Raw genomic sequence first — 93,155 nt, 5'->3', positions numbered from 1 at the left:
TCAATGGGAGACCACGGAAATGTCTCAACTGGAAAACTGCATACGAGGTCTTCTCGGAAGAAGTGTTGCACTTAATTTGACAAACCGTCAGGAGGAAAAAGAATGAAACGGCTACAAATGTTAATGGAAATTGCAATCTTTGCAAGTCTAGGGGTTGTCTTTGATTTATTGATCCCGTTTAAAATGCCTCAAGGTGGTTCTATCAGTTTGGCAATGTTGCCGATTTTCGTGATGGCATTTCGTCATGGTGTCGTTGGTGGTGTCGTGACGGGAGCTCTTGTCGGGACCATTCAATTGATGTTTGCCCCACAAATCCTGACGGTCGTTCAACCGTTACTCGATTATACGATCGCCTTTGGTGTCGTCGGGTTGAGCGGACTGTTTGCCCGACAAGTCAAAAAAGCAGCAGCGGATGGGAAAAATGGACGTTTGATGACGATTGTTCTCATTGCGACGTTGCTTGGTGCAGGCTTACGGTATGTCTGTCACGTCATCAGCGGCATCGTGTTCTTTGCCGAATACGCAGAAGGTCCGGTCGTGCCGTATTCACTGATTTATAATGCGACCTACATGGTTCCGTCTTATCTACTATGTGGAATTGTTGCTGGTCTCTTGTTTACGACGGCGCCACGACTTCTTCGTTATTCGGCACGAGGTGTCTGATGCGGATCATCATCGTCGCAGCCGGTCCGTCGGAAGAGGTGCCGCTACTAAAACCGTTTTTATTCGAAAACACACGTGTCATCGGCGTCGACGGGGGCATTGCGACCTTGGTGGATCAAGGCATCGACTTTGACCTGGCGATCGGTGATTTTGATTCACTTGGTCATATACCGACGGGAGCTATTTTGCATCCTGCTGAAAAAGATGAGACGGATTTGGAATTGGCGTTACGGTATGTCTATGAACACTATGAAGTCACGGAATTGTTAATCTTTGGCGCGACGGGCGGGAGGATTGATATGACACTTCAAAATGTGTATTTGTTAAAACAATTCCCCGAAGCGCGCCTTGTGACGAAACAGGCAGATGTACGTTTTTTGCCCGAAGGACGTTATGAAATCGAAGCGGAACAGTATCATTACTTGTCCTTCATTCCACTTGTTTCGACAGTCTTGACGCTCTGTGGCGTCAAATATCCATTGATGGAGCAGACCGTTCCAGTCGGTGGTTCATTGACTGTCAGTAACGAATGGACCAGACAAAGAGTGGCGGACATCCGTGTTCAAAAAGGTGAGATCCTCATGATCAGAAGTCTTGCCGATTAACAGAGAAAACGGGGCTGACTCATAAGTCAGGTCAAGATCAATCCTTGAGACGGACGGTTCCGTCCTCCATCAATCAAATGGCCGCTGATTCCATCTTTTCACGGAATCATCGGCCATTTCTATGCAAATTCTTATTGTTCACGAAGGAAAAGGGAGGTGGATTTCCGAATCAAACACCGGAAATCCACCTCCCTTCATTCCTTTTAATCGAGAGACGGTCCTCACTTTTGAGTCAGCCCCGTTTTTTTGAGATGAATCATCATTGGTCCAACGTAGAACTGGCAGCTTGCCGTTCCGTCTGTGCTGCAATATGTTTTCCTTTGACGAACAGATGGTAAGAAGCCCATGTCAGAAGGAAAAAGGGAACGCCGATATACAGCGCGATCCGTTGATCTGCCTGAAACGCCAGACTGATCAAGACAAGCATGTTCAATGAAAAGGATAGAATCGGTAAAATCGGGAAGAACGGTGTTTTAAACTTCAGCTCGCTGACCGAATGACCGTCTTTAATGAATTGACGGCGGAAAGCGATTTGTGAGGCGGAAATCGAAATCCAACCGACCTGTGCCCCGAGTCCTGCGAGTGACAATAACCAGATGAAGACGGTATCTTCGGCGAAAAAAGCGGTCAGGAGCGATAACATGGCAAATAGCATCGTAAAACATAACGCCCGCATCGGAACGCCACGTGAATTGACGATCGCAAGTCTTTTCGAAATCATCCCTTCTTGTGACATCGACCATAACATCCGGGTCGCGGCATACAGACCAGAGTTTCCGACCGATAGTAAGGCAGTCAAGACGACGATATTCATCAAATCTGCTGCATACGGGATTCCGATGGCATCAAAGACCATGATGAACGGACTGCTGATCCCACTTGCGGTTTCATACGGAATCAAGGCACCGATGATCGTGATCGAGAGGACAAAAAAGATGAACGTTCGCCAGACCGTATTGCGAATGGCTTTTGGAATCGATTTTTCGGGATCACTCGATTCACCGGCAGCGACACCAATCAATTCAGTCCCTTGAAAAGCAAAATTGACGGCAATCATCGTCGTCAACACGCCGAGCACGCCGTTCGGGAACCAACCGTTTGCCGTAAAGTTCGCAAATAAGGTTTCTGGACGTGCGGCGGTCATATCGATCCAACCAAACCAAGCGGCTCCCCCGAGCGCGATGAAAAAGAGAATGGCGAGGACCTTCAAACTCGAAAACCAAAATTCTGCTTCCCCAAACGCTTTTGCCGAGACGGCATTGAGACCAAATAAGATAACGGTGAAAAGGGCACACCAGATGACGATTGGTGTGTCCGGGAACCAACGTCCCATCAAACTGCCGGCGGCTGTAATTTCAAGCGCCACCGTCACGGCCCAGCCTAGCCAGTAGATCCAACCGACGGCAAAACCGATCCCCGGCCCGATGAACCGGGTCGTATACGTCTGGAACGAGCCCGATACCGGCATGTGCACGGCCATTTCCCCTAAACATAACATCGTCAGATACATGATGGTCCCACCCACGATGTAACTGAGGACCGCCCCCAGCGGTCCAGCTTGCGAAATTGTCAATCCAGAACCGAGGAACAATCCTGTTCCGATGATGCCGCCAAGCGAAATCATGAAGAGATGCCGGCTTGTCATTTCTCTTTTTAACTGCATGTTGACCCTTCCCCCTTGAAAAAAATAACTGCCCACTTATTGTAAGCGTTTTCAAATGTTCCGACAATTAGTTTATGAGAAAAATAAAAAAAGACCAAAAAAAGAACCGGAAGGGAAGATTCCCATCCGGTTACTGCGTCTTATACGCGTTCGACTTTACCTGATTTGAGCGCTCGAGCTGAAACCCAAACCTTTTTAGGTTTACCGTCAACGAGGATACGTACTTTTTGTACGTTGATTCCCCAAGTGCGTTTCGTTTTGTTCAATGCGTGTGATCGGTTGTTTCCCGACTTCGGCGATTTCCCAGTAACGTAGCATTTACGTGCCATGCGTTCCGCCTCCTTTTATGTTGTTTTGCGTTCGTCCTAATAGACACTTTGCTATCTTAGCATGCTGTTAAGACGGTTGCAACATAAAAAAAGTAGCTGACAAGAAAAAAACTTGACAGACAACCTCAAAATTTAAAATAATGAATGAGGATGATGGTAAAAGTTCATTTGACCGCTACTATTTTTCACTTATTCATTGTATAGTCAGTACGGCGACTTTTCAATAGTAGGTCCTTATAGTAGAATTATGAGAAGAACAGATTAATAAAGGGGGCTACACAGGTGGCGATCGAGATGAAAACGACCTATGGAAAAATTGATGTAGACAATGATGTCGTCGCGCAACTTGCGGGCGGAGCAGCTATGGAATGTTTTGGTGTCGTTGGTATGGCATCCCAATCCCAAATTAAAGACGGACTTGCTGAATTGCTCAAACGAGAAAATTTTGCACGTGGCGTCATCGTACGACAAGCTTCTGAGCAGGTTCATATCGATATGCATATCATCGTGAGTTATGGAACAAAAATTTCAGAAGTCGCAAACAATGTCCAAAGCCGTGTGAAGTATTCACTCAGCCAGGCACTTGGTTTAGAAGTAACATCTGTCAATATTTTTGTCCAAGGAGTCCGCTTGACGAATGTCTAAGGCGGGAATAGAGGAGGAAATTTTAGTGAGCGTAGATCGTTTAACAGGAGCGCAACTGGTCAAGATGATCCAGAATGGCGCAGCGAATCTCTATCAAAATGCGGATTTCGTCGATTCGCTGAACGTTTTTCCGGTCCCAGATGGTGACACGGGAACAAACATGAACTTGACGATGACATCCGGTTCAAAAGAAGCATCAAAAACAACAACAGACTCTGTCTCTGAAGTCGCCACGGTTTTTGCACGTGGTCTTTTAATGGGAGCACGTGGAAATTCTGGTGTCATCTTAAGTCAATTGTTCCGTGGTTTCTCGAAGTCGATCGAAGGAAAAGATGCGATCAACACAAAGGAATTTGCAGACGCGTTACAAAAAGGGGTCGATACAGCGTATAAGGCTGTCATGAAACCAGTCGAAGGAACAATCTTGACCGTTGCCCGTGAGACAGCTGTTGCGGCAATCGCTCAGTCCGAGACGACAACGGATCTTCTTGAATTAATGCGTGGCATCGTCGAATCATCAAAAGTATCACTCGAAGGCACACCAGATTTATTACCTGTACTTAAAGAAGTCGGCGTCGTCGATTCAGGTGGTCAAGGACTGGTCTGCATCTATGAAGGGTTCCTCGCGACACTCGAAGGCAAAGAGTTAGAGAAACCACATGCTCCAGTCATGGAAGCCCTCGTCGAAGCAGAGCATCATAAATCGGCTCAAAGCTTCATGTCGACGGAAGAAATCCATTACGGGTACTGCACAGAAATCATGGTGCGATTCCAAGACGATAAATTGGCAAACACACCGTTCAGTGAGGAAGCGTTCCGAAATGAGTTAGCGGAATTCGGCGATTCCTTGTTGGTCGTTGCAGACGAAGAATTGTTGAAAGTCCACGTCCACGTCGAAACGCCAGGCGAAGTCATCACAAAAGGACAACGTTTTGGTGAACTGGTTGCCGTTAAAATTGAAAACATGCGTCAACAACACTCGACGATCCTCGAAGAAGAGGGTGTCAATCAAGTGGCAGCACCGGTCGCGACGAAAGCAAAAGCCCAGTCGGCGCTCGTCACGGTAGCGATGGGCGAAGGTATCAGCGAACTCTTTAAGTCGCTTGGTGTCAGTGTCGTCATCGAAGGTGGACAGACGATGAATCCGTCAACGGAAGATATCGTCAAAGCGATTGAAGATGCACATGCGGAGCATGTCTATGTCTATCCGAACAACTCAAACATCATCATGGCGGCAGAACAAGCGGCATCGGTTGCGTCTTGTGGTGTGACGGTCGTCAAATCGAAGACCGTTCCCCAAGGATTAGCAGCGACAATCGTCTACAATCCGGAAGCGACGGTCGAAGAAAACGAACGTCATATGATGGATGCGATCGCCGCGGTCAAGTCAGGTCAAGTAACGTATGCGGTTCGCGACACGAGCATCGACGGCATTGAGATTAAAAAAGATGATCATATGGCGATTGCGGAAAAACAAATCATCGCAACGGATCACTCGAGCCTTGGAGCCGTCAAAAAATTGGTTGATATCCTCGTCACGGAAGACGATGAGATCATTACCGTGTTGTTTGGCGAAGGGGTAACGCAAACGGAAGTGGACGAACTCGTTGCGTATATCGAATCGGTTAATCCAGAAGCGGAAGTAGAAGTCCACGACGGGAAACAACCACTTTATTCTTATATTTTAAGCGTCGAATAATATAAAACGTGAACGTACCTTTTCACACATCCCACCATCTGCGATAATAGAGGTGGGATTTTTGTTTTTAAACGAGAGGGGGAAATAAGATGAAGTACCGGAGTGTATTTGATATCATCGGTCCGATCATGGTCGGACCATCCAGTTCGCATACGGCGGGGGCAGCACGAATTGGCTTGATGGCGGGGAAATTATTTGGGGAGTTACCAACAGATATTACAATTACATTTTATGGGTCATTTGCAGATACGTATCGGGGACACGGAACGGACGTCGCGATTATCGGAGGGGTATTGGGGTACGATACGTTTGATGATCGGATTCCCGAATCGATTAAGATTGCGGAACAAAAAGGGATTCGGATTCATTTTGAGACGAGTGAAGCGTTGACGGATCACCCGAATACAGCACGTGTCCATCTGACCGATGGGCAAGCAGAGTTTGAACTCGTCGGGATTTCGATTGGTGGGGGCACGATTGAGATTACCGAACTGAATGGGGTACCGTTACGCCTATCCGGTGGTGGACCTGCCTTAGTCGTGTTGCATCATGATCGCTTCGGAGCGATTGCAGCCGTGACTAGTATCTTGGCAGATTATGAAATCAATATCGGACACATGGAAGTCTCGCGACACGAAAAAGGGAAACAGGCCTTGATGGCGATTGAAATTGATGATCGGATGCCAAGCGCTGTACTCGAAGAAATCAATCGGTTACCACAAGTGGAACGTTCTGTCATGATGGGAGAGTGAAGAGATGTTTAAATCCGTAAAAGAACTCGTCGCACTTGCGATGGATAAAAATGTACCGATTTCAGAAATCATGATTGAGCAGGAAATGACGGTCCGTCATTTAGAACGGGACGAAGTGTTGGGCATGATGGAACGGAATCTCGAAGTGATGGAAGCGGCAGTTGAACGTTCGTTGACAGGTGACGGTGTTGAATCCGTTACCGGTCTGACGGGGGGCGACGCCGTGTTGCTACAACGGTATCGGGCGAGTGGCAAAGGATTGTCTGGTGATTTATTGCTGGATGCAGTCAGTAAGGCGATTGGAACAAATGAAGTCAACGCGGCGATGGGGAAAATTTGCGCGACTCCAACAGCCGGTAGTGCGGGTGTTGTCCCCGGGACGTTGTTTGCGGTGAGAGAACGTTTGAATCCAAGTCGAGAACAGATGTTACGCTTTTTATTCACATCCGGAGCGTTTGGATTCGTGGTTGCCAACAATGCCTCGATTTCCGGTGCGGCCGGAGGGTGCCAGGCAGAGGTCGGTTCGGCAACGGCGATGGCTGCTGCTGCAATCGTTGAAATGGCGGGAGGGACACCGGATCAATCAGCCCATGCCTTTGCGATCGCTCTAAAAAACATGCTCGGACTCGTCTGCGACCCAGTGGCAGGACTTGTTGAAGTACCGTGTGTGAAGCGGAATGCGATGGGGGGCGCAAATGCTCTTGTTGCTGCTGATATGGCGTTAGCCGGAATCACGTCACGGATTCCTTGCGACGAAGTAATCGGGGCGATGTATGAGATCGGACAAATGATGCCGTCAGCGTTACGTGAGACGGCAAAAGGTGGGCTCGCGAACACACCGACCGGGCGCTGGCTCGAATCGAAGATTTTTGGAGAGTTATCGAATGAATCCATTAAGTAAGGTAACAGAACTAAAGGGAGTCGGGCGTGATTTAGCCCGGAAACTAGAAGAAATGGATATCCTGACGATTGCGGACGTGCTCGAGCACGTCCCGTTTCGTTATGACGATTTTGTGACCGGCAGTTTGACGGAAGCGATTCATGAAGACAAAGTCAAATTTACCGGACAAGTACAATCAGAAGCGCTCGTTCGTTACTATGGAAAAGGGAAAAACCGCTTGACGTTCCGGTTGCTAGTCGAAGAACGGTACAGCGTCACGGTGACGATGTTTAATCGTGCCTTTTACAAGGAACAATTGAAACTGGGAGAAGAAGTGACGGTCAGCGGGAAATGGGATTTACACCGGATGACGATTTCAGCGACGGAGCTTCAGTTCGGGGCGATTGAAGGCGAATTGACGCCTGTCTATTCGTTGAAAGGTGATATGCGGATGAAGACGTTTCGCCGCGTCGTCGAATTGGCCTTTGCGGAAAGTGTGTCCTTAGAAGAACGGGTTCCGGATCCGATTCGGACTACATACCGGTTACTGGACCGGATGACGATGTTGAGACGACTACACTTTCCGGTGACCCGTCAGGATCTCACGACGGCCCGGCGGAGTTATGTCTATGAAGAATGTCTCTATTTTCAACTGAAGTTACAGACACTTCGCCTGGGAAAACGAAAAGGACAAGGCATCGCCTTACCGCTCTTTCAACAAGAGATTGACCAGTTCATCAACCGGCTACCGTTTCCGTTAACCGGTGCCCAACAACGTGTGACGGAGGAAATACTAGCGGATATGCATCGGTCAGAACGAATGAATCGTCTGCTCCAAGGGGACGTCGGGAGTGGGAAGACGGTCGTGGCCGCCATCGCCTTATTTGCGACGGTCCGTGCAAATAAACAAGGAGCCTTGATGGTACCGACGGAAATTCTAGCGGAACAACATGCCTCATCCTTAGCGCCCTTACTGGAACCGCTCGGAATCAAGGTTGGATTATTGACGAGTTCGGTCAAAGGGAAAAATCGTCTGCTGTTGCTAGAAGCTTTGCGACAAGGAGAAATCGATGTTTTGGTCGGGACACATGCCTTGATTCAAGATACCGTCGTCTTTCAAAATCTCCATCTTGTCATCACGGATGAACAACACCGTTTTGGGGTCGAACAACGGAAACGACTTCGGGCGAAAGCCGAGCAAGCGGATGTTCTTTACATGACGGCAACACCGATTCCACGGACGCTAGCGATTTCCGTGTTCGGCGATATGGATGTTTCAATCATTGACGAGATGCCAGCAGGAAGAAAAGAAATCGAGACGTATTGGGCTAAACCGGAACAAATCGATCGTGTGTTTGGGTTTGTCGAAAAAGAATTGCTGCTCGGTCATCAAGCTTACATCATCACGCCATTGATTGAGGAATCTGAGTCGCTTGATGTACAAAATGCGATTGAACTGCATCATCTGTTAACCGAACGTTTTTCGACGCATCGGGTCGGTCTGATGCATGGACGCCTCAGTTCGTCGGAAAAAGAGGACGTCATGCAGGCGTTTAAAGACAATCACGTTCAACTTCTCGTCTCGACGACGGTTGTCGAAGTGGGGGTCAACGTTCCGAATGCCTCAATCATCGTCATTTATGATGCGGAACGGTTTGGTTTGGCTCAACTACATCAGCTACGTGGCCGTGTCGGTCGCGGTGCCGCTCAATCTTTTTGTATCTTGATTGCGGATCCTTCCTCGGATACGGGGAAAGAACGGATCAAAACGATGACGGAAACGAATGACGGCTTTAAGTTAGCGGAAAAAGATTTAGAGTTACGGGGTGCCGGTAATTTTTTTGGAACAGAACAAAGTGGATTGCCACGGTTTATTTTGACCGATCCAGCACTTGATATTCAAGTCATGGAAACGGCTCGAAATGATGCTGTCCGTTTGCTCCGATCGGATGCCTTTTGGCAACACCCCGAGTATGCCGTCTTAAGACGGTATATCGAGCAACAAGGTTTGCTTGACGGAGAAAGAATTGAATAATACTTGAAAGTGAACAACAAGGGATATATACTACTATTAGTACCAGGTAATAATGGTGGTCATCCTTCTTGTGGGAGGAACGTACATGCGGGTACCTAAAAAAGAACGACAAACTGAACTACAGCATACAATTGAACAAAATCCGTTCATCACCGATGAAGCGTTAGCAACACGTTTCAACGTCAGCATCCAGACGATCCGATTGGATCGGATGGAGATGAAGATTCCAGAATTACGCGAACGGATTAAACATGTTGCGACGGAACGACTGGATGATGTGCGTACGTTAACTGAAAATGAAGTCATTGGTGATATGATTGACCTGAAACTCGATACATCGGCGATTTCGATCTTAGAAATTCTACCGGAACATGCGTTTAGCCGAAATGCCATCGCGCGAGGACATATTTTATTTGCGCAAGCCAATTCACTTGCGATCGCGTTGATTGATGATGAACTGGCATTGACGACAAAAGCCAATGTCCAGTTCACCCGGTCCGTTCACGTGGGAGAACGTGTCGTGGCGAAAGCCTTCGTCAGTTCTCATCGTCAAGATGGACGGTCCGACATCAGCGTCGAAAGTTTTGTTGGCGATGAGTGTGTGTTCATCGGTGAATTCACCGTGTATCGGAGCAGTAAGGAGGAGTCCAGATGATTTTAGCAGTAGACGCGATGGGGGGCGACCATGCTCCCCGCGCCATCGTAGAAGGAGTCGTTCAATTTTTAGCAGAACGTCCCAAACAACAACTCGAGATTCGCTTAGTCGGAGATGAGTTGAAATTGCGTTCATATGACATCAAAGATCCGCGGGTGACGATTGTTCATGCCCCCTCTGTCATTACCGGAGAAGACGAACCGGTCCGTGCCATCCGGCGAAAAAAAGACAGCTCACTCGTAGTGGCTGCAAACCTGGTGAAATCAAAAGAGGCAGATGCCTTGATTTCAGCAGGCAATACGGGAGCACTCATGACAGCCGGATTGTTTGTGATTGGTCGGATCGAAGGGATTGACCGTCCGGCACTTGCGCCGACGTTCCCGACACGAAACGGAAAAGGTGTCGTCATCTTAGATGTCGGTGCCAACCCGGATGCGAAAGCAGAACATTTGCTCGATTACGCAATCATGGGCTCTGTCTACGCAGAACAAGTAAGAGGAATCGATCGACCGAAAGTCGGATTGCTGAATATCGGCTCAGAAGCCGGCAAAGGGAATGCATTGACGAAAGAGACCTATCCATTACTTGAGACAGCGCCGATTCATTTTGTAGGAAATATCGAAGCGCGAGACGCGATGAGTGGGGATGTGGATGTCATCGTGACAGAAGGTTTTGCTGGAAACACCCTTTTGAAAAGTACAGAAGGGGCTGCTAGCATGATCATGGGGATGATGAAGGAACAGTTCATGAGTTCACTCAGTTCAAAAATTGCTGCGTTCATTTTAAAGCCAAAGTTAAAGAAGATGAAACAACTCCTCGCCTACGAAGAATATGGCGGAGCCGGATTGTTCGGAATTGCTGCGCCTGTGATTAAAGCACACGGATCGAGTAACGCCTATGCGTTCAGTCGTGCGCTGGCACAAGCAGAACAGATGGTCGAGCAACAAGTGGTCTCAAAAATCATCGAGGCAAAGGCGACAAAAGAAATCTAAAGGGGTGAGACGGATGGGTAAAACGGTTTGGATGTTCCCTGGTCAAGGCTCACAAATGCCAGGAATGGGACAAACACTCGTTCAACAGGACGAGACACGTCAAGCGTTAATGGATCTTGGTACACGTATCGGTCTTGATTTGACGGATTTACTGACGACGGGGACAAAAGACGACTTGAAATCGACGGAAATCGCACAACCTGCGATCGTCGCACACAGCACATTACTTGCGAACCGTTATGCGGCACTTGGTCATCGGCCAGACTTCGTACTCGGACATAGTGTCGGAGAGTACAGTGCCCTCGTTGCGGCGTCGGTTTTGACAGCGAGTGAAGCGGTTTACCTTGTTCGGGAACGCGGGAACTTAATGAATCGAGTCAAAGGCGGAACGATGGCAGCTGTCATCGGCTTGGATGATGTAGAGGCAGCCCATCATGCAATTGAATCAATTGCAGCGACGGGAGAAATCGTACAAATCGCCAATTATAACTGTCCGGGACAATTCGTGATTTCGGGACAAGTCGCAGCCGTTGAGACAGCGACAGCGAAATTAAAAGAACTCGGTGCGAAACGTGTCTTGCCACTTGATGTATCCGGTGCATTCCATTCTTCATTGATGACACCGTTCGCACCTCGTTTTGAAGACATCCTGGTCTCTTCGCCTTTCCAAGCAGCAAAAACGAAGTTCATCTCGAATGTCGATAACGATTTCCACGATCAGCCGGAAGAACTCATTCGTCTACTCGTCCAACAATTGTATTCGCCAGTTCGTTTTGAGGCATGTGTTGAAAAGCTGATTGCAGAAGGCGCGGATACGTTCATCGAATTTGGTCCGTCTTCACCACTTAGTGGACTCGTCAAACGTATCAAAAAAGATGTCAAGATCGTCAGCATCACGACGCTTGAGCAACTAGAAGCGGAGGCGATTCGTTGAATAAGGTAGCCCTCGTAACAGGTGCATCACGCGGTATCGGCGCTGCGATTGCAAAACGTCTGGCGGCGGATGGTTTCCGAGTCGTCATCAACTATGCCGGAAATACGCAAAAAGCAGAAGAAGTCGTATCGGCAATCGTCACTTCAGGTGGTGAAGCCATCGCGGTCCAGGCGGACGTCGCCGATGCGGAGCAAGTCAAAGGGTTGCTGAAGACGACGCTCGATACGTATGGACAGCTTGACTGTGTCGTCAATAATGCCGGCATCACACGCGACGGTTTATTGATGCGGATGAAAGAAGCCGACTTTGATGCCGTCTTGAACACGAACTTAAAAGGTGCATTCCTCGTCACACAAGCGGCGACGCGACCACTTCTAAAATCGAGTGGCCGAATCATCAACATCGCGTCGGTTGTCGGCATCACGGGGAATCCGGGTCAAGCCAATTATGTCGCGGCGAAAGCAGGATTGATCGGTTTTACGAAGTCGGTCGCACGTGAACTGGCAAGTAAAGGGGTCACGGCAAACGCGATTTGCCCGGGGTTCATCGAAACGGATATGACGGACGAATTGACCGAGGAACAACGGAATCAAACACTTGGTCAAATCCCGTTAAAACGATTTGGGCAGACGGAAGAGATCGCTTCCTTAGTCAGCTTCATTGCTTCAGACAACGCCCGTTACATCACTGGCCAAACCTTGGCGGTTGATGGCGGCATGACGATGTAATTCATAACTGTGGTAGTACTTTGCCAAATCGGCAATCATCTTATATACTCAACTCATGGAGGGATTTTCAAATGACAAAAGAACAAATTTTAGTAGACGTACAAGAAGCAATCGCAGAAAAATTAGGGAAAGAACAAAGTGAAATCACACTCGACAAATCGTTTAAAGACGATCTTGGTGCCGATTCACTTGAAGTGATGGAACTCGTCATGGATCTCGAAGACAAGTTCGAAATCACAATCGAAGATGACCAAGCAGAAAACTTGAAGACGGTTGGCGATGTCGTAAGCTACATCGAAACACAAGTCTAAATCATCAGGCTAGACCCACCGTGGTATTTGCGGTGGGATTTAGCTGTTTAGGAGGCATTATGACGAATCCAAAAGGACGTCGTGTCCGCAAAGGACCTTATGTAAAACGGCGAAAAGACTCACGGGCATTAGCTCAAATCGAACAAAAGTTTGACGACTTACAAACACGGTTGGACATTCATTTTTCAAATGTCGATCTGTTAAAACAGGCTTTCACCCACTCGTCGTTTGTCAATGAGCAACGAGAATCAGACGGTGACAATGAGCGTCTCGAATTTTTAGGGGATGCGGTGCTAGAACTGACAGTCTCGCGATATCTGTTTCAACACTATCCGGAACGTTCCGAGGGGGAATTAACAAAGCTGCGTGCGGCAATCGTCTGTGAGCCGTCACTCGTCCAGTTCGCGAATCATTACCAATTTTCTGAAATGATTCTACTTGGTAAAGGGGAGGAACTGACAGGTGGTAGAAATCGTCCGGCATTACTTGCGGATGTGTTCGAAGCCTTTATCGGTGCCTTGTATCTTGACCAAGGAATCGATGCAGCAGAACGATTCCTCGCCGAAGCGGTTTTTCCGAAAGTGGCATCTGGTTTTTTTGAAGAACAAACAGATTTCAAAAGTCAGCTCCAAGAAGCCATCCAACGGGTCGGTCTTGGACAGATTGAATATGAAATCATCGAAGAACGTGGTCCGGCCCATAGTCGCGAATTTATTTCACGGGTCCATGTGTCTGACAAGTTAGAAGGGATCGGAACGGGTCGTTCCAAAAAAGAAGCAGAACAACAAGCTGCCAAACAGGCGTTGCTTGTGTTAAAAAATAGTCTGTAAACAAAAAAAGGCATCCATTTTGACATGGAATGCCTTTTCTTGTGTCACCTTCAGACGGTTTTCAAAGATTTTAATTCGTCGACAATCGCATCGACTTCTGCAAGTGACAACGATTCCCGCATCATGACGAAGTCATAAATCTCTTTTAAGTCGTCATTTTTTGTACCGTCGAACTGTTCAGCCTTGATGACCCCTTTGTTGATAATATTCAATTTATCCAAAATTGCCTCAATCATTTGTTCAATCGTCATGTCGTTAAAATCTCCTCTTCATCTCTTTATACTTAACGTTACCATAAAAGCTACCATTTTGTAGACCTTTCGGCTATGGTAAACTAAAAGAAAATTAAAAGAAATTTAAACATATGGGTGGTCAAGATGTACTTAAAACGAATTGAAATCAACGGCTTCAAGTCATTTGCAAGTCGGACGGAGCTCGACTTCCTTCCAGGAGTCACGGCCGTCGTCGGACCAAATGGTAGCGGAAAGTCGAATATATCGGATGCAGTGCGCTGGGTGCTCGGTGAGCAATCAGCTAAATCATTACGCGGAGCGAAGATGGAAGATGTCATCTTTGCTGGAAGTGTATCGGAACATCGAAAACAATTTGCCGAAGTGACGCTCGTTCTCGACAACGAGTCAGGGACGGTCGCATTGCCTTATCAGGAAATCAATGTGACACGCCGTGTCAGTCGAAATGGGGATAGTGATTATTTCTTAAATAAAAAACCGTGTCGTCTCAAAGATGTCCTCGACTTATTTATGGATACCGGTCTGTCGCGTGATGCATTTGCGATCATCGGACAAGGGCGGGTCGAACAAGTGATTTCCGGAAAACCGGAAGAACGTCGTTCGGTCATCGAAGAGGCAGCGGGTGTGCTGAAGTATCGTCATCGAAAAAAACAAGCGGAACGGAAACTGACGGATACAGAAACCAATCTGTCGCGTGTCGACGATATCTTGTTTGAATTAGGGGGTCGAATCGAACCATTACGGGAACAAGCAGCCTTAGCAAAAGAGTTTTTGATCGCACGTGAACGTTTTGATGTTCTCGAACGTGGGATCCTCGCAACCGAGATCGAACAGTATACGACACAAATCACGGACGTGACACGAGAAATCGAATCGTGCCAGCAACAATTGACGACAGAGCAGGAACGCTATCAGGCGACCGTCGCGACACGGGAAACGCAGGAAACGAATCTTGAAGCCGTTCGTCGACTCGAGACGGAGATGCAAGAACGATTACGCCATGTGTCAACGCAACTCGTCGAAATTCAAGGGGCATTGAATCTTGCGAAAGAACGAGAAAAACACGGGACTGAGATGAAACGACGTCTCGAACAAGAAGTAGCACAGTCTGACCAACGTGTCGAACGGATTGAACAGGAAGTGCAAGTCGCGATTCGTCAGCAGCAGGAAACGGATCAATCGTATCTCGCGGCTGTCAAAAGACGGGAAGCAGCAGATGCGGCTGTATCGTATTCCGATCGTGATTTCGAAAAAGAAGCGGAATCGTTACGTTCAGAAGCGTTTGAAGTGGCAAGTCAGTTGGCTGCGACCACAAATGCGTATCAACGAGCGAAACAAGACCTTCTGCAAGCGGAAGAACAACAAACAAGTTTTTCGGCAAATGTAGGGACGAAACAAACAGCCCGCTCGACCTATGAAGCCGAAACATTACGGTTGGCAGACCAAGTCGAGCAATTGCGACACCGTCTAGATAGATTGCGTCAAGAAGAACAGGCCCTGCAGACGACACACCGTCAGCAACAAGAGACGATTGGGCAAATGGAACAATCGATCATCGACTTATATCGACGCCGAGATAAAACAGAAGATCGAATTGAATTTCTAGAGTCGGTCAAAGCCGATTACAGCGGCTATTTCGGGGCCGTTAAAATGGTATTGAAACAACGGGATCGAATACCGGGTATTCACGGGGCCGTCGCAGAGCTGATTACCGTACCAGCACGATACGAAGCGGCGATTGAGACGGCATTAGGTGGTGCGATGCAAAACGTCGTAGTCGATACAGATGCGACGGGACGAAAATTGATTCAAGAATTACGTCGTCTCAATGCCGGGCGGGCAACGTTCATGCCGCTTGGTTCGATTCAACGTCGTGAACTGAGTCCATCCGTTCAGACGAACTTATCCTCGATGTCAGGGTATTTAGGTGTCGCAAGTGACCTTGTGACGACACGGGAAGAATTCGTTCACTTGAAACAGAACTTGTTAGGGACGACGGTAGTCGTCGAAACACTAGAACAAGCGAATGGGATTGCGCGTGCGACGGGTCACCGTTACCGAATCGTGACATTAGACGGCGACGTCGTAAACGTCGGTGGATCGATGACTGGTGGGAGTCGGAAAAAAGGGACTCCGCTGTTTAGCCAATCGCGTGAATTAGAAGAACTGCAAACTGGATTAAAACAGGGACAAGCCGTCATTAAAGAACAAGAACGTCGCCGGGACGATCTGACATCCACGCTGAAAGAGTCGGTCCAGACGCTTGCTGATACCGGGCGTGAGATCCAAGCAGTCCAAACGGAATTAGAAATCGTCCGCGAGGCCTTCACAGATGCTAAACGGAGTTTGGCGGTCACAGATTCAGAATTATCGGTTCACGATGGTCAGCTCCATCGTCTCGTCGAGCAAGCGACGGAAGCGAAAAAGATCATCAAGGTATCTGAATCAGACATCGAACGTTTGACGAAACGTCAAGCAGAGCTCCGGCAAACGATCGATCAACTAAAAGAAGCCCAATCGCGTGGCGCGGTGGCGGTGGAAGAATTAAAACAACAACAGGCAGAAGCCTTATTAGAGGAACGTACGGTCAGCATGACAAAAGAACAAGCGAGCCGTGAGGTCGAACGGATGCAAGAGACGTTAAGTCATGCCAAATTAGAGCGTAGTCATAAACGACGTGATTTGAAACATGTCTCAGAAGGATTCGACGAAGCAAAAATCGAAGCCTTACATGCGGAACAGGTCCAGATGCAACACGAACAGGTGACGGTCGAGGAAAAACTGACGACCGTGACGAAACAAATTCAACAGGCGACGGAAGCGTTACGATTACTTCGGATGCAAGAAGCCAAACTCAAGGAAGATCAACAGGTGACGACACAACGTCTCGATCAGGCCCGGCTGGCTCAAGGGCGACTCAGTACGCGTCTTGAGACCCGTCACGAGCTGCTCGAGGAGATGGGCTTAGTCGTCGACTTGATGGAACCGTTGACGATTCCGTTTGAAGAAGCAAAGGAAGAACTACATTTGCTCAAACGGCAACTCGAAGAAATCGGGATCGTCAATCTAGGGGCGATTGAAGAGTTTGCAGAAGTTGACCAACGCTTTACATTCTTGTCGACGCAACGTGACGATCTTGTCAGTGCAAAAACGGATCTCTATGCCGTCATCGACGAGATGGACCGGGAAGTGATTCGTCTGTTCAAACAGACCTACACGAGCGTACGGGAACATTTTCGCGAAACGTTCCGGGAACTGTTTGGTGGTGGAGAAGCAGATTTGATCTTAGTCGACCCAACAGATTTACTGACGAGTGGGATTGACATCGTAGCGAAACCACCCGGGAAAAAGTTGCAGAACTTGTCTCTGTTATCAGGAGGCGAACGGGCATTAACGGCGATTGCCTTATTATTTGCCATCTTAAAAACAAGACCGGTCCCATTCTGTGTCCTTGATGAGGTCGAAGCGGCACTCGACGAAGCAAACGTCGCCCGGTTCGGAGAATTTGTGCATCAGTTAGCCCGAGACACACAATTCATCATCATCACGCACCGAAAAGGAACGATGGAATCAGCCGACGTCCTGTATGGCGTCACGATGCAACAAAACGGCATTTCAGAAGTGTTATCCGTTAAACTGGAGGAAGCACGACGGACGTTAAGTGAAGAAGTAGAATCAAAGGGGATAAAATAATGAGTTTCTTTAAAAAATTAAAAGACCGTCTGACGACGTCGACCCAAGAAGTGACATCGAAGTTCACCGAAGGTCTGACGAAAACACGGGACGGATTAGCAAGTGCGGTCAATGATTTAGTGTACCGCTTCCGGGAAGTGGATGAAGAATTTTTTGAAGAGTTGGAAGAAGTATTGATTCAGGCGGATGTTGGTGTCACGACGACGATGGATCTGGTGGAGAAATTAAAAATCGAAGTCAAACGAAGAAACGTCAAAGATTCAAAAGAAGTCCGCGATGTGCTCGTTGAAGTCGTCGCTAACATGTTGATCGAAGAGGAAGAGACGGAACTTGATCTCAGTCATGAGCTGAATGTCATTTTATTTGTTGGTGTCAACGGTGTCGGAAAAACGACAACGATCGGCAAACTGGCGAACCGTCTTAAACAGGAAGGGAAAACAGTCATGCTCGCAGCAGGGGATACGTTCCGTGCGGGAGCGATTGATCAACTTCAGGTCTGGGGCGAACGTTCCGGTGTTCCGGTCATCCGCCAAGGTGAGGGCTCGGATCCGGCGGCTGTCATCTATGATGCTGTCCAAGCAGCCAAGGCACGAAAAATCGATGTCTTGATTTGTGATACGGCCGGACGCCTCCAAAACAAAGTCAACTTGATGAATGAACTGGAGAAAGTCAAACGGGTCATCGAACGTGAAATCCCGGGCGCGCCACACGAAGTGTTGTTGGCATTAGACGCGACGACAGGACAAAATGCGATGGTTCAGGCGAAGGCATTTAAACAAGCAACTGATGTCAGTGGCATCGTGTTGACGAAATTGGATGGGACCGCTAAAGGCGGAATCGTACTAGCTATCAAAAATGAATTGAATCTCCCCGTGAAATTTGTAGGTCTTGGTGAAAAGATTGATGACTTGCAACCGTTCGATGCGGAACAATTTGTCTATGGATTATTCGGGGATGTCTTTGAGGAAAAAGAAACAGTCGACGAAGTCCGAGAAGAGGACTGACCTCGATTTCCTTGTAAAGAAAAAAACTTGACAACACACTGTGAGGGCTGTACTATACTATCTGTAAAGGAATTTCACTTAACAACCGTGGAGGTGCTCGGATGACACTTGATAAAACGAACCGGATGAATTATCTGATTGACTTTTATCAGGAGCTGTTGACGCCAAAACAACGAAATTATATGTCACTTTATTATTTAGATGACTTTTCGTTAGGTGAAATCGCCGATGAGTTTGAAGTCAGCCGACAAGCAGTCTACGACAACATAAAACGTACGGAAGCGATGCTCGAACAATACGAAGAGCGGCTCGCTTTGTTCAAAAAATATGAACAAAGAAAGTTACTCCTCGACCAGTTGAAGCAACTTGACCTTCCGAGCGAAGCTCTCGTGACCATTACGGCACTTGAGCAATTAGAGTAGGGGGCATTTTCATGGCATTCGAAGGATTATCGGAACGGCTTCAAGCCAGTCTTGCTAAAATGCGAGGCAAAGGTAAGATTTCTGAAGCGGACGTAAAGGAAATGATGCGTGAGGTTCGCCTTGCGTTATTAGAAGCTGACGTCAACTTCAAAGTCGTCAAACAATTCGTAAATGATGTGAAGGAACGTGCCGTCGGACAAGATGTCATGACGTCCCTCACACCCGGCCAGCAAGTTGTCAAAATCGTCCATGACGAATTGACAAAACTGATGGGATCAGAAGTTTCACCCTTAACGTTATCGAACCGTCCTCCCACTGTCATCATGATGACAGGGTTACAAGGGGCAGGTAAGACGACGACGACCGGGAAACTGGCGAATCATTTACGGAAGAAACAAAATCGCAGTCCACTGCTTGTTGCAGCGGATATTTACCGGCCGGCTGCGATCAAACAGCTTGAGACGTTAGGGAAACAACTCGAACTACCTGTTTTCTCAATGGGAGATCAGGTGAGTCCGCAAGAGATTGTGACTGGCGCACTCGACTATGCAAAAGAGCATCACCACGATATCGTGTTGATCGATACGGCGGGACGCTTACATATCGATGAGGACCTCATGCAGGAACTTGTTGATGTGAAAGAAATCGCCAAACCAAATGAAATATTCCTTGTTGTGGATTCGATGACGGGTCAGGATGCAGTCAATGTGGCAGAAAGCTTTAATGAAAAGCTGGGCGTAACAGGCGTCATCTTGACGAAACTCGACGGAGATACTCGAGGCGGAGCAGCGCTCTCCATCAAGGCAGTCACCGGAGCACCGATTAAATTCGTCGGTCTTGGAGAGAAGCTAGACGCTATCGAGCCATTTTACCCCGAGCGGATGGCGTCACGAATTCTCGGTATGGGAGATATGCTGACGCTGATTGAAAAAGCAGAGTTTCAAATGGACGCTACCCGCGCCAAGGAACTCGAAGGCAAGATGCGCGATGCATCGTTTACGTTTGACGATTTTATCGAGCAGTTGCAGCAAGTGAAACAGATGGGTCCTTTGGATGAGTTGTTAGGAATGATTCCGGGTGCCGGTAAAGGAAAGATGAAGGGTTTGAAAAATGCCCAAATCGATGAAAAGCAACTTGTGTACGTCGAAGCGATTATTCAATCGATGACGAAACGAGAGCGAACTGAACCGGAAATCCTCAATGCAAGTCGTCGGAAGCGGATTGCGCGCGGCAGTGGTCGTAGCATTCAAGAAGTGAACCGATTGATCAAGCAATTTGAAGACATGCGGAAGATGATGAAACAATTCTCCGGCCAAATGGGCAAAGGAAAAAAGAAAGGCGGCTTTGGCCTCCCATTCTTCTAAAAGTCTTTTCTCTTTTGCTGTAACGTTGTATACTAATGAAGTTGTCAATTTGACTAAACGAAAAAATTATTTATTACTTGGAGGGACTTACGAATGGCAGTTAAAATTCGTCTTAAGCGCATGGGCGCAAACAAATCACCTTTCTACCGTGTGGTAGTAGCAGACTCACGTGCACCACGTGATGGTCGTTTCATCGAGCAAATCGGATACTACAACCCGGTTGCTAAACCAGAAGCAGAAGTAAAACTTAACGAAGAGCTTGCTCTTAAATGGCTCGCTGAAGGTGCGAAACCTTCAGACACAGTTCGTAACCTCTTCTCAAAAGCTGGTATCATGGAGAAATTCCACAACGCGAAACTCGCGAAGTAAGACGATTGGAGGTGAGCGAAAGCTTACCTCCTTTTTCTATGGCGAAATAATGAGAACGGGATATTTTGAAGAAGGAAGTGATACGGATGGAATGGTTAGAAGTCGCGAAGATTGCCAATACCCACGGATTAAAAGGGGAACTGAAACTTCTGGCGAGTACGGATTTTCCGGAACAACGATTTAAAGTCGGAAATGAAGTATTTTTAGAAGTGAATGGAGCTTACGTCCCATTTACAATCACGAGTTACCGGAAACATAAACAATTCATTATGGTAACGTTTAAAGACATGCACCATATCAATGACGTCGAGAAGTACAAAGGCTTAAAATTGTATGTACAACCGGAAGCCTTGCAGGAACTCGGAGAACATGAATATTATTATCATGAAATCATTGGGTGCACGGTCTTTGACGGGGAAGATGAAATTGGGATCATCTCGGAGATTTTAGAGACGGGTGCGAATGATGTCTGGACGATCAAACGTCCCGGGAAAAAAGACGTCTTGATTCCGTATATTGAACAAGTCGTCGCTTCGATCGACGTAAAGGCCAAACGGATTCAGATCACACCATTACCGGGATTGATCGAGGGATGAAAATCACCGTCTTGACCTTGTTTCCGGAAATGTTTACGGCATTGAATCATTCGATCGTTGCCCGTGCCCAAGCAGAGAAACAAATCGAGCTCGAGACAATCAATTTCCGAGACTTCTCGGCGAATCGTCATGGTCGTGTCGATGATGCCCCATACGGTGGGGGAGCTGGCATGTTACTGACACCACAACCAATTTTTGATGCGGTCGCTTCCCTTCCTGAAGCGAAGCGACGGATCATCGCCTTGACCCCCACCGGTCGACGATTTGATCAACGGTTGGCGGAAGAATGGTCCGAAGAAACGGAACTCGTCTTTTTATGTGGTCATTATGAAGGATTTGATCAACGAATCCATGATGAATTGGTCACAGATGAGGTATCCCTAGGTGATTTCGTCTTGACCGGGGGGGAACTCGCGGCGATGACGATGATTGACGCGACCGTTCGTCTATTACCGGACGTACTTGGTAAGTCAGCGAGTCACGAGGAGGATTCCTTTTCAACGGGACTGCTTGAATATCCGCATTATACCCGTCCGGCAAACTTTAGAGGACTTATGGTGCCAGACGTCTTATTGTCCGGTAACCATGCCCGGATTGAAACGTGGCGTCGGCAACAATCGTTGAAACGGACCTTTGAACGGAGACCGGATTTATTGGAACATGTCGTACTTTCTGCGAGCGATCGTCAGTATTTGCAGTCAATTTCAGGATTGTCAAACGACTGAAACTATGATAAGTTAGAACATGTGGCAAAAGCCACCTATTAACGATGTTCCGCTGTTGGATGCCTCAGGCAAATGAAGATACGAACATTGGTGAAAAAAGGAGAAATCATTCATGAACACACAACAATTGTTCCGTGAAATTACACAAGAACAAATCAAGTCAGACGTCCCTGCATTCCGTCCTGGTGATACAGTCCGCGTCCACGTTAAAGTCGTCGAGGGAACGCGTGAGCGGATCCAGCTTTTCGAAGGCGTAGTCATCAAACGTCACGGTGGCGGCATCAGCGAAACGTTTACAGTTCGTAAGATTTCTTACGGAGTTGGCGTAGAGCGTGCATTCCCGCTTCACTCACCACGTGTAGCGCAAATCGAAGTCGTTCGTTACGGTAAAGTCCGTCGTGCGAAACTTTACTACCTCCGTAACCTTCGTGGTAAAGCGGCTCGTATTAAAGAGATTCGTCGTTAATCATGTGAAAAAGTGGCTTGTCTCCGGACAAGCTTCTTTTTTTTATCGTTTATGCGTATACTGGATTTAGGCAAGAGATTGAGTTGAAGGAGTGGAACGCGTGAAGGAGTTATTTAGCTGGGTCAAGGCGCTCGTCGTGGCGCTTGTAATTGCGTTCATCATCCGAACGTTTTTATTCGTACCGGTGATCGTTGATGGTGAATCGATGATGCCGACGTTACACAATTCGGATCGAATGATCGTCAATAAGGTTCCCTATTACTTTAATGAACCGGAACGTGGAGATATCGTCGTGTTCCATGCGACGGAAACACGGGATTATATCAAACGTGTGATCGCAGTTCCTGGTGATACGATGTATTACAAAGATGATACGTTATATGTCAACGATAAAAAAGTCGAAGAACCTTATCTGAATGAATTCAAGGCACAAATGAATGGTGTTCCGTTAACAGAGGACTTTACGCTGGAAGAAAAAACAGCAGAGGTGACCGTCCCAAAAGGGAAAGTGTTTGTGATGGGAGATAATCGTCAAAACTCGAAAGACAGCCGCGACATCGGGTTTGTGGAGGAAGAACAGATTGTTGGAACAACGAACTTTGTCTTTTATCCGTTTAACGATGTCCGGTCTGTTGATTGAATCAGCGAAGTGAAAACCAAATCGGCGGAGTTCACTTCGGTGGACTTCGTTTTTTGTTCGTTTTCAGACAGACTTCTTTTCTTTCGTCAAGTTGCGTATACTAGAGAATGGATCGTTTCTCTCGAACAGGACGTATATCAGTGATATACGATATAGAAGAAGTTCATTATTAGCAGTCCAAGCAATATGAAAACTTGAGGTGGAAGATATGACAATACAATGGTTCCCAGGACACATGGCGAAAGCACGGCGTGAAGTCATGGAAAAGTTAAAATTAATCGATGTCGTCATCGAATTGGTGGATGCCCGATTACCGATGTCGAGTCGTAACCCGATGGTCGAACAGATTACGGCAGGAAAACCGCGTCTGATCGTCTTAAATAAATCGGATATGGCAGATGCTCGTTTGACGGAACAGTGGATGAAGGCATTACGAAAAGACGGTGTTGATGTCGTTGCTGTGGATGCAAAACACAACAAAGGGCTTGGTCAGATTCATGAAGGAGCACTACGTCTGATGAAAGACAAACATGATCGGATGCGTGACAAAGGTCGAAATCCAAGTGCGATTCGGGCCTTGATCATTGGGATTCCGAACGTCGGAAAATCAACCTTGATCAACCGACTAGCAGGACGGAATATTGCGATTACAGGTGACCGTCCCGGTGTGACGAAACGACAACAATGGATCAAGATGAAAACGGGTGAGATGGAATTGCTCGATACGCCAGGGATCCTCTGGCCGAAGTTCGACGATCAGATGGTTGGATACCGTCTGGCGGCGACAGGTGCCATCAAGGATGATATCTTGAACATCGATGATATCGCCTTGTTTGCGATGCGTGAGCTCAAAACACGTTATCCGGAGCAATTAAAAGCACGCTATCGTTTAGATGAAGTGACAGGAGAAGCCGTCGATGTGTTGGAAGCCGTCGGGAAGAAACGTGGTTTCGTGACGAGTGGATATGTCGACTTTGAACGGACGAGCGAAATGTTGCTCCATGAGCTACGGACGGAGAAAATTGGTCGGGTCACGCTTGAAACCGTCGAAGAGTGGGCGACAGTAACCGAATAAGACATGCTTGGACTTCTCAAGATGAGAATTCCAAGCTTTTTTCAAAAGGAGGGTCGTATGAATATCAATGAAATCAAAACACAATTAGCAGGGATATCTCGAATGGAATTCGAAAAACTAAAAGTGAAGTTTGCTGAAGATGCACGAAAAGGCGTCGTCAGTGCTCTGAACCAGGCGGAACGACGCCTGGTAACCGAAGAACAACAACGGATCCAGTTCCAGGAACGTTCCATCTTCGAAGCACGTTATCAAGCAGAAGGATATAAACGGATCGCCGGTGTGGATGAAGTCGGTCGGGGACCGTTAGCGGGTCCCGTCGTCGCGGCGGCCGTCATACTGCCAGATGGCTTTTACCATCCCGGTTTGACCGATTCGAAACAGCTCTCGAAAAAACAACGAATGGTTGCGTACCAACATATTCAAGACGTCGCAGAAATTGCCATCGGAATCATCGAACCGGAAGAGATTGACCGGATCAATATCTATCAAGCATCGAAACAAGCGATGCAACAAGCCGTCGCTGTGCTGAAGCCGGACGCTTTGTTAGTGGACGCGATGGCACTTGACGTGGATCTTCCGCAAGAATCTTTGATCAAGGGAGATGCCCGCAGCATTTCGATAGCGGCAGCTAGCGTCATCGCAAAAGAAACACGAGATGCGATGATGGCGGAGTATGCACAACTCTATCCGGAGTACGGTTTTGAACAACATGCCGGTTATGGAACGGCACAACACCTTCAGGCGCTCGACACGATCGGAGTGACACCGATTCATCGAAAAACATTTAAACCGGTCCTAGACCGACTCTAGACGCTAGGAGATGAATTTTCATGCAGATTGAGCATCGTGCCCTATTACCGTTTAAAATCATCGATCCAACCAATCAGCCGTTACGTGAAGGAGCAAATGTCATCGGGAAGGTATTGAAGTTACTTCCGGACGGGTTGATGGAGTTACAGGTCGGTCAGCGTGTCTTGACGGCGGGAACGACGGCTGAGTTAAAAGAAGGAGCGACCTATCGGTTCACAGTCACGAGTACAGAGGGACAACCCGTCTTAAAAATCGTCTCCCAAGAGGCGGCGCCGAGTAAAGCTGTGACGTTGCCGGTCTTTGACCGCCTATCTCATTTTCCGAGCGAGTCCATCCCGCAAACGACACGAGAATTGTTGCAACAACTCGGTCAAAAAGTCATGGATGGTTCAGGTCCTGTACTCAAGCAGACCATCATCGAGTTGGTTCAACTTGCTCGAGCGGCGGATGGCACGACGGAAGGCCAACTTGATCGCAAAACAAGTGACCATGTATTGAGTCAACAAGTCATCCAGGCAACAAACGAAACGGGACGTGGTATTTTTTTGTTTCAATTACCGCAGTTTGGTCCATTCGAAGAAGTGGATGTCACGATGGAAGCACCGTTTGATCAAAAAGAATTTAACCCGGATCATGCGCGCATTGCGTTTTACTTAAAATTGCCGAAGATCGGCGAAATCGCATTGGATTTATTGATCACAGATCGGAAAATCGCGATTTCCGTTTTTCATCCGGATGAACGAATTGCGATGTTCATGTCGATCTACCAACCGGTCATTGAACAACGGTTGCACGATCAAGGGTATACATTGATCCGGTTTGAACAAGTGGAATCGGAAAAAGAACGGGTTTCTTTTCAACCAACCGATCGAAATGGGAGGGTGGATTATCAGATATGAAAAAAGCCATCGCCTTGTCTTACGAAGAACAGATGCAAGCTCCGAAGGTCGTCGCTAAAGGATCCGAACGGGTCGCGGAACGAATACTCGAAGAGGCTTTACAACATGGTATACCGATCCGTGAAGATGCGACGCTCGTCACATTACTTGATGCGGTGCAAGTATCCGAACAAATTCCAAACGAGTTGTATGGTGTCATCGCCGAGTTATTCGCCTTTTTATATCAGCTTGATCAAACAGGAATTTCGAAGAAATAAATGCTTTCGGTCGATAACGATAGACAGCGCTTCCAATTTTAACTACAATGAAAGAGCCGAAACTAAAGGGGTTAAGGGGGATTTTTTCATGAATGTACATGAATATCAGGCAAAAGAGTTACTTCGTTCATACGGTGTACCCGTTCCGAACGGAATTGCAGCGTTTACGGTCGAAGAGGCAGTCGATGCAGCAGAACAATTGTCAGGTCCGATCAAAGTCGTAAAAGCACAGATTCACGCAGGGGGTCGCGGTAAAGCCGGTGGTGTTAAATTGGCTAAATCGCAAGAAGAAGTGAAGGAATTCGCGACAGAGTTACTCGGCAAAACACTCGTCACGCATCAAACAGGTCCAGAAGGTAAAGTCATCCAACGTCTTCTTGTTGAAGAAGGTTGTGCGATTGATAAAGAGTATTATCTCGGGATCGTCCTCGACCGTGTAACAGGTCGTGTCGTCATCATGGGTTCAAGTGAAGGCGGAATGGATATTGAAGAAGTAGCAGAAGCAACGCCAGAAAAAATCATCAAAGAAGTCGTTGATCCGGCAGTAGGTCTCCAAGCATTCCAAGCGCGTAAACTCGCCTTTGCGATGGGTGTTCCCGTTAAGCTGGTCAATAAATTTGTTGGTATGGTGACGAAATTGTACACGTTCTTCGTCGATAAGGATTGTTCAATCGCTGAAATCAATCCACTCGTCACAACCAAAGATGGTGATGTCTTGGCGCTTGATGCAAAACTCAACTTTGATTCAAACGCACTTTACCGTCATCCAGATGTCGTCGCACTTCGTGATGAATCAGAAGAAGATCCACGTGAAGTCGAAGCCTCTAAAAATGACTTAAACTATATCGCACTTGATGGGAACATCGGATGTCTCGTCAACGGTGCCGGTCTTGCAATGGCGACGATGGATATCATTAAACACTTTAGTGGTGATCCAGCAAACTTCCTTGATGTCGGCGGCGGAGCGACTAAAGAAAAAGTAACAGAAGCATTCAAATTGATTCTATCTGACGAAAATGTCAAAGGAATCTTCGTCAACATCTTCGGTGGGATCATGAAGTGTGACGTCATTGCAGAAGGTATCGTTGCAGCAACAAAAGAGGTTGGCTTAGAACTACCGCTCGTCGTTCGTCTAGAAGGGACAAACGTCGACGCAGGGAAACAAATTCTCAAAGATTCAGGTCTAGCGATTACAGCAGCTACATCAATGGCAGACGGCGCAGAAAAAATTGCTGCGCTCGTGAAGTAAGGGGGAGCTAAGGATGAGTATTTGGGTAAATGAATCGACAAAAGTCATCATTCAAGGAATCACAGGAAATCAAGGGATGTTCCACGGTGAACAAATGATTGAATACGGAACAAATCTCGTAGGTGGTGTGACACCTGGTAAGGGTGGAACGGAAGTATTAGGTGTACCGGTATTCGATACAGTCGCACAAGCTGTCGAAAAAACAGATGCCAATGCATCGATCATCTATGTACCACCTGCATTCGCAGCCGATGCAATCATGGAGGCAGCCGATGCCAACATCGCATTGATCATCTGTATCACGGAAGGTATTCCAGTCCTTGATATGGTCAAAGTGAAACGTTACCTAGATGGCAAACCGGTTCGTCTGATCGGACCAAACTGTCCTGGTGTCATCACGCCAGGCGTTGCGAAGCTCGGTATCATGCCAGGATACATTCATACGCCAGGTCATGTCGGAATCGTGTCACGTTCTGGAACGTTGACGTATGAAGCTGTTCACCAATTGACGACGGCAGGAATTGGTCAATCGACAGCAGTCGGAATCGGTGGCGATCCTGTCAACGGAACGGACTTCATCGATACGCTCAAAGCGTTTAATGAAGATCCAGAAACAAAAGCAGTCATCATGCTCGGTGAAATCGGTGGAACGGCGGAAGAAGAAGCGGCTGAGTGGGTCAAAGCCAACATGACGAAACCTGTCATCGGGTTCATCGGTGGACAAACGGCACCTGAAGGAAAACGGATGGGTCATGCCGGTGCTATCATCTCAGGTGGCAAAGGAACTGCTGCTGAAAAGATTAAAACACTTCGTGCAAATGGAATTGAAGTTGCAGAAACACCAGCCATCATTGGTGAGACCTTGATTCGTGTCATCAAAGAAGTTGGTATCTATGATGCGTGTGTCACAGGTTCGACTGTAAACTAAACAAGATGTCAGCTGTCCTGATTTATTCAGGACGGCTTTCTTCTATATAAAAGGAGCGTAATGGATGAACAGAGAACTGTATGCACGTTTTGCGACTTGCCGGGTTCCGTATTCAATCGTTGTCTTGATCGAACGGTATGGTCTTTTACCGGTAGAGGATTTACCTGTTTCCCGAGCAATCAAAAACCGATATCAGCAAGCCTTACAATTGGATCAAGTCCCAACGAACCTCCTCGTCCCAGGAGATCCATATTTTCCAATGCACCTACTTCAGATTCCTCAACCTGTCTATGGATTGTTCTTTCTAGGTAATCCTTCGTTACTCGAGCAACCGATGATCAGTATCATCGGTAGTCGTGATCCCTCCACCTCCCACCCAAAACGGCTGTCCTTTTTACGACCGTTTTTTCAATCACCTTTTGTCACAGTATCTGGTGGTGCGATTGGGATCGATTCCCTCGTCCATCGTCTTTCCCTCAAACATCATCAAGCGACGATTGCTGTTTTGGCAAACGGATTTGATCGCTTTTATCCGAAGCAACACACGACGTTATTTCATCGTATTCAACAAATGGGACTTCTATTGTCTGAATATCCTGCTGTGACGCCTGTTCACAAACATCAATTTCTAGAACGGAATCGAATCATTTCTGGATTATCTTCAGGATTGATCATTGTCGAAGCGGCGCGTAAAAGCGGGACGATGAACACGGCAGGCCATGCTCTAGAACAAGGTAAGGACGTGTATTGTATACCCGGTTGTCCGACGGAAAAACACTTTCAAGGAACAAATCAATTGATTGCTGAAGGTGCGATTCCACTCTTAAATCCAGAAGAAGTTTCAAAAAGTATCTTGATGAACGTTGACAAATGGGAATCGAGACTACTATGATAAGTGAGATTAAAATACGAGTACGCCTCTAATAGGGAGCGATTGTAATGGCAAAATATCTAGTAATTGTCGAATCACCTGCAAAGGCAAAAACCATCAAACGTTATCTCGGTTCGAACTATACCGTGAAAGCTTCGATGGGGCATGTCATCGATTTGCCAAAAAGCCAAATGGGTGTTGACGTAGAACATGACTATGAACCAAAGTATATTACGATTCGTGGTAAAGGACCGGTTTTAAAAGAATTAAAAACGGCCGCTAAAAAAGCACAAAAAATTTATCTCGCGGCCGACCCCGACCGTGAAGGGGAAGCAATCGCATGGCACTTAGCGAAAGCCCTCGGCGTCGATGAGTCGACGGAATGTCGGGTCGTCTTTAATGAAATCACAAAAGATGCCATCAAAGATTCGTTCAAGAGACCCCGCAAGATCAACTATGATCTTGTCGATGCACAACAGGCACGGCGTATCTTGGACCGTCTAGTTGGTTATAGCATGAGTCCGTTACTTTGGAAAAAAATCAAAAAAGGATTGTCTGCAGGACGCGTTCAATCCGTTGCCGTGAAGATGATCATCGATCGCGAGCAGGAAATCAATGCCTTTTTACCAGAAGAATATTGGACGATCAAATTAGAGTTAGATGCGAACGGTGAAAAGTTAGAAGCAAACTTTTATGGGATTGATGGGAAAAAACGTGAATTACACTCGGAAGAAGAGGTCAACGAAGTGTTGGCTAAACTGTCGCAATCGTTTACGGTTGATTCCGTGACGAAAAAAGAACGTCGCCGTAATCCAGCATTGCCGTTCACGACGAGTTCCCTTCAGCAAGAAGCAGCACGTAAGTTAAATTTCCGGGCGAAGAAGACGATGATGATTGCTCAGCAATTATATGAAGGAATCGAGCTTGGAAAAGAAGGGACGGTCGGTCTGATTACGTATATGCGGACAGACTCGACACGGACATCTGAAACAGCGAACGTCGAAGCACATGGATTCATTGAAAATGCGTACGGAAAAGAATACATCGCGGTTGAAAAACGAAAAGAGAAAAAAGCAGCGAATTCGCAGGATGCCCACGAAGCTGTTCGTCCGACTTCGACGATGCGCGATCCGCAACTCGTCAAATCGTATCTCTCGCGTGATCAATTCCGATTATACAAATTGATTTGGGAACGGTTCGTCGCAAGCCAAATGGCACCGGCGATTTTAGATACAGTCAAAGTCGACCTTCTCTCAAATGATGTGATGTTCCGCGCGAACGGTTCGACGGTCAAGTTCGCAGGATTCATGAAAGTATACATCGAGGATACGGATGATGAAGCAGTAACAGATGTCAAAGACGGATTGTTGCCACCGCTTGACGATGGAGAAGTGTTGCAACAAGAAACCATCGAACCAAAACAACACTTTACGCAACCGCCACCCCGTTATACGGAGGCGCGTCTCGTCCGGTCGATGGAAGAACTTGGGATCGGTCGACCGTCGACGTATGCCCCGACACTCGATACGATTCAAAAACGCGGGTATGTCACGCTGGAAGAGAAAAAATTCTTGCCGACGGAACTTGGTGAACTTGTCATTGATATGATCAGTGATTATTTCCAGGAGTTCATCACCGTCCAGTTTACGGCCGACATGGAAGCTTTACTCGATGCCATTGAAAAAGGTGACATGCAGTGGACAGAAGTCGTCGATCCGATTTATAAATCGTTTGCAAAACGGTTGACTCGAGCAGAAGCTGAAATCGAGAAGATTGAAATCAAAGATGAGCCAGCAGGGGAAGATTGTGAAGTCTGTGGCCATGCGATGGTCATCAAGATGGGGCGTTACGGTAAGTTCATGGCGTGCTCAAACTTCCCGGAATGTCGCAACACAAAACCGATTCAAGTCGAGATTGGTGTGAAGTGTCCGACATGTGGGACAGGTGAAATCGTTGAACGACGGAGTAAAAAAGGACGCCTCTTCTACGGGTGTTCCAATTATCCGGAATGTGAGTTCGTCTCATGGGATAAGCCGGTCGAAGAACCTTGTCCGGTCTGTAGCAGTATGATGGTACAAAAGAAAATCAAGAACGGTGTGAAAGTAGAATGTACGTCTTGCGGACATCATGAAACACGCATCGATCAGGAGCAAGAGGAGGAATGACCGGTGAAACGAGTAACCGTGATCGGAGCCGGACTCGCAGGTTCTGAAGCAGCATGGCAACTTGCGAAGCGTGGCGTTCAAGTAGATTTATATGAAATGCGACCAGTAAAGCAGACACCTGCTCACCATACGGACCAATTTGCAGAACTCGTCTGTTCGAATTCCCTTCGGGCGAATCAACTGACGAATGCAGTCGGGGTATTAAAAGAAGAGATGCGTCAACTCGACTCGCTCATCATGAAGGCAGCGGACCTTGCGAGTGTGCCAGCAGGTGGTGCACTTGCCGTCGACCGACATGATTTTGCAGGGTATGTGACAGATACATTAAAAAATCATCCGAATGTCACCGTTCATCATGAGGAGCTTGAAGCGATTCCAGATGGACCAACGATCGTCGCGACAGGACCTTTGACGAGTGCTGCGTTATCGGAATCATTAAAACAGTTTACAGGTGAAGATTATCTCTATTTCTTCGACGCAGCAGCACCGATTCTTGACGGTGATACGATTGACCGCGATAAAGTGTATTTAAAGTCACGTTATGATAAAGGAGAAGCCGCGTACTTGAACTGTCCGATGACGGAAGAAGAGTTTACGCATTTCCACAATGAGTTGATTCAAGCGGAAGTCGTTCCGTTAAAAGAATTCGAGAAGGAAATCTACTTCGAAGGATGTATGCCGTTTGAAGTACTGGCGACACGCGGACCGAAGACACTTTTATTCGGACCGATGAAGCCGGTTGGGCTTGAAGATCCTAAGACCGGAGAGCGTCCGTATGCGGTCGTTCAACTTCGCCAAGATAACTCAGCGGGAACGTTGTTCAACTTAGTTGGCTTCCAAACCCACTTGAAGTGGGGCGAACAAAAACGAATCATTCGTTTGATTCCAGGGCTTGAAAATGCAGAAATCGTCCGTTACGGTGTCATGCATCGAAATACGTTTGTCAATTCGCCAAACTTATTGCAACCGACCTACCAGACACGGACACGCCACGATCTGTTCTTTGCCGGTCAGATGACAGGGGTCGAAGGATACGTTGAGTCGGCGGCATCCGGCTTGACGGCAGGAATCAATGCGGCTCGTCTCGTGAATGAGGCAGAACCGATTGCTTTCCCGAAAGAGACGATGATGGGAGCGATGGCTCATTACATCACGACGACGGAAGGAAAGAACTTCCAACCGATGAATGCGAACTTCGGACTCGTTCCAGCACTTGTCGGGCAGACCGGACGGATGAGAAAACCAGACAAGTATGCGCTTTTTGCAGAACGTGCATTAGAAGCAATCAAAGACTTTACCGATATGTAAGGCAAGATGGGGGAGAAGGCGCGATTTAGCGTTCTTTTCTCCCATTTCTTAATTTGTCATAAAAGCGTGATAATTTTGTTATTTTTCCGATTTTTGGTCTATTGTCAGACTACTTCCGGTGTGCTATGCTAAGGGCGATTCGAGTATGAAATGGGTAGAAGGGGGCTCACAGATGGGAGTAGACTCAGAGTTTGACGTACTGCGAAAATCTTTTTTGCGGTATGTACACATCGAACGTCAATTATCTCCAAATACGGGCCGTTCTTATGATCAAACACTTCGACAATACGCCGCTTTTTGCCTCGATCATCAGTTGAGATCGATTGAATTGGCAACTGCACGGCGTTATTTGTTTGCCCTTTATGATCAAAAAGCCTCTAAATCAACAATCGCTCAAAAAGTCTCCTGTTTAAAACAGTTCGGACGTTTTGTGACGCGTGATACGGATGAGATCAATCCATTTGAAGGATTAAAGGCGCCAAAACGTGTGCAGACGTTACCGACATTTCTAGTACCTTCTGAATACGAACGTTTTTTGGAAGCATTTCGGACGACGGATGCATTTGGTGCCCGTAATGTCGCCTTGATTGAGTTGCTGTATGCGACAGGCATGCGTGTAAGTGAATTAGCCGGATTGAATGTAAAGGATTTGGATCCAGATTTAGAGTACGTTCACGTGTACGGAAAAGGCAGGAAAGAACGGATTACACCCATCGGATCGTTTGCGAGAAAAGCGCTACGTCTTTATTTAGAGGAGCGGCAACCGTTTGAAGTCGAAGAACAAGCGATATTTCTTTCACGGTCAGGTCGCCGCCTGACGACGGATGGGATTCGAAAGATTTTAAAAAAGGGTGATCCGCTTCTATCGAAACATGTCACACCGCATGCTTTACGACATAGCTTCGCGACAGATCTTCTTGAACGTGGAGCAGACTTACGAGCAGTACAAGAATTGTTGGGTCATGCTTCATTATCCACAACAGGACAGTACACACATGTCACGACGGAACGTCTTCGTCATGTTTATCAGCAAGCGCACCCGCGTGCCTAAGGGAGGAAACAGAATGTTTCATGCAACGACGATTTTTGCCATTCAACATAACGGTCAATCTGCGATGAGCGGTGATGGACAGGTGACCTTCGGAAATCAAGTCATCATGAAGAAAAGTGCGAAAAAAGTACGACGTCTCTATGGTGGGAAAGTGATTGCCGGATTTGCCGGAAGTGTGGCCGATGCGTTTACACTGTTTGAAAAATTTGAAGCCAAACTTGAAATGTATAATGGGAATTTGCAACGAGCCGCCGTTGAACTGGCTAAAGAATGGCGTGGCGATAAAATGTTACGTCAACTCGAAGCGTTATTGCTTGTCATGGATGGAACGCATCTACTGCTCGTTTCAGGAAACGGGGAAGTGATTGAACCGGATGATGGAATCTTAGCCATTGGCTCAGGTGGAAACTATGCCCTTGCTGCGGGTCGTGCGTTAGCACGGCATGCAGGACACATGACAGCTGAGGAAATCGCTCGTGCGGCGCTTGAGACAGCTGGAGAGTTATGTGTGTTCACGAATGACCAAGTCATTTTAGAGACGATCGGAGGAAGTGCAGATGCATGAATTGACACCGAGACAAATCGTAGAGAAACTAAATGAACACGTCATTGGTCAAGCCGATGCGAAACGAGCCGTTGCGATTGCCCTTCGGAACCGTTATCGTCGACAGTTACTAGAACCAAGTTTACGTGATGAAGTGACACCCAAAAATATCTTGATGATCGGACCGACTGGCGTAGGGAAAACCGAAATCGCACGTCGGCTCGCGAAACTGGTTCGAGCTCCCTTCGTCAAGATTGAGGCGACTAAATTTACCGAAGTCGGTTATGTCGGACGTGATGTCGAATCGATGGTCCGTGACTTGGTGGAAGCATCCCTTCGTCTTGTAAAAGATGAAAAAAAGGAAGCCCTTAAAGAGCGTGCTGAAGCCGTTGCCAATGAACGAATCGTCGATGCATTAGTCGGGAAAAAATCATCAGCAGGACTTGGTGGAGGAAATCCCTTTGAAATGTTGTTTGGTGGGAATCAAAAGCCACCGGAACAAGAAACGGCAAATGATACAGCGGATCGTTCGGTGATTCGTCAACAATTATTCCAAGGTCAACTAGAAGACCGCATGATTGATGTCGACATCGAAGAACGCCAAATGGACTTATTTTCCGGGCAACAAGGAATGGAAGGTCTTGCAAACCTACAAGATATGCTCGGGCAAGTCATGCCGAAAAAAACAAAAAAACGTCAGTTGACGGTCAAAGAAGCACGGCCGATTTTGACGGCAGAAGAAGCAGAACGGTTACTTGATTTAAATGAAGTGCATGATGAAGCCGTTCGTCGCGCCGAACAGATGGGCATCATCTTTGTTGATGAAATCGATAAAATCGCAACAAAAGGACAAGACAGTGCTGGTGTGTCCCGTGAAGGGGTACAACGCGACATCTTACCCATCGTCGAAGGTTCGACGGTCGTCACGAAATATGGCCCTGTCAAGACGGATCATATGTTGTTCATTGCAGCCGGTGCGTTTCATATGGCGAAACCATCTGATTTGATTCCGGAATTGCAAGGACGTTTTCCGATTCGTGTTGAACTCGATAGCTTGACGGAAGACGACTTCGTCAAGATTTTGACGGAGCCCAATCAGGCGTTACTGAAGCAATATAAGGCATTACTTGGTGCTGAGCAAGTCCATGTCACGTTTACAGACGATGCGATTCGTCAAATCGCCCGGATTGCAGCGCAAGTAAATGATGAAACAGACAATATTGGGGCGCGCCGTCTATATACCATCATGGAACGAGTTTTAGAAGAATTATCGTTTGAAGCGGCAGAGATGCCAGAAACAGACGTGACCATTACACCACAATATGTCATGGACCGCGTCGGAAAAGTAGCAGATGATCGTGACTTAAGTCAGTTCATCTTATAAGTGGAGGAAGAAAATCATGAATTTACTGGCAAAAACACGAAAGCTCAACACGATGTTACAACAAGAAGCAAGCACACATGTCGACTTTAAGGTCATGGCGGACCGGTTAAGTGAAGTCATGGAGTCGAACACCTTTATCGTCAGCCGTCGTGGAAAGTTATTAGGGATTGCAATTAAACAACAAATCGAGAATGCACGGATTCGTGGATTCCTCGAAGAACGTCAATTCCCGGAAGACTATACAAAAAAATTATTCAATGTCACGGAAACAACGGCAAACATTGCGATTGATAGTGAACACACCGCGTTCCCGATCGATAACCGAGACATGTTCGAAACGTCAAAAACGACGATCGTTCCCATCATCGGTGGCGGAGAACGTTTAGGGACACTTGTTCTTGGGCGAATGATGGAAGATTTCAACGAAGAAGACTTAGTCCTTGCTGAATACGGGGCAACTGTCGTCGGGATGGAAATCTTACGTGAGAAAGCTCATGAAGCAGAAGACAAGGCGCGAAAAAAAGCCGTCGTTCAAATGGCGATCAATTCGTTATCGTATTCGGAACTCGAAGCGATCGAGCATATCTTCGAAGAATTAGATGGAAACGAAGGATTGCTTGTTGCTTCAAAAATTGCAGATCGTGTCGGAATCACGCGTTCCGTCATCGTCAATGCACTCCGTAAACTGGAAAGTGCCGGCGTCATCGAGTCACGTTCGCTTGGGATGAAAGGGACGTACATCAAAATCTTAAATGACAATTTCCTCTACGAGTTAGAGCGAATTAAATCAAACTAAAATAGAAATTGTTAGAATTATGAAGAAGACCTAGTAAACTACTAGGTCTTCTTATTTTTATAGGTATTATTTATCATTTTTATAAAAAAAGGGTTTAAAAAGCGTAAAATTAACATCTCATTCCCCTCTTTTACAAAAAACTTCTTTTCAAACATTGACCTATTTGTTTCAATTATTTCAGATATGTTACTAATCGCTTACGGTATAATACTACGTTTTATCATATAAATCAGAGTGGAGGTTGAAAGATGAACTGGCTTGGTTCAGATTATGCAACGATGACACAGGCTGTCGATCGGACAGTCGCAGCTCAAAAAGTAATTTCAGCAAATATTGCGAATGTTGATACACCCGGATATAAATCAAAACGTGTTGTGTTTGGAGATATGTTGGATTCGGAAATGAAGATGAGTTTAAAACGACATGCGACGATTGGTTCTTCCGGTAGCATCGTTGAACAATCATCTGCGATGCGTAACGATGGAAATGGTGTCGATATTGACCTTGAGATGTCTGAATTATCACGCAATCAAATTGAGTACGAAGCACTGGTCGAGCAATTGAACCGGAAATTTTCCGGCATTCAATCGGTCATCCGAGGAGGACGTTAAACAATGAGTATGTTTTCTGGATTTCATACATCTGCTACAGGGCTGACGGCGCAACGTCTACGATTAGACACTGTTTCAGCCAATATCGCCAATGCGCAGACGACACGTGGTGAACTCGTCGACGGTGAATGGCAACCATACGCACGAAAATTAGCGGTTTTAAAAGAAACGGGGAACGGTGTGACGGTCAGTGAGATTCGAAAAGACCAAGAACCGTTCAAATTAGAGTACAACCCAAACCATCCGGATGCCGATGACTTAGGATACGTCAAAATGCCGAATGTCGATCTATTAAAGGAAATGGTGGATATGATGGGGGCGACCCGTTCATATGAAGCCAACATCACGGCGTTAAACGCAACAAAAGCAATGTTAGTCAAAGCGATGGAAATCGGGAAGTAATGAGGAGATGTCATAATGGCGATTCAACCAATCCAAAGTATGCAGATGGTATTACCTTCACAATCGGTGGCGAAAACGACACCCAGTGACTTTAGTGAAGTACTAAGCCAAGCCATGAACGGCTTGAATGATGCACAACAAGCTTCCTCACAAGCACGAGTGGATCTTGCGACCGGCAAAACAACCGACTTACATAACATCATGATCAAAACAGAAGAAGCATCGCTTTCTATGCAACTCGCTATCGAAGTCCGGAACAAGGGCATCGAGGCATACCAAGAAATGATGCGTATGCAACTGTGATTGTTGAGGAAAGCGTGGGAGATGTTTAATGAATGAAGGACTAAAAACGCGTTTTGGCGCATTAAAAACGACATGGCAGGAATGGTCGCTTGCTAAAAAGGCAACAATCATCGGACTTGTCTTATTTTTAATCGCAGCGATTGTGGTCGCGGCGATCTGGTTCAGTAAACCAACGATGACACCGCTGTACTCGAAGTTGTCTCCTCAAGAGGCAGGTCAAGTGACAGAGAAATTAAACGAAGACGGTGTGAAGTCGGAAGTCGTCAGTGGAACAGACGGTGTAACGATTCTTGTACCGGAAGAAAGCGCAGAAAATTTAAAAGTCGAACTCGCAACAGCTGGAATTCCAAAATCAGGTCAAATCGATTATTCATTTTTCAGTGAGAACGCAGGTTTTGGAACGACCGATAAGGAAATGAATATTTTAGAACGAGACACGATGCAGACAGAATTAGAAAACCTCATTACACAAGTCAATGGGATCGATGCGGCGAAAGTCATGATCACACTACCTGAAAAAAGTGTTTTCTTATCTGATCAAGAAGAGACGTCTACCGTCTCGGTTGTCTTGACGTCAAGCGCCGGAAGCGATTTAAACCAACAGACCGTCCAAGGGCTTTACCACTTAATCGCTAAGAGTATTCCGAATCTAAAAGAAGAAAACATCACGATCATGGATCAGTACTTCACATACTATGAACCTGGTAAAGGTGCACAGACTGCTGGTGGAACGGATCCAATGCAATTAAAGAAGACAACGGAAAACGATTTACGTAAACAAATTCAACAAATGTTATCGGTGGTGCTCGGACCACAAAAAGCATTGGTATCCGTGACAGCGGATGTCGATGTCACACAACGTCAAGAAGAACAAAAATTAGTCGAACCTGTCGACCCGGATAAGATCGAAGGAATTGTCACATCAGCTGAGAAGGTCGCGGAAGCCTATACAGGAGCAGCGAACGAAGGAACAGCTGGGACGGGTGAAAACGAGACGATCAACTTCCCTGAAGGTACGGGGACGACGGGGGATACAAGCGAAAAAACGCATGACATCATCAACTATGAAGTCAATCGGATCACGAAACAAATTACCGGTGCCCCTTATGAAATCCGTGACTTAGGAATACAAGTCATCGTCGAACCGCCAAAAGGGCAAAATCAGATTGATCCACAGCTTCAAACCGATCTTCAGACGATGATGTATTCGATCATTCGAACATCGCTTACGAAAGAAGATGCAAAAACGACATTGACGGATGCAGAACTTGCGAATAAAGTCGTCGTCATGTCACGTCCATTTGCAGAAACGCCAAAACAAACGGTGACGACAGAAACGACACCGATGTGGGTCTGGTTTGCGTTAGGTGCTGCAGCATTAGTTGTAGTAGGCACCATCTTCGTGATGATGCGCAGACGTCGCACGACAGAAATCGAAGAACTCGAAGAATGGGCACCAATCGAAACAGATATTCCTGAACTGTCAACGGAAGATACAAGTGACGGGGCGGTTAAACGGAAACAGCTTGAAAAGCTTGCCGCATCCAATCCAGATGAATTTGCGAAGTTGTTACGCACATGGTTAGCGGAGGATTGATGAAATGAAAAAGTTAGAGATGAGCAGTCGGGAAAAGGCCGCGATTTTAATGATCTCACTGGGACCGGAAGTAGCAGCGACTGTCTACAAACACTTGTCGGAAGAAGAAATGGAATGGCTGACCTTACAAATTTCGAGTATGAAACGGATTGATCCGGAAGAAAAACTTGAAGTGTTAGAAGAATTCCATGAATTGGCGACAGCGCAAAACTACATTACGCAAGGCGGAATCGGATTTGCAAAATCAGTCCTTGAAAAGGCACTCGGTGAAGAGAAGGCGATGGAGCTGATTTACCGATTAACATCGACGCTCCAAGTACGACCGTTTGAATTTGCTCGTAAGGCAGACCCAAAACAGTTATTGAACTTTATTCAAAACGAACATCCACAAACGATTGCCCTTGTGTTAGCTCACTTGGATCCTGCTAAATCGGGACAAATTCTGTCGGAACTACCAGCAGAAGCACAATCCGATGTCGCACGCCGGATTGCGACGATGGATCGGATGAATCCAGAGATCATTAGTGAAGTCGAACAAATTCTTGAACGTAATCTTTCACAAGCAGGCATGCAAGATTATGCACAGTCTGGTGGAATCGAAGCTGTCGTTCAAGTCTTGAACGGAGTAGACCGGACGACGGAACGGACGATTCTCGATACACTCGAAATCCAGGATCCGGAACTGGCAGAAGAAATCAAAAAACGGATGTTTGTCTTTGAAGATATCGTTACTCTTGATGCGCGCGCCATTCAGCGGATCATCCGTGAAGTATCCAATGAAGATTTATTATTATCACTCAAAGTATCCTCGGATGACGTCAAAGAGATGGTTTACCGCAACATGTCACAACGAATGGTCGAATCGTTTAAAGAAGACATGGAGTTCATGGGACCTGTCCGGTTGCGTGACGTCGAAGAAGCACAAAGTCGGATTGTCGGTATCATTCGTCGCCTAGAAGATATGGGTGAAATCGTCGTAGCCCGTGGTGGAGGAGATGATATCGTTGTCTAACGTCATTAAACGCCAAATCGTCTTTGAACGTGATCAACGGACCATCTTTCATCAGACGGCGTCAACACACGAGGTGGATCAAGAACCGGTTGTTTCCTACGAGGAAATGATGAACGAAGGACAGAATCGATTGAAACAACAACGGGACTTGATCGAACAACAAGAACAAAAACGTCGTGTTGCCTTTGAACAGGAACGGATGGCCGCGCTTGAAGAGGCAAGGCAACGTGGATATGAAGAAGGGTTTCAATCTGGTCAGCAGGCAGGACTTGACCACTACCAACAACGGATTGATGAGACCAATCAATTTGCGAATCGTCTCGAACAGATGTTTTCAGATCGTTTAGTCATGATGGAAGATGAATTGTGTGCGCTGGCCCTTCAACTGACTCATCAGTTTTTGGAACAGCTGCACGACACGGATGAGGAAGCCCTTTACCAAACGATTCATCAGTTGATTCTTCAATTTCGTGATCGTGAAAAACTGATTGTCTATACTTCTGCCGAAGACTTTGAACGCGTGGTTTTATTAGATGAACGTCTCCATACGATTTTAGGTGGTACCGCGACGATTAGTTTGCGGATTGACCCGGAACTCGCAGCACGTGACTTCCGTGTCGATTCGGAAAACGGGGCAATCACAGGCGGACTTACCGCAGGGTATCAAACCTTGTTGGAACAACTTACCGAGGTGTTACACGATGTATAAGCTAAAACAACTGCAGGCAGCCATCCGTGACATTCGCCCGGAAGACTTGGTTCAGCATTCTGGAAAAGTCGTTCAAGTCATTGGTTTGATGATTGAATCACGTGGCCCTACGGCGGTCGCAATCGGAGAACGGTGTTTGATCCGGATTCACCGGGGACAGGAAATCGAGGCAGAAGTCGTTGGTTTTCGAGAAGGACATGTCTTATTGATGCCATACGGTGAAACGACGGCAATCGCACCAGGTTCGATCGTCATCGCAACAGGCAAGCCGCTCCATGTGCCAGTCGGAGATGATTTGATTGGCAAAGTCTTGGATGGACTCGGGCGATCGTTAGATGGGGAATCATTGACGCATTTGCGGACGACCTCGATTGTCCGCAAACCTCCTAGTCCGTTGGATCGTCCGCGAATCGATCAAGTTTTATCGACCGGGATTCGAGCCATCGATGGGTTGCTGACGGTCGGACAAGGTCAACGTGTAGGACTGTTCGCGGGTTCCGGCGTAGGGAAGTCGACGCTCCTCGGAATGATTGCGAAACGGTCGACCGCTGACATCAATGTCATCGCCCTGATTGGCGAGCGGGGACGCGAAGTGAAGGAATTTATCGAGGCAGAACTCGGGGAAGAAGGTATGAGTCGTTCGATCATTGTCGTAGCGACCAGTGACCAACCTCCACTCGTTCGATTAAAAGGAGCCTATACGGCAACAGCGATTGCCGAGTACTTCCGAGATCAAGGAAAAAATGTCGTACTGATGATGGATTCCGTGACACGTTTTGCGATGGCGCAACGAGAAATTGGTTTAGCGACTGGTGAGCCACCAGCATCAAAAGGATATACGCCTAGTGTGTTTGCCTTACTTCCTCAATTACTAGAGCGAAGTGGGAAAACGACAGAAGGTTCGATCACCGCATTTTATACCGTCTTAGTCGACGGAGATGATATGAATGAGCCGATTGCCGATGCCGTCCGTGGGATTTTAGATGGTCACTTTGTACTCGACCGTAATCTCGCCAATAAAGGTCAATATCCTGCCATCCATGTCCTGCGTTCAATCAGTCGGGTCATGAATCAGATAACCTCGACAGAACATAAGGACAGTGCGATCACGTTTCGACAGTTATTGTCCACGTATCTCGATGCGGAAGATTTAATCAATATCGGGGCTTATAAAAGTGGGACCAACCCAGACATTGACCGGGCTGTTGAAAAATACCCAGAATTAATCGGTTTTTTAAAACAACGTGTCGAAGAAAAAAGTCATTTTGAAGAAGGTATGAGTCGTTTGATCACGACAATCCGTTAAGGAGGTGCAAGTATGAAGACGATATATGAACGCATCATCCCTTTAGCGGAGGCGGAGAAGGATCGTGTTTCAAAACATACTGCTGAAAAAAAGAAACAATATGAAATCGAAGTTGAAAAACTGTACCATCTTCTCATTCGCTATGAAGCTTTTTTGAAAGCGCAAAACGAAACAGGTGCCGTTGAACTACTCGCATCCCAATACCGAGAACGGGCACGTGATGTCGTTAAACAACAAATCGAACGGCAACAACTGTATGTGACACAAGCCAAAAATCAGTACGAACGAGCTCAAGTCGACTTAAAAGAAGCGTTGATTGAAGAAAAGAAATTCACGCGACTTCAGTCCAATCAATTAGAGGAAAACCGTCGTACGCTTGCATTGACGGAACAAAATCAAATGGATGAACTGGCCTTATTACAGTTTGGAAGAAGGCAAACGACATGAGTGATCAAAAATCATCGAAACAATGGATTTTACCATTACTGATTATTCCATTATTGCTGCTCTTATTTACAGCTTATCTTGTTTTAAATTATGCGAATGGGAGACCGATCTTTTCCTTACCGTTCTCTTCAGAAGAAGTAGCAGATCAACAGGTTACCTCAACAAAAAATGCGGACGTCGAGCAACGGTTGAAGCTTGCGAACGCCGAAATTAAAAAATTACGGACTAAAACGACCGATCAAGCTGATATCATTCAGGCGAAGGAACAGGAAGTCGTCCGATTGATTGCGGAACGGGACCGTTTGAAAAAAACACCGGCTACTCCGGCTGTAGCGGCTGATGAAACCACAACAAAGAAAAAGACGGCGAATGTGACCGATGTCTATGCGGAGATGCCACCAAAAGACGCGGCAAACATTTTAAACGAATTGAGTCCGACAGAGGTCGTTCCCATCATTCAAAAGATTGAGGCAGAACAACAAGCAGCAATCATGGCAAAGATGGATCCTAAAAAAGCAGCCGCGTTAACACAACTGTTGGCAGTCGAATGAGGGGTGAGTAAATAAGATGAACTTGATGGATGTACAACAAGCACAGACGGCGAAACCCGTCACGAAGTTAAACGGGAAAGACATTCCGGTGAACGGGGTCGGGAATTTTGCTTCATTGCTCCAGTATTTAGTACAACCGATGGCTGAGGCAGCTCAAAACACATTACCGGAACAACAGGTGTTACCGGTTGATGCAACAAACAATTCCGAAGTGAAAGCTTTGATTGTCCAGTTGACGGTGCAACCGGAAAAAGTATTACAACTCCTCGATCAGCCGGAGTTAGAAGGCGTAACACAGGATCCGAAAAAAACGACGGAATTGCTCCAGTTCATCAAAACGATGCAAGAAGGTCAGGGAGAACAGGCGATGGACTTGTTTCAACAGCTCCCGACGGCTGTTCAGCAGACCATCGTAGCTGCCTTATCCTCTGTTCTTGGCGTAGTCAAAGAAAATGGGTTGCCAAAGGACGGTCAAGCGGTACCGGTTAATACAGTGACAAATGTACCATCTGATACAAAAAAATCGTTTGTTACGAAAACGATACCGTCGACAGTTGAAACCATGTTAACGAATCCGAGTAAACCAGTAGTCAGTACTCCAATCGTCAAACCTCTTACTCCAACTGAAACAGATGGAGTGACTGCTAAGTCATGGAATACGGTTAAAAAAGGACTCGAGTCGCTTCCGGTAGTCGCTGATCCGAAAGGTAACGAACAACCGGTATCATTAAATGGATTGAAATTCGACCGCTTGACGGTCGCAGCACCAGTCCTTTCACGGACTTCAGCTACTCCCCCTACCGTCGATGAACAACTGGCAACACGAATCGAGGCGGCTTTAAAACAAGCGCCCTTTTTAAAGGGAGCGGACGGTTCGACGCGGATGTCGATTCGGTTGTATCCGGAACAGTTAGGCGAGGTTGTCGTTCAGTTGGATCGAAAAGAGGGACTGCTTACGGTCAAGCTATTCGCAGCAACCGAACAAGCGAAACAATTGATGGACCAACAACTTGGAAAGTTACATACGTCGCTTCAACCACAAGCACCACTCGTCAAAGTCGAGACGGGATTGCTCGCATCGAGCGTCAAGGAATTTGAACAAGGATTGCCACAAGAACGGCGCGAACGACAGCAGGAAGAGCCTGTGCCATACGAGGAAGAACTAGAGGAGGATGAAGATGACTGAGTCAATCAAAAATGAGGCGTCGTCTTACCAATTACCGGATAAAACGAAAGTGCCATCCAGTAATACGATGGACAAAGACATGTTCATGAAAATCTTGATCGCCCAGCTATCGAACCAAGATCCGACGGCTCCGATGGAAGACAAGGAGTTCATCTCACAGATGGCGCAATTTTCTTCGCTCGAACAGATGCAAGCGATTGGGAAAGGGATGGATACGATGATGCTCAATCAGCATGCAGGAGCATTGTTGACTTACAGTAACTTGATCGGAAAAGCGGTCAGTTACGAAGGGGAGACCACGACAACAGATGCAACAGGTGCTGAAGTATCGTCAACCGTTAAAGAAACGGCAAACGTCCTGAGCGTAAAACGGGACGGGGTAGACGTCGTCGCTGAGTTATCAAATGGGAAAAGTGTGAGTGTCTACGAATTGACTGAGATTAAAACAAAGGAGGAAAAATAATGTTACGTTCAATGTATTCAGGAATCAGTGGGTTAAAGAACTTCCAGACAAAGTTAGATGTCGTCGGGAATAACATCGCCAACGTCAATACGTTTGGTTATAAAAAAGGCCGTGTCACGTTTAAGGATCTTGTCAACCAATCTGTTGGTTCCGCATCAGGTAATGGTGGAGGTGTCGGGGGGACAAACCCGAAGCAAGTAGGACTTGGTGCATCGATGTCAACAGTCGATAATGTCTATAATCAAGGAGCATTACAAAATACTGGGCGAACGCTTGATGTCGGGATTTCAGGTGAAGGATTTTATCAAGTCTTAACGGCAGACGGTGTACGTTATTCTCGTTCTGGTAACTTTTATACAGATCTTCAAGGAAACATCGTGACGGGAGATGGAAATTATCTCGTAGGATTGTCTGATCCACCGCCTGCTAATCCAGGACAACCACCTGCAGATCAAGCAAACCTACCTGCAAACCAATACGATGCTCAGGGGCAAATCACAAACAAAGTAAATAATGGCTATATGAAATTACAAATTCCGACGGGAGCCCAAAACTTAGCGATCGGTAAAGACGGACTAGTCACATTTGTTGATGGAACAGGTAATCTGCAACGAGTTGGTTACGTATCGATGGCGAATTTTGCAAACCCAGGTGGTCTTGAAAAATCAGGGGTAAACTTGTTTGCCGCTTCTCAAAACTCGGGCATCGCAGCGACTGGAACACCAAGCACAAACGGTCTTGGTCAATTAACATCCGGAACACTCGAAATGTCGAACGTCGATTTGTCGGAAGAATTCACGGAAATGATCATCGCCCAACGTGGTTTCCAGGCGAACACACGGATTATCACGACGTCCGATCAAATTTTAGAAGAACTCGTCAATCTCAAACGATGATCACGCTGACGACATTACGTGAAGCACCGATTGTCTTGAATGCAATCTTAATCGAAGCGGTCCGATCGACACCCGATACGACGATCCAGTTGGTCGGAGGACAGACCTATGTCGTAAAAGAAACGTTAGAAGAGGTAAAAGCGGCGACAATCGACTTTTACCGCCAAGTCGGTTTGACGGGCTTGAACAGTGCTAGGAGGCTCGAAGATGGCAGAAGAAAAGAAGAAGAGTAAATTAAAATTACCACTCATCATGATCGTCGTCGCACTCATGATGGTCGGCGCCGGTTACATGCTTTCGAAATATTTATTGACGAGTGATCCGACGGAAGCAAAGGTCGAACAACCGACCGGCGTTGAACTCGAGGAACGAAGTTTTCAAACCGACGACTTAACGACGAATATCGCGGATGAACGGTTTTTAAACGTTCAATTCACGATCGTCACGGACGACGCGGCGACACGGGAAGAACTAGAGTTACGTAAATTCCAAATCAACAACATTATCTTGGGTGATCTCGCTTCGATGAAAAAACAAGATTTGGATTCGAAACAAGACATGGCGAAGCTGGAAGAAAAATTACGGGGGCAATTTAAAAAACTCCTGCAAGAAGGCGATGTTCAACGTGTCTACACGACGAAAAAAATCATCCAGTGAGGTGGCCGCATGAGCGAAGTATTATCACAACATGAAATTGACGCCCTGCTATCAGCCATTTCAAGCGGAGACATGGAAGTCGAGGAAATACGTAGCCAAGAAGAAGAACGACGGGTCAAAGTCTATGACTTTAAACGGGCGTTACGATTCTCGAAAGATCAGATGCGTAACCTGACGCGAATTCATGAACAATTCGCCCGGGTCTTGACGACTCATTTCTCAGCACAACTTAGAACATACGTCCAGTTTACGGTCAACACGGTGGAACAGTTACCGTATGATGAATTCATCCATTCGATTCCGAACATGACATTGATTAATTTAGTGAATCTTCATCCGTTAGACGGACGGGTCATCTTTGAAGTCAACCCGAACATTGCCTATGCGATGCTTGACCGACTACTTGGTGGACCTGGCGAAGGGATGAATAAAATCGAAAACCTGACGGAAATCGAAACCCGCATCTTGACACAATTGTTCAAGCGAGCCTTTGTCCAGTACGGGGCAGCTTGGGAATCGATTGCGGAGATTGAGGCGGAGTATGACGACTTAGAGATCAATCCACAATTTCTTCAACTTGTGTCACCAAATGAGACGGTCATTCTCGTCTCGATTTATGTGACGGTGGGTGAAGTGAGCGGGACGCTCAACGTCTGTCTACCGTTCGTGACACTCGAACCGATTATTCCGAAACTATCGAGCCACTTTTGGATGCAACAAGAAAAACGAAAGTCAGCCGATAATCAAGAGTCTGAACATATGCAAACACAGTTGATGGGATCAATCGTCGATTTGAAAGCAGTGCTCGGCCAGACGGAACTTTCGTTTGGAGAATTGTTACACCTCGAGGTAGGCGACTGCCTGTCCCTGCAGACACGTACATCTGATCCGGTTGAATTGTTCGTCGATGATCGGAAAATGTTCAAAGCGCGACCTGGTCTGAATGGGAAGCATCTCGCTTTACAAGTCTTACAACGAATTGAGGAGGAATAACATGAGCGATATGCTTTCGCAAGATGAAATCGATGCGTTATTACGCGGGACCCCATCGGCTGAAGAACCAACCGATACAAGTTCAACCGATGAGTTAAGTCAATTGGACGACATGGAGATTGATGCGCTAGGAGAAGTCGGGAATATCTCGCTTGGAAACTCCGCGACAGCCCTGTCCGCCTTATTGAATCAAAAAGTTGAAATCACGACGCCGCACGTCCGGATGATTACGATGGAAGAGTTACGGAGTCGGTATCCGATACCACACGTTGCCCTTCGTGTTGGTTATACAGAAGGATTTAAAGGCGAAAACGTCTTGATTTTGACACAACGGGACGCCTCGGTCATTGCCAATCTGATGATGGGTGGCGACGGTGTTGTAGACGAAAGTCTAGAGATGGAGCCGATTGCGTTATCTGCGGTCCAGGAAGCAATGAACCAGATGATGGGCGCTGCTGCGACATCGATGTCAACCGTCTTCTCGATGCGCATCGATATTTCACCGCCAGCGGTTGAAATTTTTGATTTCTCACAAGAAAAAAGTATCGTCGACAGCTTCTCGTTATGGGAAAGCATGGTCATCATCGAGTTTGATTTAAAAATCGGGACACTGATTGATTCAAAAATCGTTCAGTTGGCACCCCTTGAATTTTCAAAACAGTTGATTCAGAAATTATTTAATGCCAGTACGACAACTACTCAAGCACCACCGGTTAGTCAACCGGAACCGATGCGTGAACAGCCTGTGCCTAGCCCGCAACCAGAACCACGTTATGAAGCACCGCCTGAACCGAAAAAAGAACCGGTCGGAGTCAGCCCTGTTCAATTCGGTCAGTTTTCTGAAGTACAACCAGAAGGTCCACCTGGAAATATCGGCATGCTTTATGATGTTCCATTAAACGTCACCGTTGAGCTTGGTCGGACGCGTCGTTCAGTCCGAGACATTCTTGAACTGACCCAAGGCTCGATCATTGAACTCGATAAATTAGCCGGTGAACCGGTAGACGTATTCGTCAACAATACGTTGATTGCAACAGGAGAAGTCGTCGTCATCGAAGAAAACTTCGGTGTACGAATTACAGAGATCGTTAATACAAAAGAACGTCTACGGATGTTCTAAGGAGGAAATAGGATGAGTGCAAAAGTTTTGATCGTAGATGATGCAGCTTTCATGCGAATGATGATTAAGGAAATTTTATCAAAGAATGGATATGACGTTGTAGGAGAAGCGGAAAACGGTCGTGAAGCTGTTTCGAAATATAAAGAGTTATCGCCGGACCTCGTCACACTGGATATCACGATGCCGGAAATGGATGGTATTTCGGCTTTAAAAGAAATCAAAGCATTTAATCCGGCTGCTAAAGTCATCATGTGTTCCGCGATGGGACAACAATCGATGGTTATTGATGCCATTCAAGCAGGTGCGAAGGACTTCATCGTCAAACCATTCCAAGCGGATCGTGTACTCGAAGCCGTTTCGAAAACCATTTCATCATGAAAAGACTGACCTGTTTGACCTGTTTGCTCCTGTTATTGCTGATACATCACGTCGGTGCTGAAACAGTGGAAGAGAATCTGAACCCATCCAAGAAGAATGAACCTACAACACAACAGGTCGGCGGGTCATCGACGGTCGTCACGATTGTGAAAATCGTCGTGACGCTCGTAGTCTTAATCGGCGGATTTATCGTTGCCGTCCGTTTCATCAATGAACGGACGAAAGGTGTCCGTCAGTCGAGCAGGCTTTCCCATCTAGGTGGTATATCGCTTGGCAAAGATCGATCCGTTCAGCTCGTGAAGGTTCACGGTAAGGTTTACGTCGTCGGTGTCGGTCAGAACGTGGAGTTGATCGATACGATCGAGGAAGACGCCGAATGGGCATCGACGACCGATCTACCGGAAGACGAGTTACATACATCAACGGCGTCTCCGTTTCTGGAATCGTTTAAGCAACAGCTGGATCAGTTCCAGAAGAATCGAGGACGTTCATGACGACGATTGAAAATTTGATTTCACTGGATACGCCGTCTGGGACGGCGACTTCGATTAAGTTACTTATATTACTGACACTTTTGTCACTCGCACCATCGCTTTTGATTTTAATGACGTGTTTTACCCGTGTCATCGTCGTCTTGTCCTTTGTCCGCTCGGCACTTGGTACACAGCAGACACCACCGAACCAACTGCTTGTTGGACTGGCTTTGTTCATCACGTTATTTGTCATGGCCCCTATCTTGACGGAACTCAATACGACAGCATTACAACCGTATATGGATGAGAAGATCAGTCAAGATGAGGCGTTTGATAAGGCCGGTGGTACGATGAAACGATTCATGTCGCAGTATACACGCACGAATGACTTAGAGTTGTTTTTGAAATACGGAAATTATGAAAAACCAGAAAAAGTGGAAGATATTCCACTCGTCGCATTAGTACCAGCCTACGCGATTAGCGAGTTGAAGACCGCCTTTCAAATTGGTTTCATGATCTTCATTCCTTTTCTCGTCATCGATATGGTCGTCTCGAGTGTCTTGATGTCGATGGGGATGATGATGTTACCACCGGTCATGATTGCGTTACCGTTTAAATTATTATTATTCATTTTGGTAGATGGTTGGCATTTGATTGTCGAGTCACTACTCGTCAGCATGCGATAGGGGGGACGACATGACGCAGGAAATGATTATTCAATTAGCCAGTTCGGCTGTTTGGACCTTGCTCAAGGTCTCAGCCCCGCTCTTGCTCGTCTCACTCGTCGTTGGCCTTCTTGTCAGCATTCTACAAGCGACGACACAAATCCAAGAACAGACGTTATCGTTTGTTCCGAAGATTGTTGCGGTATTTTTAGCCCTCGTCTTTTTTGGACCATGGATCATGGAAGAACTGAAGACGTTTACGATTGAAATTTTTAAACAGATTGCAGAGGTTTCACGGAAATGACGTTACTGTCCTTTGTCAGTGTCTTTTTACTTGTGTTTGGTCGAATTGTCGGATTTCTTGTTGCAGCTCCCTTGTTTTCATCCAAGCAATTACCGGCGCAACACAAACTAGCAATTGCTGCTGGGCTCGCCTATTTTGCAAGTTATGCCGTCAAGACAACCGTTCAAGTCGATGATATTGATTTCTTTTTTCGGATGGGGACAGAAGTCATCATCGGACTCGCACTTGGTCTACTCGCTAGTTTTTTACTGTATGCACCACAGATTGCCGGATCGATCATCGATTTACAGATGGGTCTTGCGATGGCATCAGCGTATGATCCGATGTTTGGTGGTCAATCGCCCATCATTGGCCGTTTTTATTATATGTTGACGTTACTTGTTTTACTGGCTTCCGACATGCATCTGATTTTGCTTGATGGTATCTACACCAGTTTTGAGATTTTTCCGCCAGGCAGTCCGATTGGCGTGACGGGCGAGGCGGGGATGAGTTTAGTCGTCCGTGTCATCGGGATGGCGATGTTGACTGCTTTACAGATGGCGATGCCCTTAGTCGTCTCACTATTCTTAGTCGATTTGGCACTTGGATTTTTAGCAAAAACAGCTCCGCAGTTCAATATTTTTGCAATCGGTTTTTCGGTCAAGCTATTGATGGGATACGCCATTTTATTTTTACTTGCCGGTGCGATGATTACAGGAATTTCTCGATTTGTCCCATTATTACAAGAAGTATTGTCGGACGCGATTCAATTACTAGGAGGTTGAGATGAAGACGTACAAGTTAATGCTCGATCTCCAGTATTTTGCAGGCGAAAAGACAGAAAAAGCATCTCCTAAAAAACGAGATGATTCCAGAAAAAAGGGACAGGTCGCAAAGTCTGCTGATTTGACGAGCAGTCTCATGTTATTCGGAATGTTTTTAGTATTATTTTTCTTTGGTCCGTTCTTAGGGAAACGATTCGTCATGGTGCTAGAAGACGGTTTAAGTGCGCAGACGGTACTGGTCGCTGTCGAAGAAGGACGCGTTCAAGAAATTATGATCGAGATGTTGGTTCAGATGGGTATTCTCGTTTCGCCCTTTTTTGTGACAGCTGTTGTAATCGGAATTTTAGGAAATTTCGTGCAAATCGGAGCGTTACTCAGTTCAGAATCAATCCAACCCAAACTTGATCGGATCAACCCGTTACAAGGTGTAAAACGTATCGTTAGTATGAAAGCACTGATCGAATTTTTAAAATCGGTGTTCAAATTACTTGTTATTGGTGTAACAAGTGGAACCGTGTTGTGGAACAACAAGGTAGAGATTTCACGCTTGACGTCGGAGCCAATCGGCGACGCTTTAGCCATCATTGGTCACTTGACCTTCTTACTAGGTATCTCAGTCAGCATCGCGTTGATTGTGTTAGCCGTCCTTGATTTTGCTTATCAAAAATTTGATTTCGAGAAATCGATTCGGATGAGTAAACAAGATTTAAAGGATGAGCATAAGAATACAGAAGGCGATCCGCAAATCAAAGGGAAAATCAAACAGCAGCAACGCGAGATGGCGATGCGACGAATGATGCAAGAAATACCGAATGCTGACGTCGTCATTACGAATCCGACGCATTATGCGGTGGCGATTCAATATGATGACGGCAAACATGCAGCACCGATTGTCGTCGCAAAGGGAGTGGATGCTGTCGCATTCCGGATTCGGGAGAAGGCGACAGCAGCCGAGATTCCGATTATCGAAAATAGACCGCTCGCACGAGCATTATTCGCAAAATCAGAAATAGGGATGGCAGTGGATGAATCATTTTATCAGGCACTCGCTGAAACACTTGCCTTTGTCTATCAAATGAAACAAGCGAAATGAAAGGATGAAGCATCATGACCATTTCAACAAGAGATTTAACCGTCCTGCTAGGCGTCATTATGATCGTCTTCATGCTCGTCATTCCACTGCCAGGATTTTTACTCGATTTTTTAATCATCATTAATATCTTAATCGCATTGATGGTCCTTCTTGTCGCGATGAATGCCAAGGAAGCCCTTGAATTTTCTGTATTTCCGACGTTGTTACTGATCGTCACCTTGTTTCGATTGGCACTGAATGTCTCGACGACCCGCGCGATTCTTTCGAACGGGAACGGTGGAGAAGTCATTGAAGCATTCGGAAGTTTTGTTGTTGGCGGGAACGCCCTCGTTGGATTCGTCGTCTTCCTGATTCTCGTCTTGATTCAGTTCCTCGTCATCACAAAAGGATCGGAGCGGGTATCGGAAGTATCGGCACGTTTTACGCTCGACGCAATGCCGGGGAAACAGATGGCGATTGACGCCGATTTGAATTCAGGCATGATTGATGAATTACAGGCACGGACACGCCGACAAAAAATTCAATCGGAAGCCGATTTTTATGGGGCGATGGATGGTGCTTCAAAATTCGTCAAAGGAGACGCGATTGCCGGAATCATCATCGTCATCATCAATTTGATTTTCGGAATGATCATCGGAGTCGTCCAACAAGGTCTACCAATGATGGAGTCAATTAGTCTGTACACGTTACTGACGGTCGGAGACGGTTTGGTCAGTCAAATTCCTGCCCTCTTGATTTCAGTCGCGACCGGAATCATCGTCACGCGTTCGACTTCGGACGGTAACCTGGGAGAAGACATCATCGGTCAGCTTTCCCGGACGCCGTTGCTCGTCATGATCGGAGCAGGTGCGATTTTCTTACTTGGTTTGTTTACAGCAATTCCAGATTACGTGACGATTCCTGTCGCTGGAGGCGCGGCGTTTTTCGCCTGGCAGTTGACCCGGACGCCCAAAACAACAAAAGAAGAAGTGGCAGTCGAAGAGGCACCGTCAGAAAATCTCCGGTCGAGCGAGTCGGTCATTTCGTTGTTAAACGTCGATACAATCGAATTTGAATTCGGTTACGGATTGATTCCACTTGCTGACGAAGCGCAGGGCGGCGACTTGCTCGACCGTGTCGTCATGATCCGCCGACAGTTGGCACTTGAACTTGGGTTCGTCTTACCCACCGTACGAATACGAGATCATCTTCAACTCCCGCCGAACCATTACCGGATTAAGATTCGTGGCAGTGAGATGGCGACCGGTGAATTGTTACTTGACCATTACTTAGCGATGAGCCCTGGTGTCGATGATCCCGAGATTCAAGGGATTGAGACCGTAGAACCCGCCTTTGGCATGCCGGCACTCTGGATTGATGAACGGACGAGAAGTCGGGCGGAAATGTCCGGGTATACGGTCGTCGATCCCCCATCCGTCGTCGCGACACACTTGACGGAACTGCTTAAGAAACATGCAGCTGATTTATTGGGACGAGAAGAAACTAAACAGTTAGTCGATCATCTGAAAGAAACCCATCCGATTTTAGTCGACGAAGTGACACCACAACTCTTATCGATCGGTGAACTACAAAAAGTATTCGTTCAGTTGTTAAAAGAAAAAATTTCAATCCGGAACTTGCCGCTGATTTTTGAAACGTTGGCCGATTATGCAACAGTTACGAAAGACAGCGATCTGTTAGCGGAATACGTACGTCAGGCATTGGCACGACAAATCACAGAACAAGTGTTACAAGGTGAAGTGCTTCATGTCGTGACCGTATCAAGCGAGATGGAACTCGATATTCAATCGGCGATCCAAAAAACCGAGTTTGGTAACTACTTGGCGCTTGATCCTGACAAAGCAACACGATTCATCGAGTCCTTAAACGAGTTGACGACAGAATTCGAGCGTTATGGTGCTCAACCAATCATTTTAGCCTCACCGAGTATTCGGATGTTCGTTCGTCAATTGACGGAACGTTATTTCCCGGATGTACCTGTTCTGTCCTATAACGAGTTAATTCCGACAATCGAAGTCAAGAGTATTGGGGTGATCTAACAAATGATGGTAAAACGAATTATTGCGAATTCTGTCAGCGAAGCGATGGAACTAGTGAAACAAGATTTAGGGGAAGAAGCAATCATCTTAAATACCCGGCAGATCAAAGTCGGTGGGGTGTTTGGTTTATTTACACAAAAAAAAGTGGAACTTGTCGCGTCAGTGGAAGAACATCCTGTCGCTCCATCAAAAAAACAACCGTTTGCGAATCCTGAACCCGTGTCGGTCCCGCCAACTGCTCGTCTCCATGGCGGAGTCAATTCGGGAATGACGGAACAGGTCATTCCGACCGTCGTTTCCTTTGCGTCACGGCGCTTACCAGAAGCACTAGGACGATATGAAGTCTTGTTAGCGGAACCTGCTTTACAACGATGTGCGGAAGAGTTACATGACTTGATGTTGTCGACGTATTATAAAACGAATGATGTGACGCAGGTCGAACAAGGACTCGTTGAAGCAGTTGAAAAGGAAATTCAAGTTACGACAGCCACATCCCGTTTTGTCATGCTGACAGGACCAACCGGCGTCGGAAAGACGACGACGATCGCAAAACTCGCTGCCTATTACCGGTTAACGAAACAACAAACGGTCGGATTGATCACGACGGATACATACCGGATTTCGGCAATCGAACAATTACGTACTTACGCGGATATCATCGATATTCCACTACGCGTTGCATATGATTTAGAAGAATTCGAACAAGCTAAAACCGAACTCGCTGACTGTGACATCATTTTGATCGATACGGCGGGACGCAACTTCCTCGATGCCGGATATGTTGAACAGCTAAAAGCACGACATGATTTTTCCGATACCGATGTCTTCCTCGTCCTCAGCTTAACGTCGAAGTATCGTGACTTGGAACAAATCCGGCAACGTTTTGATCAAGTACCACTTAGTGGTTTTATCTTTACGAAAGCCGATGAGACAACTGAATTATGGTCGATTTATGGACTGACGATGGAAACACGAATCCCTGTGTTTTGTCTGACGACAGGTCAAGAAGTACCTGAAGACATCATCTGGCCGACAAGTCCAGAAATCTCCCGAATGATTGTAGAAAGAGGGTTACGATGATGCGAGAAGATCAGGCACGGGCGTTACGTTCAAAGGTAGCAGTTCGAGAGACTAAAACGATTGCCATCGTCAGTGGAAAAGGTGGCGTTGGAAAAACGAACGTGGCTGTCAATTTAGGAGTAGCACTATCGTTACAAGCTAAAAAAGTATTGATCATTGATTTAGATATCGGAATGGCGAACGTCGGAGTGTTATTGGGGAAGTCTTCTAAAACATCTTTGATGGATTGTGTCAAACAGCGTGAATCCTTGGCGCAAGCCGTCGTCGAAGCGACGCCTGAGTTACATTTCATTCATGGTGGGAGCGGATTCACGGAATTGATGGATCTGACCGATCATGATGTGCAATTCATGATGAGCGAGTTCCGGTTTTTTTACGAGTATGATTTCGTGTTACTCGATTTAGGTGCTGGTGCGACACATCAAACATTCGATTTCATCAGCAGTGCAGATGAGGCCTGGTTAGTCGTGACGCCAGAGCCGACGTCGATCATGGATGGCTATGCGTTCGTAAAGCTCGCCCATCATCATGCAAATGAACTTCCGATTGCCGTTGTCGTCAATCGGGCGATGAATGGTCAAGAAGCACTGGAGACATTCGATCGTTTACAACAGGTCAGTCAGAATTTTTTAGAGAAGTCGTTACGCTTCGTTGGTTTCTTGCCAGACGATCCAACCGTCATGAAGGCGGTCAAGGCACAGCGTCCATTTTATCTGTTTGACCGGACGAGTGATGTCAGTTGGCGACTCGATCATATTACGACAGCACTGACGGGACTTCAGGTACACGAACAGAAATTTTTAGACCGGTTACTGAGTCGTTTGACAAAACGGCGTAATCGCGTCCGCTAATCATGAAGGAGGACATGTTCCATGGATTTAAATGAATATTTAGGATTGTTTCTGGACGAGTCAATCGAACATCTGCAAGCCATCAACTCGAGTCTTTTGATTTTTGAACAGCGTCTGGATGATGAAGCCGTCATCGATCAGATTTTCCGTTCTGCCCATACATTAAAGGGAATGTCCGGTACGATGGGATACGATGCGATTGCCGATTTAACACATGAGATGGAAAGTGCGCTTGATCTTGTGCGTTCGAAAACACAGCCGGCGACACCCGATTTGATTGACGTCTTGTTTGTGGCCGCTGAACAACTCGAAACGATGGTCGAAGATATCAGTCAAGGGGGAACCGGGAAGCTTGATGTGGCGACGACGGTCGTCCGTTTAAAACAGTTTATTCAAAAAGATGGTGAAACCGACAAAGTAGCAGCGAATCCTGTTGTGTCGGTCATCAAAAACTTTGAATGCGACGTTTACTCGGAATCCGTTGTCCGTCAATCGATGGCTTCCGGTTATCAAGCGTATGTCATTACGGTTGAACTGTCAGCCGATGTGATTTTAAAGGCCGCACGTGTCTACATGGTCTTTGATCGTTTACAAAATCTGGGTGATGTCATTTTGTCAAACCCAACTTCTGATGAACTCGAGCAAGAACAGTTCGAGACAAGTTTTGATGTCTTGTTCGTGACGATGAAGTCGGAACAAGAAATTCAGGAGGGGATCAAAGCCGTATCTGAAGTTGCACAGGTTTTGATTCAACCATTCGAAGTACCCGTCGAGCCGGTTGCTGCAGCAGCGACGTTGCTTGAACCAACCGATAATCCGCTGAATAAAAAGCCAGTCGAAACAGTTGATGCTTCAGGAGAAGCTCAAACCCCGATTGCGGCAAAAACGATCCGTGTCAATCTAGAACGGATTGATCGATTGATGAACTTATTCGAAGAATTCATCATCGATCGTGGTCGTCTAGAGCGGATCGCGGCAGAAGTTGGTTCCTCTGATTTGACAGAGACGGTGGAACGGATTAAACGGGGGACAAATGAATTACAGTCATTGGTCCTGACATTACGGATGATGCCGATTGAACAAGTCTTCAACCGCTTTCCACGGATGGTTCGTTCGGTTTCGAAGGATGTCGGAAAAAACATCAAATTGCACATCACCGGGGCTGAGACAGAACTCGACCGGACGGTCATCGACGAGATTGGTGACCCGCTCGTCCACTTGATCCGGAATGCCGTTGATCACGGGATTGAAAGTAAGACAGACCGGATCCTAGCTGGAAAAGCCGTCGAAGGAAATCTGTCACTGCGTGCCTATCATTCTGGAAACCGGGTGTTCATCGAGATTGAAGATGACGGGGCTGGAATCAATCATGAACGCGTGACGAAAATTGCGCTTGAGAAAGGTTTGCTGACGGAAGAAGAGGCAGCTTTACTGACACCGGAAGAAGCAGCCATGTTGTTATTTGCCCCAGGATTTTCAACGGCGGAGACGGTAACCGATTTATCAGGACGTGGTGTCGGACTCGATGTCGTTAAATCAAAAATCGAATCCCTTGGTGGGGAAGTATTCGTCGAGACGAAACGTGGAGAAGGAACAATCTTTAGAATCAGCTTACCGCTGACGCTGTCGATTATTTCGGCTATGCTCGTTAAACTCGGTCAAGAAACGTACGCCATCCCATTGACGGCGATCATCGAAACAACGTCACTCAAACAAGAAGCGATCTTACAAGCGCACCGCGAAAAGGTCTTTGATTTCCGGGGACAACTTGTTCCGTTGATTTCATTGAACCAGGTATATGGTTTGCCGCAAGTAGAAGCAGATGCCTATTCTGTTGTCGTCGTAAGAAGTGGCGAAAAATTAGCCGGATTGATCGTCTCTGAATTGATCGGGCAACAAGAAATCGTCATGAAACCACTAGGCAGCTATCTCGAAGGGATCCGTGCGATTTCCGGTGCGACGATTCTAGGTGACGGTCAAGTGGCGTTAATCATCGATAGCAATGCATTGTTACGAAAGTGAGGGAATGAAGAATGGAACAAAAATGGGTTGTCTTTCAATTAGAAGAAAATGCATACGGAATTGATGTTCAATCTGTTCGTTCAATCGAACGTGTCATCCCGATTACACGGATTCCAAATGCCGCCTCTTATGTCAAAGGTGTGATTAATTTACGAGGTGTCGTGACACCCGTGATTGATTTACGGACACGTTTAGGGTTTGATTCGATTGAGGAAACAGAAGAAACACGAATCATCATTGCGACACTCGAACACGGAGATGCTGGTTTTATCGTCGATCGTGCAAATGAAGTCGTGGAAGCGACAGATGTCCGGATTGAACCATTGACGGATCAAAAACAAGAGGAGACGACGTATTTGACTGCGATTGCGAAAGGCGAAGAGCAGTTGTTCTCCTTGTTAGAACCAAATCGATTGTTTGAAGAGATCATCCATGCTTAATCGGATGGAACAAGATGTCTTTCGAGAAATCGGTAATATCGGAGCGGCCCATGCGGCGACGGCATTATCGACTCTTCTTGGACAACCGGTCGAAATCGAAGTACCGTCAGCAGACTTAGAGTCATTCTCAACAATCGTTGAGCGGGTAGGTGGCGCTGAAGCCTATACGGCGGGAGCACTCCTTCGTTTTTCTGGTGACATCAAGGCGTGTCTTCTGTTTTTAATGCCACTCGAAGATGCTGAAAAGCTAGTGTCGCAGTTACTACAACAGCCATTCCGGTTTTTTTCCGATGAACATGCGATGGGAGTGTCGGCCTGGGAAGAGATCGGGAACATCTTGATCGGCGCCTACGCCCGTTCGATTTCCGATTGGCTCGATCTATCCGTCCATGTGACAGTCCCGGCATCTGCTTTTGATATGGTCGGAGCGATTTTAGAAGTTGCCTTACTAGAGTCGACAAAATTTGGTAACATGGCAGTATACATCGATACACGGTTATCCAGTTCAGGAAACGATTTGAACGGTCATTTATTGTTGTTACCTGAAGAGGGTGCCTTTACCACTGTTTTTCAACGATTGGGTGTGGATATCGATGGATGAAGTCGTTCGGATTGGAATTGCAGAATATGCAGTTAGCCAAAAACCGATCATTCTTCGGACAGCCGGTTTAGGGTCTTGTGTCGGTGTGATCATTTACGATCAAGAACGTGGACTTTCCAGCATGGCGCATGTCATGTTACCTGACTCGGCGATCAGCCGAAACATTGCGCTTGAGATCGGAAAATTTGCGGATACAGCGGTTGTGGAGCTGGCACGTTCTCTTCGGCATAAAGGCGCCATCCGTCTACGAGCGAAAATTGCCGGTGGCGCACAGATGTTCCAGTTTAAATACGAACACGAATCAATGCGGATTGGTGAACGAAATATTGCAGCTGTAAGATTAGCTTTACGAAAAGCGAACGTCCCACTCGTTGCGGAAGACGTCGGTGGAACAAACGGTCGAACGATCGAATTCCATTCGCATTCTGGCCGATTAGTCATTCGGACAGTTAACGTCGGAACGCTGGAAATCTAGAGGAGGAATGGTCATGCGTGAGGAATTACAACAACTTTGGGATCAATGGCTATCGACGCGTGATGTAGCGGTAGCTGACCGGTTACTGCTGAATTATGAACCTCTTGTTCAATACCACGTTCAACGTCTCAGTGCGACACTTCCGAAAAGTGTCGATCGCGATGAATTAAAAAGTCTGGGTATGATGGGACTTTACGATGCCTTACAAAAATTTGATCAAAATCATAACAATAAATTCGACACGTATGCCGCGTTCCGGATTCGTGGAGCCATTCTTGATGGACTCCGAAAAATTGACTGGTTGCCACGTTCTTTACGGGAAAAATCAAAACGGGTCGAAGCGGCGGTCGAGATTTTAGAACAAAGCCTTCAACGGACACCGACGATTGATGAAGTGTCATCGATTGTCGAAATGAGTCCAGAAGAAGTAAAGACGGCGCTAGCAGAAAGCTACTTTGCCAATATTCTATCAATCGACGAAGCGGTCACGCTTCAGGACGAAGGAAAAGCGATGGCGGTTTCTTATCTTGATCCGGATGCTGCAACACCCGAAGATACGTTACTGATGCGTGAGTTGATTTCGAAGCTAGCAGAAGAAGTGGAACAGTTATCAGAAAAGGAACAGTATGTCGTGTCGCTGTTTTACTTTGAGGAACTGACGTTGACGGAAATCGGCGAAGTTCTGAATCTATCGACGTCACGCATTTCGCAAATACATTCAAAAGCACTCAAAAAACTGAAACAAGCGTTAGGAAGTGCGTATCTTTCTGATCGTGTCGCGATGTGAAAGGATTTATGATGACACTCTTTTATATTTTACTTGCTGCACTCATCTGTTATGGTTTGTTACTGTTATTTAAGCAACAGGCGCTACTTAAAGACCGGATTACGAATCTCGAGCGCCAAAAGCAAGAGACAGAAGAAATCTTGTTGCAGTTCATGCAACAGGTCAATGAGCTGACAGGAGCTGACGGTACGTCAGCTTCTTCAACACCTGAGCAAACGGGACGAACGGTTTCGCCGGAGACATCCGAACGCCTGGTGTTCCCGGTGCAAGAAGAATTGCAACCAGAACCCGTCGTTCGTGTACAAGAAGAACCCGTTTTCGATGTGAAACAACAACTCGAAAACGGTGCGGACTTAGATCAGTTAGCCCGTTCTTTAAATCGGGGAGCGGGAGAGGTCGCCTTGATCGCCAAACTTTCCAAGAAAACGAAGGTTGCCCGACGTTAAACTTTATGCTATATTAGTCTACGGTGTTAATTACGCACGCATGTATCGCCAGCTGCGGTGCCTTTAATAGGTTAGCTGGGACAACGATCATCGCGGAGGACATCCAAAACCCAAAAGGAGGAATTCATCATGGCAGTAATCTCGATGAAACAATTGTTAGAAGCTGGTGTACACTTCGGTCACCAAACACGCCGTTGGAACCCAAAAATGGCAAAATACATCTTCACAGAACGTAACGGAATCTACATCATTGACCTACAAAAAACGGTTAAAAAAGTAGACGAAGCGTACAACTTCATCCGTGAAGTAGCGTCTGAAGGCGGAAACGTTCTTTTCGTTGGTACGAAAAAACAAGCTCAAGACACTGTGAAAGAAGAAGCGATCCGTGCGGGTCAATACTTCATCAACGAACGTTGGTTGGGTGGAACACTCACGAACTTCTCAACAATCAAAAAACGGATTAACCGTTTAAAACAACTCGAAAAAATGGAAGAGAACGGTACGTTCGAAGTTCTTCCTAAAAAAGAAGTCATCATTCTTAAAAAAGAAATGACACGTCTTGAGAAATTCCTCGGCGGTATCAAAGATATGCCAGGCGTTCCAGATGCACTCTTCATCGTTGACCCACGCAAAGAGCGTATCGCGATTGCAGAAGCACATAAACTCAACATCCCAATCGTTGCGATCGTTGATACAAACTGTGATCCAGACGAAATCGACTACGTCATCCCAGCAAACGACGATGCGATCCGTGCAGTCAAATTGCTTACTGGTAAAATGGCTGACGCAATCCTCGAAGTTAAACAAGGCGAAGATAACGTAGCACCTGAAACTACTGAAGAAGTAGTAGCAGACGCTGAGTAATTCGTGATGCCAGGTGATAAAGGGAATTGACCTTTTATCACCTTTTTTTTGAAAATAAGGACGTTATAAGGAGGAATATCGAATGGCTATTACAGCAGCTATGGTAAAAGAACTTCGTGAAAAAACTGGTGCAGGGATGCTTGACTGCAAAAAAGCACTTGTCGAAGCAGACGGGGACATGAACGCAGCAATCGATTTCTTGCGTGAAAAAGGAATCGCGAAAGCAGCAGCTAAAGGCGACCGAATTGCAGCAGAAGGTTTGACAGCTGTCGCAGTCAACGGCAACAAAGCAGCACTCGTTGAAATCAACTCAGAAACAGACTTCGTTGCAAAAAACGAACGTTTCCAATCGCTCGTTCAAAATATTGCGGACGCAGTACTCCGTAACGGATCTGAAACGGCTGAAGCGGCACTTGCTTCTGAATACGAAGCGGGTAAAACAATCGAAACATACATCTCTGAAGAAGCATCGACAATCGGAGAAAAAATCTCTCTTCGTCGCGTAGCCCTCTTCGCTAAAGAAGACAACGCAGCATTCGGTTCTTACCTCCACATGGGTGGTCGTATCGGTTCTGTCGTCATCGTCGAAGGCACAACGGATGAAGCTGTCGCAAAAGACATCGCTATGCACATCGCTGCAGCGCGTCCACTTTACGTTGACCGTTCTTCAGTTACAGAAGAAGAAAAAGCGCGTGAAGAAAAAGTCTTGACGGAGCAAGCACTCAACGAAGGCAAACCTGCTAACATCGTTGAAAAAATGATTGTTGGACGCATGAACAAATTCTTCGAAGAAATTTGCCTCGTCGACCAGACGTTTGTTAAAGACCCAGACTTCAAAGTCGGTAAATATGTAGAATCAAAAGGCGGAAAAGTCGTCTCATTCGTACGCTTCGAAGTTGGAGAAGGTATGGAGAAACGTGAAGAAAACTTCGCTGAAGAAGTTATGAATCAACTTAAAAAATAAGAATCAGGATTTCCTGAGGACAAGAGAAGGAACACGTATGCTTCAATCCACTTTCGTGTGGAAGTGGGTCGTGTTCCTTTTTTACGGAATTTAGCAAGGGGGACATAGTCATGCAACCGAAATATAACCGGATTGTGTTAAAATTGAGCGGAGAAGCGCTCGCAGGAGATCAAGGGTTCGGAATCCATCCTGGTATTGTCAATTCAATTTCCAATCAGATCAAGGAATTGGTTGAATTGAACGTAGAAGTCGCTGTTGTCGTCGGCGCAGGGAATATCTGGCGCGGTAAAACAGGAGCAGAGCTTGGAATGGACCGGGCAAACGCGGATTATATGGGAATGCTTGCGACCGTCATGAACTCGCTCGCTTTACAAGATAGTTTGGAGTCGGTTGGCGTTGAAACACGTGTCCAAACGTCGATTGAAATGCGACAAGTTGCTGAACCGTACATCCGTCGTCGGGCGATGCGTCATCTTGAAAAAGGACGCGTTGTCATCTTTGCAGCCGGAACAGGGAATCCCTATTTCTCAACAGATACGACGGCAGCGCTTCGGGCGGCTGAAATTGAGGCAGACGTCATCTTGATGGCGAAAAACAATGTCGACGGCGTCTACTCGGCTGATCCGAACATCGATCCGGAAGCGAAGAAGTTCGAAACGTTATCTTACTTGGATGTCTTAAAAGATGGTCTTCAAGTCATGGATTCAACGGCGACGTCGCTTTGCATGGATAATGATATCCCGCTCATCGTCTTCTCGTTAATGGAAGAAGGAAACATCAAACGCGTTGTCATCGGTGATGAAATCGGGACACTCGTAAGGGGGAAATAATATGTCACAAGCAATCATGAAACAAGCAGAAGAACGGATGGAAAAAGCCCATCTGTCACTAAAAAAAGAGCTCGCGACGTTACGAGCAGGACGAGCAAACGTAGCGATCCTGGATCCCGTCCAAGTGGAGTATTACGGCTCACCTACACCATTGAACCAAGTGGCAAACGTCAACACGCCAGAAGCACGCTTGATTTTGATTACACCATGGGATAAGTCGATGGTGACTGAAATTGAAAAAGCAATCCAGCGGGCCGACTTGGGATTAGCTCCTTCTTCGGATGGAACAGTCATTCGGTTAGCCATTCCACCACTGACAGAAGACCGTCGGAAAGAACTCGTGAAACTTGTCAAAAAGTACACGGAAGAAGGAAAAGTGGCCCTTCGAAACATTCGTCGTGACACAAATGAACAATTGAAAAAGCAAGAAAAAGACGGAGCGTTGACTGAAGATGATCTTCGGGGATACACAGAAGACGTTCAGACGTTAACAGATAAATTCGTTAAGTTGCTTGATCAAACAGCGACGGATAAAGAACAAGAAATCATGGAAGTATGACGCGATACGTCGTCATGTTGGGGACTCTTTGTCACACGAAGAGTCCCTTTCTTCTTAAACTGAACGAGGGGAGGAAGAAATAAATGTTTCAATGGTTAAATCAGACCAAAGAAGTGATTGAACAACAAGTTCCTGAACACATTGCGATTATTATGGATGGAAACGGGCGTTGGGCAAAAAAACGAGGCCTTCCCCGCATCATGGGTCATCGCGAAGGCATGAAGTCCGTGCGAGAAGTCGTTCGTACCGCAAATGAATTAGGTGTTAAAAGTTTGACGCTATATGCCTTCTCAACTGAGAATTGGACACGTCCTGAAGAAGAAGTCAGTTTCTTGATGAAGCTACCGGCACAATTTTTAGAGTCAGATTTAAAAGACCTCAAGGAACGTAACGTCAAGGTCGAAGTAGCAGGTGAAATTTCACGCCTTCCGATTTATACACGAGAAGCGGTCCAACAAGCTAAAGCAGATACGGTCGATAATACAGGACTCCGATTGATTTTTGCCCTCAACTACGGAGGGCGGGATGAGATTGTACAAGTCATGCAAAAAATCGCTGAAAAAGTACAGGCTGGTTTGTTGCTTCCTGAAATGATTACGAATGACGTCATCGAACAAGAATTGATGACAGGATCGATGACAGATGTCGATCTCGTCATTCGAACGAGCGGTGAGCAACGCCTCTCGAACTTCTTATTGTGGCAGGCTGCCTATGCAGAATTTTATTTTACAGATGTCTTGTGGCCCGAGTTTCGGCGTGACCAGTTCCTCGAGGCGATTGAAGACTATAATCAACGGACACGCCGTTTTGGCGGAGTCTGACTAAACGAGGATACAGCTTATGAAAACACGAATCATTACGGGAATATGGGCAGGTGCCATCTTTTTAGGATTACTTTATCTAGGAGGACTCCCATTCCTTACATTTATGGCAGCTTTGACAGTGATTGGCTATACCGAACTGATCAAGATGCGACAGCTTTCGTTTAAATCGTTACCTGTTTTATTATTTGGCGCAGGAGCATTACTCCCATTTGTCGGTCTGTATGAGCAAGCGGAAAACCATTCGCTTTCACTTGGATTGTCTCCGTTAGCATGGGGCATGTTGATTGTGTTGATCAGTTTGTTTTGGACAGTATTTTCAAAAAACGTATTTACGTTTGATGATGTAGCCTTTCTTTTATTGACGGCGGTCTATGTCGGAGTCGGTTTTGCATCGTTTACGTATATCCGTCTCCTCGAGAACGGGCTGATCGTATCGTTGTTGATCATCTTGCTGATTTGGTTTACCGATTCTGGTGCCTACTTCGTCGGAAAAAGTCTAGGTAAAACGAAATTATGGCCAGCCATCAGTCCGAATAAAACGGTCGAAGGCGCAGTGGGTGGTATCGTTCTGGCGCTTATGTTAGGGGTGCTTTTTGAGTGGATCCATCCGACGGTCGGATTCGGAAAAGTCTTATTGTTGGCACTGATCGTTGCGGTCGTCGGTCAACTCGGAGATTTAGTCCAGTCGGCATACAAACGTCATTATGGGGTAAAAGATTCTGGTGCATTGTTACCTGGACATGGTGGAATTCTTGATCGATTTGATAGCATGATCATCGTGTTTAGTGTATTGATCGTACTTGGTATATTCGGTTAAGGGGGAAGAACGATGAAAAACGTCAGTATTATTGGTGGGACAGGTTCAATTGGGACACAAACATTAGATGTCATTGCCGCCAATCCCGATCGTTTTCAATTGGTCAGTTTTGCATTCGGTAAAAACGTTGAAGTCGCGTCACCATGGTTGAATCGATTGCGCCCAGCGTTAGTCGCAGTGCTGGATGAATCAGTTAAAATGGAGCTCGAGACGATGTTAACGTATACACCAACAATCGTTGTCGAAGAAGATGGATTGATTGCCGTTGCGACAGCGGAAGAAGCCGATATCGTCATTACGGCCGTTGTCGGAGCAGTCGGTCTTCGTCCGACCCTTGCCGCGATTGAAGCAGGAAAATCAATTGGACTGGCCAACAAAGAAACACTTGTCACGGCAGGGCACTTAGTGATGAAAAAAGCACGGGAAAAAGGAGTCGTGATTCTACCGGTCGACAGTGAACATGCGGCCATTTTTCAGTGCTTGAACGGGGAACGACGTGAAGATGTCCGTCAAATCATCTTGACCGCATCGGGCGGAAGTTTCCGAGACCAGACACGGGAAGAGTTGGCGAACGTGACCGTGGAACAGGCGCTGAACCATCCCAATTGGTCGATGGGGGCTAAAATTACGATTGATTCCGCGACGATGATGAACAAAGGGTTTGAAGTGATCGAGGCCCATTGGTTATTTGATGTATCGTATGAGGAAATCGATGTCGTCATCCACCGGGAGTCGATCATCCATTCGATGGTTGAATTTAATGATGGTGCGGTCATGGCGCAACTCGGGATGCCGGATATGCGTGAACCGATTCAATATGCCCTTACATATCCGTCCCGCCTTGAAATTCAAGGGGGAGAACGGTTAAACTTAAAACAAATCGGACGCCTGAATTTTGCTGAGGCTTCGTTTGATCGGTATCCCTTGCTTCGTCTTGCCTTTGAAGCAGGACGTGCTGGTGGATCGATGCCTTCAGTACTCAATGCTGCGAACGAACAAGCCGTGGACCGCTTTTTAAAAGGGGAAATCAGCTTTTTAGAAATCGAAGCGAGCGTCGAGGCGGCTCTTCAAGCACACGAGAAAGTCGAAGATCCGTCTTTAGAACAAATCCTTGAGGCGGACCGTTGGGCACGTGCGTTTGTCGCGTCACTCTCACTCGCTAACTAAGGATGGGATAGCAATGACGACCTTTATATCAATCGTATTGATGTTCGGTGTACTTGTTGCCGTACATGAATGGGGTCATCTCGTAATGGCGAAACGCGCCGGCATTCTCTGTCGGGAATTCGCCATCGGATTTGGATCAAAAATCTTTTCTTTTTTCAAAAATGAGACCTTGTACACGGTCCGTTTGTTGCCGATTGGCGGATATGTCAAGATGGCGGGGGAAGAGCCGGAATTCGTCGAAGTTAAGCCAGGTCAAACGATTGGTTTAGCACTTCATGAGGGGATCGTCGAAACGATTTATCTCGATCCTGCTCGTCCAGAGACGGATCAAGTCGTGACAGTTGAAAAAATCGATTTGTTGCACAAGCTAGAAATCGTCGCCTTACAAGATGAAGTGTCGACACGTTATCCTGTCTCGAAGACGGCATTTCTCGTCGAGGGACAAACGAATACGCAAATTGCGCCTTATGATCGGACGTTTGGATCAAAATCGGTGTTTAAACGGGTCTTAGCGATTGCAGCAGGTCCGGCGATGAACTTTGTGCTCGCTTTCGTCATTTTATTTGGACTCGCTTTATACAATGGTTCACCTACAGGCGAAAGTGTGATTGGGACGGTCCAAAAAGGATCACCTGCTGATCAAGCAGGGCTTGTCGAAGGAGACCGAATTCTGTCTGTCAACGGAGACCCAACCGGAAAATGGACGGATTTACGTGCCGGTTTCCAAGATCAAGCAGGAAAAGAAACGACGGTTGTATACGAACGGGATGGACAAGAACAAACAACGACGATTACACCAAAGATCCAACAACAAGGGGATCAAAAAGTTGGAATCATCGGTGTGACGAATGAAACGGAAAAATCGTTCGGAACGGCGTTGCAAACCGGTGTATCTGAAACATGGCGGATGTCGACGTTGATCGTCGGAGCGGTCGGAGACTTAGTGACCGGTGCCGTGGGTGTTGATCAATTGTCAGGACCGGTCGGTATCGTTAAAATGACCGATCAGGTTGCTGATAGTGGGTTTTCGATGTTATTGACATGGACAGCGTTACTTTCTGTTAACTTAGCCGTGTTCAACTTGTTGCCGTTACCGGCTTTAGATGGTGGACGCTTATTGTTCCTGTTCTTAGAGGCTGTGCGCGGAAAGCCTGTTGATCCACAAAAAGAAGGATTGGTTCATTTTGTTGGATTTGCCTTGTTGATGCTGCTGATGTTAGTCGTCACATGGAACGATATCCAGAAATTCTTTTAAATTATTAGTCAAAGGGGTTCACGACTCAAATGAAACAATCGAAACTATTTATGCCAACTTTGCGTGAAGTACCATCCGATGCAGAAGCCGTCAGTCATCAACTGCTGTTACGTGCGGGATTCATGCGCCAAAATGCAGCTGGAATCTATTCTTATCTTCCGCTTGCTAAACGTGTCCTCTCTAAAATTGAGACGATTGTCCGTCAAGAGATGGAAGCAGCTGGTGCGCAAGAACTATTGATGCCGGCCATTCAACCGGCAGAACTTTGGGAAGAAACAGGACGATGGGATATTTATGGTCCAGAACTGATGCGTCTGACGGATCGTCATGACCGCCGGTTTGCGCTTGGTGCCACGCACGAGGAATTGATTACCTCAATCGTTCGAGATGAGTTGAACTCGTATAAAAAATTACCAGTCAACCTGTTCCAGATTCAAATGAAATACCGCGATGAGCGTCGACCACGCTTCGGATTACTCCGTGGGCGCGAATTCATCATGAAAGATGCGTACTCTTTCCATGCAACACAAGAGAGTTTAGAAGAAGAATATCAAAACATGTTTGAAGCCTATACAAAGATCTTCACACGTGTTGGGCTCGAATTCCGTCCGGTCGTCGCAGACTCTGGCGCAATCGGCGGTAGCGGGACACACGAATTCCATGCGTTAGCCGCAATCGGGGAAGATACAATTGTTTATTCCGATCAATCAGACTATGCTGCCAACTTAGAGATGGCAGAATCAGTGGATCAGTACGCGAAACAAGAGAAATCACCGGCGGCGTTAGAAGAAGTACACACAGGTGATGCAAAAACGATTGAAGCCGTCAGTGCGGTGCTTGGATTACCGGAACAGGAGTCGATCAAAACCGTTGTCTTCAAAACGGAACAAGGTCTCGTCATGGCGCTCGTTCGCGGCGACCATGAAGTCAACGATATCAAACTGAAAAATTATCTCGGTGCCCTTGATATCATGATGGCAACGGATGAAGAAATCGAACAGGCCCTTCACTCGACACCAGGAACACTGGGACCGATTGGCGCCGAGATGAAAATCGTTGCGGATTACGCGATCCGTGCTCTGACGAATGTGGTCTGTGGTGCCAATAAAGCAGAAACACACTATATTCATGTGGATCCGAGTCGCGATTTCGAGGCAGAGTATACGGACTTACGATTTGTCGAAGAAGGAGACGTGTCGCCAGATGGAGCCGGACACGTCAAGTTTGCTCGAGGAATTGAAGTCGGACAAGTCTTTAAGCTCGGGACACGTTACTCAGAAGGCATGAACGCAACGTTCCTGGATGAGGGTGGAAAAGCACAACCGTTAATCATGGGTTGTTACGGGATTGGCGTTTCCCGGACGATGTCTGCTGTCGTCGAACAACATTATGACGAGCGAGGAATCGTTTGGCCTAAAGCGATCGCACCGTTTGATGTTCATTTGATTGCAGTCAATGGTAAAAATGCGGATCAAATGCAGGTCGCGGAAACCGTGTATCAAGAGTTGACGGCTGCTGGGTTCTCCGTTCTCTTCGACGATCGTAAGGAACGGGCTGGCGTGAAGTTTGCCGATGCAGACTTGATTGGTTTACCGGTCCGGATCAACGTCGGTAAAAAAGCACCGGAAGGTATCGTCGAACTGAAAGCACGTCGTGGCGGTGAAGCAGAAGAAATTCAGCAAACAAATCTTCTTGAGGCTGTTCGTTCGCTTTATGAAGGTTTACAATAAACAATGGGAACGGTCACTTTTCGTAAAGTGACTGTTTTCTTGTCTCACACCCATTCGCCCCTTGGGCAATCTGCAAGAGGAGGAGGAGTGGCTGTCATGGTGTGGAGCTATAACGACAGCACAAATGCGAGTGGATACACAACAACGCATGTCGCTCTTGATGAGCGATCTAGAATTACCGACCGGCATCGTGGAAGAATTTTTTACCGATGCCTCTCTTGAAAAATTACGGGTTCAGAAGGCGACTTCGACATGGACCTTCCATATCCAAATTGCACGTGTCTTACCCCAAAACGTCTATCAGATGTTTTATAGCCGTTTGAAAAGTCGTTACCAACAGTTTGCGGAAGTGAAGTTGTTTTTAGAGTCAAAAGAGCGGCCTGACAACAAACTATTTATTGATTATTGGCCGTATATCGTTGAAGACTTGGCCGATGCCTCGTCGGCGATGCGGAGCCATCTCAGTCGGGTGTTGCCTGAGTACCGCGACAATAAACTATTCATCCCGGTTCGGAGTGAACCAGAAGCCGGGTTCTTAAAAAATGATTTATGTGGCGAGATGCAACTGTTGTACGGTGCGTACGGGTTTCCGAAGTTCCTTTGTGAGCCCGTCGTCCAAATGGATCAGACACAACAAGAACAGTTGCGCAATCAAGTGAAGCAAGAAGATATCGAAGAAGCCAAGCGGATGCTTGAATTACAATTCAAACGTGAACAGTCACGGGATGATGACGAGGGTCCGGTCGATATTCGTATCGGAAAACCGATTCAAGACGAAGTTGTTCCGATCAAGACGATTCAAGATGAGGAACGACGGATTGCGATTCGTGGTCTCGTCTTTGCGGCTGAAAGCCGTGAACTCCGAAGTGGAAAAACCATCTTTACCTTTAAGCTGACCGACTACACGGATTCATTAGTCGTCAAAATGTTTGCACGGGACGAAACGGACGTCAAGATCTTGTCGGCCATTAAAAAAGGTATGTGGATTCAAGTCGCAGGTCGTGTAGAATTTGATACGTTCTTGCGTGATTTGTGTATGATGATTGCTCAACTGTCCGAAGTGAAAATGGAGTTGCCTGCTGATCCATGGGCGGGCGAGAAGCGTGTCGAACTACATGCGCATTCTCAAATGAGTCAGATGGATGCCGTCATGAATGTCACGAAATATGTCGAACGTGCGGCAACCTGGGGACATCCTGCTGTCGCCATCACGGACCATGCCGGTGCTCAAAGTTTTCCGGATGCCTATTATGCCGGTAAAAAAAATGATATCAAGATTTTGTACGGAATTGAAGCGAACGTCGTCAATGATGGGGTGCAAGTCGCGTATCATCCGGTCGATCAGGAATTAGAGAAAGCGACGTTCGTCGTGTTTGACGTCGAGACGACCGGCCTTTCTGCGATGTACAACAAAATCATCGAGCTCGCGGCGGTCAAAATTTACGATGGGGATATCATTGATAAGTTCGAAGCGTTTGCGGACCCGAAACATCTGTTGTCAGCGACGACAATCGATTTGACCGGCATCACAGATGAGATGGTCCGGGGCAAACCGGATCCGGAACAAGTCGTCAAAGAGTTCATGGACTGGGCGGGGGAGTCAATTCTCGTTGCCCACAATGCCTCATTTGATATTGGTTTCTTAAATGCGACGTTACGTTCTGGTAGTCATGAAGAGTCCGTCTTACCTGTCATCGATACGCTCGAACTGGCACGTGTCTTGATGCCAAGCCTGAAAAATCACCGCTTAAATACGTTAGCCAAACGGTTTGACATTGAATTGACGCAACATCACCGGGCGATTTATGATGCGGAAGCGACCGGGTATTTGATGCTGAAGTTGCTTCAGATGGCGGATGAGATGTTTAACATGAAAACCCACCTCTCGCTGAACCGGGAAATGGGGAAGGATATTTCACGGGCTCGTCCGTACCATGCAACGGTCTATGCCAAAAACCGAACCGGGCTTAAAAACCTCTATCGTCTGATTTCACTGGCGCATACGAAACACGTCCACCGGGTCGTCCGCACTCCTCGTTCACAACTTGTTGCTCATCGCGACGGATTGATCATCGGTTCTGCTTGTGACAATGGAGAAGTATTTGATGCAGCACTCAACAAATCAGATGACGATTTAGCGAAGGTGATGCGTTTTTATGATTTTATCGAAATACAGCCTCCAGCAATGTATGGACATCTGATTGAACGGGAAATCGTTCAAAATGAGTTGGAATTACGTGAATTCATTAAAAAAGTCATTCGCGTGGCAGAAGAAAATGACATCTTACCGGTCGCGACAGGGAATGTCCATTACTTGGACAAACATGATGCGACGTACCGGGAAGTGTTGATTCGGACGCAAGGTGGTGCCAACATGTTGAACATGCGGAAGCAGTTACCACCTGCCCATTTCCGGACGACACAAGAAATGATGCAGGACTTTAAATTTTTAGGACCGGAACTTTCGGAACGACTGGTCATTACGAACAGTCAACAGATCGCGGACTGGTTTGAAAACATTGATATCATTCCGAAAGATTTATTTACACCGAAAATCGAGGGGGCAGACGAGGAAGTCCGGACACTCTCTTACAACATGGCACATCAGATTTATGGAGAAGTGTTGCCGGAAATCGTCGAAGCACGACTCGAAAAAGAATTGAAGTCGATCATCGGTCACGGCTTTGCCGTCATCTATCTGATTTCTCATAAACTGGTTAAGAAATCACTCGATGATGGGTATCTCGTCGGGTCCCGTGGATCGGTTGGGTCCAGTCTGGTCGCGACGATGACGGAGATTACGGAAGTCAATCCACTACCGCCGCATTATGTCTGTCCGAACTGTAAGGAATCAGAATTCTTTGATGATGGATCTGTCGGTTCAGGATTTGATTTACCAGATAAATCGTGTAAGACGTGTGACATTCCGTTAACAAAAGACGGACATGATATTCCGTTTGAGACGTTCCTTGGATTTAAAGGCGATAAAGTACCTGATATTGATTTAAACTTTAGCGGGGAATACCAACCGAAAGCTCACGCATACACAAAAGTCTTGTTCGGGGCTGACTACGTCTACCGAGCAGGAACAATCGGAACGATTGCTGAGAAAACCGCCTATGGTTACGTCAAAGGGTATCAATCAGAAAATGACTTGAATTACCGGAACGCGGAAGTCGATCGGCTCGTCAGTGGTGTGACCGGTGTCAAACGGACGACAGGACAACATCCGGGTGGGATCATTGTCGTGCCGGATTATATGGACATTTATGATATCAGTCCGATTCAATTTCCGGCTGATGATATGGGGTCTGAGTGGAAAACGACCCACTTTGATTTCCACTCGATTCATGACAACTTACTAAAACTCGATATCCTCGGTCATGACGATCCGACGATGATTCGGATGTTACAAGACTTGTCCGGACGAGATCCCAAAACGATTCCTGTCGATGATGCAGAAGTCATGAAAATCTTTAGTTCGACAGAATCGATTGGTGTGACGCCGGAACAGATCGACTCGAAGACAGGAACGCTTGGGATTCCGGAGTTTGGGACGAAATTCGTCCGACAGATGCTCGAAGAAACCAAACCGACGACATTCTCAGAACTTGTTCAGATTTCTGGTCTGTCGCACGGGACCGATGTCTGGCTCGGGAACGCCAGTGAATTGATTTATAATGGAACGTGTGAGCTGAAGGACGTCATCGGTTGTCGAGATGATATCATGGTCTACCTGATTTATGCCGGTCTGGAACCGTCGCTCGCCTTCAAAATCATGGAGTCCGTCCGAAAAGGGAAAGGTCTTTCGATTGAGATGGAAGAAGCGATGATTGAGAACAACGTCCCACTGTGGTACATCGACTCGTGTAAAAAAATCAAATACATGTTCCCGAAAGCGCACGCCGCGGCCTATGTCCTAATGGCAGTGCGGATCGCTTATTATAAAGTGCATCATCCGATGTATTACTATGCATCTTATTTCACGGTCCGTGCGGGTGATTTTGATATCGGAGCGATGAATAAAGGATCGGCTGCTATTCGAAAGGTATTACAAGACATTAAAGATAAAGGTTTTGAAGCAACGGCGAAGGATAAAGGGCTCTATACGGTGCTTGAGATTGCCCTCGAAATGATTGAACGTGGTTTTACATTCAATAAAGTCGACTTATACAAATCCAGTGCGACAGAGTTCTTAATCGATGGGGACACGTTGTTGCCACCGTTCGACGCCGTGACCGGTCTTGGGACGAATGCGGCGAAACAAATCGTCGAAGCCCGAAAAGGGGGAGAGTTCCTATCGAAAGAAGATCTGCAAAAACGAGCGAAATTATCGAAGACGATTATTGAAACGCTGGATAATCTCGGTTGTCTAGAAGGTCTTCCGGATGAGAACCAACTCTCGTTATTTGACCTCTAAAGCCTTGCGGATGCTTGCTTAAGACGGTGCATTATGCTATATTGAGTGAGGAAATGTTTTTTATACTACGACTTGGAAGGAGTAGGGGGACCTGCTCCTTTCTTGTTTGTTTTTTGAAGGAGGATGAAGATGACGAACGTAACTGAGAAGGTCGAACTGCTCGCAAAACCGATCGTAGAACGAGAGGGGATGGAGCTTGTCGACGTCGAATTCGTCAAAGAGGGGGCGGATTGGTTCCTACGTGTCTCCATCGATAAGGAAGGTGGCGTTGACCTGGAAGATTGTGTCAACATCAATGAAAAGTTGTCGGAAGCGTTGAACCAAGACGATCCGATTGATGAACCCTACTATTTAGATGTTGCCAGTCCAGGTGCTGAACGACCACTTAAAAAAACTGAGGATTTCGAAAAGGCGATTGGAAAACATGTCTATATCAAGACCCATGACCCGGTCAAGGATGCCACAGAATTCGAAGGGACTTTACTGACGTATTCGGATGAGCTACTTGAAATCGAAGTTCGTGTGAAGACACGCAAATTGAAAATTGAAATACCGGTGAACAAGATCGCGATGGCGCGGCTTGCGGTAGTGTTCTAAGGAAAGGAAGAGAACGATGGGACCACAGTTACTCGAAGCAATCGAACAAATCGCAAAAGAAAAAGAGATTGATAAAAATATCATCATCGATGCGTTAGAACAAGCATTGATTTCCGCTTACCGTCGCAACTTTGGAAAAGAGTCGGAGGCAGTTAAGGTTGAGTTTGACCAAAAAACAGGAGATATTCGTGTTTTTGCCCTCAAAGAAGTGGTCGAACGGTTAACACAACCGGAAGAACAACTGTCACTCGAGGAAGCACACGAAATCGATCCAACCTATGAACTCGGGGATTTCCATAAGGTCGAGGTCACGCCTGGTGATTTTGGTCGTGTTGCTGCTCAGACGGCAAAACAAATCGTGACACAAAAGATGCGAGAAGCAGAACGGGAACGGATTTATAATCACTTTGCTGACCGCGAAGATGAGATCATGACGGGGATGGTCGAACGTCAGGACGCCCGTAATCTCTACGTCAACCTCGAGGGAATCGAAGCGGTCTTGACGACACATGAACAGATGCCAAACGAACGATTTGGAATCCGGGAATACATCAAAGTCTATGTCACGAAAGTCGATCCGATGGTCAAAGGATCAGGCGCTTCGATCCTTGTTTCGCGGACACATCCAGGGTTGCTGAAACGTCTCTTTGAAATTGAAGTACCCGAAATCGCGAGTGGTGAAGTCGAAGTGAAGTCAGTCGCACGTGAAGCGGGTGACCGTTCGAAGATTGCCGTTGCTTCCGATGAAATTGATCCAGTTGGTGCATGTGTGGGTCAAAAAGGAGCACGTGTTCAGCGTATCGTCAACGAGTTGAACGGTGAGAAAATCGATATCGTCCGTTATTCCGATGATCCAAAAGAATATGTAGCGAACGCCTTAAGCCCAGCGCAAGTCGTGGCGGTATATGTCAATGAACCAGCGAAAGCAACGATTGTTGTCGTTCCTGACTTCCAATTGTCACTCGCCATCGGGAAACGTGGTCAAAATGCCCGTCTCGCAGCGAAATTGACAGGTTGGAAGATTGATATCAAGAGTGAATCCGAAGCAGAGTCAATGGGGCTGAAAGATGTCTTCTTGAAAGCAGAGCCTGTAACAGAAGCAGTTGACATGGAAACGGTCCAAGTCGAAGGCGAGGAATAATTCGTGCAAAAAAAGGTACCATTACGTAAATGTGTCATCACACAAGAAATGCGTCCTAAAAAAGAACTAATTCGGGTCGTTCGAACACCTGATAGTGAGGTTGTCGTCGATCTTAATGGTAAAATGAATGGGCGAGGAGCCTATTTGACAAAGGACGTCACTGTCATTGCGACAGCAAAAAAGAAACGCACACTCGATCATCATCTGAAAGTCAAAACGACGGATGCGTTATATGATCAATTGCTTGCGATCGCGGGAGGTACACATGAGTAAATGGGAATCGCTCCTTGGTCTCGCGAACCGAGCGCGGAAAGTGACGACTGGAGAAGAACTCGTACTGAAAGAAGTACGGGGAGGACAAGCCAAACTTGTCCTCTTAGCAGCAGATGCGGGGGCTGCCACGCGTAAGAAAGTAACAGATAAGTGTACAAGTTATCGTGTCCCGTATATCGAAGTTGCGGACCGAAATATCCTTGGGCATGCACTTGGAAAAGATGCGCGTGTCGTCGTGTCAGTCAACGAAGCCGGATTTGCGAAAAAGCTAACTGAACTCCTCTCGAACGATTAACTGGAGGTGGATCTTTTGGGTAAACGTGTATACGAATTCGCGAAAGAACAGAACGTAACGAGTAAGCAGGTCATCGCCCAGCTCGAAAAGCTGGAAAAACCAGTCAAGAACCATATGGCGGTCTTAGATGAACAGACAGTACAGCAACTCGACAAAGTATTTAATCCCGAGAAACATCGGGTCCAAAAAACGGAGGCTCCAAAACAAGTGAAATCAGACAATAAACCGAACAGACCAGGAACAACTAACAAACCAGCAGGGAACCAATCACGCAATACGAAAGGCGGACGTCCAGAATTCGGTAACCGCAACAACCGTGGTGGCAAACGCCGTCCGCAGAAAAAGGCAGAACCACGTAAATTAGAAGTAGCAGACCCGAATTCAAAATCAAGTCAACGAAAAGCGGCACGTCGTGCGCAAGAAGAAGCAATGGCAAACGTCGTTCAATACGCTGACAACTTAACAGTGGGTGAACTTGCTGAAAAAATGGACAAAAAACCAAACGAACTCATCATGAAATTGATGGGAATGGGTGTCATGGCGACAATCAACCAGGATCTCGATGATGAGACGGTCGAATTGTTAGCATCTGACTTCGGTTTTGAAGTCGAGAAGACAGTCCAAGTCGATGAGACGGAATTTGATGCATATGAGTTGAACTTAGAAGATTATACGTTGTCAGAGCGTCCACCGGTCGTTACGATCATGGGACACGTCGACCACGGTAAAACAACATTGCTTGACTCGATTCGGAACACAAAAGTTACTGCAGGTGAAGCCGGCGGAATCACGCAACATATCGGTGCTTACCAAGTTGAAATCGATGGAAAGAAAATCACATTCCTCGATACACCAGGTCACGCCGCCTTTACGACAATGCGTGCGCGTGGTGCAGATGTCACGGATATCGCGATCATCGTCGTCGCAGCAGATGACGGTGTCATGCCGCAAACAGAAGAAGCCATCAGTCATGCGAAGGCAGCTGGTGTTCCGATCATCGTTGCTGTCAACAAGATGGACAAAGAAGGCGCAAATCCGGACCGTGTCAAACAAGAGTTGACAGAGTTTGGTCTTGTCGCAGAGGATTGGGGCGGCGATACGATTTTCGTACCGGTTTCAGCTTTAAAAGGTGACGGAATCGACGAATTGTTAGAAATGATTCTTCTTGTTTCAGAAGTCCAAGAATATCAGTCAACACCAGAGATGCATGGTCGTGGTACAGTCATCGAGGCTAAACTCGATAAAGGTCGTGGACCTGTTGCGACGTTACTCGTGCAACACGGAACACTTCGTGTCGGAGACCCGATTGTTGTCGGTCATACGTTCGGTCGGATCCGGGCAATGGTGAGCGATATCGGTCGTCGTGTCAAAGAAGTGGGACCATCGACGCCAATCGAAATCACAGGGTTAAACGATGTGCCAAAAGCGGGTGATCAATTCATCGCCTTTGAAGATGAGAAAAAAGCGCGTCAAATCGGTGAAGCACGTTATCAACGTGAAATCGAGGCGCAACGTCGTGACTCGGCAAAAGTCAGTCTCGAAGATCTTTTTGATCGCATCAAAGAGGGTGAAGTCAAGGACCTCAACATCATCATCAAGGGGGATGTTCAAGGTTCAGTCGAGGCTCTTGCTGGTTCACTCAAGAAAATCGATGTCGAAGGCGTTAAAATCAACATCGTTCACTCCGGTGTCGGTGCGATTACCGAAGGAGACGTCATCCTTGCTTCAGCAGCAAACGCCATCATCATCGGTTTCAACGTTCGTCCGGATGGTAATGCAAAATCAATGGCCGATCAAGAGAAAGTCGAGATTCGTCTTCACCGGATCATCTACAATGCCATTGAAGAAATTGAACAAGCGATGAAAGGATTACTTGATCCAGAATTCATCGAGAAAATCATCGGTCAAGCAGAAGTGCGCGACGTCATCAAAGTTTCGAAAGTCGGAACGATTGCTGGTGGTTATGTCACGGAAGGTAAGTTGACACGTGCAGCAGGCGTTCGTGTAGTTCGTGACAGCATCGTTATTTTCGAAGGGAAGCTCGATACGTTACGTCGTTTCAAAGACGATGTGAAAGAAGTCGCAACAGGTTACGAATGTGGAATCAAGATTGAACGTTACGATGATATCAAGGTTGATGACGTCATCGAAGCATTCGTCATGGAAGAAGTAAAACGGAAGTAACAGAACGGATCAGAATCCGAACTGGAGGGATTACAAATGAGTGTACGCTCGAATCGTGTAGCAGAACAAGTACGGAAAGAAATTACGCAAATGTTGATTAAAGATGTCAACGATCCACGTGTCAAGCCGATCACCGTCACAGGTGTCGAGGTGACAGGGGACTTGCAACAAGCAACGATCTTTTATTCAGTGCTCGGAGATGAAACGGTGCGGGAAGAAGCACGGGTCGGACTTGAAAAATCAAAAGGGTTCATGCGCAAAGAAATCGGATCACGGATCCGTTTACGTAAGACACCTGAACTGTTATTTGAGATTGACACATCAGTCGAGTACGGATCACGGATTGACGAGTTGCTCCGGAACTTGAACAAGGATTAACAAGACAAGGGCAGCCACAGGTGTGGTTGCCCTTTTTGAGGAGGAATTTTAATGGAACCCATCGGAGTATTACCGTTAGATAAACCGGCAGGCATGACAAGCCACGACTGTGTCTTTCGACTGCGTCGCCTTTTTCAAACTAAAAAAGTGGGACATACGGGTACACTTGATCCAGAAGTGACGGGAGTCTTACCCATTTGTTTAGGCCGAGCGACGAAGCTTGCGCGTTTCATTACGGATGAAGGAAAAACATATGCGGCAGAAGTGACGATTGGTTACGCGACGACGACAGAAGATGCACACGGGGAGACAGTGCACGAGACACCTGTCATATCGGATTCGATTTCTGATCAAATGATTGATGAAGTGTTGGAACAATTGACGGGGCAGATTCAGCAGACACCCCCTTATTATTCTGCCGTCAAAGTGAACGGAAAAAAACTATACGAATATGCGCGAAAAGGAATTGAAGTGGAACGACCGACACGGATCGTCCAAATCGATGCGTTGGAGCGGACTTCTGAAGTGACATTTGAGGACGGTCTCTGTCGTTTTCGGATTGAGATTGCGTGTGGAAAAGGTACCTACATTCGAACGTTGGCAGTAGAGATCGGTGAACGCTTAGGATACGCTGCACATATGAGTGATCTGCGCCGAACAAGCTCGGGTGCGATGTCTGAAGTGGATGCAGTCACGCTAGCGACGTTAGAAGCGTGTGAGACGATCGAAGAGCGGATGCAGTATGTCCTACCGATTGAACAGGTGATCCAAAAATGGCCACGTCTGACTGTCGACGCTGAAACGGCAGCCCGTGTATTAAACGGTGCCAAGCTGCCAAGCATTCCGGTCGAATTTGAACGATTTACTGTCTATAATGAAGAAGGCGTCCCTTTAGCGATCTATCGGCTTGATCCTGAAATCAGTATGGGACGTGTTGAAGTCATGTTACAAATCGATTAAGATCGGAGAGATCAGGAATGGACATCATTCACTTAACATATCCAGAACGACCGGTAGAAGATCCAGCCGTCATCGCACTTGGATTTTTTGATGGCGTACATCTTGGACACCAACGTGTCTTACAAGTAGCACTGGAAAAAGGACGTCAATTGAACGTACCAGTAGCTGTCATGACGTTTGATCCTCATCCGAAACAGGTGCTTGGACAGGGAACAGAACAGGTTCGCTATATTACACCGCTTGACCGGAAACTGGAGAAGATGGCGCAACTTGGAATTGATCGGGTCTATGTCATCGAATTTACCATTACGTTTTCTGAATTATCCCCACAAGATTTTGTCGATCATTATTTGATTGCGGCAGGAGCCTGCCATATCGTAGCAGGTTTTGATTATTCGTACGGTCGATTTGGTGTAGGGAAAATGGAGACGCTCGATTTTCATAGTCGGGGACGATTTGATCATACGACGGTCTCCGAACATCAAGCGGACAAGGAAAAGGTGAGTTCGACCCGGATTCGGCATTTGTTAGCGAGCGGGGCTGTCTCGGAGGCGGCTACGTTATTAGGTGAGCCATACCAAACGAAAGGGATCGTCATCCATGGTGATGCCCGTGGTAGGCAGATTGGTTTTCCGACAGCGAACATCCGACCTGAATTTTCGTATGTCATTCCGAAATTAGGGGTATATGCGACGTTTGTCCATTTAGAAGATGGGCGGAAATATCCGGCGATGACGAATATCGGACGGCGTCCGACATTTTATGAAACAGGGGACGTCAGCATCGAAACCCACCTCTTACAGTTCGATGAAGATTTATACGGACAAGAACTGAAGCTGGAGTGGATGGCGTACTTACGAGACGAACGTGCATTTGACGGCATCGATAGTTTGAAGACACAGCTGGCACAGGATAAAATCAATGCATTACAGGCATTAACCGTTTGACAGACCGGCAGTGGTTCGTTATGATGAGTCAGTACGAATACGTACAGCCGGTTGGCTTGGCATCAGGTCTCACCATCCGATGCTCGGCAATACGGTCATTCAAAAGATGGAGGTGGAGTGACAATGGCACTCACTAAAGAACGTAAAAATGAAATTATCGAAGCTTATGCTACGAAACAAGGCGATACTGGTTCGCCGGAAGTACAAGTTGCTGTTTTAACTGAACAGATCACAACTTTAAACGATCACTTACGTACACACAAAAAGGATCACCACTCACGTCGTGGTCTCTTGAAAATGGTTGGTCGTCGCCGTAACTTGCTCACATACCTTCGTAACAAGGATGTTTCACGTTACCGTTCATTGATCGAGCGTCTTGGTCTTCGTCGCTAATCTGAACAGATCAACAAGAAGTAGGAGCATCGTCTCCTGCTTCTTTTTTTTGCCGATTCATGGACATTTGACGCAAGAACATCCATAATTAGATTTGAATGAAAAAACGGATAGAAGTGAGAGGGGATTTGTGCATGTCACAAACAAAACAGACGTTTTCGACCGAACTCGGTGGACGTCCTTTAACAATTGAAATCGGTCAACTGGCCAAACAAGCGAACGGAGCAGCTTTGATCCGTTATGGTGAGACAGCAGTTCTTGCGACGGTCGTTGCGTCAAAACAACCAAAAGACTTGGATTTCTTCCCATTAACAGTGAACTATGAAGAAAAATTATATGCAGCAGGTAAGATTCCTGGTGGTTTCTTAAAACGTGAAGGACGTCCAGGTGAAAACGCGATTTTGACGTCACGTTTGATCGACCGTCCGATTCGTCCATTGTTCCCAGACGGTTTCCGTCATGACATTCAAGTTGCGACGACGGTCTTATCGTCAGACGAAGATAACTCACCGGAAGTAGCCGCGATGATCGGGGCATCGATTGCCCTGTCGATTTCAGACATTCCATTTGATGGTCCGATTGCAGGTGTCACGATTGGTCGTGTCGATGGTGCATTCATCATCAATCCGTCATTAAGTCAAGCGGCTGCAAGTGATATCGACCTTCAAGTAGCAGGAACAAAACACGCGGTCAACATGGTTGAAGCGGGTGCAAAAGAAGTATCGGAAGAAGCGATGCTCGAAGCGATCCTCCTCGGACATGATGTCATCAAGACATTGATTGCGTTCCAAGAAGAAATCGTCGCAGCAGTCGGCAAAGAAAAATTCGCCTATACGGTGTCTTCATTTGACGAGACGCTTGTCTCTCGCCTGAAAACAGAAGCACTTGCAGAAGTGACGGCAGCGGTTCAAGTCGAAGAAAAACAAGCACGTGATCTCGCGATCAACGAAGTCATTTCGAAATACATCGATCAGTATGCAGCAGATGATTCCATCACGGAAGCACAATTAGCAGAAGTTTCAGGTGTCTTGAATAAATTCGTCAAAACAGAAGTCCGTCGATTGATCACAGAAGATAAAGTCCGTCCAGATGGACGAGGACTTGCTGAGATTCGTCCACTCGATTCAGAAATCGGATTGTTGCCACGTGCACACGGTTCAGGTCTGTTCACACGTGGTCAAACACAAGTCTTGTCTGTCGCAACACTAGGTGTCGCAGGCGATGCTCAAATCATCGATGGTCTCGGGGTGAAAGCTGAAAAACGATTCATGCATCATTACAACTTCCCACCGTTCTCAGTCGGAGAAGCACGTCCGATGCGTGCACCGGGCCGCCGGGAAATCGGACACGGAGCTCTTGGTGAGCGCGCTTTGTTACCTGTTTTACCGTCAGAAACAGATTTCCCGTATACGATCCGCCTGGTATCAGAAGTACTTGAATCAAACGGATCGTCTTCACAGGCATCGATCTGTGGATCGATTCTTGCGATGATGGATGCCGGTGTCCCTCTTAAAGCACCAGTTGCAGGTATCGCGATGGGCTTGATCAAAGAAGGCGAAAACTACTCCATCTTAACCGATATCCAAGGAATGGAAGACCATCTCGGCGATATGGACTTTAAAGTGGCTGGTACAAAAGATGGTGTTACCGCTCTTCAAATGGATATGAAGATTGGTGGTATCACGCGTCAAATCCTTGAAGAGGCACTAGAACAAGCACGTCTCGGTCGTTTACACATCTTGGAACACATGAATTCAGTGATTGCTGAACCACGTGTCGAGTTGTCTAAATATGCACCAAAAATCGTCACACTCAAAATCAATCCGGATAAAATCCGTGATGTGATTGGACCCGGCGGTAAAGTCATCAATAGCATCATCGATGAGACAGGGGTTAAGATCGATATCGATCAAGACGGAACCGTCTTCATCGCATCAACGGATCAAGACGGCATCAATCGTGCGCGTCAGTTGATTGAAGACATCGTTCGTGAAGTCGTCATCGGTGAAGAATTTGACGGAACGGTTCGCCGCGTCGAAAAATTCGGAGCGTTCGTCGAATTGTTTAAAGGAAAAGATGCCCTTGTGCATATCTCGGAACTAGCGCTTGAGCGTGTCGGCCAAACCGAAGATGTCGTCAAACTAGGCGACAAATTGAAAGTCCGCGTCACGGAAGTTGATGACAAAGGTCGTGTCAATGCTTCGCATAAAGTACTTCTTGTTGAAGGTATGAATGCTGAAGATCGTGCCGCATATGATGAAAAGAAAAAAACAGAGCGTGACAACCGCCCGCCGCGTCGGGATACTGGATCTCGCCCACCACGTGACGGACAACGTCCACCACGTCGTAACTAATGAAAACAAGGTGGCTCAACGGTGCGGAACGTGCATCGAGAGCCACCTTGTTTCATATTTGAAGGAGGAATAGACCATGGTCGAACAACTTACATTAGCAAATGGCGTTCGTATCGTCAGTGAACGGATCCCGAATACACGGAGTGTCGCAACCGGTATCTTCATTAAAGCCGGCTCACGAACGGAAACAAAAGAAGAACACGGCATCAGCCATTTAATCGAACATATGATGTTTAAAGGGACAAACCAGCTATCGGCAAAAGAAATCGCCGTTTATTTTGATCGCTTGGGTGGTAATATAAATGCATTCACGAGTAAGGATCAGACGTGTTATTACGTCAAGACGTTAGATGAACATGCGGTTGCGGCATTTGATGTCTTAGCAGACATGTTTTTAGAGTCGACATTCGACGAAGAAGAACTCGAAAAAGAAAAGCGGGTCGTGATTGAAGAAATAAAAATGTATGAAGATACCCCTGATGATTTGGTGCATGAATTGTTAGCGATTGCTGCTTATGGGGAGGACGTCATGGCACGACCGATTCTTGGAACAGAAGAAAGTGTCAAAAGCCTCAGCCGTCAAATGATTTTGGATTATGTCAAGGAGGCCTATGCGCCTGACCAAATCGTCATCTCAATCGCCGGTCATGTAACGGACGAACTGATCGCACAGGTCAAAACACGTTTTAGTCGCATCGAACCAAGTGAGACGACACGACAAATCCAAGAGCCGGCATTACAAAGTGAGTCCTTACGTAAGGAAAAAGATACGGAACAGGTCCATGTCTGTTATAATTTCCGTGCGATTCATTCCGCCGACGATCGGTTACCGACTTTAGCATTGTTGAATAATGCGTTTGGGGCAACGATGTCGAGCCGCCTGTTCCAATCGATTCGGGAAGATCGGGGATTAGCGTATTCTGTCTTTTCGTACTATACGACGTTTGATGACCATGGGACCTTTACGATTTATGTCGGAACATCAAAAGAGACGCTTGAAGAAGTGGAAACCGTCCTCGCGTCTGAAATCCATCACTTGCTCGCACATGGTTTGACGGTAAAAGAACTTGAGGATGGGATTGAACAATTAAAAGGTTCGTTGATTTTAGGAAATGAGAGTACATCGAGTCATATGAACCGTAATGCTCGGAACGAACTCCATTTAGGAACACATCCGACTTTAGAAGAAGTGTTAGAAGAAGTAGAACGGATTACACCGGAAAACGTGCAGGAAATGATTGCCCATATCTTTAGTGAACCACCGGCAAAAGCTTACATCCTACCGGAAATTGATGAGTGAGACCTTGAAACCAAGCGGGGCTTCCCCTACACTGAAATAGCATGTAACTGAAAAACAAGTTGTTGAGAAAGAAGGAATACCCTTGAACTTAGCTGAATTAATCGAAGTCATTCAGACTCAAAAAACCGAGCGGATGGTAGAGGCGGACGTGACCGCGTTAACAACCGATTCACGAGATGTGAAGCCAGGTACGTTGTTTGTCGCAATCAAAGGATATACAGTGGATGGACACGATTATGCACAACAAGCCGAAGCGCAGGGGGCCGTCGCAATCGTCTCAGAACGCCTGCTCGATGTGACAATTCCTGTTATTCTTGTCCGAAGTACGACACGAGCGATGGCAGAACTTGCCGGTAAATTTTATGATTATCCTTCAGAAAAAATGCGGATGATTGGCATCACCGGAACAAACGGAAAAACGACGACGACGACCATCGTTCGTGATGTTCTGGCGCAATTAGGACGGAAAACGGGCATCATCGGAACGGTCGAAGTGAAAATCGGGGATCGGGTCGTCCCGAGCCGCAATACGACACCACAAAGTTCAGAATTGCAGGCTTTTTTCCATCAGATGCAGCAAGAGGGTGTTGAAGACGTCATCATGGAAGTGTCCTCCCATGGGTTGGAACTGGGACGTGTGACGGGAACAGACTTCGATGTGGCCGGTTTCACGAATCTGACACACGATCATCTGGATTTCCATAAGACGTTTGAAAATTATGCGCGAGCAAAAGGATTACTGTTTGCCCAACTCGGTCAACGGTTATCGGATAAAAAAGTAGCCGTCTTGAATGCAGATGATGAAACCAGTCATTTGTTTGAAATGATGACGGGGGCTCGTGTCATGACGTATGGGATTGAGCAGCCCGCAGACTTGCAAGCGAAAAACATTACACAAACGCTACAGGAAACGACGTTCACGATGGTCTATCAGGAACAAGCCGTCGAATTGACAGTGCAATTCATCGGTCGATTCAACGTCTATAACTTATTACTCGCAACAGGAATTCTCCTTTCGATCGGCTACAGTCTCCCTGAGATTTCGAATGCGATCACTCAGATCCAGCCGGCTAAAGGACGGATGCAACGGTTACCGATTGACGGTTACAACATCTATGTCGATTATGCGCATACCCCTGATGGAATCGAACAATGCCTCAAGGCGTTAGTGGACGTTCCGAAAGAAAACATCATCTTTTTGATTGGTACGGGTGGCAATCGAGATGTGACGAAACGACCGATGATGGGACAACTGGCTTCGACTTACGCAGGAACGGTCGTCATTACGACGGATGATCCTCGTTTTGAATCGTATGAGTCGATTACATCCGGTATCGCATCCGGTATGCTCCACGATCAATTCGTTGAAATCGGAGACCGGGAAGAAGCCGTTCGCTACGCAGCGAGTCTCGCTCGACCGGACAACATCGTCATCCTGGCAGGAAAAGGGCATGAAAAATATCAAATCATTGGGGAGGAAAAAACACCCCTCGACGAAGAACAACTCGTCAAAGAGATGATACGCCAATTGGAGGAAAAGAAGTGACTTACCAACAACTAGACATCGAACAGAAGCAGTTTGAAGACTTTGTAAAAACACACCCTAAAGGAGATTTGTTGCAATTACCCGCCTGGGGATCCGTTAAAGCGGCAACCGGTTGGACACATGAGCGGATCGCTGTCGGAACGGCAGACGGACAACTTGTGGGCGTCGCACTGTTATTATTTAAAAAAGTTCCGAAGTTGCCGTTTACGTTATGTTACGCACCACGCGGCTTTGTCGTCGATTATAGCGATCAGGAAGCGCTCACGGCATTACGGGATGTTGCGATCCGGGTCGCCAAGCAACGGAAGGCGATTGCGATCAAACTGGATCCAAACGTCGATCGGACAGAGGATCCGACATTAGTACAAGAGATGCATTCACTTGGTTTTAAACACAATGGATTTGGAGGCGGGTTTGATTATGCGCAACCCCGCTTTACGATGGAAACGAGTCTCGAAGGAACAGAAAAAGAGATTTTTGATCGATTCCATTCGAAGTTCCGTTATAACGTTCGTTTAGCGGAGCGAAAAGGAATCATCTGTTATGAAGCTTCGCGCGATGAATTAAAAACCTTTGCGAAACTGATGGTCGAAACGGGGGAACGTGATGGTTTCTCCATCCGTGGTCTCGATTATTTTGAAAACTTATATGACCATCTGCATCCGACGGGCGATGCGGCACTATTTTTGACGAAACTGGACGTCGTCCGGGCCCTCGAAAATACGGAAGCGGCATTACTTCAAGCCGATAAAGAATTAACAAAGATTCATCGACAACTGGAAAAAGAGACGGTTGAGAAAAAAATCACGAGTCTAAACAACCGGTTAGAACAGACGACGGCTCAGATTGAAAAAGCAGAGAAGTCCAAGACGGAATTATTGACGATTGCTGCAAAACATCCTGATGGCGTGATTTTGTCTGGTGGATTATTGACACTTGCGGGTCGCCGGTCATATTACCTCTATGGGGCTTCGTCAAACGAATATCGGGAATTCATGCCGAATCATCTGATGCAGTGGACGATGATGCGTCATGCGAAGGCACATGGGGCTCTATCGTACGACTTTGGTGGTGTGAGTGGCTCGACAGATCCAGATGATCATTATGCAGGGTTGTACGCCTTTAAATCAGGGTGGGGGAGCGAAATGATTGAAAAGGTCGGTGAGTTTGATTACGTCTTAAACAAACCGTTATACGTGTTACTTGAAACAGGATTGCCGATCCTTCAAAAAATTCGGAAGAAGTTACGCCGTTAATGAAGCGGGGAACACTATTCGTCTGGATCTTGTTCCTGCTCGCTACGTTTGCGATTGGGTTATTTCTTGCTGCTTCGACCAATCGAATGCCAAGTATTCTGATCGATCAGCCGGAACTCGGGATTGAAAGTTGTCCACGAGATCGGGCAGGGGAAGATCGCCTCATTAACGCGAGTGCTAAAAACTTAAAGGGGCTGCATCCAGCCGTTCGGGCAGGAGCAGAGGACTTGATTCGGGTAAGTCATTCTTGTTACAACATCGACATCCGGATTACCCAAGGATATCGGACAAACAAACAGCAGGATGTGTTGTATGAACAAGGAAGATCCCGTGCGGGGGACGTTGTCACAAACGCGCGTGGTGGAGAATCGATGCACAATTATGGTCTTGCGATTGATTTTGTCCAGATGGTTGATGGAGACATCTCTTATGACCTGGAGTATGACGGGAACCAGTCCGGAAAAAGTGACTGGCGTGAAGTAGCAGCGGTCGGGAAAGCGCTTGGTTTTGAGTGGGGTGGCGATTGGAAACGATTCGTCGATTATCCGCATTTTGAGATGACATTCGGATACTCTCTTGACGAACTTCAAGACGATGAACGACCGAGTAGACAAGAAAAAGCCAATCGGACGGAAGAAATCGAGACACTTTTAAACCCATAAACAGACATCGTGTGGACCTGTTGATTGGTCACACGATGTTTTTTTTCGTTTTAATGGTGACTGTTGTTGGCAGAATGGCAAAGTTCGGCTAGAATAGTGATAGTGATAAGTGGACGGCTCACGAAAAGTGAATACAAATAGGAGGTCATATTGTGTCAAAGAAAAAGACGGAAAAAGTAAGCGTCTTTGCTCTTGGTGGAGCCGGTGAAATCGGTAAGAACATGTACGTCGTCGAACTCGACGAGGACATCTTCGTAATCGATGCCGGATTAATGTTCCCAGGAGACGAGATGCTTGGAATCGACAAAGTCATTCCAGACATCAGTTATTTAAAAGAAAACAAAGAACGCATTCAAGGGATTTTCATTACCCACGGTCATGAAGACCATATCGGTGCGCTCAGTTACGTCTTACGTGACTTAAAAGTACCGGTCTACGGGACACGTTTGACACTTGGGTTGATTGAAATCAAATTAAAAGAAGCCGGTTTATTGAAGAAGGCAGATCTTCGTCCAATTGATGCCAAGACGAAATTAACCGTAGCGGGTCATTTCATTACCTTCTTCCGTGTGAACCATTCGATTCCGGATGCAGTCGGGGTATGTATCCAGACATCACAAGGCGCAATCGTGCATACAGGTGACTTTAAGTTTGATTACACACCTGTCGATGGGAAACAAGCCGACTTCGGGAAAATCGCAGCCATCGGTCAACGTGGGGTGTTATGTCTCTTATCCGACTCAACGAATGCCGAGCGTCCGGGGATGTCCGGATCAGAATCGACAGTCGGTTCTGAGTTAAATGATGTCATTTACGAAGCACCAGGTCGTGTCATCGTTGCATCGTTTGCGTCAAACGTCCATCGCTTGCAACAAGTGTTTGCTGCGGCTGAAGTCAACAATCGTAAAGTCGCTGTTGTTGGCCGAAGTATGGTCAACATCGTAGAAGTTGCCCAACGGTTAAACTACTTACGGTTTAAGCAAAAAACATTAGTCGAATTGTCGGAAATCAATCGCCTGGATGACAACCAAGTCGTGATTCTGACGACCGGTTCGCAAGGTGAACCGATGGCAGCCCTCACACGAATGGCACGTAATGCGCACAAACAAGTCAACATTCGTCTAAATGATACGGTTGTCGTCGCGGCGTCGCCGATTCCCGGAAATGAGAAGTCGGTCTCGAAAACCATCGATTTGTTATTCCGTGCGGGAGCCAACGTCATTTACAACCAACGGAAGGTTCACGTCTCAGGTCATGGTCACGCAGAAGATTTGAAATTGATGCTGAACTTGATCAAACCGAAGTTCTTCATCCCGATTCACGGTGAATTTCGGATGCAAAAAGCACATAGCCGCTTAGCACAAACGGTTGGTGTCAATGCGAATAACATTTTCATCATCGAAAATGGGGATGTCGTTGAGTTTGAGAAGCGCAAAGCACGGATGTCGCGTAAAGTGAATGCCGGAAACGTCTTGATTGATGGAATCGGTGTCGGCGATGTTGGAAATATCGTCTTACGTGATCGTCGTCTCTTATCACAAGATGGGGTCGTACTTTGTGTCATCACGATCAGCCGTAAGAATAAAACGATTGTCTCAGGACCAGAAATCATCTCACGCGGATTTGTTTATATGCGTGAGTCAGAAGATATGATCAATGAAGCAAACCGGATTGTTGCGAAACAATTGCAAGGGAAATTGACAGGGGAGCTGGATTGGACAGAAATGAAGTCCTTGATTCGTGATAAGTTGAGTTCTTATCTATACGAGCAGACGAAACGTCGTCCAATGATCTTACCGATCATCATGGAAATTTAACAAAAAGAGCGACTCAGGAAGGCCGATCACTGGTCAGCTGAGTCGTTTTTTTATCAGGAGGGAATCGACAGATGGCAACAACCAAAAAGGGACCTGCCCGGAATACGCCGGCTCGAAAACGACCACCGGCGAAGAAGCGACCATCGACAAAAAAACAACGTCAACCGATTCAATATCGTACATATGCAGCGATCATTGCGGTCCTTTCATTGCTTGCGTACGTATTGGCGCTTGGGAGATTTGGCCGTGTCGGTGAAGTACTTGCTCAATTCGCAACGGATCAAGTGGGACAGTTCGGTTCGCTCCTATATGGATTGATTGGTGGAACATTATTATTAGTACTGTCTAATCAACCACGTTTCGCCAAGTGGGCATGGTCATTTTTGATGCTTGGGAGTTTGATTTTTATTGATCTTATGCTTGGACAACCGCGTGGGACGATCAATGCCTGGCTTTACCAAGGGTCGTCTTACTATATCTCAAGTTTCGGGGCCTTTATGATTGGGTTATTATTAATCATGAGTGGCATACATTTGCTGCACCCTTCCTTTTTTAGTGAGCTTGCATCTGGCATCAAAGAGCGGGTTCAAGAATTCCGTCAACGAGAACGGACGACCCCTACTCAACGAGAGCGTCGTACGCGAATAAAGCAGGAAGAAACAACACCCGAGCCAAAAATGACACGACCGCTTGATCAAAAGAAGCGGTTGAAAGAAATCGAACCCCCTGCGGAAGAAGTACCGGTCAATATCCAGGATGTTCCGATCATCGGGTTTGCAGATCATGTCGAACCGCAGGCAAAGGAAACACAAGGACCGTTGACGATGACGGAAACACCAGATGGGTATCAATTGCCCTCATTGGATTTATTAGCAGAGCCGGTCACAAAAGATTTGTCAGGTGAGAATAAACGCTTAAAAGACAATGCGACGAAACTGATTGCGACATTAAAATCGTTTGGAATCGGAGCAAAAGTCCTGAAAATCCATTTAGGTCCAAGTGTCACCAAATACGAGATTGAACCGGATCAAGGCATCAAACTCAGTCGGATTACGGGACTTGCAGACGACTTGGCACTTGCGCTTGCGGCAAAGGATATCCGAATCGAAGCTCCGATCCCTGGGAAGGCGGCTGTCGGAATCGAAGTACCGAACCGGGAAGTCGCCATGGTCTCACTCCGTGAAGTGTTAGGGGCCGAAAGTGTCCAGGCAGACCCTGACCGTCTGCTTGTCGCGTTAGGTCGAAGTATCTCAGGGGAAACGGTCACAGCCAAACTCAACAAGATGCCTCACGTCTTAGTAGCTGGATCAACCGGCTCCGGGAAATCCGTTTGTATCAATGGCATGATTGTCTCGATTTTAATGCGGGCCCGCCCCGATGAAGTACGCTTGATGATGATTGATCCGAAGATGGTGGAATTAAATGTCTACAACGGCATTCCCCACTTGTTGGCGCCTGTTGTGACCGATCCGAAAAAGGCAGCCCAAGCGTTGAAACAAGTCGTTTCGGAAATGGAACGTCGCTATGAAATCTTCAGTCAAAACGGGGCGCGGAATATCGAAGGATACAACGCCTTGATTGACAAGATGAATGCGGAAGAAAAAGTCCATCAACGCCTTCCTTACATCGTCGTCATCGTGGATGAGCTGGCGGACTTGATGATGGTCGCTTCGAACGAGGTGGAAGATGCCATCATGCGCCTCGCCCAAATGGCACGAGCGGCAGGGATTCATATGGTCATCGCGACACAACGCCCAAGTGTTGACATCATCACAGGTGTCATCAAAGCCAACATCCCTTCCCGGATTGCGTTTAGCGTGTCGAGCGGAACCGACTCGCGAACGATCCTTGATACGAGTGGAGCCGATAAACTACTTGGACGGGGAGATATGTTGTTACTTGGAAATGGGATGAATAAACCCGTCCGTGTCCAAGGCGCTTTCTTGTCGGACGAAGAGGTGGAGACAATCGTCAATCATGTCATTTCGCAACAAAAAGCCCAGTACGTCGAAGCGATGATTCCAAAAGACGTGCCGGAAGGAGAGAACGAAGTCGATGATCCGTTATATGATGAAGTGGTTCAGTTCGTCTTGACGCAAGAGACGGCCTCGACATCGATGATTCAACGGAAATATCGAATCGGCTACAACCGTGCGGCACGATTGATTGATGCGCTGGAAGGAAATGGTTTGATTGGTCCGTCAGAAGGTTCAAAACCACGACGGGTCATTGGACATTAAGTTGAGCAATGACAAAGCGATTCTCGCTTTGTCATTTCAGATCGTAGACAAACCCTCATTTCAACGTTGAAATGAGGGTTTGTCTTATGTAGTCGTAAAAAGTGATGTTGAAAACAAGGATTC

General features: G+C 46.7%; 95 protein-coding genes. 92 read left to right on the top strand and 3 right to left on the bottom strand.

Annotated elements, in window-relative coordinates; all coding sequences use genetic code 11:
* Window positions 1-102 precede the first annotated feature (102 nt).
* Together thiT and KNQ13_RS05495 are read left to right on the top strand one after the other, a co-directional pair.
* Window positions 103-663 (top strand): energy-coupled thiamine transporter ThiT, encoded by a 561-nt coding sequence (gene thiT / locus KNQ13_RS05500; RefSeq protein ID WP_014970723.1) that lies wholly within the window; start codon window positions 103-105, stop codon window positions 661-663.
* A complete protein-coding gene (locus KNQ13_RS05495; RefSeq protein ID WP_014970722.1) occupies window positions 663-1,268 on the top strand; it encodes a thiamine diphosphokinase in 606 nt (201 codons plus the stop codon). The genes thiT and KNQ13_RS05495 overlap by 1 nt, the downstream gene beginning before the upstream one ends.
* Before the next feature lie 259 nt (window positions 1,269-1,527).
* Here the strand turns inward: KNQ13_RS05495 and KNQ13_RS05490 are convergent, their stop codons facing one another.
* Entirely contained in the window at window positions 1,528-2,931 is a 1,404-nt protein-coding gene (locus tag KNQ13_RS05490; protein WP_014970721.1) for an amino acid permease, read from the bottom strand.
* A gap of 140 nt (window positions 2,932-3,071) precedes the next feature.
* Window positions 3,072-3,260, bottom strand: a complete 189-nt coding sequence (rpmB, locus tag KNQ13_RS05485; RefSeq protein WP_012370787.1) for a 50S ribosomal protein L28 — start codon at window positions 3,258-3,260, stop codon at window positions 3,072-3,074.
* A 282-nt stretch (window positions 3,261-3,542) separates the two neighbouring features.
* On the opposite strand from rpmB, the gene KNQ13_RS05480 reads away from it, so the two are divergent.
* From KNQ13_RS05480 to rnc, 11 genes are all read left to right on the top strand, one after another.
* Window positions 3,543-3,905, top strand: coding sequence for an Asp23/Gls24 family envelope stress response protein (locus KNQ13_RS05480; protein WP_014970720.1), 363 nt, complete (start codon window positions 3,543-3,545; stop codon window positions 3,903-3,905).
* A gap of 25 nt (window positions 3,906-3,930) precedes the next feature.
* Window positions 3,931-5,604: a DAK2 domain-containing protein gene (locus tag KNQ13_RS05475; RefSeq protein ID WP_026829882.1), complete on the top strand. Its 1,674-nt coding sequence runs from the start codon at window positions 3,931-3,933 to the stop codon at window positions 5,602-5,604.
* An 89-nt stretch (window positions 5,605-5,693) separates the two neighbouring features.
* Window positions 5,694-6,356, top strand: a complete 663-nt coding sequence (gene sdaAB / locus KNQ13_RS05470) for an L-serine ammonia-lyase, iron-sulfur-dependent subunit beta (protein WP_014970718.1) — start codon at window positions 5,694-5,696, stop codon at window positions 6,354-6,356.
* Window positions 6,357-6,360: 4 nt separating this feature from the next.
* Window positions 6,361-7,257 (top strand): L-serine ammonia-lyase, iron-sulfur-dependent, subunit alpha, encoded by an 897-nt coding sequence (gene sdaAA, locus KNQ13_RS05465; protein WP_014970717.1) that lies wholly within the window; start codon window positions 6,361-6,363, stop codon window positions 7,255-7,257.
* Window positions 7,241-9,271, top strand: coding sequence for an ATP-dependent DNA helicase RecG (gene recG, locus KNQ13_RS05460; protein ID WP_026829881.1), 2,031 nt, complete (start codon window positions 7,241-7,243; stop codon window positions 9,269-9,271). The genes sdaAA and recG overlap by 17 nt, the downstream gene beginning before the upstream one ends.
* 85 nt (window positions 9,272-9,356) lie before the next feature.
* The gene (gene fapR, locus KNQ13_RS05455) at window positions 9,357-9,926 is read left to right on the top strand and encodes a transcription factor FapR (protein WP_014970715.1); all 570 of its coding nucleotides are present in this window, start codon (window positions 9,357-9,359) and stop codon (window positions 9,924-9,926) included.
* Window positions 9,923-10,918 (top strand): phosphate acyltransferase PlsX, encoded by a 996-nt coding sequence (gene plsX / locus KNQ13_RS05450; RefSeq protein WP_014970714.1) that lies wholly within the window; start codon window positions 9,923-9,925, stop codon window positions 10,916-10,918. Before fapR ends, plsX begins: the two co-directional genes overlap by 4 nt.
* Before the next feature lie 13 nt (window positions 10,919-10,931).
* Window positions 10,932-11,852, top strand: a complete 921-nt coding sequence (fabD, locus tag KNQ13_RS05445; protein ID WP_014970713.1) for an ACP S-malonyltransferase — start codon at window positions 10,932-10,934, stop codon at window positions 11,850-11,852.
* Complete coding sequence (gene fabG, locus KNQ13_RS05440; protein ID WP_014970712.1) at window positions 11,849-12,580, top strand: 3-oxoacyl-[acyl-carrier-protein] reductase; 732 nt, start codon at window positions 11,849-11,851, stop codon at window positions 12,578-12,580. The genes fabD and fabG overlap by 4 nt, the downstream gene beginning before the upstream one ends.
* 71 nt (window positions 12,581-12,651) lie before the next feature.
* Window positions 12,652-12,891, top strand: a complete 240-nt coding sequence (gene acpP, locus KNQ13_RS05435; RefSeq protein ID WP_012370777.1) for an acyl carrier protein — start codon at window positions 12,652-12,654, stop codon at window positions 12,889-12,891.
* A gap of 59 nt (window positions 12,892-12,950) precedes the next feature.
* Window positions 12,951-13,721 (top strand): ribonuclease III, encoded by a 771-nt coding sequence (gene rnc / locus KNQ13_RS05430; protein ID WP_034773956.1) that lies wholly within the window; start codon window positions 12,951-12,953, stop codon window positions 13,719-13,721.
* Between the two features lie 50 nt (window positions 13,722-13,771).
* Here the strand turns inward: rnc and KNQ13_RS05425 are convergent, their stop codons facing one another.
* Window positions 13,772-13,972 (bottom strand): DUF1128 family protein, encoded by a 201-nt coding sequence (locus KNQ13_RS05425; RefSeq protein ID WP_014970710.1) that lies wholly within the window; start codon window positions 13,970-13,972, stop codon window positions 13,772-13,774.
* 126 nt (window positions 13,973-14,098) lie between these two features.
* On the opposite strand from KNQ13_RS05425, the gene smc reads away from it, so the two are divergent.
* The 79 genes from smc to KNQ13_RS16310 all read left to right on the top strand — a co-directional run bounded on the left by smc (window position 14,099) and on the right by KNQ13_RS16310 (window position 93,032).
* The gene (gene smc / locus KNQ13_RS05420; protein ID WP_026829879.1) at window positions 14,099-17,665 is read left to right on the top strand and encodes a chromosome segregation protein SMC; all 3,567 of its coding nucleotides are present in this window, start codon (window positions 14,099-14,101) and stop codon (window positions 17,663-17,665) included.
* Window positions 17,665-18,669, top strand: coding sequence for a signal recognition particle-docking protein FtsY (gene ftsY, locus KNQ13_RS05415; RefSeq protein ID WP_026829878.1), 1,005 nt, complete (start codon window positions 17,665-17,667; stop codon window positions 18,667-18,669). The genes smc and ftsY overlap by 1 nt, the downstream gene beginning before the upstream one ends.
* 101 nt (window positions 18,670-18,770) lie before the next feature.
* Window positions 18,771-19,091 carry a putative DNA-binding protein gene (locus tag KNQ13_RS05410; protein WP_014970707.1) on the top strand — a complete coding sequence of 107 codons (321 nt, stop codon included), beginning with the start codon at window positions 18,771-18,773 and terminating at the stop codon, window positions 19,089-19,091.
* Between the two features lie 11 nt (window positions 19,092-19,102).
* Entirely contained in the window at window positions 19,103-20,455 is a 1,353-nt protein-coding gene (gene ffh, locus KNQ13_RS05405; RefSeq protein ID WP_014970706.1) for a signal recognition particle protein, read from the top strand.
* A 93-nt stretch (window positions 20,456-20,548) separates the two neighbouring features.
* Window positions 20,549-20,824: a 30S ribosomal protein S16 gene (gene rpsP, locus KNQ13_RS05400; protein WP_012370770.1), complete on the top strand. Its 276-nt coding sequence runs from the start codon at window positions 20,549-20,551 to the stop codon at window positions 20,822-20,824.
* An 86-nt stretch (window positions 20,825-20,910) separates the two neighbouring features.
* Complete coding sequence (rimM, locus tag KNQ13_RS05395; RefSeq protein WP_026829877.1) at window positions 20,911-21,420, top strand: ribosome maturation factor RimM; 510 nt, start codon at window positions 20,911-20,913, stop codon at window positions 21,418-21,420.
* On the top strand, window positions 21,417-22,145 hold the full coding sequence (gene trmD, locus KNQ13_RS05390; RefSeq protein ID WP_014970704.1) for a tRNA (guanosine(37)-N1)-methyltransferase TrmD: 729 nt from the start codon (window positions 21,417-21,419) through the stop codon (window positions 22,143-22,145). Before rimM ends, trmD begins: the two co-directional genes overlap by 4 nt.
* A gap of 112 nt (window positions 22,146-22,257) precedes the next feature.
* On the top strand, window positions 22,258-22,611 hold the full coding sequence (rplS, locus tag KNQ13_RS05385) for a 50S ribosomal protein L19 (protein ID WP_012370767.1): 354 nt from the start codon (window positions 22,258-22,260) through the stop codon (window positions 22,609-22,611).
* Between the two features lie 100 nt (window positions 22,612-22,711).
* On the top strand, window positions 22,712-23,251 hold the full coding sequence (lepB, locus tag KNQ13_RS05380; protein ID WP_014970703.1) for a signal peptidase I: 540 nt from the start codon (window positions 22,712-22,714) through the stop codon (window positions 23,249-23,251).
* A gap of 208 nt (window positions 23,252-23,459) precedes the next feature.
* A complete protein-coding gene (ylqF, locus tag KNQ13_RS05375; RefSeq protein ID WP_014970702.1) occupies window positions 23,460-24,326 on the top strand; it encodes a ribosome biogenesis GTPase YlqF in 867 nt (288 codons plus the stop codon).
* Window positions 24,327-24,383: 57 nt separating this feature from the next.
* Complete coding sequence (locus tag KNQ13_RS05370) at window positions 24,384-25,136, top strand: ribonuclease HII (RefSeq protein WP_026829875.1); 753 nt, start codon at window positions 24,384-24,386, stop codon at window positions 25,134-25,136.
* Between the two features lie 20 nt (window positions 25,137-25,156).
* Window positions 25,157-26,035, top strand: coding sequence for a hypothetical protein (locus KNQ13_RS05365; RefSeq protein WP_026829874.1), 879 nt, complete (start codon window positions 25,157-25,159; stop codon window positions 26,033-26,035).
* Window positions 26,032-26,292, top strand: coding sequence for an EscU/YscU/HrcU family type III secretion system export apparatus switch protein (locus KNQ13_RS05360; protein WP_014970699.1), 261 nt, complete (start codon window positions 26,032-26,034; stop codon window positions 26,290-26,292). The genes KNQ13_RS05365 and KNQ13_RS05360 overlap by 4 nt, the downstream gene beginning before the upstream one ends.
* A gap of 88 nt (window positions 26,293-26,380) precedes the next feature.
* Window positions 26,381-27,541: an ADP-forming succinate--CoA ligase subunit beta gene (sucC, locus tag KNQ13_RS05355; protein ID WP_014970698.1), complete on the top strand. Its 1,161-nt coding sequence runs from the start codon at window positions 26,381-26,383 to the stop codon at window positions 27,539-27,541.
* Window positions 27,542-27,554: 13 nt separating this feature from the next.
* Window positions 27,555-28,469, top strand: a complete 915-nt coding sequence (gene sucD / locus KNQ13_RS05350) for a succinate--CoA ligase subunit alpha (RefSeq protein WP_026829873.1) — start codon at window positions 27,555-27,557, stop codon at window positions 28,467-28,469.
* 64 nt (window positions 28,470-28,533) lie between these two features.
* Window positions 28,534-29,361, top strand: coding sequence for a DNA-processing protein DprA (dprA, locus tag KNQ13_RS05345; protein WP_014970696.1), 828 nt, complete (start codon window positions 28,534-28,536; stop codon window positions 29,359-29,361).
* A gap of 47 nt (window positions 29,362-29,408) precedes the next feature.
* Window positions 29,409-31,505: a type I DNA topoisomerase gene (gene topA, locus KNQ13_RS05340; RefSeq protein ID WP_014970695.1), complete on the top strand. Its 2,097-nt coding sequence runs from the start codon at window positions 29,409-29,411 to the stop codon at window positions 31,503-31,505.
* 3 nt (window positions 31,506-31,508) lie between these two features.
* Window positions 31,509-32,813, top strand: coding sequence for an FADH(2)-oxidizing methylenetetrahydrofolate--tRNA-(uracil(54)-C(5))-methyltransferase TrmFO (gene trmFO / locus KNQ13_RS05335; protein ID WP_014970694.1), 1,305 nt, complete (start codon window positions 31,509-31,511; stop codon window positions 32,811-32,813).
* A 172-nt stretch (window positions 32,814-32,985) separates the two neighbouring features.
* Window positions 32,986-33,864 carry a tyrosine-type recombinase/integrase gene (locus KNQ13_RS05330; protein WP_026829872.1) on the top strand — a complete coding sequence of 293 codons (879 nt, stop codon included), beginning with the start codon at window positions 32,986-32,988 and terminating at the stop codon, window positions 33,862-33,864.
* Window positions 33,865-33,877: 13 nt separating this feature from the next.
* Window positions 33,878-34,429, top strand: a complete 552-nt coding sequence (hslV, locus tag KNQ13_RS05325) for an ATP-dependent protease subunit HslV (protein WP_026829871.1) — start codon at window positions 33,878-33,880, stop codon at window positions 34,427-34,429.
* The gene (gene hslU, locus KNQ13_RS05320) at window positions 34,416-35,792 is read left to right on the top strand and encodes an ATP-dependent protease ATPase subunit HslU (protein WP_026829870.1); all 1,377 of its coding nucleotides are present in this window, start codon (window positions 34,416-34,418) and stop codon (window positions 35,790-35,792) included. Before hslV ends, hslU begins: the two co-directional genes overlap by 14 nt.
* Before the next feature lie 16 nt (window positions 35,793-35,808).
* Window positions 35,809-36,588, top strand: a complete 780-nt coding sequence (codY, locus tag KNQ13_RS05315; RefSeq protein WP_014970690.1) for a GTP-sensing pleiotropic transcriptional regulator CodY — start codon at window positions 35,809-35,811, stop codon at window positions 36,586-36,588.
* Window positions 36,589-36,836: 248 nt separating this feature from the next.
* Entirely contained in the window at window positions 36,837-37,199 is a 363-nt protein-coding gene (flgB, locus tag KNQ13_RS05310) for a flagellar basal body rod protein FlgB (protein ID WP_014970689.1), read from the top strand.
* Window positions 37,200-37,202: 3 nt separating this feature from the next.
* Window positions 37,203-37,601, top strand: coding sequence for a flagellar basal body rod protein FlgC (gene flgC, locus KNQ13_RS05305; protein WP_014970688.1), 399 nt, complete (start codon window positions 37,203-37,205; stop codon window positions 37,599-37,601).
* Window positions 37,602-37,616: 15 nt separating this feature from the next.
* Window positions 37,617-37,904 carry a flagellar hook-basal body complex protein FliE gene (gene fliE / locus KNQ13_RS05300; protein ID WP_012370750.1) on the top strand — a complete coding sequence of 96 codons (288 nt, stop codon included), beginning with the start codon at window positions 37,617-37,619 and terminating at the stop codon, window positions 37,902-37,904.
* 28 nt (window positions 37,905-37,932) lie between these two features.
* Window positions 37,933-39,501, top strand: a complete 1,569-nt coding sequence (gene fliF / locus KNQ13_RS05295; protein ID WP_026829869.1) for a flagellar basal-body MS-ring/collar protein FliF — start codon at window positions 37,933-37,935, stop codon at window positions 39,499-39,501.
* A 4-nt stretch (window positions 39,502-39,505) separates the two neighbouring features.
* Window positions 39,506-40,513: a flagellar motor switch protein FliG gene (gene fliG, locus KNQ13_RS05290; RefSeq protein WP_014970686.1), complete on the top strand. Its 1,008-nt coding sequence runs from the start codon at window positions 39,506-39,508 to the stop codon at window positions 40,511-40,513.
* Window positions 40,497-41,222, top strand: coding sequence for a FliH/SctL family protein (locus KNQ13_RS05285; RefSeq protein WP_034773951.1), 726 nt, complete (start codon window positions 40,497-40,499; stop codon window positions 41,220-41,222). The genes fliG and KNQ13_RS05285 overlap by 17 nt, the downstream gene beginning before the upstream one ends.
* Window positions 41,215-42,528 carry a flagellar protein export ATPase FliI gene (gene fliI / locus KNQ13_RS05280; RefSeq protein ID WP_034773949.1) on the top strand — a complete coding sequence of 438 codons (1,314 nt, stop codon included), beginning with the start codon at window positions 41,215-41,217 and terminating at the stop codon, window positions 42,526-42,528. Before KNQ13_RS05285 ends, fliI begins: the two co-directional genes overlap by 8 nt.
* A gap of 12 nt (window positions 42,529-42,540) precedes the next feature.
* Window positions 42,541-42,975, top strand: a complete 435-nt coding sequence (locus KNQ13_RS05275; RefSeq protein ID WP_014970683.1) for a flagellar export protein FliJ — start codon at window positions 42,541-42,543, stop codon at window positions 42,973-42,975.
* Window positions 42,972-43,526 (top strand): MotE family protein, encoded by a 555-nt coding sequence (locus tag KNQ13_RS05270; RefSeq protein WP_014970682.1) that lies wholly within the window; start codon window positions 42,972-42,974, stop codon window positions 43,524-43,526. Before KNQ13_RS05275 ends, KNQ13_RS05270 begins: the two co-directional genes overlap by 4 nt.
* Before the next feature lie 16 nt (window positions 43,527-43,542).
* A complete protein-coding gene (locus KNQ13_RS05265; RefSeq protein WP_209548140.1) occupies window positions 43,543-44,712 on the top strand; it encodes a flagellar hook-length control protein FliK in 1,170 nt (389 codons plus the stop codon).
* Window positions 44,705-45,175 carry a flagellar hook capping FlgD N-terminal domain-containing protein gene (locus KNQ13_RS05260; RefSeq protein ID WP_026829865.1) on the top strand — a complete coding sequence of 157 codons (471 nt, stop codon included), beginning with the start codon at window positions 44,705-44,707 and terminating at the stop codon, window positions 45,173-45,175. The genes KNQ13_RS05265 and KNQ13_RS05260 overlap by 8 nt, the downstream gene beginning before the upstream one ends.
* A complete protein-coding gene (gene flgG / locus KNQ13_RS05255; RefSeq protein ID WP_014970679.1) occupies window positions 45,175-46,071 on the top strand; it encodes a flagellar basal body rod protein FlgG in 897 nt (298 codons plus the stop codon). Before KNQ13_RS05260 ends, flgG begins: the two co-directional genes overlap by 1 nt.
* Window positions 46,068-46,304, top strand: coding sequence for a flagellar FlbD family protein (locus tag KNQ13_RS05250; protein WP_014970678.1), 237 nt, complete (start codon window positions 46,068-46,070; stop codon window positions 46,302-46,304). The genes flgG and KNQ13_RS05250 overlap by 4 nt, the downstream gene beginning before the upstream one ends.
* Window positions 46,279-46,728: a flagellar basal body-associated FliL family protein gene (locus KNQ13_RS05245; protein ID WP_014970677.1), complete on the top strand. Its 450-nt coding sequence runs from the start codon at window positions 46,279-46,281 to the stop codon at window positions 46,726-46,728. Before KNQ13_RS05250 ends, KNQ13_RS05245 begins: the two co-directional genes overlap by 26 nt.
* 9 nt (window positions 46,729-46,737) lie before the next feature.
* The gene (gene fliM, locus KNQ13_RS05240) at window positions 46,738-47,721 is read left to right on the top strand and encodes a flagellar motor switch protein FliM (protein WP_012370738.1); all 984 of its coding nucleotides are present in this window, start codon (window positions 46,738-46,740) and stop codon (window positions 47,719-47,721) included.
* A gap of 1 nt (window position 47,722) precedes the next feature.
* Window positions 47,723-48,841 carry a flagellar motor switch phosphatase FliY gene (gene fliY, locus KNQ13_RS05235; RefSeq protein WP_026829864.1) on the top strand — a complete coding sequence of 373 codons (1,119 nt, stop codon included), beginning with the start codon at window positions 47,723-47,725 and terminating at the stop codon, window positions 48,839-48,841.
* Between the two features lie 12 nt (window positions 48,842-48,853).
* The gene (locus tag KNQ13_RS05230) at window positions 48,854-49,219 is read left to right on the top strand and encodes a response regulator (RefSeq protein WP_014970675.1); all 366 of its coding nucleotides are present in this window, start codon (window positions 48,854-48,856) and stop codon (window positions 49,217-49,219) included.
* 14 nt (window positions 49,220-49,233) lie between these two features.
* On the top strand, window positions 49,234-49,713 hold the full coding sequence (locus tag KNQ13_RS05225) for a flagellar biosynthetic protein FliO (protein ID WP_251027336.1): 480 nt from the start codon (window positions 49,234-49,236) through the stop codon (window positions 49,711-49,713).
* A complete protein-coding gene (gene fliP, locus KNQ13_RS05220) occupies window positions 49,710-50,378 on the top strand; it encodes a flagellar type III secretion system pore protein FliP (RefSeq protein WP_026829862.1) in 669 nt (222 codons plus the stop codon). Before KNQ13_RS05225 ends, fliP begins: the two co-directional genes overlap by 4 nt.
* Before the next feature lie 10 nt (window positions 50,379-50,388).
* Window positions 50,389-50,661: a flagellar biosynthesis protein FliQ gene (gene fliQ / locus KNQ13_RS05215; protein WP_012370733.1), complete on the top strand. Its 273-nt coding sequence runs from the start codon at window positions 50,389-50,391 to the stop codon at window positions 50,659-50,661.
* Complete coding sequence (gene fliR, locus KNQ13_RS05210) at window positions 50,658-51,425, top strand: flagellar biosynthetic protein FliR (RefSeq protein ID WP_014970672.1); 768 nt, start codon at window positions 50,658-50,660, stop codon at window positions 51,423-51,425. The genes fliQ and fliR overlap by 4 nt, the downstream gene beginning before the upstream one ends.
* 1 nt (window position 51,426) lies before the next feature.
* On the top strand, window positions 51,427-52,518 hold the full coding sequence (flhB, locus tag KNQ13_RS05205; protein ID WP_014970671.1) for a flagellar biosynthesis protein FlhB: 1,092 nt from the start codon (window positions 51,427-51,429) through the stop codon (window positions 52,516-52,518).
* A gap of 14 nt (window positions 52,519-52,532) precedes the next feature.
* Window positions 52,533-54,557, top strand: a complete 2,025-nt coding sequence (flhA, locus tag KNQ13_RS05200) for a flagellar biosynthesis protein FlhA (RefSeq protein WP_014970670.1) — start codon at window positions 52,533-52,535, stop codon at window positions 54,555-54,557.
* A 3-nt stretch (window positions 54,558-54,560) separates the two neighbouring features.
* Window positions 54,561-55,637, top strand: a complete 1,077-nt coding sequence (locus tag KNQ13_RS05195) for a flagellar biosynthesis protein FlhF (RefSeq protein WP_014970669.1) — start codon at window positions 54,561-54,563, stop codon at window positions 55,635-55,637.
* Entirely contained in the window at window positions 55,634-56,488 is an 855-nt protein-coding gene (locus KNQ13_RS05190; RefSeq protein ID WP_026829861.1) for a MinD/ParA family protein, read from the top strand. Before KNQ13_RS05195 ends, KNQ13_RS05190 begins: the two co-directional genes overlap by 4 nt.
* A gap of 21 nt (window positions 56,489-56,509) precedes the next feature.
* Window positions 56,510-58,510: a chemotaxis protein CheA gene (locus tag KNQ13_RS05185; protein WP_014970667.1), complete on the top strand. Its 2,001-nt coding sequence runs from the start codon at window positions 56,510-56,512 to the stop codon at window positions 58,508-58,510.
* An 11-nt stretch (window positions 58,511-58,521) separates the two neighbouring features.
* Window positions 58,522-58,950, top strand: coding sequence for a chemotaxis protein CheW (locus KNQ13_RS05180; protein WP_014970666.1), 429 nt, complete (start codon window positions 58,522-58,524; stop codon window positions 58,948-58,950).
* Complete coding sequence (locus KNQ13_RS05175) at window positions 58,943-59,551, top strand: chemotaxis protein CheC (RefSeq protein WP_014970665.1); 609 nt, start codon at window positions 58,943-58,945, stop codon at window positions 59,549-59,551. Before KNQ13_RS05180 ends, KNQ13_RS05175 begins: the two co-directional genes overlap by 8 nt.
* The gene (locus KNQ13_RS05170) at window positions 59,544-60,026 is read left to right on the top strand and encodes a chemotaxis protein CheD (protein WP_014970664.1); all 483 of its coding nucleotides are present in this window, start codon (window positions 59,544-59,546) and stop codon (window positions 60,024-60,026) included. Before KNQ13_RS05175 ends, KNQ13_RS05170 begins: the two co-directional genes overlap by 8 nt.
* Before the next feature lie 13 nt (window positions 60,027-60,039).
* The gene (locus KNQ13_RS05165; protein ID WP_014970663.1) at window positions 60,040-60,813 is read left to right on the top strand and encodes a FliA/WhiG family RNA polymerase sigma factor; all 774 of its coding nucleotides are present in this window, start codon (window positions 60,040-60,042) and stop codon (window positions 60,811-60,813) included.
* An 11-nt stretch (window positions 60,814-60,824) separates the two neighbouring features.
* The gene (locus KNQ13_RS05160; protein WP_214773195.1) at window positions 60,825-61,259 is read left to right on the top strand and encodes a hypothetical protein; all 435 of its coding nucleotides are present in this window, start codon (window positions 60,825-60,827) and stop codon (window positions 61,257-61,259) included.
* Window positions 61,260-61,388: 129 nt separating this feature from the next.
* A complete protein-coding gene (rpsB, locus tag KNQ13_RS05155) occupies window positions 61,389-62,123 on the top strand; it encodes a 30S ribosomal protein S2 (protein WP_012370721.1) in 735 nt (244 codons plus the stop codon).
* Window positions 62,124-62,205: 82 nt separating this feature from the next.
* Window positions 62,206-63,087 carry a translation elongation factor Ts gene (gene tsf / locus KNQ13_RS05150; RefSeq protein ID WP_014970661.1) on the top strand — a complete coding sequence of 294 codons (882 nt, stop codon included), beginning with the start codon at window positions 62,206-62,208 and terminating at the stop codon, window positions 63,085-63,087.
* Between the two features lie 110 nt (window positions 63,088-63,197).
* Window positions 63,198-63,917 carry a UMP kinase gene (gene pyrH, locus KNQ13_RS05145; protein WP_014970660.1) on the top strand — a complete coding sequence of 240 codons (720 nt, stop codon included), beginning with the start codon at window positions 63,198-63,200 and terminating at the stop codon, window positions 63,915-63,917.
* Window position 63,918: 1 nt separating this feature from the next.
* Complete coding sequence (gene frr / locus KNQ13_RS05140) at window positions 63,919-64,476, top strand: ribosome recycling factor (protein ID WP_014970659.1); 558 nt, start codon at window positions 63,919-63,921, stop codon at window positions 64,474-64,476.
* A gap of 83 nt (window positions 64,477-64,559) precedes the next feature.
* Window positions 64,560-65,297, top strand: a complete 738-nt coding sequence (locus KNQ13_RS05135; protein ID WP_026829859.1) for an undecaprenyl pyrophosphate synthase — start codon at window positions 64,560-64,562, stop codon at window positions 65,295-65,297.
* A gap of 19 nt (window positions 65,298-65,316) precedes the next feature.
* Window positions 65,317-66,117, top strand: a complete 801-nt coding sequence (locus KNQ13_RS05130; RefSeq protein WP_026829858.1) for a phosphatidate cytidylyltransferase — start codon at window positions 65,317-65,319, stop codon at window positions 66,115-66,117.
* Window positions 66,118-66,129: 12 nt separating this feature from the next.
* Window positions 66,130-67,284 carry a 1-deoxy-D-xylulose-5-phosphate reductoisomerase gene (locus tag KNQ13_RS05125; RefSeq protein WP_026829857.1) on the top strand — a complete coding sequence of 385 codons (1,155 nt, stop codon included), beginning with the start codon at window positions 66,130-66,132 and terminating at the stop codon, window positions 67,282-67,284.
* Between the two features lie 13 nt (window positions 67,285-67,297).
* The gene (rseP, locus tag KNQ13_RS05120; protein WP_026829856.1) at window positions 67,298-68,539 is read left to right on the top strand and encodes an RIP metalloprotease RseP; all 1,242 of its coding nucleotides are present in this window, start codon (window positions 67,298-67,300) and stop codon (window positions 68,537-68,539) included.
* A 29-nt stretch (window positions 68,540-68,568) separates the two neighbouring features.
* A complete protein-coding gene (locus KNQ13_RS05115; RefSeq protein WP_026829855.1) occupies window positions 68,569-70,269 on the top strand; it encodes a proline--tRNA ligase in 1,701 nt (566 codons plus the stop codon).
* 124 nt (window positions 70,270-70,393) lie between these two features.
* Window positions 70,394-74,689, top strand: coding sequence for a PolC-type DNA polymerase III (locus KNQ13_RS05110; protein ID WP_201770333.1), 4,296 nt, complete (start codon window positions 70,394-70,396; stop codon window positions 74,687-74,689).
* Between the two features lie 129 nt (window positions 74,690-74,818).
* The gene (gene rimP / locus KNQ13_RS05105) at window positions 74,819-75,286 is read left to right on the top strand and encodes a ribosome maturation factor RimP (protein ID WP_014970652.1); all 468 of its coding nucleotides are present in this window, start codon (window positions 74,819-74,821) and stop codon (window positions 75,284-75,286) included.
* Window positions 75,287-75,302: 16 nt separating this feature from the next.
* Entirely contained in the window at window positions 75,303-76,427 is a 1,125-nt protein-coding gene (gene nusA, locus KNQ13_RS05100) for a transcription termination factor NusA (RefSeq protein WP_014970651.1), read from the top strand.
* A gap of 3 nt (window positions 76,428-76,430) precedes the next feature.
* A complete protein-coding gene (gene rnpM, locus KNQ13_RS05095) occupies window positions 76,431-76,700 on the top strand; it encodes an RNase P modulator RnpM (protein ID WP_014970650.1) in 270 nt (89 codons plus the stop codon).
* Window positions 76,693-76,995: a YlxQ family RNA-binding protein gene (locus tag KNQ13_RS05090; protein ID WP_014970649.1), complete on the top strand. Its 303-nt coding sequence runs from the start codon at window positions 76,693-76,695 to the stop codon at window positions 76,993-76,995. Before rnpM ends, KNQ13_RS05090 begins: the two co-directional genes overlap by 8 nt.
* Before the next feature lie 15 nt (window positions 76,996-77,010).
* Window positions 77,011-79,179 carry a translation initiation factor IF-2 gene (infB, locus tag KNQ13_RS05085; RefSeq protein ID WP_014970648.1) on the top strand — a complete coding sequence of 723 codons (2,169 nt, stop codon included), beginning with the start codon at window positions 77,011-77,013 and terminating at the stop codon, window positions 79,177-79,179.
* Window positions 79,180-79,215: 36 nt separating this feature from the next.
* Window positions 79,216-79,557 carry a 30S ribosome-binding factor RbfA gene (gene rbfA, locus KNQ13_RS05080; RefSeq protein ID WP_014970647.1) on the top strand — a complete coding sequence of 114 codons (342 nt, stop codon included), beginning with the start codon at window positions 79,216-79,218 and terminating at the stop codon, window positions 79,555-79,557.
* 51 nt (window positions 79,558-79,608) lie between these two features.
* On the top strand, window positions 79,609-80,517 hold the full coding sequence (truB, locus tag KNQ13_RS05075; protein ID WP_014970646.1) for a tRNA pseudouridine(55) synthase TruB: 909 nt from the start codon (window positions 79,609-79,611) through the stop codon (window positions 80,515-80,517).
* A gap of 17 nt (window positions 80,518-80,534) precedes the next feature.
* On the top strand, window positions 80,535-81,464 hold the full coding sequence (locus KNQ13_RS05070; RefSeq protein ID WP_026829853.1) for a bifunctional riboflavin kinase/FAD synthetase: 930 nt from the start codon (window positions 80,535-80,537) through the stop codon (window positions 81,462-81,464).
* 123 nt (window positions 81,465-81,587) lie between these two features.
* Window positions 81,588-81,857 carry a 30S ribosomal protein S15 gene (gene rpsO / locus KNQ13_RS05065; RefSeq protein ID WP_012370703.1) on the top strand — a complete coding sequence of 90 codons (270 nt, stop codon included), beginning with the start codon at window positions 81,588-81,590 and terminating at the stop codon, window positions 81,855-81,857.
* Between the two features lie 134 nt (window positions 81,858-81,991).
* Window positions 81,992-84,211 carry a polyribonucleotide nucleotidyltransferase gene (gene pnp, locus KNQ13_RS05060; RefSeq protein WP_026829852.1) on the top strand — a complete coding sequence of 740 codons (2,220 nt, stop codon included), beginning with the start codon at window positions 81,992-81,994 and terminating at the stop codon, window positions 84,209-84,211.
* A gap of 76 nt (window positions 84,212-84,287) precedes the next feature.
* Window positions 84,288-85,511 (top strand): M16 family metallopeptidase, encoded by a 1,224-nt coding sequence (locus tag KNQ13_RS05055; protein ID WP_014970643.1) that lies wholly within the window; start codon window positions 84,288-84,290, stop codon window positions 85,509-85,511.
* A gap of 82 nt (window positions 85,512-85,593) precedes the next feature.
* The gene (locus tag KNQ13_RS05050; RefSeq protein ID WP_014970642.1) at window positions 85,594-87,057 is read left to right on the top strand and encodes a UDP-N-acetylmuramoyl-L-alanyl-D-glutamate--2,6-diaminopimelate ligase; all 1,464 of its coding nucleotides are present in this window, start codon (window positions 85,594-85,596) and stop codon (window positions 87,055-87,057) included.
* Window positions 87,054-88,313, top strand: a complete 1,260-nt coding sequence (locus KNQ13_RS05045; protein WP_014970641.1) for a lipid II:glycine glycyltransferase FemX — start codon at window positions 87,054-87,056, stop codon at window positions 88,311-88,313. The genes KNQ13_RS05050 and KNQ13_RS05045 overlap by 4 nt, the downstream gene beginning before the upstream one ends.
* On the top strand, window positions 88,313-88,975 hold the full coding sequence (locus tag KNQ13_RS05040; RefSeq protein WP_014970640.1) for a M15 family metallopeptidase: 663 nt from the start codon (window positions 88,313-88,315) through the stop codon (window positions 88,973-88,975). The genes KNQ13_RS05045 and KNQ13_RS05040 overlap by 1 nt, the downstream gene beginning before the upstream one ends.
* Before the next feature lie 152 nt (window positions 88,976-89,127).
* A complete protein-coding gene (locus KNQ13_RS05035; protein WP_014970639.1) occupies window positions 89,128-90,792 on the top strand; it encodes a ribonuclease J in 1,665 nt (554 codons plus the stop codon).
* Between the two features lie 71 nt (window positions 90,793-90,863).
* On the top strand, window positions 90,864-93,032 hold the full coding sequence (locus tag KNQ13_RS16310; protein WP_026829851.1) for a DNA translocase FtsK: 2,169 nt from the start codon (window positions 90,864-90,866) through the stop codon (window positions 93,030-93,032).
* Window positions 93,033-93,155 lie beyond the last annotated feature (123 nt).

Origin of the sequence: Exiguobacterium sp. s128 (assembly GCF_018618815.1) — a bacterium.
GTDB classification, from domain to species: domain Bacteria; phylum Bacillota; class Bacilli; order Exiguobacteriales; family Exiguobacteriaceae; genus Exiguobacterium_A; species Exiguobacterium_A antarcticum.
The sequence above is the reverse complement of the archived record's forward strand: the minus strand, read 5'-3'. Positions and strand labels throughout refer to the sequence as shown.

Bases quoted from the DNA above. Each gene is read 5' to 3' on its own strand.
- fliP (WP_026829862.1), top strand. From the start codon at position 49,710: ATGACGACGATTGAAAATTTGATTTCACTGGATACGCCGTCTGGGACG.
- plsX (WP_014970714.1), top strand. From the start codon at position 9,923: ATGATTTTAGCAGTAGACGCGATGGGGGGCGACCATGCTCCCCGCGCC.
- pnp (WP_026829852.1), top strand. From the start codon at position 81,992: ATGTCACAAACAAAACAGACGTTTTCGACCGAACTCGGTGGACGTCCT.
- rnc (WP_034773956.1), top strand. From the start codon at position 12,951: ATGACGAATCCAAAAGGACGTCGTGTCCGCAAAGGACCTTATGTAAAA.
- sdaAA (WP_014970717.1), top strand. From the start codon at position 6,361: ATGTTTAAATCCGTAAAAGAACTCGTCGCACTTGCGATGGATAAAAAT.
- fliR (WP_014970672.1), top strand. From the start codon at position 50,658: ATGACGTTACTGTCCTTTGTCAGTGTCTTTTTACTTGTGTTTGGTCGA.
- pyrH (WP_014970660.1), top strand. From the start codon at position 63,198: ATGCAACCGAAATATAACCGGATTGTGTTAAAATTGAGCGGAGAAGCG.
- KNQ13_RS05260 (WP_026829865.1), top strand. From the start codon at position 44,705: ATGACTGAGTCAATCAAAAATGAGGCGTCGTCTTACCAATTACCGGAT.
- fabD (WP_014970713.1), top strand. From the start codon at position 10,932: ATGGGTAAAACGGTTTGGATGTTCCCTGGTCAAGGCTCACAAATGCCA.
- rpsO (WP_012370703.1), top strand. From the start codon at position 81,588: ATGGCACTCACTAAAGAACGTAAAAATGAAATTATCGAAGCTTATGCT.
- fliI (WP_034773949.1), top strand. From the start codon at position 41,215: ATGTATAAGCTAAAACAACTGCAGGCAGCCATCCGTGACATTCGCCCG.
- KNQ13_RS05135 (WP_026829859.1), top strand. From the start codon at position 64,560: ATGTTTCAATGGTTAAATCAGACCAAAGAAGTGATTGAACAACAAGTT.
- KNQ13_RS05360 (WP_014970699.1), top strand. From the start codon at position 26,032: ATGAAAAAAGCCATCGCCTTGTCTTACGAAGAACAGATGCAAGCTCCG.
- KNQ13_RS05270 (WP_014970682.1), top strand. From the start codon at position 42,972: ATGAGTGATCAAAAATCATCGAAACAATGGATTTTACCATTACTGATT.
- fliY (WP_026829864.1), top strand. From the start codon at position 47,723: ATGAGCGATATGCTTTCGCAAGATGAAATCGATGCGTTATTACGCGGG.
- fliF (WP_026829869.1), top strand. From the start codon at position 37,933: ATGAATGAAGGACTAAAAACGCGTTTTGGCGCATTAAAAACGACATGG.
- KNQ13_RS05285 (WP_034773951.1), top strand. From the start codon at position 40,497: ATGATATCGTTGTCTAACGTCATTAAACGCCAAATCGTCTTTGAACGT.
- KNQ13_RS05040 (WP_014970640.1), top strand. From the start codon at position 88,313: ATGAAGCGGGGAACACTATTCGTCTGGATCTTGTTCCTGCTCGCTACG.
- KNQ13_RS05195 (WP_014970669.1), top strand. From the start codon at position 54,561: ATGATGGTAAAACGAATTATTGCGAATTCTGTCAGCGAAGCGATGGAA.
- KNQ13_RS05425 (WP_014970710.1), bottom strand. From the start codon at position 13,972: ATGACGATTGAACAAATGATTGAGGCAATTTTGGATAAATTGAATATT.
- KNQ13_RS05490 (WP_014970721.1), bottom strand. From the start codon at position 2,931: ATGCAGTTAAAAAGAGAAATGACAAGCCGGCATCTCTTCATGATTTCG.
- rimP (WP_014970652.1), top strand. From the start codon at position 74,819: ATGACGAACGTAACTGAGAAGGTCGAACTGCTCGCAAAACCGATCGTA.
- smc (WP_026829879.1), top strand. From the start codon at position 14,099: ATGTACTTAAAACGAATTGAAATCAACGGCTTCAAGTCATTTGCAAGT.
- truB (WP_014970646.1), top strand. From the start codon at position 79,609: ATGGAACCCATCGGAGTATTACCGTTAGATAAACCGGCAGGCATGACA.
- KNQ13_RS05250 (WP_014970678.1), top strand. From the start codon at position 46,068: ATGATCACGCTGACGACATTACGTGAAGCACCGATTGTCTTGAATGCA.
- fapR (WP_014970715.1), top strand. From the start codon at position 9,357: ATGCGGGTACCTAAAAAAGAACGACAAACTGAACTACAGCATACAATT.
- fliM (WP_012370738.1), top strand. From the start codon at position 46,738: ATGAGCGAAGTATTATCACAACATGAAATTGACGCCCTGCTATCAGCC.
- rplS (WP_012370767.1), top strand. From the start codon at position 22,258: ATGAACACACAACAATTGTTCCGTGAAATTACACAAGAACAAATCAAG.
- sdaAB (WP_014970718.1), top strand. From the start codon at position 5,694: ATGAAGTACCGGAGTGTATTTGATATCATCGGTCCGATCATGGTCGGA.
- flgG (WP_014970679.1), top strand. From the start codon at position 45,175: ATGTTACGTTCAATGTATTCAGGAATCAGTGGGTTAAAGAACTTCCAG.
- KNQ13_RS05070 (WP_026829853.1), top strand. From the start codon at position 80,535: ATGGACATCATTCACTTAACATATCCAGAACGACCGGTAGAAGATCCA.
- ftsY (WP_026829878.1), top strand. From the start codon at position 17,665: ATGAGTTTCTTTAAAAAATTAAAAGACCGTCTGACGACGTCGACCCAA.
- KNQ13_RS05230 (WP_014970675.1), top strand. From the start codon at position 48,854: ATGAGTGCAAAAGTTTTGATCGTAGATGATGCAGCTTTCATGCGAATG.
- rimM (WP_026829877.1), top strand. From the start codon at position 20,911: ATGGAATGGTTAGAAGTCGCGAAGATTGCCAATACCCACGGATTAAAA.
- fliQ (WP_012370733.1), top strand. From the start codon at position 50,389: ATGACGCAGGAAATGATTATTCAATTAGCCAGTTCGGCTGTTTGGACC.
- tsf (WP_014970661.1), top strand. From the start codon at position 62,206: ATGGCTATTACAGCAGCTATGGTAAAAGAACTTCGTGAAAAAACTGGT.
- ylqF (WP_014970702.1), top strand. From the start codon at position 23,460: ATGACAATACAATGGTTCCCAGGACACATGGCGAAAGCACGGCGTGAA.
- KNQ13_RS05265 (WP_209548140.1), top strand. From the start codon at position 43,543: ATGAACTTGATGGATGTACAACAAGCACAGACGGCGAAACCCGTCACG.
- frr (WP_014970659.1), top strand. From the start codon at position 63,919: ATGTCACAAGCAATCATGAAACAAGCAGAAGAACGGATGGAAAAAGCC.
- thiT (WP_014970723.1), top strand. From the start codon at position 103: ATGAAACGGCTACAAATGTTAATGGAAATTGCAATCTTTGCAAGTCTA.
- acpP (WP_012370777.1), top strand. From the start codon at position 12,652: ATGACAAAAGAACAAATTTTAGTAGACGTACAAGAAGCAATCGCAGAA.
- rbfA (WP_014970647.1), top strand. From the start codon at position 79,216: ATGAGTGTACGCTCGAATCGTGTAGCAGAACAAGTACGGAAAGAAATT.
- KNQ13_RS05110 (WP_201770333.1), top strand. From the start codon at position 70,394: ATGCGAGTGGATACACAACAACGCATGTCGCTCTTGATGAGCGATCTA.
- KNQ13_RS05090 (WP_014970649.1), top strand. From the start codon at position 76,693: ATGAGTAAATGGGAATCGCTCCTTGGTCTCGCGAACCGAGCGCGGAAA.
- KNQ13_RS05275 (WP_014970683.1), top strand. From the start codon at position 42,541: ATGAAGACGATATATGAACGCATCATCCCTTTAGCGGAGGCGGAGAAG.
- KNQ13_RS05410 (WP_014970707.1), top strand. From the start codon at position 18,771: ATGACACTTGATAAAACGAACCGGATGAATTATCTGATTGACTTTTAT.
- KNQ13_RS05185 (WP_014970667.1), top strand. From the start codon at position 56,510: ATGGATTTAAATGAATATTTAGGATTGTTTCTGGACGAGTCAATCGAA.
- dprA (WP_014970696.1), top strand. From the start codon at position 28,534: ATGAACAGAGAACTGTATGCACGTTTTGCGACTTGCCGGGTTCCGTAT.
- recG (WP_026829881.1), top strand. From the start codon at position 7,241: ATGAATCCATTAAGTAAGGTAACAGAACTAAAGGGAGTCGGGCGTGAT.
- trmD (WP_014970704.1), top strand. From the start codon at position 21,417: ATGAAAATCACCGTCTTGACCTTGTTTCCGGAAATGTTTACGGCATTG.
- topA (WP_014970695.1), top strand. From the start codon at position 29,409: ATGGCAAAATATCTAGTAATTGTCGAATCACCTGCAAAGGCAAAAACC.
- rpsB (WP_012370721.1), top strand. From the start codon at position 61,389: ATGGCAGTAATCTCGATGAAACAATTGTTAGAAGCTGGTGTACACTTC.
- KNQ13_RS05055 (WP_014970643.1), top strand. From the start codon at position 84,288: ATGGTCGAACAACTTACATTAGCAAATGGCGTTCGTATCGTCAGTGAA.
- rpsP (WP_012370770.1), top strand. From the start codon at position 20,549: ATGGCAGTTAAAATTCGTCTTAAGCGCATGGGCGCAAACAAATCACCT.
- KNQ13_RS05130 (WP_026829858.1), top strand. From the start codon at position 65,317: ATGAAAACACGAATCATTACGGGAATATGGGCAGGTGCCATCTTTTTA.
- rseP (WP_026829856.1), top strand. From the start codon at position 67,298: ATGACGACCTTTATATCAATCGTATTGATGTTCGGTGTACTTGTTGCC.
- flgC (WP_014970688.1), top strand. From the start codon at position 37,203: ATGAGTATGTTTTCTGGATTTCATACATCTGCTACAGGGCTGACGGCG.
- KNQ13_RS05115 (WP_026829855.1), top strand. From the start codon at position 68,569: ATGAAACAATCGAAACTATTTATGCCAACTTTGCGTGAAGTACCATCC.
- flhA (WP_014970670.1), top strand. From the start codon at position 52,533: ATGACCATTTCAACAAGAGATTTAACCGTCCTGCTAGGCGTCATTATG.
- ffh (WP_014970706.1), top strand. From the start codon at position 19,103: ATGGCATTCGAAGGATTATCGGAACGGCTTCAAGCCAGTCTTGCTAAA.
- KNQ13_RS05180 (WP_014970666.1), top strand. From the start codon at position 58,522: ATGGAACAAAAATGGGTTGTCTTTCAATTAGAAGAAAATGCATACGGA.
- sucC (WP_014970698.1), top strand. From the start codon at position 26,381: ATGAATGTACATGAATATCAGGCAAAAGAGTTACTTCGTTCATACGGT.
- flgB (WP_014970689.1), top strand. From the start codon at position 36,837: ATGAACTGGCTTGGTTCAGATTATGCAACGATGACACAGGCTGTCGAT.
- KNQ13_RS16310 (WP_026829851.1), top strand. From the start codon at position 90,864: ATGGCAACAACCAAAAAGGGACCTGCCCGGAATACGCCGGCTCGAAAA.
- sucD (WP_026829873.1), top strand. From the start codon at position 27,555: ATGAGTATTTGGGTAAATGAATCGACAAAAGTCATCATTCAAGGAATC.
- KNQ13_RS05330 (WP_026829872.1), top strand. From the start codon at position 32,986: ATGGGAGTAGACTCAGAGTTTGACGTACTGCGAAAATCTTTTTTGCGG.
- KNQ13_RS05190 (WP_026829861.1), top strand. From the start codon at position 55,634: ATGATGCGAGAAGATCAGGCACGGGCGTTACGTTCAAAGGTAGCAGTT.
- hslV (WP_026829871.1), top strand. From the start codon at position 33,878: ATGTTTCATGCAACGACGATTTTTGCCATTCAACATAACGGTCAATCT.
- KNQ13_RS05125 (WP_026829857.1), top strand. From the start codon at position 66,130: ATGAAAAACGTCAGTATTATTGGTGGGACAGGTTCAATTGGGACACAA.
- KNQ13_RS05175 (WP_014970665.1), top strand. From the start codon at position 58,943: ATGCTTAATCGGATGGAACAAGATGTCTTTCGAGAAATCGGTAATATC.
- KNQ13_RS05165 (WP_014970663.1), top strand. From the start codon at position 60,040: ATGCGTGAGGAATTACAACAACTTTGGGATCAATGGCTATCGACGCGT.
- fliE (WP_012370750.1), top strand. From the start codon at position 37,617: ATGGCGATTCAACCAATCCAAAGTATGCAGATGGTATTACCTTCACAA.
- KNQ13_RS05170 (WP_014970664.1), top strand. From the start codon at position 59,544: ATGGATGAAGTCGTTCGGATTGGAATTGCAGAATATGCAGTTAGCCAA.
- KNQ13_RS05160 (WP_214773195.1), top strand. From the start codon at position 60,825: ATGACACTCTTTTATATTTTACTTGCTGCACTCATCTGTTATGGTTTG.
- KNQ13_RS05495 (WP_014970722.1), top strand. From the start codon at position 663: ATGCGGATCATCATCGTCGCAGCCGGTCCGTCGGAAGAGGTGCCGCTA.
- rpmB (WP_012370787.1), bottom strand. From the start codon at position 3,260: ATGGCACGTAAATGCTACGTTACTGGGAAATCGCCGAAGTCGGGAAAC.
- codY (WP_014970690.1), top strand. From the start codon at position 35,809: ATGAATTTACTGGCAAAAACACGAAAGCTCAACACGATGTTACAACAA.
- nusA (WP_014970651.1), top strand. From the start codon at position 75,303: ATGGGACCACAGTTACTCGAAGCAATCGAACAAATCGCAAAAGAAAAA.
- KNQ13_RS05245 (WP_014970677.1), top strand. From the start codon at position 46,279: ATGGCAGAAGAAAAGAAGAAGAGTAAATTAAAATTACCACTCATCATG.
- fliG (WP_014970686.1), top strand. From the start codon at position 39,506: ATGAAAAAGTTAGAGATGAGCAGTCGGGAAAAGGCCGCGATTTTAATG.
- KNQ13_RS05365 (WP_026829874.1), top strand. From the start codon at position 25,157: ATGCAGATTGAGCATCGTGCCCTATTACCGTTTAAAATCATCGATCCA.
- KNQ13_RS05370 (WP_026829875.1), top strand. From the start codon at position 24,384: ATGAATATCAATGAAATCAAAACACAATTAGCAGGGATATCTCGAATG.
- flhB (WP_014970671.1), top strand. From the start codon at position 51,427: ATGAAGACGTACAAGTTAATGCTCGATCTCCAGTATTTTGCAGGCGAA.